Origin of the sequence: Myroides sp. C4067 (assembly GCF_038039665.1) — a bacterium.
In the GTDB taxonomy this organism is placed as follows: Bacteria; Bacteroidota; Bacteroidia; order Flavobacteriales; family Flavobacteriaceae; genus Flavobacterium; species Flavobacterium odoratimimum.
On the sequence record NZ_JBBPHJ010000004.1, the window covers coordinates 1 to 115343 of the forward strand.

Here is a 115343-nt window from a genome sequence, read left to right on the forward strand (position 1 = left end):
GTCTCTACCTTATGTAGATTGTATTTTGACCTAGTGCTATATTACTTACAATGGAATGATATGACATATATTATGTGACACGGAAGATATTCCGTCTCTACTTTATGTAGATTGTATTTTGACCTAGTGCTATATTACTTACAATGAGGTGATACGGACATATATTATGTGACACGGAAGATATTCTGTCTCTACTTTATGTAGATTCTAGGTGTACATATTTGGATATCCTTTACAGAATAGGGTACACAAAAAAACGCCCTGCTAAAGATCTAGCAGGGCGTTTTTAAATATATACTATAAACGATTAGTATTATCTCAATTGAGCTTGTAAAACATTTTCTAATTGGTATTTTACTTTACCCATGATTTTGTCTACTTGACTATCAGTAAGTGTTTTTGTAACATCTTCCATGATAATAGAGATAGCGTATGATTTCTTACCATCTTCGATTTTCTCTCCTTGGTAAACGTCAAATAGAGTTACGTCTTTGATGACTGCTTTATCTACTTGTTTTACTAGGTTATAGATCTCTTCGAAAGTTACTGCTTCGTTGATTAATAAAGCATAATCACGTTTAACTGAAGGGAATTTATTGATTTCAGCAATTTTGATTTTAGCAGAAACTACTTTTAATACATTATCCCAGTTAAATTCAGCGTAACAAACTTCTTGTTTAATATCAAAGTGTTTGGTTACTGATTTCTTCAGAATACCGAACTCTACGATTAATTCTTTTCCAATATAGTAAGCAATACCTTCTGAGAATAAATCTGATTCTACAGGTTGAGTACTTACTTTAGCTAAGCCTAAACGAGTGATAATACCGTTGATGTATCCCTTGAAGTCAAAGAAGCTAATTGGTTTTTGCTCAGAGTTCCAGCTTGCTTTAGTGATATTACCTGTAGCAAATACAGAAAAACGTTTGTACTCTTCGAAGTTGTTAAGCATCTTGTGGTATGTTTTACCAAACTCGAAGAATTTTAAATCACCACGTTTTCTATTTACGTTGTAAGAGATAGACTCTAATCCTCCGAATAATAATGACTGTCTCATTACTGATAAGTCATGACTTAGTGGGTTAAGGATATCTACTTGGTAATTAGATTTAATATTTTCGCTTAACTCTGTGTAATCAGGAGTTGTTAATGAGTTATTCATAATCTCATTAAACCCTTGTGCTACCAACTGCTGAGCTACAATATTTGTTACTCTATGATCTTCCGTTCTAGAACTATTAGCAATAGTTGCATTTAATTTAGAAGAGAAAGTAATGTTGTTAAATCCATATACTCTCAAGATTTCTTCTATAACGTCAATCTCTCTAGTTACATCAGCACGATAAGCAGGAACAGTAATACCTATACCTACATCAGACATACTGTGAACTTTAATATCTAATGATACTAAGATTTTCTTGATTGTTTCTTTAGAAATTTCTTCTCCTAATAATCTATTGATATTATTGAAGTTTAAGAATACAGAATGTTCTTCTACTTTCTTAGGGTATAAGTCGATAATATCAGAAGTGATTTCTCCACCAGCTACTTGTTGGATTAATAAAGCGGCATGTTTAAGAGCATATTCAGTAATAGCAGGGTCAACACCTCTCTCAAAACGGAAAGATGAATCTGTATTAAGACCATGTCTTTTTGCTGCTTTTCTTACCGTAACCGGATTAAAATAAGCACTTTCTAAGAAAATATTTGATGTGCTTTCAGAAACAGCAGATTTGCTACCTCCGAATACACCTGCCATACACATTGGTCCATTCTCATCACAGATCATTAAGTCATCTTCGTGAAGAGTTCTTTCTACTCCGTCTAGAGTTACGAACTTAGTACCTGCAGCGACAGTTTTTACGATTACTTTACCACCTTTTATTTTAGCAGCATCAAAAGCATGTAATGGTTGTCCTAAATCGTGTAAAACGTAATTGGTAACGTCTACGATATTGTTTTTAGGAGTAATACCGATTGCTTTCAATCTATTTTGTAACCAGTCTGGAGAAGGTTTTACTTCTATACCAGAGATTGTTACACCACAGTAACGAGGTGCTTTTTTATAGTCTTCAACACTAACATCAATCTTAAGTGTTCTTCTTTCAACTTTAAATTTGCTAACAGAAGGAGTGATTAATTCTTTGTGTTGAGTTTCTTCTTTAGAATTTTGTAGTAGACCAGCTCTTAAGTCACGTGCTACTCCCCAGTGGCTCATAGCATCAGAGCGGTTAGGGGTAAGACCGATTTCAAAAACTTCGTCTGTCGCGATATTAAATAAAGTAGCAGCTGGTGTTCCAGGCTCCCATTTATCTTCTAAAACTAAAATACCGCTTCCATCTGTACCTAAACCAAGTTCTACTTCAGAGCAAATCATACCAAAGCTTTCTTCTCCACGAATCTTGCCTTTTTTGATTTGGAATGCATTTCCTTCTGCATCGAACAATTCTGTACCAATAGTAGCAACCGGTACTTTTTGCCCTGCAGCAACGTTCGGCGCACCACATACGATTTGTACTGGCTCACCTGTTCCTAAATCAACTTTTGTTACGTTTAATTTGTCTGCATTTGGATGTTTTGTACAAGATAATACGTGTCCAACAACAACTCCTCTTAGACCACCTTTAAGACTCTCATATGTAGTGATTCCTTCTACCTCAAGACCTAAGTCTGTTAAGATTTCTGAAGTTTCTTCTGGTGTTATGTCTAATTTAATGAATTGTTTTAACCAATTGTATGAAATATGCATTCGAGAATATTTTTTTATAAGTACGCAAATATACGCATTGCCAAAGTTTAAGTAAAATTATTTGTGATGAAAAAATCACAAATTAGCGTTAAGTGAAGAAATTATAGAAATTTCTGTTTAATATCCTCACTTGGTATCATACAGCTTTCTTTTTTTCCATACCATTTGTATCTGTTTTTAGCGATATATTCATATAGAGCATCTGTGATACCTGTTGGTAAGAATGAGAATATGCCGATCAGGGAGTACTTGCCTCCTAGAGCAGAAGCAATTTCAAAGGCTGCTTTTGATTTGATAAAATAGGCTACACCTGGTTCATATAGAACGATGCTGTCTATCTTAGTGCGATCGATACCGATATAGTTTAGAATCTCTTTCCCTTTTTCTGAATCTAAGGCTACGAATCTAAACTGATCTTGGTGATCTGCTTTTATAACCTTATTGACGGCGCTGTCGCATAAATTGCAAACACCGTCAAATAAGATAATTTTTTTATTGCGAGGTATATCTAACATTATTTTTTGCGTTCTACCATTTCTAGTTGATCAAGGCTTACTTTAGAAGTAAAGATACCATAATTAACCGTTGCTTTATTTTTTTCGATTACATCGATTGTTCCCACTGAACGACCATCTATCATACGAACGCGATCTCCCACTTTAAGAGGGAAGTTGGTTTTCTTCTGTGCATCTTGTAGTTGCTTTTTCGCCTTTTCTTCTTTCTTTTCTTTGCGAATCACTTCTACTTTTTGCTCCACTTCCTTAATTAGCTCTTTTTGTTGAGCTTCTTTTTCTTTCTTCTCTTTTATGGTAACCTTCTTGCGTTTAGAATTTTCAATCTCTACTACTTTTAGAACTTCTCCAAAAAGAGTTTTCTTACTTTTATTATTAAAGTATTTTTCAGACAAATCATCTAAGCGTTGACCTAGAGCTACTAAACGTTGATTAGAATCAAATAATTCCTGGTAACGCTCTAGTTTCTCTTGAATTTTAGCATTGATGGTCTCCATTTTCTTACTCTCATCTCTTGCCTTAGTCTCTTCCTCTTTTAAGTTCTGAGAAGTACGTTCTAGTTTATGTCTTTCTTTCTGTAGATTAGCGATAGTCTTGTCAAATCGAACTTTATCTCCTTCTACTTTTTTCTTGGCTCTATTAATTAAGCTAAACGGAATACCATTTTTCTGTGCAACTTCGAAGGTAAACGAGCTACCTGCTTGTCCAACGTTTAGTTTATACATTGGTTCTAATGATTTCTCATCAAATAGCATATTGGCATTCGTAGCATTCGGTAATTCATCTGCTAGTATTTTTAGATTGGTATAGTGAGTCGTAATAATACCATAAGCCTCTCTATCATAGAATTCTTCTAAGAACACTTCTGCTAATGCACCTCCTAGTTCTGGATCAGATCCTGTACCAAACTCATCAATTAAGAATAGCGTATTATCGTTACATTTCTTTAAGAAATAATTCATATTCTTAAGTCTATAACTGTAAGTACTTAGGTGATTCTCTATAGACTGATTATCTCCAATATCTGTTAGTATTCTATCGAATAAGAATGTTTTACTTCTTTCGTGTACCGGAATAAGTAATCCAGACTGTAACATCAGTTGTAATAATCCTACTGTTTTTAGCGTGATACTCTTACCACCAGCATTTGGTCCAGAGATAACGATTATTCTACTGTTTTGCTCTAGATTAATTGTTTGTGGATAGGTAGGTTTATTCTTCGCTCTATTGTTTAACAGTAAAATAGGGTGATAAGCCTCTCTAAAGTACATTTCTCTTTCTTTGCTAATCTCAGGAAGTAAACCGTTGATTTTATTGGCATACTTTGCTTTTCCGGCAGTAACGTCGATATAGGTTAAGAAGCTTTGATACTCTAAAAGTAGATCTCTAAAAGGGCGAATAGCATCTGTTAGGTTTTTTAGAATACGTACGATTTCTTCGCGTTCTTCATATTCTAGGTTATTTAACTCTCTAGAGAATCTCAAAGTAGCTTCAGGTTCGATATAGACAATACTTCCCGTTTTTGACGTTCCTAATACACTTCCTTTTACTTTACGTCTATGCATAGCGATTACCGCTAGTACACGTCTGTTTTCTACCACCGTTTCTCGGATATCATCTAGATACCCAGAACTGTTGTATTGCGTAAGTGCTGCGCCAAAACTTTGGTTTATTTTACCACGAACTATATTGATATTTTTGCGGATATTCAATAAATCTAACGAAGCATTGTCTTTGATTTCACCATATTTATCCAAGACATTATCTATCTCTTTAAGAATAGATTTCTCTAAAGGCGTTTGTTCTGCCTCATGGTATAAATTAGGATAGTACTCCTCGAATTTTTTTAAATAAGAGATTAGGGTAATTGTGGTGTCTGTTAGGGTTTGTATCTTTTTAAAGCTACTTACTTCTAAGAAACTATTTTCAATTCCTAAAAACTTTAATTCGTAGTCTATACTGTCAAAGTAGTGATTCGGGATAATATTATTATTGGTAAATGAAGAAACGTATTCTGAAGTCTGCTTTAATGCTCTCATCGTTCCTGCTTCTGTTTTAAGCGGGCATATCTCCATAGCAGCTTCTTTACCAGCCTCTGTAGTACAAAGAGCTGATACTGTTTCTAATACCGTATTGAATTCTAAATCTTGTAATGTTTTTTTGTTTATTGATGTCATTTTATTAAAATGAGAATATGTACAAAAATAACATTATTTGAGTGAATTAAAGATTTTTAATTCATTACAGACACAATTTTATACGAATGGTGTAGTAATAGGTGCTAAAATAAATTATAATTCTGTAGGCTATCTTAGAACAGTCAAAATGACAATTTAAGTAAACGTCTTTGTTATGAGCCTGTTATTCGAGGTGATTTAATGGAGCCATTATGAAAAGGATTATTTGCTTATGAAGTATTCATTAGAAATAAGATAGAAGATAAAGGATTAGAAAAGTAAAATGGTCGTTTTTAGGAGTTCAAAAACAGAATATACTTGTTTTGATTTATAGAAGGATATTTTACATTTGATAAGTCATTAATACACGTAGAAGAAAATGCAAAGTAATCATTTTGTCGATAGATTATTAGAGGATTTACAGGATAGCGTAATTTATAGAACGCTAACAAAAGGGGAAGAAATTCTTCAATTGGGAGAAGTTTGTGATTATGTTGGAATTGTTCGTAAAGGATGCTTGAGGATGTATTATATAGATGCAGAAGGGGATGATGTATCTTTTGCATTTTATCTGTCTAATCATATATTTACTAACTATGAAGGTGTGCTGACTAATGCACCATCCCAATTAACCATTGTAGCTACAAAGGAGACAGATGTAGAGCTAATCCGTAAGTCAGATCTCTTTGCGTATTATGAAACATCTATAGAGGCACAATTATTAGGTAGAAGAATGGCAGAGTTGATTTTCTTAGAAGCAAAGAAAAGAATAGATTTTCTCTTATTCTTAAACCCTGAACAACGCTATTTACAGTTGATAGAGAGTACTCCTGAGGTGTTTAAATGTATTCCACAAAAGTATATTGCAAGCTATATAGGGGTAAAGCCTCAGTCTCTGTCTCGCATCCGTAAAAGATTAAACGAAAAGGGATATTAACTTAAGTGAATGTTTTAGAGAAAAGGAAGGATGAACTTTGCGGTCATAATATTTAATAGATGACAATGAGTTTAGAAGTAATGATTAAGATAGTGAATACCGTTATTTTCTCATTCCTATCAGCCGTCCATATTTATTGGGCACTAGGAGGAACATGGGGTGTAGTAGGGGTACTTCCTACAAAAGATGGAGAGCGAAAACTTAATCCTTCACCTGTCGGTACTTTAGTAGTGGCAAGTGGCTTAGTTGTGTTTGCAGAAATTAGTCTAGGTGATGTATTAGCCTATAAATGGGGTTATTTGGTCATAGGAATTCTATTTGGATTGAGAGCAATAGGAGACTTTAATTATGTAGGGGTATTTAAAAAAGTAAAAAACAGTGTATTTGCTAAAAAAGATACGACGATCTTCATTCCTCTTTGTTTTTATTTGTCACTTAGTAATATATTTTTATATATGTCCTAAAAATCAGTAAATACAAGTGTTAACTGATATAAATCAGTTGATTTCTGATTTAAAAATACGTATTTTGGAAATGTTTTCTAAATAGAAGAAACGCCTTAGATGTTTAATTATTTTCAAGCATTTTTAATATGAAATATGTATCAGCTTCAGAAGCCGCTAAAGTCGTAAAATCAGGAGACCGAATTTATGTACATGCCGCTGCTGCAACTCCTAATATATTAACCAAAGTAATTAGTGATAGAGCAGAAGAACTGCGCAATGTAGAGTTCTGTCATATTCATACAGAAGGAGCAGCTCCTTATGCTGATCCTGCCTTGTCAGAGAGCTTTCACGTGAATTCTTTCTTTATTGGTAAGAACGTTCGTCATACTATTGCCGCTGGTAATGGTTCTTATACTCCCGTTTTTCTTAGCGAAGTGCCTAATCTGTTTCGCAAAGGAGCTTTAAAAGTAGATGTAGTTCTTATACAGGTATCACCACCAGACGAACATGGTTTTTGTTCATTGGGTACATCAGTAGAAGCTACTGTTGCTGCTATGGAGTGCGCAAAGGTGGTAATCGCTCAAGTGAATAAATATATGCCACGTACTTTCGGAGATAGTGTATTACATATATCTAAGATAGATATGGCGGTAGAGCATCATACTGCTATCTATGCACAGAAACAAGCCGTTATTACGGATACAGAAGCGCTAATAGGAGATCATGTGGCTGCTCTGATAGAAGACGAGAGTACATTACAGATGGGGATAGGTTCTATTCCTAATGCAGTATTGTCTAGACTTACTAATCACAAGAATTTAGGATTGCACACAGAGATGTTTTCTGATGGTGTAATTGATTTAATAGAGAGTGGAGTAATTGACTGTTCTAAGAAAACAATAGCGAAAGGAAGAGCTTTAGCTACTTTCTTAATTGGATCAGAACGTTTATATAGATTTGTGGATAACAACCCGTTTATCGTAATGAAAGAGTCTAGTTATGTAAACGATACGGCTATTATTCGTCAGAACCCAAAAGTAGTAGCGATTAACTCCGCATTAGAAGTAGATGTGACAGGGCAGATTTGTGCTGATTCTCTAGGGGTACATATGTATTCTGGAGTAGGAGGGCAGATGGACTTCGTGAGAGGAGCTTCTTTGAGTAAAGGTGGAAAGGCAATTATAGCCTTGTCATCTACTAGTAATAAAGGGCATAATCGTATCGTACCTTTCTTAAAACAAGGAGCGGGAGTGGTGACTACTCGTGCCCATGCACAGTATATCGTTACAGAATATGGAGTAGCAGACTTGTATGGCAAGACGTTGAAACAACGTGTAGATGCAATGGTGGAGATTGCTCACCCTGATTTTAGAGAAGAAATTCTCAAAACTTATCACGACAGTATCAAATAGTTTTTATAATTGATTACAAAAGAAAGCCAGCGTCATAATTGGTTTTCTGACCTAGAGCGTTATCGCTATTAAGGGTATTTCCTATAGTTAACAATTATTTGATTTGTGAGAATAAATAGGAATGAAAAAGCCATTACAAGTGTAATGGCTTTTTTATATTTATTTTCTTTTATATCCGAATAATTCTTTTTCTTGGATGATTTTAGAAATACCTTCTGGTAATTTGTCTTCCCATCCATTTTGATTTTGTTGTAGCAACTTCAGAACATCTCTTGAGAAGATAGATAAATGATCTTTTTCATAATCTTCAATATCGATGATTTGGTTGTTCTTTTTGAAAAATTTATACAACTCTTTAATATGTAAGTCCACTTTTAGATTAGTAGAGTCAACTATTTGTTCTTCGTTACCTATCATAGGGTATAGGTATATCTTCATTGTGTTTCTAAATAGCTTTCCTAGACCTTCTAATATACCTCCTGTTAGGTGAGTGTAGTATTTCTCTTCAAAAATATTTAATAAGCTACTAACTCCCATTGCTAATGCGATCTTCTGATCAGTATATTTAGAGAAGTATTCTGTAAGTTTATAATATTCTTGGAAATTAGAGATCATTACAGTTTGTCCAAGAGAACATAATAAGTCTGCTCTATCTAAGAAGTCTATTTCGTCTAATGAACCTTCTGCTAAAAGGTTAGACAAGGTGATTTCAAATACAACTTTAGTGTTATCTTTAGCTAAGTTGTTTTGTGTCATGAATTTGTCTAAAGACTTCTGATACATATCCATATTAACGATAGTAACAGGTCTAAAACTACCTCTAAGTGCTAGTATGTTTTGTTTGTACAAAATGTTAGCTGCTAGTTCACTACGTCCACTAGGACTGAACATTACAGCGTCAGTCATTCCATTTTTAACTAACTGTAAGCTCATTAATCGATTATCTACTGTCTCAAAGATAGGACCAGAGAAGTTAATACTATCGATTTCGATTTGATCTTTATCTAAGTGGTCATAAAGACTGTGAATTAGTTTTTTAGCGTCATGGTGTTGGTAGAATGCACCATAAATTAGATTCACACCTAAGATACCTAAAGTCTCTTGTTGTAGTTTAGAATCTGTCTCTTTGAACTGTATGTGTAGTACTATCTTGTTATACGCTTGGTTAGAAGCTGTTTGAAACATAATACCTACCCATCCATGCCCTTTGTTTTTCTTAGCGTAGTCAATTGTTGCTACTGTATTGGCATAACTAAAGAAAGTCTTGTTAGGATTCTCTTCGCGTATTAATCTTTCTTCAATTTTTCTTGTCTCATAATCAAGCATTTTGATTAGGCGACTTTCTGTAACATAACGTCCATCTTCTTCTACAGAATAGATAGCGTCACTAAATACTTTATCATAAGCGGACATCGCTTTGGCTACTGTTCTAGAAGAACCACCAGCTCTAAAGAAGTGACGGACTGTCTCTTGTCCTGCACCAATTTCTGCAAATGTTCCGTAAATATCGTTGTTAAGGTTGATTTTTAGTGCTTTATCTGAAATGGCAGGGTGATGTTCTATTACTCTATCCCCATTTAGTACTAAATCTTCAGCAAAGTTTTTCATGAATTAGCTATTTTAAACAAACCTAACAAATATCGTACAACAAAAAAAGATAAACCGTACTTTTGTGGAAAATTTATGTCATTTTGGAAGTATATTTTTTAGGTACGGGTACTTCACAGGGTATTCCGATAATAGGTATAGATCATCCAGTAGCTCACAGTATAGATCCGAGGGATAAAAGGTTGAGAACATCTGTATTGGTTAAGTGGGATGAACACACTATTTTGATTGACTGTGGGCCTGATTTTAGACAACAAATGTTGACTGCTGGGTGTAGTAAATTAGATGCAATATTCTTTACTCACGAACATGCTGATCACATCGCAGGATTAGACGAAATAAGACCATTAACTATCTTGCATGGCTCGTTGCCAATCTATGCTCAAGAAAGAGTAATAAAAGCCTTAGAGAGAAGATATGATTATATTTTTACCAAAGAAGATAGATATCCTGGGGCTCCTAGTGTAGAAGAGCATAGTATTACTTCACAAGATACCATTATGATAGGGAAGAAGACTATTATTCCTATTGATGTAATGCATGGGCCTTTGCCTATATTGGGGTATAGATTGGGAGATTTAGTCTATATCACAGATGCTAAGTACATCACAGACGAAGAGGTTGAAAAGATCAAAGGATGTAAGGTTTTAATTGTAAATGCTTTGCGTATTAAGGATCACCCTACTCATTTTAGTTTAGAGGAGTCGCTTGCTTTTATTGATAAAATAAAACCAGAGAAAGCTTATTTAACTCATATAGCACAAGACTTAGGTTTTCATAAAGATGTAGAAAATATACTTCCAAAAGATGTATATTTGGCGTACGACAATTTAAAAATCACTATATAATTTATTATCACATTATGAAACATAAAGCTTTCTTTTACCTATTCCTTTTTTCACTTGTAATTCTTGTTCTTCTATATGCCAATAATAAGAATATGTATAAGATGGAGGGGAAGAAGATAGAAATAGCTCATAAACGCATTGATATTGTTCGAGATTCATTAAAAGAAGTTACTAAGGATTTTAATGAGGCAAATTATTTTTCTATCGAATACAATGAAGATGCACAGGAGTATTTTAATTACAAAACAATAGATCAATCTCTAACTTCTATAAAAGAAGAGGTATTAGCTTTAAACCATCAAGATAATGGTAATCCATTAGTTCCTTATGGAGTGATTAATGGAGAGAAATGTGTGATTAATAAAGTTAAAGTTCTAAATCATAGATGGATAATTGCAGATTTTTATGCAGGAGCTGTTCATGGAGAAGTTTTAATTAAGTATTTTTACACAGAGGGTAAACCTACTGAGTTTAAGACCATAGATACTGTTATGTATGCTACTAAGTAGTGTCGTCTAATATAAAAATAGAGTAGTATGAAAAAGTCAATAAGTTTGTTTGTTATATTGTTGCTTACCATGACGTCCTGTGATTTCATCTTGAAAGATAATAAAGATGATAATGAAAAAGGAATGGTCATAACAGACGGAAGTACTGAGATCGTAACGCTGGATGAAGATGATGAAGTATTGGGGTGTGCTTATTCAGCTGGATATCGTTGGAGTGAGTTAGAGAATAACTGTATTCGTATATTCGAGATAGGTTTTAGACTTAATCCAATAGGGTTAGAAGAGGATACAACAGAGGATAATGCTTTAGAGGATAATAGCGTTAGCTGTTTTGTTACTTATGCTAAGGATAAGAAGAAAGCAGAAATATTCTTACCAAATCATAAAAAGGGGATTGTTCTAGAACTTACTAAAGATAAGAGTGCTTATATCAACGATGGTTGGGAATTATCTAATGAAGGGATGGTTTTAAAGCACAAAGGAGAGACTGCCTTTACAGCGGCAAAGACTATAGAATTAAAAATCATTAACTCTGACCAACCAGTAGAGGAAGATGTTCATGAAGAATAAAACATAATCAAGTTATGTATAAAAAAGTAAGGCTAGTGTATAACACTAGCCTTACTTTTTTTTATTACTCTTCTAAAAGGAATTCTTTGAAATCTCTGAAGTTTAGTGGATGTACTCCATGTCCTACAGGGTATTCTTTATAAGTGTGCTTGACAGCTAAACTTGTAAGAATCGTAGGTGTTCTTCTTGCCCAATCAATAGGTATAACCTGGTCAACTGTTCCATGAGAGGCAAATAACCTCAATTTACTTAAGTTGTTTTCTTTATAGTTTTTTGCAATGATATTTTCATTGAAGTAACCACTTAAAGCAACTACTTTATTTACCTTTTCAGGATAAGATAAAGCGATAGCATAGCTAAGTATAGCTCCTTGGCTAAACCCGACTAAGTTAACATTGTTTGCATCGATAGGGTATTTTGCTACAAGCTCGTCAATAAAACGTACAATTAAATCTCTAGATTCAATCGCTTGGTTATCATCTGAGAATTTGTTAGCATCTGCATCAAAGGTAATAGCGTACCAAGCATATCCGTAAGGAGGTACTGTGTATGGTGCGCGTGTAGATATTACATAGTAGTCATCTGGTAATTCAGGAGCGAAAGAGAATAAGTCTTCTTCATTGCTACCATATCCATGTAATAAGATAATTACTGGGTTTTTGTCCTTTATTACTTTAGGCTCTTGAATTAAGTATGAAATTGAAAGTGATGTATCCATAATTAAGCTGATAATTTGTCAAACCATTTTTGGAAATATACGCCAATTTTTGGTAATGGCTTAATTTCACCTGTTACAGCACCAATAAAGCTATATGTCCAAAGAGAAATAAAACAAAAATAGAAAGGAGCAGAAATAAGCCAAGTATCAAAGTTACTTGCCATTGAACCTAGGGCAAGAAAGAATAAGGTTAGACCAAATGCTTGCTTAATATAAAAACCAGAGAATCTATTCTTTGGTTCAAGGTTCATAAATATTGCGATTAAAGTTCCTAAGATAAAAATATGGGCAATAGCTGCCATTGTTCTACCTGTTTCAATTTCCTTTTCGTTAAAAGTCTTCAGCATTATGTATATTGATTAATTTATTTTAGAGTTTTTTTGTCTCCGTTTACTACTCCGTATACTTCACCATTCATTGGATGGTTTAAGAAAGCAGAGTTTTTAGATTTTGACAAGATGTTTTCTTTTGTAAAACTGTATTCTTTTGAAGGATTAAATAAAGTGATATTTACTTTATTACCTTCTTTGATAGATGGTGTGTCTATTTTGAAGATAGTTCTAGCACTAGTCAGCTTATCTACTATAACTTCTAAAGGTAGTACTGTATTCAGTGCAGCAAATGCTGATTCTAAACCAATAGTTCCATTAGAAGCACTGTTGAATTCTAGTTTTTTGTGTTCAATGTCTAGCGGGTTGTGCTCTGAAGTGATACAGTCAATAGTTCCATCTAGTACTCCATTGATCAAAGCTTGTCTAGTAGCTTCGTCTCTTAGTGGAGGATATACTTTAAAACGAGTATCGAAGTCTGCTAGTTTTTCATCTGTCATAGTTAATAAATGAACAGCAGTACTACAAGTAACGTTTAACCCTTTTGATTTTGCTTCTTTGATTAACTCTACAGATTTTGCAGTTGATATTGTAGGGAAGTGTACTTTTCCTCCAGTATATTCTAATAAAAATAGATTACGTGCTATTTGTAACTCTTCTGCCAGTGTAGGGATTCCTTTTAAGCCTAGTTTAGTGCTTTCTACGCCTTCATTAGCTACTCCTTTACCTTTTATGCTATTATCTTGTGAAAAGGCGATAATTAGCCCGTCAAAGTCTTGCACATATTGCAGAGCAATTTTTAGTACATTGGCGTTTTGAATAGGTTTTTTGTAATCACCAAAAGCAATAGCTCCTGCATTTTTCATGTCAAATAACTCTGCTAGGTCTGTTCCTTCTGATTTTACTGTAAGTGCTCCAATAGGGAATACCTCTGTGGTCTGTCCAAAAGCTTTTTGTTTAATAAAACTTACTATACTTTGTGAATCAGTGATAGGGTGGGTGTTAGGTTCAACTGCAATCTGTGTAAATCCACTTTTAGCAGCTACTTCTAAACCGTGAGCGATATTCTCTCTTTCTTCGAATCCTGGCTCTCCTAAACAAACAGAACTGTCAAACCAACCTTGAGAAACGTGTAGGTTATCATACTTGATTTGTTCGAATTGGTCATTTTCTATTTGATTAGCGATTTTAGTAATAAGGCCATTTTCGACTTGAATGTCAACTGTCTGGTTGTGAAATGGGCTAGTAGGATCGATTACTTTTGCAGCTTTTAAAATGATATTCATTTTCTGTGAAGTAGTTTTTAATTAGTGATGTGTTGTTATTTGTACAAAAATAGGTTTTATTTCTATTTTATCATATTTACAATTCGTGAAAAAAGAGCAAAAAAAATACATCCCTTAATTGGATGCATTTTTCTTTTTTGAAGCTAATAGCTTAGAATTATCATAGCAATCATTTAATGCTTGATAAATCTGGAAGTCTGTAGCGGTATAGATAAATTTATCAGTGTAATTACAGTTTTGAAGAGACTTTACGATATCCTCTCTTGTGATTTCTAATAAACCACAAACAATCTCTCTATCATATCTGGTCTGCATTAAAGCAATCATATTCTGATCTTCTTTAATAGCTTCGATTTTCTTAAGTTTTTTATCTTTTCCTTTAAATAGGTTGTACACAGCATCAACAGGGCTAAAGAAAGTACCCATAGCCGTACCATAATAAGGAGTTTTATTTTGTCTATAGAAATCAAACTGCATTTTTTCATTTAATTCAATTAGTTTGGTATCAACCTCTAAGTATCCAGTTAAGTCAAATTTCTTAATAAGAATTTCGTCTAATTCTATTGTGTTTTCTGTAAAGTAAATCTTTAGATTCTCGTTGTTTAACCAATCGTTGGTTACTTTAAGTTTAATAGGGATATAGCCAGGGTAGGATAGGTGTATAGAATCATTAAGATTGGCTTCTACTGTGAAAGAACCATCTCTCTTACTGATTGTACCTTTGACTTGGCTAATATTGATGACATTCACATCATCTACTGGCAAAAATGATTTGTCATTTAAAATAGTTCCTTTAACACTAGTGCGATCTTGAGCCGCTACAGTTAAAACAGAAAGTATTATAAATAAAAAAACTGTAAAATTTCTCATACTTTTTAAGATTGCCTAAAAGTAAAAGATATTTTACAGTTTTGTATGCTATTTTAAAAAAATTAACAAATTAGTTTCTTCTAGTTCTTCTAGATGAATCTCCTTCGCTACTTCTTCTAGATCCGCGTTCGTTACGAGGAGCTCTTTCTGATGATCTGTCTGATCTTCTTTCTCCACGTCCTTCAGATGATGATCTATCCGATCTTCTCTCTCCGCCTCTGAATCCTCCTTCAGATGATCTATTAGATGATCTTCTTTCACCACCTCTAAATCCACCTTCAGATCTTCTTTCTCCACCTCTGAATCCTCCTTTACGGTTGTTATGGTCACGGCGTCCACCGTTTCTACCACCATCATTGTTAGAGATTTCAACATTCACACGGCGTCCTTGGTATTCAAGACCGTTTAATGTTTCCATTACTTTTTCAGCGTGTTCAGCTTCAGTATTGAAGAATGAGAAACCATCTTTTACATCAACTTTGAATAAGTCATCACGACCTAACTCTAAAGTATCACGTAAGAAATCTTTTAACGTCATCCAGTCTAGGTTATCTTTAGCACCTAAGTTAACGAAGAAACGTACTGCTCCATCTGTAGGAACTTCTTTAGAATTGTTTCTTCCAGCAGATACACTAGATAAGCTGTTAGAAGCTTTTTGGTAGTATTCTAAGAATCTATTAAACTCAACAGAAACTACTTTTTTAATGATTTCTTCTTTGTCGAAGTCTTTTAATAACTCAGTAATTGCAGGTAAATAAGCTTCAATTTCTGTGTTAACTTCTACTTCTTTAATTCTATTGGCTAAGTGGAATAATTGAATTTCACAAATCTCAATTCCAGATGGAACTGGTTTCTCTTCAAATTTAGTTTTGATGATTCTTTCGATTTGTTGAATTTTTCTTAATTCACTTTTCGTTACGATAACCATAGAAGTACCAGATTTACCAGCACGTCCTGTACGTCCACTACGGTGAGTATACGTTTCGATTTCGTCAGGTAATTGGTAGTTTACTACGTGAGTAATGTCATCTACGTCGATACCACGAGCAGCAACATCAGTAGCTACAAGCATTTGTATCTGTTTACCACGGAATGACTTCATTACTGCGTCACGTTGAGCTTGAGATAAGTCTCCGTGTAATGCAGCAGCGTTGTATCCATCCTCGATAAGTTTTTCAGCAATAGATTGCGTATCTCTCTTTGTTCTACAGAACACTACAGAGAAAATATCTGGATTGGCATCTGCTAAACGTTTAAGCGCTGGGTAGCGATCTCTAGCAGATACTAAATAAAATTCATGACTTACATTAGTATTACCTTGGTTTTTATGACCTACAGTAATTTCTTCTGGAGTTTTCATGAATTCTCTTGCGATGCGCGCAACCTCTTGCGGCATAGTAGCAGAGAATAACCATGTGTTTTTTTCTTTTGGGGTATCCGCTAAAATAGACGTGATATCCTCATAGAATCCCATGTTAAGCATTTCATCTGCTTCATCTAGGATACAGTAATTAATGTTTTTAATGTTAACCATACCACGGTTAATCATATCTTGCATTCTACCAGGAGTAGCGACGATAATTTGTGCTCCACGTTTTACGTCTTTAGCCTGTTCTGTAATGCTAGCCCCTCCATAAACAGCTACTGAATGAAGTCCTTTTACATACTTCGAGTACTGTTTGATTTCGTTTGCGATTTGCAAACATAACTCTCTAGTCGGCGATAAGATAAGACCTTGTGTATTCTTATTAGAAACGTCTATCTTCTGAATCAAAGGAAAACCAAAAGCTGCGGTTTTCCCAGTCCCCGTTTGGGCTAACGCAACAATGTCGGTATCTTTCTCTAATAGTAATGGAATCGCCTTTTGCTGGATCTCTGATGGATTTTCAAATCCCATATCCTTGATCGCAGATAAAAGAGATTCATTTAATCCTAATTGTTCGAAATTGTTCATATAAATATTAAAATAGCCGCAAATATACTACTATTCAAATTATAATTGTAGTTATTGCAGGTTTATTATTCGAAAATAATTTAAACGCTTGTTTTGAGCGTTTTTTTTAAAGATAATGTAATGAAATATCTTCCTTTATATAATTTTTATTTTGCTTAAAAGTGTCTATATCATGTGTGTTGTGTAATGATAAGTACTTTTTATACACTTTATATATCTTTCTTTTATTTAACATATACCGAGACAGCCTCAGTCTAGTTTTATGGTATTTAATTCACTTTATTCTTAATAAGTCATTCAGACATAGCGAAAAGTATGCCGAAAAGTTCAAGATATGCAAAAAAGTGGGGAGTAGTAGATAAGAAAAGTAAGTATTTATGTTTTGAGAAATAAGAGAAATATCAAAGATTCTAATGAAGGATAGGGGAGTAACTAAAAATATGCTCTGAAATGGTGTATAAACCATAAAGAGCATATTTAGATAAATTTTATTCTCCTGCTACTATGATTTTTTTGATAAAAAGTCAACTAACTGACGAACTGCTTTTCCTCTATGGCTAATAGCGTTTTTTGCATTGATATCGATTTCAGCAAAAGATTGGTTCATTCCATCTGCTACGAAGATTGGATCATAACCGAATCCTTCTGTACCTTGTCTCTCTCTTAATAGTTGACCATCTATAATACCAGTAAAGTAATACGTTTCTGTATGTAGATTTAGGCAAATTACTGTTTTAAAGTTAGCTTTTCTGTTCTCTTCTTTTTGAAGTACTTGAAGCAATTTGTCTATATTGTCATTGTCATTTTTTTGTTCTCCTGCATAACGAGCTGAGTATACTCCTGGTGCACCGTTTAAAGCATCTACTTCTAATCCTGAATCATCAGCAAAACAGTCATATCCATAATGTCTTTTGACAAAATCAGCTTTTAGTTTAGCATTACCTTCTATAGTATCTGCTGTCTCAGGAATGTCGATATTACATCCAATATCTTCTAAACTTAAGATTTCAATTGTATCAGGTAATTGATTTCTAATTTCTTTAATCTTGTTTTTGTTGTTTGATGCGAAAACTAATTTCATAAGTGTTGTGTGTTTTAGCTTATATAGTTCCAGATATTGGTTTTACTATTTAGAATGTTTAATTTATTTTTGATTCTTTGGTTTTCAGGTTCTTCTAGTGTAGGGTCTTCTTTTAACAGCTGTACAGCATGATGTCTTGCATAAAGCATAATCTCTTTATCCTTGACAATATCAGCTATCTTTAAAGGAAGGGTACCACTCTGTTGAGTTCCCATAATATCACCTGGTCCTCTCAGTTTGAGATCAACTTCTGAAATCTCGAAACCATCATTAGTACGACACATCGTTTCCATTCTGATTTTAGAGTCATTACTTAGCTTATCTCCTGTCATTAGGATACAATAACTTTGTTCTGCTCCACGACCTACACGTCCTCTAAGCTGATGTAGTTGTGATAATCCAAAGCGCTCTGCACTTTCGATAATCATAACGGATGCATTAGGCACATTCACTCCAACCTCAATCACAGTAGTGGCTACCATAATATTTGTCTCTCCTTTAATGAACCTGTCCATCTCTCTATCCTTTTCTGCAGGAGTCATCTGTCCATGAACAATGCTGACACTGTATTCTGGTAAAGGGAAGTCTCGTGATATGGCTTCATATCCTTCCATTAGGTTTTTATAGTCTAATGTTTCGCTTTCATCTATTAAGGGGTATACGATATAAACTTGCCTTCCTTTGGCAATTTCTGTTTTTAAGAAATGCCATACAGCTAAGCGTTTACCTTCGAAGTAATGATTAGTTTGTATTGGTTTACGCCCTGGTGGAAGTTCATCAATAACAGAAATATCTAAGTCTCCATATAAACTCATAGCTAATGTACGAGGTATCGGTGTAGCAGTCATGACCAACACGTGGGGAGGTAATTCATTTTTGTGCCATAGTTTAGATCGCTGTTCTACTCCGAATCGGTGTTGTTCATCAATGATAGCCAAACCTAGATTCTTAAAGATAACTTTATCTTCAAATAAGGCGTGTGTACCGATAAGTATATGTAGCTCTCCAGAAGCTAATTCTTCGTGCAATACACGTCTCTCAGCCGTTTTAGTAGATCCTGTAAGTAATTTTATCTTTAGCCCTAAAGGTTCTCCTAGTTCTTTAATCCCGACATAATGTTGGGTTGCTAAAATTTCTGTAGGAGCTACGATACACGCTTGGAATCCGTTGCCTAATGCTAGAAGACAACTCATAAAAGCAACTATTGTTTTTCCAGATCCCACATCTCCTTGTAAGAGACGATTCATTTGCGCTGGAGCACCTACATCATTCCTGATTTCTTTCAAAACTCGTTTTTGAGCTCCAGTAAGAGGGAAGGGGAGGTGTTTGCTATAAAAAGTATTAAAGTAATCGCCTACTTTCTCAAAAGGGTATCCTTTAATTTTGTCTTTTCGTGCTATGTTTTTAATCAATAACTGTAATTGAACATAGAATAATTCTTCAAACTTTAGTCTAAATTGAGCCTTATTCAACATATCCATATTTTTAGGAAAGTGGATATTAATTAAGGCTTCTTGCATCGAAATCAAGTTGAGCTTTCTCTTGAATTCATCAGATAAGGTATCTATAAAGAGAGGATGTGTCTCTTTGACAAGTTGCATCATCATCTTGATGATAGACTTATTAGATATTCTTGCTCCGAATTTTTCAGTAGAAGGATAGACAGCTTGCATTGCGTTAGCAATGTTTTTCTGATGTTCTTCTAATAAATCTAGTTCAGGGTGCGGCATAGAGAAGGTATTGTTAAAGCTATTAAGCTTTCCAAATGCCACATAAGGAGTATTTAGTTTTAAATTTTCTTGTATCCATTTGTATCCTTGAAACCAAACTAATTCTATTTGTCCTGTACCATCTGTAAAGGTTGCGACAAGGCGCTTTCCTCGTTTTTGTTCTACAGTTTTGATATGGATAATTTTACCGACTATCTGAACTTCACTATTGTTATTATAAAGTTCATTTATTTTATAATACTGTGTTCTGTCGATATATCTGTTTGGGTATAGGTGTAGTAAATCTCTATAGGTGAATATACCTAGTTCGCGTTTAAATAAGTCAGCGCGCTGTGGACCAACTCCTTTAAGGTATTCTATAGGTGTATCAAGTAGATTCTTAGACATATTATTCAAATAAATACACGGCTAAGATACGAATTAGAAGCCCTTCGGACAATTAAGAGTAAATATTTAAGGGGAATTGCTATAGATTTTAGCGGAAGCTAAGATTGTACTTAGGTTAAAAGAATAAAAAAGCGAGCCTAAGCTCGCTAGATATTATTTTTTAGTTTTAGAAATTTCTTTTACTAGAATGTATTTGATAGAAGATGCATCAGCTGGTGGGTTTTCTATTTTTTCACGTTTTACTTCGATTACATATTCATATCCTTCTTCATAGTTAAATCCTTCGATTCCTCCATACATATTTAACCATTCGTCAGAACCTTCTTCTTTGTACTGCATACATTTCATTGGTGCTACACCTGTACAATCTACTAGTTTAGAAGCGATCGTATAAGTTACGTTACCTAATTCTTCTTTAGGTGTTGCTTCGGTAGACTCAGTAGGAGTTGTAGTTTGTTCTGTTGGCTCTACTGCAGGAGCTGTAGTTCCTGATTCTCCATCTTTTTTGCAAGAGGTAAATGATAAACCTACAACAGCAGCTAATAATAAAATCTTTTTCATGATAAATGCTTTTTATTTATATCAAATGTACAAAAAATATTTTTTTTGAAGTAAAGTACTCAGAATAATTAAGTTTTAACGATAGTTCGATTAAAAGATTCTAAACATTATTGTGTGATGGAACTGTATTAGAGCAATATCAATATGTGCGAGTAGATTAAAGTAGCAACAGGAGTTAAAATTTTTAAATGAATGTATGAGTTTTGCTTTTGCCACTTATGAATAAAAGAAGAGCGCTTAGCTTGCAGTTCCTTGCGGATTCCTTGGAGATTCCTTGAGGTTTTCTTGCCTAGAGAGCCTTTTTGTCGAAGAAAGGTGCAAGAAACCCTCAAGCAATCCCCTAGAAGGTCAGAACAAAACGACTCTTGGTTTATGAATAGACGCTGTGGAGAAATAGATTTTCTGCGTACTTAGTTTAGAAAGATGAATCTTGGAATGTAATATAAAGAGTAGGAGATGGTATAAAAAAAGCCTCACTAAAAGTGAAGCTTATAAAGTGGGCGATGAGGGATTCGAACCCCCGACCCCCTCGGTGTAAACGAGGTGCTCTGAACCAACTGAGCTAATCGCCCGAAATAGGATTGCAAATATAAAGATGTTTTTAAATAATGCAATGCCTAATGTGAAATATTTTACATTTTTTCAATATCGTAAAGTACAATCTTATCTGTATAGTTTATGACTTTGATTAATATATTTTCATTTTGTTCATTTCTGCCTATAATGACATAAAGTTTACCTTTCTCAAAGTCAATATTACTTTCTGAAAAGTTCACATCTCCATATTGTAGAGATTTACGGATGTCATCGTTAGATACCCAACCTTCTTTAAACTTAGCTTCTACTGTCTTTGAATAAGTAACTGGTTTACTTCTCAAATCTTTTAAAACCCTACAATTAGGTAAATAACAAAATTCTGTTTTCTTCTCACCGAAGAAATAAAATAAGAACATTCCTCCTATAAGTAACCCAAATAAATAGTATGCTAAACGCTGTGTAAACTTCATTTCTTAAAAAATTTACACAAAAGTAGCAATTCAATACAGTAAAACTAAAGATTTATAAAATATTTAAAAGGCGAAAAGGTGAATGTCTTTATAATCAAGGTTAAACCATTCCGCAACATTTCGATTGGTAACTAATCCTTTATAACTATATATGCCAGATTTAATGACGCTTTCACAGTTAACAGTACCGTCTAAATCACCACAATCTGTGTATTCTAATAATAAAGGTGTGATAATATTGCTAAGGGCCATGGATGCTGTTCTACTATATCTAGAAGTGATATTTGGTACTCCATAGTGTATCACACCGCCTTTTATGATGGTAGGGTGATCATGGGTAGTTAATTCGGATGTTTCGAAACACCCTCCTGTATCAATAGATACATCTATAATTACAGCACCATTTTTCATATTATCTACCATAGACTCACTTACTACTATAGGTGCTCGATTCTTACCTCGTATTGCACCGATAGCAACATCACATCTCATAAGAGCTTTGTGTAATATTTTTTCTTGGATCGTAGAAGTAGAAATTCGTTGCGATAGGTTGTTCTGAAGTCTGCGCAGCTTCTGTATAGAATTGTCAAATACTCTTACATTTGCTCCCATTCCTATAGCAGTGCGAGCGGCGTTTTCGGCTACTAGTCCTGCTCCGAGTATAACTACCTCAGTAGGAACTACCCCAGCGATATTCCCAAATAATAATCCTTTACCATTATTAGTTGTGGTCATCAGTTCAGAAGCTATCAAGATAGACGCAGTACCTGCTATTTCACTTAAAGCACTAACAGCAGGATAGGTTCCGTTCTCGTCATGAATAAAATCAAAGCCAATAGCAGATATCTTTTTCTTAGAAAGGGTCTCGAAATACTGTCTAGTTAATGTTTTTAATTGAATAGTTGACCAGACAACTGTGTATGGTGCCATTAGTTTTACTTCTTCTAGAGTAGGTGGAGCAACTTTAACAATGACAGGACAACTAAAAATTTTCTTTGTATCACTAGTAAGTTCGGCTCCTGCTTTGCTATAATCTAAATCAGAATAGTTAGCGGCTTCTCCTGCTCCTTTTTCAATAAGCACACGATGCCCATAGGTGCTTAAAGTCTGTACTGCTTCTGGAGTGATACAGATTCTTTTCTCTATCAGGGTATTTTCTTTAGGAACTCCTATAAAAAGTTCACTTTTCTTGCGCTCTACCATTAGACATTCCTCTTGCGGAATTAAGTCTTTCATTGAAAAAGGAGTTAAGGTTGCCATTCTGTTTCTGTTTATTAATTATTATTCAAAATCAGTTTTCTATCACCATTTTCTAAAATAGAAATTTCTATTGTAGCATGTTCGTCAGGAATAATATGAGGAGTCTTTTCTGGCCATTCAATAAAGCACCAATGATTAGAGTCTAAATATTCGTCCATCCCCATATCATAAGCTTCTTCTTCTGAGTTTAAACGATATAAGTCAAAGTGATATACTCTGTCTTTAGAAGTTGTAGAATGATACTCATTCACAATAGAAAAAGTAGGACTACTCGTCATGTCTTCTACACCTAGCTGTTTGCTTATTTCTTTAATAAGTGTGGTTTTTCCTGCCCCCATTTGTGCATCAAATAATACGATGCGATGTTTTAACTTACTTAATATATCAGTAGCTACTTCTTGAATTTGATTTAAAGAAAAAACTATCTCAGTCATTGTTATACTTTTGGATTTAATACTATAAATGGAACGATCATTTCTTCTAAAGAAATACCTCCATGCTGGTAAGTGTTTCTAAAATAAGCTGCATAATAATTGAAATTATTCTGATATGCTAAGAAGAAATCATTCTTTGCAAAAATAAATGAACTACTTACATTAATGTTAGGTAATTGAACTTTTTTTGGATCTTTAACATGATAGACATCTTTAGCCTCAAAGGTCAAGCTCTTACCTGTTTTATATCTAAGGTTTAAACTAGTGTTTTTGTCTCCAATAACTTTAGAAGGATTTTTACAGTTAATTGTACCATGATCTGTTGTAATGATTAACTTATATCCAAGTGCCTGTGCTTGTTGAATTATTTCAAACAAAGGAGAGTTTCTGAACCAACTAACAGTAAGTGAACGGTATGCTTTATCGTTAGAAGCTAATTCTTTAATTACTTCCATTTCAGTTTTAGCATGAGATAGCATGTCCACAAAATTGTATACTATTGTGATTAGTTTATTGTCTTTTAAAGCCTTGAAATTATCAGCTAATTTTCTTCCTTCTTTTAGATTGGTGATTTTGTGGTATTCATTCTTAATATTTAATCTCAATCTTTGTAATTGATGTTGTAGGAATTCATTCTCAAACAAATTCTTTCCTCCTTCATCCGTATCATTCTTCCAATATTGTGGAAGTTGTTCAGACATTTCTAGAGGTGTCATTCCTGAAAATATAGCATTTCTAGCATACTGTGTAGCAGTAGGTAAAATAGAGAAGAAGCTGTTCTCGCTCTCTACTTTATAGTGATTTGTTACGATTGCTTCGAATGCTCTCCATTGATCATACCTTAAGTTGTCAATAACAATAAAAAGTAATTTAGAATCTTCTTTCTTTAATTCAGGAGCAACCCATTTTCTGAATATTTGATGAGAGAAAACAGGACTGTCTTCAGGATCATTAATCCAGCTCTCATAATTTTTTTCTACGAATTTGCCAAACAAACTATTAGCTTCAGTTTTCTGAGAGTCTAGTATATTGAATAGGTTTTGATCTTCAATGTTTTCTAACTTCTGTTCCCAATAAAGCAATTTTCTATAAATAGAGATCCAATCTTCATAATCTCTAGCTTGCATTAGATCCATTGATATGTTTCTAAATTCTTTTTGGTAACTAAGAGAAGATTTCTCGGAGATTAGACGAGAGTCATCTAGGTTTTTCTTTAGTGAAAGTAGGATTTGGTTAGGATTAACAGGTTTGATTAAGTAATCAGATATTTTAGCACCAATTGCTTCTTCCATGATATACTCTTCTTCACTTTTAGTAATCATGATAATCGGAGTATTGCTTTTGATGGTTTTAATTTCATTTAAAGTCTCAAGACCAGAAAGTCCAGGCATATTCTCATCTAAGAAAACAATGTCGTATTGGTTCTCTTTAAATAAATCTATAGCATCTTGTCCATTAGTACAAGTAGTTACGATATAGTCTTTTTTTTCTAAAAATAGGATATGAGGTTTTAATAAATCCACTTCATCATCCACCCATAATATATGAATTTTGTTCATTGTAGTTGTTTTAGTATCTCTAAAAATATTATTAATTATAATAAAAAGAGATTTTAGATTAAAATAGTATTGATAAATATAGGAATGAATTTCCGTATTACAATAGTTAACGATATTTTTGTGATTGTATTATAAAAAATTATAAATGTATTTTTCGTTCATTATTCCTGTTTACAATCGACCAGACGAGGTGGATGAGTTATTGGAGAGTTTGACAAAGCAAACATATAAGGAGGCTTTTGAAGTGGTAATTGTAGAGGATGGGTCTAAAGAAGATTCGCGTGCTGTTGTTAGTAAGTATGAGGATAGACTAGAGATATCTTATTATTATAAAGCGAATTCTGGGCCAGGGGCTTCGCGCAATTATGGCATGGAACGAGCAAAGGGAGAGTACTTTATTGTATTAGACTCCGATTGTATTATTCCACAAGAGTATTTAACTACAGTGGATCAGTATCTCAAGGAAGAGTATGTGGACTGTTTTGGAGGACCCGATGCGGCGTTAGCGAGTTTTAGCGATGTACAGAAAGCAATAAATTATTCTATGACCTCTGTTCTAACTACAGGTGGAATAAGAGGAGCTAGTGAACGTATAGGAAAGTTTCAGCCAAGAAGTTTTAATATGGGAATTTCAAAAAAAGCTTTTTTAGCTAGTGGTGGTTTTGGTAAAATACACCCTGGAGAAGACCCTGATTTGACAATTAGGTTATGGAAGTTAGGATTCGATACTCAGTTGTTTAGTAAGGCCTATGTTTATCACAAAAGGAGAATTGATTGGAATAAATTTTTTATTCAGGTCAATAAGTTTGGAAAGGCACGTCCGATATTAAATCAACGTTATCCTGAAACGTCAAAGATAACATATTGGTTTCCAGCTTTATTTATGGCAGGCTTATTGTTAAGTATTATAATGACATATTATACATTTGTTTTTATTTTATGTTATATCTTTTATTTTATGTTTGTTTTTTTAGGTTGTTTAATAAAAGAGAAGAATTTTAAGATAAGTTTATTAGCACTTGTGGCAATTTTTATACAATTTTACGGCTACGGTATAGGCTTTGTGAAATCTAGTTATATTTTATTTGTAAAAAGACAAGAAGCAGAAGTCGGAATGCCAGAAATGTTTTTTAAATAATATATAAGGTATGGCACTTATAGTTGGACTAACTGGAGGAATAGGCAGTGGAAAGACCACTGTAGCTAATATGTTTGCAGAAGAGGGGATTCCTATTTATATAGCAGATGAAAGAGCTAAACAGATTATGGATCGGGCTGATGTAGTGGAAGCAGTACAATCTATCTTTAAAGAAAACGTTAAGATAGGAGAGGTGTTAGATCGCAAAAAAATAAGAGAAATTGTTTTTGATAATAAAGAATTACTAAATCAATTAAATCAAATTGTACACCCAGAGGTTAAGAAGGATTTTGAGCGTTGGAAGGAGGAAAATGACGCTTTTCCGTTTGTAATTAAGGAGAGTGCAGTTCTTTTTGAAAATAATTTGAATAAACAATGTGATTTAGTTATCTTAGTTACAGCTCCTGAGGAAGTACGCTTAGCCCGTGTAATGGCAAGGGATGGAGTATCTTTAGATAACGTTGAAAGTATTATGAGGAACCAATTGAAAGATTCTGACAAAATACCCTTTAGTGATTATGTTATTACTAATATTAATAAAGATTTGGTAAAAAAAGAGGTGAAAATGATAATTAATGATATAATAATCAAAATTTAAACAATTACCATCGTTAATTTTATGTTAATCGCCGTGTAGAGTATTTTTTTTAATGTTAATTTTGAAAAAATAATGAGTAAGGTCAAATTTCGACTTTTAGTAGGGATAATGAGTTTTTCTCTTATAGGAATAATCATTGTTCAAATGTATTGGATAGTTAGCTCTTATAGAAATAATGAAGAGCAGTTTAAGTATCATGTACAACAAGTATTAGGAAATGTAGGTAGTGGACTACAACAAAATGAAGCTACGGAGTTTTATAGAATGTATAATCAACTTAAAGATAGTATAGGAACGCCACCTAAACAAAGTGAGTTGAAACAATATTACATAGTAGAACGAAATCCTACTACTAATGAACAAATAGTATACTCGAATATTTTAGTCTTAGAAGATTATAATATAAAGAGTTCGTTCTTTGATAAGAAAGCAGATAGTTTAAAAGTCAAGAATTTCGTTTCAAAACGAAAAACAGAGATTTATAAAGGAGATGATTTAGATAGGAGTAGTCTTAAGCAAAATTATCCTGACGAGGTTATAGAACAATCTGGTAATCTAGATATTTTAGATAAAGCACAATTTGATATTTACTTTAAGGATATTGTTGCTCTAAGAAGTATAGATGAAAGGATTTCTAAAGCTAAATTGAGAGAGCTCTTAGAGAAAGAGCTTAAACAATATGGGGTTAATGCTAAGTTTGAATTTGGTATTTATAACAAAGGGTTATCAACCAAGATTAAGTCAGAAGATTTTATTTATGAAGAAGGTTCTACTTATGGAGTGCCAATCTTCACAGATAATGAGAATAGAAGTAAATACCAACTGTATATTACTTTTCCAGAAAAGAGTAAGTATTTATTCTCTTCGTTAATAGGGATAACACTATTGTCAATTTTGTTTACGATGGTTATTATCGCAGCATATTTGAATGCGATTAATCAATTGATTAAACAAAAGCAAATATCTGAGATTAAGACAGATTTCATTAACAATATGACTCATGAGTTTAAAACGCCTATAGCTACAATTAATTTAGCTTTAGATGCAATTAAAAACCCAAAGGTTATAAATGATCCAGAAAAAGTTGATCGTTATTTGAAAATGATTCGAGACGAGAATAAAAGAATGCATGCGCAAGTTGAAAATGTTCTTCAAATCTCAAAATTAGAACGACGTGAGTTTAATGTAGACAAAGAAGCAATGGATGTCCATGAAGTGATAGAAAATGCTGTAGATCACGTAGGATTAATTATTCAGGATAGAGGAGGAGAAATAAACTTGAACTTAGATGCTCGTAGAAGTGATGTGTTAGGAAATGATTTTCACTTTACTAGTGTGATAGTAAATATTTTAGATAATGCTATCAAGTACTCTAAGGATGTGCCAATTATAGATGTGTATACTGAAAATGTAAAAGATTTTATCTTAATCAAAATTCAGGATCACGGTGTAGGAATGAGTAAACAGGCTCAGAAGAGAATCTTCGACAAGTTTTACAGAGAGCACACAGGTGATTTACACAACGTAAAAGGTCATGGTCTAGGACTAGCATATGTTCAACAAATTGTAGAGGTACACAATTCTCAAGTTTATGTTGAGAGTGAAAAAGGAAAAGGAAGTACCTTTATTATAAAAATGCCATTAATAAATTAAATATAACATGGAAACAACAAACAACAAAAAGATTTTATTAGTAGAAGATGATCCGAATTTCGGTGCAATCTTAAAAGATTATTTAGCCATCAATGATTTCGAAGTTACTTTAGCTAAGAATGGAATGGAAGGATTCGAAAAATTCAAAAGAGATACTTTTGATTTATGTATCCTAGATGTTATGATGCCTTATAAAGATGGATTTACTCTAGCCAAGGAGATCCGTGATAAAAATAAAGAGGTGCCTATCATTTTCCTTACAGCGAAGTCAATGAAAGAAGATGTATTGAAAGGTTATAAAGTAGGAGCTGATGACTACCTAAACAAGCCATTCGATTCTGAAGTATTATTAATGAAAATCAAAGCGATTATTCATAGAAAATCGTCTGAAGTTAAAACAGATAATACGAAGTTCGAATTCCAAATTGGTAAATTCCATTTAAATTCTAAGTTGAGATTCTTAACTTTTGAAAATGATGAGCCAATTAAATTATCTCCAAAAGAGAATGAATTGTTAAAGATGTTAGCAATTTATGAAAATGATTTAATGCCACGTGAAGTAGCGTTAACTAAGATTTGGAGAGATGACAACTATTTCACTTCTCGTAGTATGGACGTATACATCGCTAAATTAAGAAAGTATCTTAAATTAGACGAAACAGTAGAAATCTTAAACATTCACGGAGAAGGATTTAGACTTGTAGTGAAAGAAAAAGAAGAAAATAATTAATTAAGCCACAAAAAAGGGAAGCATTTGCTTCCCTTTTTTATTTTATATAAGTTAAAGTTATTGATTCTTTTTCGGACTAATAATTTTAACGTCTTGAAATGCTATTGCTCCTCTTATAATACTTAAAATAACCTCATATAAAGCATTAATAATTTGAAGCTTTAATTCGTTGTCTGTATAGATTAAACTAATCTCTCTAGCAGGCTTTGGATCAGCAAACTGTATTAAGTTATTTTTGTCATCTTGATTTAAAGAAAGTGTGTGTAGGTATGGTAATAGTGTGTAACCTAGACCTTCTTTAGATAGATTTATTAAAGTTTCAAAACTTCCGCTTTGTAATTTAAAGTTTTTGCTTTCTGCAGTAGATTTGCTGTTACAGATATTGATTATACCATCTCTAAAACAATGTCCATCTTGTAGTAAAAGTAACTTTCTTAGATCTAGGTCTCCTTGATGAAGTTCTGCTCCCATTTCTTGTCTAAAATTTGCAGGAACATATCCTACAAATGGTTCGTAGAATAGAACTCTTTCTTTAATGTCAGACTCTTCTAAGGGAGTAGCAACTATAGCAGCATCCAGATATCCATTGCGAAGTTTCTGAATAATCTCTTCAGTTGTATATTCTTCTATAATTAGGTTGACCTTATTGTACTTATTTAGAAATGTTTTTAGGAACATAGGAAGTAGAGTAGGGGCTATAGTAGGTATCATTCCTAGTTTAAACTCTCCCCCAATAAATCCTTTTTCTAGATCAATAAGATCTTTAATTCGATCTGATTCATTGACAATTTTCTTTGCCTGTTGAATAATAACTTGACCGATAGCCGTAGGCTGAATAGGTTTTGTGCTTCGGTCAAATATTTGTACCTCGAGTTCTTCCTCTAACTTTTGGATTTGCATACTTAATGTAGGCTGTGTAACAAAAGTTTTTTCTGCAGCAAGTGTGAAGTTTTTATGTTCTGCTACTGCTAATACATATATTAATTGTGTTATCGTCATTCTTTAAAACCAATATTTTGTCTAAGTTATGCAAAATAAAGGAAAATGTTTTTATTCATAATCTATTTTCTCTAGTTCCGTATAGTTTTTCATTAATCGTTTGATTAATAAACCATAGATTAGACGGTAGTATAACCATAGTAATCCTAAAAATACACCACATATAATAATAACAATCACTGCGCTAATTAAAGCCGTAGGTAAGGTCAACTTATCATCATGTGTCAGAATATCAATCAATATAATAATGAAAGCTATAAAGAAGATAATTAGGTTAGTATAGATATAATAGTTAACTGTCTTTTTTGTCTTTAGAATAGATTCCATTAATAATTTAGTGGAATCAGCTACAGATATTTTTTTATAATTTAAATAGAAAATAGTAATAAATATCACTGATATTCCTAATGATAACCAATCTAAGTTATTGATCATAAAAGCATAGATAGGGCCAATATCATTTCTATTTACGTCTGATCCGAATAAATAACTAAAACCATTTAATACAATAAATTCAATTATACTAATGATAAATATCCACATGACGATAGAAGACGATTTCTTATGTATCATCTTTTGTATCTCTTCAGTAGAGATCTTAGGGAATTTTTGGTCGCTATTCCAGTGTTTTTTTAATAAATCTAACTCCTTCATATTCTATTGCCTCTAGGGATTTAATATCTTTTTAAGTTTGCTTTTTATTCTATTCATTTTTACCCTAGCATTGACTTCACTAATACCTAATGTCTCTGCTATTTCTTCATAATTTTTATCTTCTAAATACATGAATACTAATGCTTTTTCAATATCGTTTAGCTGTTGAAGAGCTTTATACATTAGTTTTAATTGCTCTTCTTCTTGATAATTGTATTCAGAATATTCAAATTTGCAAAATGTACTATCGTAAGGTATGGTGCTTAGTTCTCTTGTTTTTTTACGATATAACGAGATGGCTGTATTTAATGCTACTCTATAAGCCCATGTAGAGAACTTAGAATCTCCTCTAAACTTTGGGTAAGCGTGCCATAGTTGAATAGAAATTTCTTGGAACAAGTCTTTATGAGCTGCTTCATCGACTGTATATAGTCGACAGACTTTGTGGATAAGGTTTTGATTCTTATCCAAAAGAGCAACGAATTCTTGTTCCAAATGTTTGTTCATGCCTATAAGTAGTCTAATGTTACGATTTGTTACAATATTTTTAAAAAATATATTTTTAGTTATAGAGTAATCAGTTTAGGATAATTACTAGAACATGAGCGCAGATATTATTTTCCTAAATATTTAGTAAGTAATTGGTCAAAGTCTACTTCTAAGTGGTTAATATCTATTACAGTTCCATTCTCGTCTAAAACAAATACTGTTGGAATATTTTTAACTCCATATTGTAGTTGAATTTCATAAAGATTATAGATATGAAGCCAATTAAGACCTTCTTTTTGTATGCTTTCTATCCATTCCTCTTTATTATCATCTAAGGCAATACTAAAGATGTTCAAGCCTTTATCATGATACTTTTCATAAATAGATTTTATGGTAGGCAGTGTTTCGTGACATGCAGGACACCACGGAGCCCAGAAGTGAATAATGGTTACTTTACCAAGATTATCGTATAGTGAAATCACTTCTCCATTAGGATCTTTACCTGAGATGTCTAACGCTTTATCTCCAATTTTTACTAAAGTATTGGCAGCAGAATTGTCTAATAGGTTTTTAATAGCTATACCTATATTAGATTGCTTAATATTATCAGCTAGTTGATTATAATATAATTTAGCCTCATTAGTATCTATATTTTTATTGTCTATTCGCTGAAATAAAATTACAGAAGACGTGAATGAATTGCTATGTTGAGTTAGTTGATTTGTGATAATGTCATTAATGTCTTTTACATAGACTTTAAATTCATTTGATAACCTTTCAAGAACTTCTCTGTTATTATCTTTTATAGCTTGTGTTAAGATATCTTGATTCGTATCTCTATACGCATTAGCTTCTTTCTGTACTCTTTTTATATTATTGTGAAAAGCATTTAATTCATTATTGTTTTTTGTACCAATAGCAGAGGTGCTTAGATCATCATTATAGTCATATTGAAAATTAATAATACCATTTTCTAAAACTACTAATTCCGTAACGTTTTCAGATAACTCTAATAGTGCATAAGTAGGGTAAGTTGTGTTACCTTTAAATTCGAATGAGTTGTTTTTTAAACGAACAGAATCTATTGCGTCAAAATTATTAGTTTCAGGATTTAAAACTTTTAAATAGATCATTTCTCCCTCAGAAATGTTTTTTGTTATTCCCTTTATTAGAAAACCTTTATCTTTTATAGTAAAACTCATTAATAGAAAGGCTATAATTACTAAAGGTAGTGTTCTCATTGGATGTATTTTTAATATAATTTGTAAAGATTAAATATAATAAAATATTACTGATTATAACGGAGATATTAGAGTATTAAAAAAGGGTTATAGAAACTTCTATAACCCTTTTATTTTCTATATCTTAAGTAGATATTTATTTGTCTAAGATTTCTTGAACTTTAGCTCTAAGTTTTTTACCTCTTAAGTTTTTAGCGATTACTACACCATTTTCATCTAAAAGGTATGTCGCTGGAATAGCACGTACCTCATAATTTTGAGCGATTGGCTCTTCCCAGAACTTTAAGTTAGAGATTTGATTCCAAGTTAATTTATCTTTAGCAATTGCTTCGATCCATTTTGCTTTATCCTTATCTAAAGAAACACCAATGATGTTTAATCCTTTAGGGTGGTATTCTTCATATAGAGCTACTACATTAGGATTCTCTGTTCTACAAGGACCACACCATGATGCCCAGAAATCAATAATAGTTAATTTACCTAAACTTTCTTTTAAAGAAATTTCTTTTCCTTCTGGAGATGGAGCACTGAAATCAGGAGCTTTGTCACCAATTTTTACTTTAGCATCAGGAATAGCGTCTAATGCTGTTTTAAAAGCTTTTGCTACAGTAGTGTTCTTTAATGTTTCATCAAATTTATTGAATTTTTCAACTAATTCTTCTTTGATGTATTGTCCTGAACCAACTGTTTTTGATAAATAGACTAAAGTAGTTAATGAATTAGCGTTATTATCAATGTAATCTTCTACATACTCATCATACTTTTCTGCTAATGCCATATAACCATTGATAATAGCATCTTTTTTAGCTTGGTCTTGAGCTTCGTTAGCTTGTTTAAAAGCCTCTTGGTTATCACCTTGGTATTGGACTAAAGCTCGCTCTAATTCGTCAACTTTTTTAGTGAATGCTGTATATTCATCATTGTTTTTAGTACCTGTTACGCTACTGTTTTCTGCTTTTTCATTATCGTATTGAACAACGATTTTACCATTTTCTAAAACGAAAGGTAATTTTCCTGGTTCTTTACCAAATGAAAAGAAGTTTTGGTCTAGACTTTCAGCAGCTCCTTTGAAGGTGAATGCATTGTCTTTAATTTCAGTAGAGTCAATAGCTACTGTACTACCAGTTGCAATATCAATTTTCTCAATATATACTTTAGTTCCATCTGTTAGACCTTTAGTTTCACCATTGATTGTATAACCAGTAGCTTCTTTGTTACATGAAGCTAGTACAGCTACAGCTCCAAGTACTGTTAAAATTTTTTTCATCGATTTTGTTTTTTAGTATTAGAAATACAAGTTATAATTGCATTATATGAACAAATATACTTAAAAAACTAGATTAAGCTAAAATCAGCCTAAAAAAGTCTATAAAAGTTTTATGAATTGAATTAACAGCATTATCCAACCAATTACTAAACACACTCCTCCTAAAGGAGTTATAGGGCCAAGTATTTTTATTTTCTTCTTAAATGTAGCACTTAAGGTTAATCCATAAATACTGAAAGAGAACAAGAATACACCAATGATGATGATATTAACTGCTCTTGTAATATGAATATGTGCAGGCATTAATCCTAAGATTAGTAATAGGATAGCGTGGTACATTTGATATTTTACGCCTACTTCAAAGCTTTCTAAACGTTCAGCTGTCATGTGTTTTTTTAGAGCATGTGCTCCAAAGGCACCAAATATAATAGCTAGTGCGCCATATATTGAGCCTGCTATGAGGGGTGTTGTATTAACTAATTCCATATATTTATTTAATTAAAAGTGAGTTGTCCTAATATTTCTTCTGACATAAACGGTCCGCCAGGGTATCTAGCGGTGTAATCCATGTTTAACCATATTTGACCACGTTCGTCTATGTGATAATGTATCTCTTTACCTTTACTTTCTTCTTTAAAAAGAACTTCTTTAATAAGGTAGATTACCTGTTCTAGATCTCCTTTATTTGGGATTAGTAGTTCAGGATACATATGTTCTTTAGTATGTATCAATCTTGGGGTTGCGCCTATAGCTCTGAGAAGTCCTGCCATTAATACAGAATAGTCATCACAATCTCCTGAGAAATGCTGTAATGATTCTGATGCTGTAGCGATATATTCTCTTCCCTTAGGGTCATTTACATAATTCCACTTCGTACGTACTTCTTTAAAAATAGCTAAAGATTGTACTATTTGTCTATAATGTTGAGTATTTGGAATATTGCTAAAGTGTTTACGTGTAGTTGCTAAAGCATAATTCCTTACTATAGGTTTATCATATTCTATCGCTGGGATTATTTTACTCTTATTAGGAAAAGGGAGTAGTTTAGAAATGATAAGATCTTGCGGTTTAGGATCTTCTGCCATCGCATAGATCATAACTTTATAGTCTTCAAAAACAGCATTATAACCATAACCACCAAAGAAAGAATTTACAATAAGAACAATCAAATAAATGATAATCAGCATATTCAAGACTAATTTCATCTTTTGAAGTAAGAACTGTAATATACCTACAATAGATAAAAATAGAATGATACGATCTAGTTGGTATGGCCAGTTCGGGTCATCTATATTTTGATGAATAATAATAAAAATAGGAATAGTGATCAGTACGTTAAGTATAAGTATGATGATATTGTCCCAAGGTTTTGGGACTCTCAAGTACTTAAGCCAACTTTTTTCAGAAACTTTATCCGGTAATTCTGTATTATTACTCATCGTAGTCTATGGTCAAAACTATATTATAAAACGGTTTCGCTGTATTTAATAGTATTAGTGATTATATTTAAATCTACTAATTGTTCTTGTGTTTTATTAAAGTGTTTTTCTGACAGTTGTCTTTGAGACCATTTAGTCATACTTAGCCATTCTTTAACATCATCTATATTGATATTATATTTACTAGATAATGTACGGTCAATAGAAGGAATCATTTTGAACTCTTCTGTAGTAGCGTTAATACATTCCAGTAGATTGTCAATTAATCCTTTGTTTTTATTTAGGAATTCATTGTTCGCAACTAATACAAAAGAAGGCCAAGGAGTAGGACAGTCGCCTAATCTTCTAAATATCCCTTGGTCAACTATTGGTTTAGTCATAAAATGTTCCCACATAAAATAATCTGCTTCACCCTTAGTTAGTGCTTCTACTGCATTATCTAAAGTGTTGACGATAACGAACTCAAGATTATCAATATCCCAACTCATCTTTTTTGCATGAACAATTGCCATAAGGTGTGAACCAGATCCATATCTACTGATAGCAATTCGTTTGCCTTCTAAGTCTTCTATTTTTTGATATGGAGAATTATGTGCTACATGTATTCCCCATTGTAGAGGAGAGGCTACATATTCTTGTATGATAGTTGTTGGATTTCCTTCAGATATATCTTTTATAATTCCTTCAGTAAGTATAACAGCGAGATCTGTTTCTTTATCTCTTAGCATCTGACACATTTTACCTGTACCTTCAGGTATGTCTGTCCATTTTAAATTTATGCCAAGTTCTTCGAATTCACCATTTTCTATACATAATTGCCACGGTAGGTTGAAGTGCTCAGGCACTCCGATAATATTTACATTTGCCATTTTAAATCGTACTACATTTTTATGCTAAGATAGTAAAATAGGGCATTTTTTAGATAATATTTTAAGAGTAAAACAAAAAAAAACTCTACTAAAAAGAGAGTAGAGTTTTTATTTATTATTAAGGTTTCATTGAACCTTTTTCTTGGAAGCGAATGTGGAATTTGAAAGCTTCTTCTAATACATGTGGAGTATGTCCTCCTCTTTCTTTTGCTCTTTCGTAGTAATCTCTTAATTCTGCTTTGTATTCTGGGTGTACACAGTTCTCTATGATTACCTCTGCACGTTCTCTAGGAGATAACCCTCTTAAGTCTGCTAGACCTTGGTCTGTAACTAGGATGTCTACATCATGCTCAGTATGGTCTACGTGAGATACCATAGGAAGTACGTGAGAAATATTGTTTTCTTTAGATGCTGCCTGTGTAACGAAAATACTTAAATAAGCATTTCTAGCGAAGTCTCCAGATCCACCGATACCATTCATCATTTTACTACCTCCGATATGAGTAGAGTTTACGTTTCCGTAGATGTCAAATTCGATAGCAGTATTGATAGCGATAATACCTAATCTACGAATAACCTCAGGAGCATTACTAATGTTCTGTGGGCGTAGTACTAGTTTATCTTTATATTGTCCAAAGTTGTTAATGATTTTTCCATAGCACTCTTCAGTAACAGTAATAGAAGATCCTGATGCAAAAGTCATTTTTCCAGAGTCAATTAAATCAAAAGTACTGTCTTGTAATACTTCAGAATACATCGTTAAGTCGTGGAATGGGCCATCAATAAAACCAGTTAATACAGCGTTAGCTACTTTTCCGATTCCTGCTTGTAATGGTAAAAGAGAGTGAGTTAATTTGCCTTTTCTAACTTCTTCTTCGAAGAATTTAAGTAAGTGACCAGAGATAGCAGAAGTTTTAACGTCTGGTTCTGGTAATTGAGCAGGAGTATCTTCTATACTAGAGTAAACAACTGCAATCACGTCATCTGGATTTAGACGAATAAAGTTTTCTCCTATTCTATCTTTTACTGTGTGAATAGGGATGATTTCTCTACGTGGTTGTTTGATAGGTACACTATTATCGTGTACTCCTTCTATTTCTAAAGGAATAGCTGTATTTACTTCAATGATTATTTTTCTAGCTACACTAGCGAAGTAAGCAGAGTTACCAATAGATGTGGTAGGAATGATAAATCCTTCTTCGTTAATATAAGTAGCCTCAATGATAGCGATATCTACTTGAGGAATATGTTTCTCTTGAAGTTGTTCGATTGTTTCACTTAAGTGTTGATCGATATATTTTACTTGCCCACTGTTTATAGACTTTCTTAATACTGAATCTGCTTGGAAAGGCATTCTTCGGATTAAGGCATTGTTAGTTGCTAAGTCAGCGTCAGTAGTTTGTCCTAATGAGGCACCAGTTATTAAGGTAATTGCAACATTTTCTTGTGCTGCACGTAGTGCAAATGCAGGTAATACAGATTTACTATCTCCAGCTTTAGTGAAGCCACTAGCTCCTACTACTGCCTGATCATGTATTAAGAGAGCAGCATCTTCTGCTGATACAATACGCTCTCTGTATGGCGCGTATTTTATCCTCTCTAGTTTCGAGTCTTCTTTCGTCATTTCAAATAAAAATTTTAAGCACCTTAAATTAAGTGCATTTATTTGAAAGAGTCAAATAAAATAAACGTATATATTAATTATATTGATTAATATAATTTATTTATTAAAAAAATACGATAATGTTTAAAAATTTAAGATATAAAAATGATACTGTTATGTGAGGGCTTTTTTGTTAATTTTTTGCTATTATTTTATAAGTACTAAACTTGGTAATAAGGCTTTTTGTAACTTAGTTTATTGAATTAATCTTGAGAAAGACAATGAAAGAGGGTTTTTTAGTAGTAATACTTCTTTAGTTTTTGTGATTTATTGATTTTGTATTTTGAATTAGGAGAAGTTCTTTAGAAGAGTTTTTTTTTGAACTATCGAGATTTGTTTTTCTAGAGGAAGGGATAGGACAATAAATATTCAATATAACGAAGAGAGGAATAGTTGTACAGCGATTGCAGGTCGAGACATATTTTGTTTTGAATGAGTCCGTAGTGAGTCCGATATGAGTCCGTAGTAAGTCCGTTATTTTACCTAAAATAACGGTGTCATAACACTGGTGTATTGTACTTAAAGTTAAATCAACTGCATTATAATCACTTTCAGTGTGCTATTTTAGTAATATGAGAGGTAGTGAGCAGTAAGGAGTAGATATAAAAAAAGCTACCTCTATAAGGTAGCTTTTTAGAAAAAGTAATCTTATTATATTGCGCTAAGTTTGTCTAATGTATATACAATTAGTTTGTCAACAGCTGCATAAGGATCTTCTGAGAATGTTCCGTTAGCTCTATTTGCAATAATTGTATTAAGAGATACTGCATGATGTCCTAATAAGTTACATAAACCATAGATAGCAGAAGTTTCCATTTCGAAGTTTGTAATACGGTATTCACCGAATTTAAAGTTATCGATTTTGTGGTTTAGTTCTGGATCTTGGATTTGTAGACGAAGTACACGTCCTTGTGGACCGTAGAATCCACCTGCTGTACCTGTAATTCCTTTGAATGTTAAGTCACTTTCTAATTTAGCTTCTAACTCTGCACTGTTTTTAATGAAGTATGGGCGTCCTTTTTTAAGATCCCAATTTGTATGTTCAATAAAAGCGTCTTCTAAAGCAACATCTGTAACTCCGTCAATAAGGTAAGAACGCATTAAGTTATCAAGTCCTAATCCATACTGAGATAGTACAAAGCTATTCACAGGGATATCTGTTTGTAAAGAACCTGATGTACCTATTCTTACAATATTTACAGAAGTAAGATCTTTTTTAATTTCTCTAGTTTCTAAATCAATATTAAATAGAGCATCGATTTCATTAACAGCGATATCGATATTATCAGGTCCGATACCTGTAGAGATTACAGTTAGACGTTTTCCTTTATACGTACCTGTAGTTGTTTTAAACTCTCTTTTTTGTGTTGAAAATTCAATAGCATCGAAGTGCTTAGTGATTCTGTCTACACGGTTTTGGTCACCTACGAATATGATGTCTTTAGCAACATGTTCAGGTCTTAAGTTTAGATGGTATACACTACCATCAGGGTTTAGAATTAATTCAGATGATTTAATCTTCATAATATTAAATTTTTAATTAGCCGCCTACACGTTTTACTTTGTAGCCCTCTTTTATTAAATAATCCATTATTTTATCGCGAAAATTACCTTGTATAATTATTTCGCCATCTTTTGTACTTCCGCCAACACCACATAGTGTTTTTAGTTTTTTAGCTAAATCTTTAAGGTCGTCTTCATTTCCTTCAAAACCTTTAATAAGGGTAGCTACTTTACCACCTCTATTCTTTTTGTCTATATGTGCTTCTAATCTTTGAAGATTAGGGGCAAGAGTTTCTGTGGATTCTTCTTGTTCGAATTCAAAATCTTTATTAGTAGAAAAAACAAAGCCTCCTAAGGCATCTAAGCTATTTAACTTTTTACTCATTTAGTTATGTAATATGGTGCTTATAAAAATGATTAATCTAAAAGCGTATTCTAGTCTTTCTACAAGAGAATGATTAGAATGCTATGTATATAAGTAAAGATACGAAATATGTTAAAATCAATCAATATAAATAGGGTAAAAAAAATGACCTTTTACGAAGTATATCGCATGAAATAAAAAAGAGGGAGTAATGGGCTCCCTCTTTTAAGAATATGTTTTTATTAGGATAGATTATTTAATCAAGCCTAATTCAACTAGTCTTTGGTGTAAGAACTCTCCTGAAGTAATATCTTCATATAATTTAGGATTATTCTCATCGATACAATTCTCTAAACAGTTTAGTGGCATTGTGCTCACTGGGTGCATAAAGAATGGAATAGAGTATCTAGAAGTTCCCCATAGTTCACGAGGAGGGTTAACTACTTGGTGGATAGTTGATTTTAATCTATTGTTAGAGTGACGAGATAACATGTCACCAACATTGATTACTAATTCATCATCAGCTGCGATAGCATCGATCCACTGTCCGTCGTGGTTTTGTACTTGTAGTCCTTTACCTTGAGCTCCCATTAACAGAGTGATTAAGTTAATGTCACCATGTGCAGCTGCTCTCACAGCATTTTTAGGTTCGTTCTGGATAGGAGGGTAGTGGATAGGACGTAAGATACTGTTTCCGTTTTTAACGAATTTGTCAAAGTAGAACTCGTCTAAACCTAAGAATAAAGCAAGCGCACGCAATACGTATACACCTGTTTTTTCTAACATTTGGTAAGTTTCTTTTCCAACAGCGTTAAATTGAGGTAATTCTTTTACTTCTACGTTAGCAGGATAAGATGCTTCTAAAGCAGGATCATTTTCAACGTACTGTCCAAAATGCCAGAACTCTTTTAGATCACCTTCTGTTCTTCCTTTAGCATGCTCTTTACCAAAAGAAACATATCCTCTCTGACCACCAATACCTGGTACTTCATAAGAATTTTTAGTCTCTAATGGAAGATTAAAGAAATTACGAACTTCTTTATATAGATTATCAACTAATTGATCATCTAAAAAGTGTCCTTTTAATGCTACGAATCCAATTTCTTCGTAGGCTTGGCCGATTTCATTTACAAACTTTTGTTTACGTACCGGGTCATCCGATAGGAAATCACGTAAGTCAACACTAGGAATGTTTTGCATTTTCTAAGTTGTTATATATGCTTACTTGAGTTATTTGACACAAATGTATATTATTTTTCCACAAAATAGTGTTGATAACTACAATTTATATTTTTTTTAGGTCTGAATTATTCAAGATATGTGATTGTGTGTGTTGAGAATTTCGAAAGAATAGTATGTTTATAGGATTGTGATTTTTTTAATGAATGTAAAAAATTAATGAATTTTTTTATAAATTGCCGTAATAACCATTAAAATAAAAAAACTATGAAATTACCTATTGAATTAAAATCGAATGAATTTGTTGTATTAGTAGCGGTGGACATTGATCCTAAATACAAGGTGTCTAACGCTGATGAGTTTTATAATACATTACCAAAGAGCTTTAAGCCAATTTTTAAGAAAGTAGTAGGGTCGAATATGAATATATATTGCGTATGTAATAATCAAGACGATTTTATGTTTTGTCTAAGACAAACAGGGTATAAGACGACTTTATTGTAAAAAATAGTAATTTTGCTCCTGATAAAATTAAGATAGTAGAATGAGTAAAAAGGTAGCAAAGACTAATGCTTTACGTATATTAGATAGTAAGAAGACAAGTTATGAGATGTATGAGTATGATATTTCTGACGAACTAATAGATGGTAAATCTGTCTGTGAAAAGTTAGGAATATCTGAACTAGAGTCGTTAAAGACTTTGGTGGCTCATGGTAAGGGGAATGCGATATATGTTTTTGTGGTTTCTATTAATAGTGAGTTAGATTTAAAAAAGGCAGCTAATATCTGTGGAGAAAAAAAGATAGAAATGTTAGCTGTAAAGGATTTGTTAGGAATAACAGGATATATTAGAGGAGGATGTTCTCCTATAGGGATGAAGAAGTTATATCCTACATTTATAGATATAGAAGTAAAAGATTTAGAGACTATCTATGTAAGTGGTGGACGTAAAGGACTGAGCATTGGTATTAGTCCTGGGGATTTAGCGAATATTGTGAATGGTAAGTTCGGTGATATTGTTAAAAAAGAGTAATCCTAAAATGAAATGTGTGTATAAATTGCGTGATTAGTACAAAACAAATGATTTAATATGCATGTATTTATTAATGTTTTGTTATAATTATGACAATAGGTGTCAAAAGGAAATGCAGTTTAATTATTGTTGTTGTATCTTTGCAAGGACAAATAAGATGAAAGTTTAAAGAATGTAGTCATTCAGAGTTAAATTAATACTAAAAGAGAGTGAATAATTCTTTTTAGAAGATAGTAGGATTTATCTTTGCATACTGTAAAATTGAAAATATGATATTGGCGTTAACTGTTTCGTTGTTTCCTTCTTGTGGGGTAGATCAATCTAAAGAAAAAAGCTTTAAAGAAGCTAGTAATAAACAAATTGACCTATTGAGCAAGAATGATTTAGATGGTACTTTTTTTAAAGCAGTAGCTCAAGATTTACCACAGGTTGTATCAATTGGGAAAAAAGGAATTGTTTATTCAAGTACAAAACCTAATCAGAAGATAATTTTTCCATTTGTAGAACCATTAGTGGATGGAGAATCTAGAATATATAAGTCTTATACGAAGCATGAGGAGATAGAGATCGTGATTTATGAAGATGAGACTGCGAAGGACTTTGCAGATGGTAGATTTGATCACTCTGTTGCAGTGCGTTTAATTAAGAAACACGATGGTGTGGAAGATGATGTAATTGATTTTGCTTGTTTTGGACACTATTTATATACAGATAAATTATCTGGTAACTGGATTTTTCAGTCTTATGAAGATAAGAGAGTAGAAGAATTAGGTATTAATCAGATTCCTATGATTTGTATTGATATTAATACACGTAGTTTCTCTGGAAGTGGAGGGAATCACATGATTTATGGAGATGTTAGATGTGAAGGGGATTCCATCTTCTTTAAAGTAGTACTTTCTCCAGAATATGTGACTGAGATGTATCAGAAAGAGAAGGAGCTACTAGCAGTATTAGATAGTTGTGATCGCTTTGAGCTTAAAGATGATTACTTGTATCTGTATGAAGAAGGAAAGCAAAAGCTTATGTTCTTAAGAGATACATACAATATGTAGAATAATTGTATTGAAATAAATAATAAAAAATGGAAGGTTAACTAGTTAACCTTCCATTTTTTTTAGTTCTTCTATAGACATCTTATCAGGTCTTTCTTCAATAGTCTTATAAGCATCTACGATTTTCTTTACTAATCTGTGTCGTACGATATCTTTATCATCTAAATATAGCATTCCTATTCCATCTACGTCTCTTAGGATATAAAGAGCTTCTTTTAATCCAGAAGATACTTTACGAGGTAAGTCTATCTGACCAGGGTCTCCTGTGATGATGAATTTAGCATTTTTACCCATACGTGTCAGAAACATCTTCATTTGAGAATGGGTCGTATTCTGAGCTTCATCTAGGATAACAAAGGCATTATCTAATGTACGTCCACGCATAAAAGCTAATGGCGCTATCTGTATAACCCCTTTAAGGATATAGTCATCTAATGTCTGTGGAGGGAGCATATCTCTAAGTGCATCATATAATGGTTGCATATAAGGATCTAGCTTCTCCTTCATATCTCCAGGAAGGAAGCCAAGGTTCTCTCCAGCTTCAACAGCAGGTCTAGTAAGTATGATTCTCTTTACCTCCTTGTTCTTTAAAGCTCTTACAGCTAGTGCTACCCCTGTATAAGTTTTACCAGTACCAGCAGGTCCTATTGCAAAAACCATATCGTTCTTTTCAACGAACTTGACTAGTTTTTGTTGATTAGGGGTGATTGCTTTGATAAGTTTTCCAGATACTCCATGTACGAGAATGTCGTCTGTAGGAAGAGAAGGAGGTGCACTATCAAGGACTAATCTTTCGATAATGTTTTCATCGATGCGATTATATCTGATAAAATATTTGACTAGTCGGTCAAAACTCTTCTCAAATTCATCTAAAATTTCTGGATCTCCATAAATCTTTAGGACTGATCCTCTTGTCACAATTTTAACTTTTGGATATAATTTTTTAAGTATATCTAAATGAGTGTCTTGTGGGCCCCAAAAATCTTTAGGGCTAAAATCTGTTAATTCTATTATCCTTTCGTTCAATACCTGTAGAGTTAATTAAAAAAAATAATCTAATTTTGTATATTCAAATCTACTATAAAAAAATCATTTTTCTTAAAAATATATTGAAAAATAATAATGCAGAGAATAATTACACTAACAACAGATTTTGGATATCGGGACCACTATGTAGGAGCTTTGAAAGGGAAGATCTATTCGAATATCATTGGCTGTAATTTAGTTGATATCTCACACGAAATAAGTAAATATAATACCGAAGACGCTGGATTCGTTATCGGGGCAGCATATAGCCAATTTCCGAAAGGTACTATTCACATTATAGCAGTTGATGCTTCTGTGACCGACTATACAAAGGCAATTTGTGTAGAATTTGATGGGCATTATTTTATTACAGCAGATAATGGAATAGTTAGTATTATTTTAGGAGATGAGGATTTCGATAAAGCAATAGAGATTAATCATGATGGTATGATGAAATCAAATGATATATTTGTCTATTGTGCATATCAACTAAATGAAGGTCGTCAATTAGAAGAAATAGGAGTGATGTTAGAATCTATCTATAGTCCTAGTAGACTGGCTACAAATGTCGTTTTAAATAGAAATAAAATAACAGGTAAGGTGATCTATGAGGATTCTTATGGTAACCTTGTGACTAATATCCATAGAAGTGACTACGAAGTAGTCTCAGAGGGGAGAGAATTCGCTATCAGAGTTAAGAATTATAGAATCAATCGAATAAATGACTATTTTGCAGACTTCAAGCTTAATGATAGAGCTACCTTAAAAGAAAGGGCAGGCGAACTAGTTGCTATATTTAATGATATAGATTTGTTGACTATTGCATTGTTCTATTCTAAACCTGACACACCAGGAGGAACTCCGCGAAAATTAATGAATCTTCAGTTAAATGATACTATTGTCATTGAATTTGATTCTGAAACACAATATTAAAATAAAAAGTATGTTTATAAGAATTGTAAAGCTAACCTTGCTTGAAAATAAGGTACATGATTTTTTAGAGCATTTTGATACGATTAAGGATAAGGTAAGACATTATCCTGGTTGTCAATTCTTAGAAGTATATCGTGATAAGGATCAATCTAATATTTTCTTTACTTATAGTTATTGGGAAGATGAAAGTAATCTAGAAGCATATAAAAAATCAGAACTTTTCGGGGAGATATGGCCTTACACAAAGACTTTATTCAAAGAGAAAGCAGAGGCGTGGAGTGTGGATAAAGTCGTTACTCTTAAATAGATGTTTTTATGAAGGCAATTAGTCTTAGAGAAATTAGAGCTTTCTTTAGCTCATTGACAGGTTATCTTGTTATCGTCCTATTTTTAGTGATAAATGGAGCTCTGCTATGGTTTATAGATGGAGAATATAATGTGTTGCAAAGTGGTTTTGCTGATTTATCTCCATTCTTTTATTTAGCGCCTTGGGTGTTGATATTTTTGATTCCCGCTGTTAGTATGAAGAGCTTTTCAGAAGAGATTAAAAATGGAACGATAGAGTTGCTGTTGACTAAGCCTTTATCTGTTTGGCAGATTGTACTAGGAAAATATCTAGGAGTATTCACATTGATATTTATGGCTATTGTGCCTACTGTAGTTTACGTTTTTGTGCTGAATAATATTGTATTAGAAGGACAGGTAATTGATTATAGCAGTATAATAGGTTCATTTATAGGATTGTTATTTTTAGTGAGCTGTTATGTTTCGATGGGGGTATTAGCTTCTTCATTGACAGAGAGCCAGATCGTAGCCTTTATAGTAGGTGTTGTTTTGTGCCTGTTTTTTTCATTGGGAATCGATATGTTAGCAGGGCTATTTGGAGAGTGGTTTGAAAAAATAGGGATTCTATATCACTTTAGAAGTATTTCGAAAGGAGTGTTAGACACTAGAGATTTGATTTATTTCGGATCTATGACTGTTTTATGTCTAGGGGTAACTGTCTTTAAAATTAAAACACTGCGCAAATAATGAAAAAGTTTCAAAAAAGAGATGTAAAACTACTGGTTCGATTATTAGTTGTTTTGGTTATTATTAACGTTATCAGTGCTCTAACTTATACACGTATTGACTTTACGCAAGATCAGAGATATACTTTGTCTAAAAGCACAGTTGGGATAGTAGATAATGTTCAGGATCTGTTAATCGTAGATGTGTTTTTAAAAGGGAGCTTCCCATTAGAGTTTAGAAGGTTACAGAACGAGACAAAGCAATTACTAGAGGAAATACAATCTAGAAATGAAAATATTAAGTTTAGATTTATAGACCCAAATGAAGAAGGAGCTAATAAGGCAGAAACTTTAGAACAATTATACGAGTATGGATTAAAACCTGTAACCATTACAGTAACGGATAAAGGGGCTCAAAGTCAACAGCTAGTTTTTCCTTGGGCATTAGTAAGTCAAGGAGAGAAGGTTGCTAGAGTACAATTACTGAAGAATATGATGGGGGCGAATACAGAAGAAAAAGTGATTTCGTCTGTACAGCATTTAGAATATGCATTAGCTGAGGCTATCAGTAAAGTAACAATAGAGAAAAGTAAAAAAATAGCTATTCTTAAAGGAAATGGAGAGTTAGATGATGCTTATATAGCAGATTTTCTGATGACTTTACGTGAGACTTATCACTTAGCACCATTTACATTAGAAAGTGTGTCTAATGAGCCTCAAAAAACCTTAGATCAGTTAAAAGAATTTGACTTAGCGATTATTGCAAAACCAACAAAAGCTTTTTCTGAAGAGCAGGTAGGAGTGTTGGATCAGTTTGTAATGAATGGAGGTAAAACGATGTGGTTGTTAGATCAAGTTCAAGCAGATTTTGATAGCTTGCGCTCGAATGGGACTATGTTAGCGTATAATAAAGACCAAAGCTTAGGAGAATTGCTTTTTAGATATGGTATACGCATCAATCCTGTGCTTGTAAAGGATGAAATCAGTACAAAAATAAAATTAGCATCAGGTAGACAAGGGAGTGAAACTGTGTATACAGACTTCTTGTGGAAGTTTGCACCATTTGTTTATCCAGATATAGACCATCCTATTGTAAAGAATATAGAAGGAGTGAAGTATGATTTTGCTTCTCCTATCGACACTCTAAAAAATGGAGTTAAAAAGACTATTTTAGCTAAATCCTCAAAGTACTCTAGTTTAGTAGGAGTTCCAGGTGAAATTAGTTTTAATGTTTTAAAGGAAGAAGTTACTCCTGAGTTTTATGAAGGTAAAGGAAGTTATATTTTAGGCGTTCTATTAGAGGGGGAATTTCCTTCTGTTTTTAAGAATAGAGTATTGCCTTTTACAATAGATAAACCACTTTCAGAAAGTAAACAAACACAAATGATTGTAATTTCTGATGGAGATATTATTAGAAATCAGCTAGACGATAAAGGAATGCCTTTAGAGTTAGGTTATGATAAATGGACTAATATGCTTTATGGAAATAAGGAGTTATTAGTAAATTCTGTAAATTATCTTTTAGACGATACGGGACTTATTAATTTGAGAACCAAAGAGGTTAAGATTCCGATGCTAGATAAAGTTAGTGTAGAACGTGAATATACTTCTATCCAAATGAAAGTATTAGTGATACCTATAGCGCTAGTTGTAGTTTTCGGAACTATATTTATTCTTATAAGAAAACGCAAATTCAATAAAAAGTAACGCAATAATCCTTTTATTATTGGTAATAATCGGATATATTTGTAACTGTAAAAGTATTTTTACATATAAAACAATTATAGTATGAAGTTTATAGTATCGAGTTCCTACTTGTTAAAGCAATTACAAGTTCTAGGTAGTGTAATAAACAGTAGTAATACCTTACATATCTTAGATAACTTCTTATTTGAGTTAGATAATAATGTATTAAAGGTATCTGCTTCAGATTTAGAAACTACAATGTCTGCTACTTTAGAAATTGAATCTACAAGTCAAGGAAGTATAGCTGTTCCTGCAAAGTTATTGTTGGAAACATTAAAGACATTTCCTGAGCAGCCATTGACTTTTTCAGTTAAGGAAAACAATACAATTGAAATTAGTTCAGACGTAGGTAAATACGTTTTAGCATATGCGCAAGGAGATGAGTTTCCTAAAGCAGAATCATTAGAGGATCCTTCTAGAACAGAAGTTCCTGCAGGAGTTTTAGCAACAGCTATTAGCAAAACTATATTTGCTGCTGGAAATGATGATTTACGTCCTGTGATGTCAGGAGTATTTTTTCAATTCTCTCCTTCAGGATTAATCTTTGTGGCAACAGATGCACATAAGTTAGTAAAGTATTCTCGTACAGATATCGTTTCTTCGAACGAGGCTAGTTTTATTATGCCTAAAAAACCACTTAATATTCTTAAGAGTATTTTAATGGCTTTAGGAGCAGATGTCGTTATAGAGTTTAATGAATCTAATGCACAATTCTCATTTGAGAATTATACTTTGACTTGTCGCTTGATTGATGGAAAATATCCAAATTATGAGGCAGTTATTCCTAAAGAGAATCCTAATAAGCTTTTAATCAATAGAACACAGTTTTTAAGTTCTGTAAGACGTGTTTCTATTTATGCTAATAAAACAACACATCAAATAAGATTAAAAGTTGCTGGTACAGAATTAAACATATCTGCTGAAGATATTGATTATTCTAATAAAGCAGATGAGCGTCTTACTTGTGATTATCAAGGAGATGATATGCAAATCGGATTTAACTCTAGATTCTTATTAGAGATGTTAAATAACTTACAGTCTGATGATATTTTATTAGAGATGTCATTACCTAATAGAGCTGGAATCTTGACACCTGTAGATGGGTTAGAAGATGGTGAAACAGTTACGATGTTAGTAATGCCTGTAATGCTTAATAGTTAAGAAATAAGCTATATAATATATAAGCCTCTCTTCAATTAGAAGGGAGGTTTTTTTGTTTCTATTAGTCAAAGATATCTGATAAGTGTATTTGAATACATAGCAATACAATAAGTTTAAAATTGCTTGAAAATGCACTAGGTAATTCGTTTAGTGATATGCTGTACTATACCCCAAATAAAGTAAGTGAATGTCAGTAATGTAATAATAGAAGAAATTACAGTGATACCAAGTGCTATACCAAAGATGTGATCTAGATCTGTATGTATATATTGAATCAAGTAATCTATTGCTAGACTATTAAAGTAGATGGAGACAGATAGAGTGATTATCTGAATGATAAAAATTGACGGTTTCATAATAAAAGATGTTTATCTAGAAGACCGCTAAGACTATACCAAGATCAAGTAAATGTTTCAATAGAAACATTATAATGTTGTATACTTTGAATAGTATATTAAATAATCTGAATATAGTAAAAAGTATTTGTTGTTTTTGTTGTTGTTTGTGAGTTTGGCTATTACTGCTAGATTACTACTTCCGTCATTGAGTTAGTATATAGATTAGTATCTAAAGTCATATTTAGCTCTGGAGTAGGTATTCCTAATAATCTCTTTAGGCTATTTAGGTTCTTCATGATATCTAATCCGTTGTTTTTACATTTGTTTTCTAGAGTAGAAATCTGTTGTGTTATAATGTCTTGTATTTCATACGTTTTGTAGCTTAGAAGCTCTTGTTCGTTGATTTGGAATAGGATTTTTAGTTTGTTTAAATCCTGTAGATGGTCTTCTGTTAGATATCCTATAGTATCTAGTATTTCTAGTTTAATATCTACGAATAAATTGATTAAAGTCTTTTTAATACTTAAGATATTTTCTATTTGGTTATTCTCCAGCATGCCATAAAAACCAATTGGCGTAATGGTGTTTTGTGTCAAATAAGAAAGTATGTAATTGGTGGTGTTTTTACTTTCCTTTTTAGCATTTAGATTTGACAAGTGATTTTGTAAATCAGATTTGAATACTATCATATTTATGGTGTTTTTATTTGATTTATTACATATGCTAAGATAATTATTATTGTTAAAATAATGGTTTATTTTTATATATTTCGTTTGTTTTTAGAATTCAATAGTATAATGTGTTTAAATTGATTAATAATAGTTTGATATGCGTGTTTTTTGTGTTTTTTAAATAAAAGTTTAGTTTTATGTAATAATTATATATTGCAACTTTTAGTCAGTACGCTGTTTTAGTGTTTCTTAAGTATTAAAAAAATGTTTATTTATCTGTATTAGTCTTGAATTAGCCAAATTGTATCTATAAATTATGATATTAAGAAATCGATTTATTTCTTTAGTTTTGTTTTAAAATAAAGGTAGATGAAAGCTTTTTTAGTCATAGTAATTTTTTTATTGATAGTAGCTATTGTATGTTTAGTGTACTTAATTGTACAGAATAATAAAAAGCGTTTAGAATTAGAAAAGGAAAAATATCTCTTTGATTCTAAGATGCGTTATTTACAATTAGAAAACCTTGAGTCAAGATTAGATCCTCACTTGTTTAAGAATATTCTAAATTCTATTCAGTCTCATGCTTATCAGACCTACTATGCATTAGATAAGATGGCAGGTGTGTTAGATTATATTTTATATGATAGCCAGAGAAAAATGGTCTCTCTAAAAGAAGAACACGAATTTGCTTTGCGACTTATCGATATCAATAAGATTAAGCTTAATCCTCTTTTTAGGCTTGATATACGATCTAATATAGGTGAAGGGGAGGTGTTTTATACAGAAGAGTTAATCGCTCCTCTTATATGTGTAGAATTGATTGAGAATGCTTTTAAGCATGCAGACCTGGCAAGTACAGATGCTTTTATCTCTATTTTGTTTAAACTGAAAAATGGGCATTTCGATTTGTTAGTTTCTAATAAAAAATCCCGTATGAAGACCCTACATAAAGAAAAAGGAGGTTATGGCCTTACAGCTTTGAATAAGCGACTCGAACTGATATATGGGAATGCTTATAAATTAGAAAAGAACGAGGATGATCATATTTACTCTACGCACTTAAAAATTAATTTACATGATTTCAAAACTAAAATGCATACTACTAGATGATGAACTTTTAGGGTTAAAGTATTTAAAAATGCTATGTGAGCAAATAGAGGAAATAGAAATCGTAAAAGCATATAACGATCCAGCAGTCTTTTTAGAAGAAGCACCACATCAAGACTTTGATGTGGTCATATTAGATATCAATATGCCTGGATTAGATGGTCTAAGTGTAGCGCAACTGCTCCCTAATAAAGGCGTTATCTTTGTGACAGCTTATAAAGAATATGCTTTAGAGGCTTTTGAAATAGAAGCAATAGACTATATAGCTAAACCAATTAAAAAAGAGAGACTTCACAAAGCAGTATTGAAAGCAATGCGACAGTATAAACCAGTCGATGAAGCTACTTTTATTACTATTAATTCTAACAAAGGAAAAGCATTGCTATACTTCTCTGATATTCTTTATATCACAACTAATGAAATGGACAGTAGAGATAAAGATGTGTATTTAGAAAATAACCAAGTAGTGATAGCGAAGAATATGTCACTAGATAAGTTTGTTTCAGCTTTGCCTAGTTCTAAGTTCTGTCGTATCAATAAAGGGGAATTAATCGCTCTAAGAATAGTTCGTTTTTTTAGTCATGATGAGATAACGACTACACTTAAAGGAATTGACGGGAAACCCCTAGAATTAACACTTGGGATGACTTATAAAACTGACTTCTTAGAAAAGATATAAAATTCATTACAGAAAAACATACTTTCATTACAACTTGGTGGTCTTTGGATTCATTCTTGCTATTTACAAATATTATTATAGAGATGTTTGTATCGTTAAAAAGTAAGTACTATGTCAAAGTTTAAAAATTCTCTTTTATATTTCTTTATTATAGGAGGGTGCTCCGCCTTAATGTATTGGGTAGTTTCTAAAGGAGTGAAATTAGAATCGAATGTCGTTAAAGTAGTGTCTGATAAAAGTATTTTTGAAAACTTCTTAGATACGATACAAGACAACCTAAATTTCCCATTGGCTTTATTATTAGCTCAGATTGTTACGATTGTTTTAGTGGCTAGGGTATTCGGGTGGATATGTAAGAAGATAGGACAGCCTTCTGTAATTGGAGAAATTATTGCAGGTATTGCCTTAGGTCCTTCTTTTGTAGGAGCTTATTTTCCAGAATTCTCAGAAGCGTTATTTCCTGTACATTCATTAGGAAATTTAAGTTTCTTAAGTCAAATAGGGTTAATTCTCTTCATGTTTGTCATCGGAATGGAGCTAGACTTAAAGGTGCTAAAGAATAAAGCACATGATGCTGTTCTGATTAGCCACGCTAGTATTATTATTCCTTTCGCCTTGGGAATGACTCTTGCTTATTATATTTTTACTTCCTTCGCACCAGAAGGAGTAGAGTTTCTATCCTTCGGATTGTTTTTAGGTATATCTATGAGTATCACTGCCTTTCCAGTATTGGCGCGTATTGTGCAGGAGAGAGGATTACAAAAGACACGTTTAGGAACTATCGTTATTACCTGTGCCGCGGCAGATGATATTACAGCTTGGTGTTTATTAGCGGCTGTAATAGCGATTGTACAAGCAGGAAGTTTTGCTAGTTCACTTTACATCATGGCTCTAGCTATTATTTATGTAATCGTGATGCTAAAGTTAGTCAAGCCATTCTTGGCGCGTATTGCTAAGTATCAGCCAACGAGTAATATGTTCTCTAAAGGAACAGTAGCTATATTTTTATTGACTTTAATTATTTCTTCTTATTGTACAGAGGTAATCGGTATCCATGCTTTATTTGGAGCCTTTATGACAGGTGCAGTGATGCCAGATAATATGAAGATTAGAAATATCTTTATTGAGAAGGTGGAAGATGTAGCAGTAGTTTTATTCTTACCTCTATTCTTTGTGTACACAGGTTTACGTACAGAAATAGGGCTTTTAAATGAACCTTATCTATGGAAGGTGACGGGAGTAATTATCTTAGTAGCAACGATAGGAAAGTTTGTCGGTAGTGCCTTAACGGCCAAGATAGTTGGTATATCTTGGAAAGATAGCTTAACGATAGGAGCACTGATGAACACTAGAGGGCTAATGGAACTGATTGTATTGAATATTGGTTTTGATCTAGGTGTATTGACAGGAGAAGTGTTTGCTATGATGGTGATTATGGCCTTAGCAACGACCTTTATGACAGGCCCAGTATTAGATTTAATTGCAAAAATATTCGGCCCATTAGGAGATGATGAAGTAAAAACAGTAACTCCGAATTTAGGAAAATATCAAGTATCTCTTTTCTTTGAAGACAAAACAAGCTTGGCTCCTCTGATGAGACTGGCTAGTAGCTTTGTAGGTAAAAATAATGCAGATACAGGGATTACAGCGATGCACTTAGTAGATAGTATTGAAGTAAATGCTTTTACCTCTACAGAGTATGAGAATGAAATATTTGAAGCAGTACAAGAAGAGGCAACAGCCTTAGATCAAGAGGTACAGACCTATTATAAGGTATCCAATGATATCGAAAGTGATGTGGTCAATGTAGTTAATGAGCAAATCAGTGATTTATTGTTAATTGAGGTAGGATATTCTATCTATAGAGGGTCTTTATTAGGGAATATTTTAGGCTTTACCACTCGTATTATCAATCCAGATGTGCTATTAAACAAGGTAACAGGAAAAGAAAAATTCTTTGAAAACTCGTGGTTTAATGCTAGAACTCAACAAATACTTAATAGATCTAAAGTACCTGTGGGAATTTTTATCAATAAAGACTTCGATAAGGTAGAACAAATCTTTTTACCTGTGTTCTCTAAACAAGATTTGAAGTTGTTAAGTTATGCACAGAAGTGGATTCGCAATAGTGAAGCACAGATTACGGTGTTAGACGCAACAGGGCAATTAGAAAGTTATCCCGAGTTTAAAGAACAGATTAGATTGATTGAACAATTTAAACCTAACCATATCCGCATTGTAAACGCAAAAGAAGTTAATAATGAGTTTGTCAAAGATTTTAATCTAATGTTGATTAGTTTAGAAAGCTGGAAAACATTAGTGGAAGAACGAAAAACATGGCTAAACAGTGCACCATCTATGTTGTTAATTCAACTTTAGTAATTGTTGTGTGTTTTATATTAATTTGTGGTACTGCTCTCCGTCCAGGGAGCAGTTTTTTGTTTAGAATACAGAGATTACTGGATAGTATTGTATTGTTGTTTGCTTTGAAATATGTGATTAACCTCAGAATTATTTAATATCTTCACATAGATATTCCAGGTTTAAGGTATGATAGACATAGAAACAAGTATTCATGATGCTTACTCGATAGAGGTAAAGGTTGGTTTTAAAACAAAAAAGATAGGTCAGACAGCTGAGTTTGATATTAATACCTGGTTTTTTATTCCTAATAGCCTAGACATTAATGCATCTACATATACTAAAGATCAGTTTTATTCAGATGTTAAGTCTAAAGTTAGATTTATTACCCCTATTTACCTTCTAAAAGAGATTGTTGATAACGGAGCAGTTCCATTGAATAATTTGCGTTCAGCCTTAAATGATGTGTTGCAATCAGAAGAAGATTTATCTGAGTTATTAATGGAGTATGAGTTTCAGTTGAAGATGTTCATGGCTATCTTTAGAAGTGCCATCCGAAATCATTTGACAGAGATTAAAAAATGCTATCAAACTGATGATTTAGAAGTAAGATGCCTTGAGTTTGCTTCTGCAGTAGAGAATATCTCTATTCAATTTAGAGGTTTGAGAGAATTGTTGGTAGGAGTAGAAGAGGGAAGTGAGACAAGAAACTATTATGATTTTGCAGATGAATATTTATCTTATGCTATAGTACATCAAGTTTTCGGTTTTTTAGAGCTATTAGAGGGAGAACAGTACAATTTGTCAGAGAAAGTGCGTCAACATCTAATCGGATTGATAACACGAGAAAAAGAGTATATGAAAATACACAACTATCTAGATATTAAGAAAGGGGATAGAGAGAATAACCAGAAGGTGGTGTATAGACATACGATGTTAGATAAGTATATAGAATCTGATTTAGCTCTAATTTCGAATAAACGAAAAGACGAAGATGGTGTGATTGCACAACAGATTTATTATAGTTTAGCAGCAGGTTTATCTATGATTTTTGCTACTATTATTGCTTTCTCTTTTCAACAGAAATATGGCAACTTTACGATGCCTTTATTTGTAGCATTAGTTATTAGTTATATGTTGAAAGATAGAATTAAGGAGCTAATGCGTTATTACTTTATTGGAAAGTTAGGAGGGAAGTATTTTGATAATAAAACGAATATTAGTGTAAAGGATCAGAAGATAGGATGGATAAAGGAATCTGTAGACTTTATAGCAGAAGAAAAAGTGCCTGAAGAAGTGCTTAATTTGCGTGATCGTTCAGCCTTATTAGAAATAGAGAATAAGATTCACAACGAGAAGATTATGTTGTACAGAAAGAAAGTACACTTAGATAATAAAAAAGTGATTAAAGAAAGTACATATGCTTTTGACGGAATTAACGACATCATTCATTTTAATCTAACTCGACTTACCCAAAGAATGAATAACCCTTATGTGACAGTGTATACTTTAGATCAAAATGATTTAATAGGGGAGCCAGAAAGAATATTAGCAGATAAGATCTATTATCTTAACTTCATAGCACAAATAAAGTATGAAAATATCGTAGAGTATAAACGATTTAGAATAGTGTGTAAACGAACAGGTATCGAAACAATAGAAGAACTTTCTTTGAGTTAGTTGTAGAGCCCAAAGAAAGTTAGTTATAATATAAGAACTAAGGTGCCTCCTACGATTAGGCATCCACCAATGATAGTTTTAAGATCCATAGGTTCTTTTAAGAAGATAAAAGAGATGATCATGACAAATACAATACTTAGCTTATCTATCGGGGCTACTTTAGAAACAGGGCCTGATTCTAAAGCTTTAAAATAGAATATCCACGATAGCCCTGTTGCAATTCCTGAAGCGATTAAGAAGATAATATTAGATTTGCTCAATTCTTTCATTCCTTTAAAATCGCTATTTGCAATCACTATTCCCCAAGCTAATACTAGGACTACACTGGTGCGTATAGCTGTCGCTAGATTGCCATTAATTCCTTTTACCCCTACTTTAGACAATATTGCAGTTAAAGCTGCAAAGACAGCAGATAGTAAAGCATAGTATTTCCACATAATTCTTTATTATAAATAATCATCTAGAGGACACTGTATAGGTACAGGGATATCTCTTTTTATTTGTTCTTTAAATTTGCTCAAATCTACACTTTTAGAAGTAAAGATGTTTATAATTTCCATATTACTTCCATTTGGACGAATACTAAGTTTAGAATTTATAGATCCATCACTATGCTCTATGGTTTCTATACACATATATTTGACCTCTGCTAGAGGTATTATATGAGCATAGCGATCATCAGAGAAGCCTATTTCATCATTATTATCATCTATCCAAATAAAGGGCTTGTTTTGAGAGATTTCTTGTATAAAAGTTGGTACTCTATAGATATGTGCTGTTTCTTTATAGGTTTGTATATCCAGTATTATATCGCCTGATAGTGTTGTACAATTGACTATAGATAGTTTAAGTATATACTCAGGATAAACTACAGTATTTAAATACTCTTTTAAATTAGTAATTAAGAAAAATACTTTATTATTAGCTGCTTCTAGCTCTACAGGATAAGCATTAGAGAAATAAAACTCTAGGTATTCTGTTCTTACTTTTGTACTAAATATCACTGTTTTGTCCTCTTCTGTATCAGTAGAGGCATTAGTTAGACTCTTGTTTTCTAATAAAGCATTTTTTAATAAAGCATAAGGTTTACTAATAGTCTGCTTGTATTCACAGTAAGAAAAGTAGTTACTTACTGGAATATTTTTTCGATGACAATCATAGAAACTAAAATCGTTTAAAACAAGGTTGCCTATTCTTACAGGAACTTTAAATGTATATTTAATTAAATCATCTTCATTAGAAGGTTGGGTGACTAAAACTTCGTCTAAAGCAATTACATCTTCATAAGGAGTTTCCCATGACACAAAGGTTTTTGTTTGATTCTGTAATTCATATCCTTCTAGGATTGTATCCGCATAGGTTCCTTGTTCTAGTACTTTACAGTTACTAGGGTTTTTTCTGGCCCATACAAACATATTTCTATCACAGCTAAAAGTTTCTTCAAATATGGTTAGTAGAACAGGGTTAAAACCTAGTTTCTCTGCAAGATGTAGAAAAGTAGGCAGGAAGTTTACTGATGATGTAGGGATATGGCTATTGTGCTTTCCTGCTATAAACAGCAAAGGCTTATTGTTGATGCAAGTAAAATATAAAACATCTATATCATCGATATTCTGGTTACAATTGTAATAAGGTATTTTGTTTTTGCTTATTAAATGATTATCAAGTATAAAAACAGCATTATCACAATTTTGTAAAGTCAAAAAATCTAATGACGTATTGTCTATTTCTTTGTTGTTTTTTCTTTTTAGAAAAAGTTTTAAATAGTTAATCATAGATTCGGAGAGAGAGAATTTGACGTTATTTTACAAAGACGAGTTGCTTAGAGTCCAACTTGTCTTCTCCACTATATCTGTAGCATACAAGTATTCCATCTCCTTTAGCAACGCTAAAATCAACACAACATACATTATCCTTAATTATATTAGGTCTAGTGCCTGTCTTGTGCTTCATCCAATAATGGCCAAAGAACACTGGTTTTTCTATAATTTGATAAAAGTTTTCACTCTCAAATTCGAATGGAGTATGAGGAAGTTCTTGTATAGGATGTACGCTGATAGAGTTATAAGTCATTTCTTTAGGGTCTTCCCACCATTTAGTTCTAAACTCAGTGCGTAGTATACGATCTTTATCAATAAAAGTTATGCCTTCAGGCATCTTCGCTTCTTTTCCTTTTAATGTTGTTTCTATAGCATTATATAATTCTGTTCCTTCTGTATTCGCTTCTTCTAACAGGTCATTCGTAATACAGTCGTTGACTAATCGGTTTCTTAAATAATTGATATGTTGATCATCCCAGCATGCGTGAACAGCTCTAAACGAATCATTCTCATAAAATAAAGGAAGTGATTTAAACCACTCTATATACATTTTGTACATATTAGGCACTTGCATAAACGCAGCCATGGTCACAGCATGTTGATTAAAGTTTTTAGGTGTATGCTCTCTAAGGTACTCTCCATTAGTAGAGAGTGTATTATAACAGATTGCATTGTACTCATGATTTCCCATCAACGCAATAGCTTCTCCATTGTCCACCATCTTTTTTACGATATCTAATACCTCTATGATATTAATACCTCTGTCTATATAATCTCCTACGAATAGTACTTTTCGCTCCGGATGTTGGTAGTAACCTTTTTTGTTAGAATAACCTAAAGCAGATAATAGTTGCTTTAAATCATTGCTATGTCCATGTATATCTCCTATTATATCAAAGTCTACAAAATTTTTGTCAATTGCTTTCATTATACAAGTTGTTGGTGTTATTAAATGTACGATAATTTGCGAATAAATTATCAAAAAAATAAAATTAAAATGAGAATATAGGATATATACAATAAAATTAGTTTATGATAAAAGTATTATATGAAATAAAAATGAAAAGAGCATGATGATGAGAATAGAGTAATGTTTTAGGAGTTAGTTTTGATATTTAGCAAAATACTGAATGAATGAATTGTAGCAGTTTACTGGAGTTTTTTTTGGGAAATATTAACTGTTATTAGGATATAGCGATACCTTGTTGATTAAAAACATAGTATTGTTCATTTGTAGGTAATAGGAGTCTATTAAAAAAGTCTATGTTTTCTAAAAAAATAAGAGTCAAATTGCCAATATAATAATTTTTAAAGAAGTCCTATTTTGCTGTTTATAAGTTGGATATGTTATAATGTTAGCGGATTTTTAATAAATTTTTAATAGCTAATCTAGTTTGTTTTCAGTAACTTAACCTTTATAAACTAACAATTATGACAAAGTATAAAATTGCATCATTAAAAGAGTTACAAGACAAGGGTAACAATATCGAAAGATTGCCGTTTTCGATACGAATTTTATTGGAGAATGTTTTGCGTAACCACGATGGTTATGTAGTGACTGACGAACATTTAGACACTCTAGTTAACTGGGATCCAAAGGGTACCGATAAAGATATCCCCTTTAAACCAGCACGTGTTTTAATGCAAGATTTCACAGGAGTGCCAGCTGTTGTAGATATTGCGTCTTTGAGGGATGAGTTCATCAGACAGGGAAAGGACGGAAATAAGATTAACCCAGCAATTCCTGTAGATTTGGTTATTGACCACTCTGTTCAGGTAGATTATTACGGAACAGACTACTCTTATAAGGGAAATGTAGAAAAAGAGTATGAGCGTAATTCTGAACGCTATGAGTTGTTAAAATGGGCTCAGCAGGAGCTAAATAACTTCACAGTAGTTCCTCCAGGAATGGGTATTTGTCACCAGGTAAATTTAGAGTACTTAGCTAAAGGTGTTATCGAAAGAGATGGTTGGGCTTTCCCAGATACTCTAGTAGGTACAGATTCACATACACCGATGGTAAACGGGATTGGAGTTATTGCTTGGGGAGTAGGAGGTATTGAAGCTGAGGCAGCTATGCTTGGACAACCAATTTACTTTACCTGCCCTGAGGTAATCGGATTAAAATTAACGGGTAAAATACCACAAGGTGCTACCGCTACTGATATGGTATTATCTATTACGAAGATATTGCGTCAAGTAGGAGTAGTAGGTAAATTCGTAGAAGTATTTGGCGATGGCTTAGATAATCTATCTGTGACTGATAGAGCGACTATATCTAATATGTCACCAGAGTTCGGATGTACAGTTACTTATTTCCCTATTGATAACCGTACCTTAGATTATATGCGTGCTACGAATAGAAGCGAAGAGCAGATAAAACTAGTAGAAGACTATTGTAAAGACAATATGCTATGGAGAACAGGGAAAGAGAATATTGAATATACTACAGTGATCGAGTTAGATCTAAATACATTAGAGCCTACAGTATCTGGACCTAAACGTCCACAAGACAAAATATTAGTAAAAGATTTAGCGACATCATTCTCTACTTTATTAGAGCAAGAGTATAATCGTACTTATACAGAGACTAAAGAGCGTAGAGAGCACGCTTGGCTATCAGAAGGTGGTTCTGGTACTGAGTTTGCTTACGAAGAGAATAAAGTCACTAATCCTACTACAGAAGTTGTTAAAGATAGTCTGCGTACAGTTCGTATTAAACAGAAGAACAAAGAGTATGTAATAGGAGACGGAAGTATCGTTATCGCTGCTATTACGAGTTGTACGAATACGTCTAATCCAGAAGTGATGATTGGAGCAGGACTAGTAGCTCGTAAAGCTATCGAGAAAGGTCTGAGAACGAAGTCATGGGTTAAAACAAGTTTAGCACCAGGGTCTAAGGTTGTGACTCAGTATTTACAGCGTTCAGGTTTATTAGAAGACCTAGAGGCACTTCGCTTCCATACAGTAGGATACGGATGTACTTCATGTATTGGTAACAGTGGACCTCTTCCATTACCTGTAGCAGAGGCAGTGACTAAAGGCGATTTAGTTGTAGCATCTGTATTATCAGGGAATAGAAACTTCGAGGCTAGGGTACACCCACAAGTAAAAATGAACTTCCTAATGTCTCCGATGTTAGTTGTTGCTTATGCACTTGTAGGTAGAGTAGATATTGATTTAATTAATGATCCTTTAGACTATGATCCTAATGGACAGCCAGTGTATCTAAAAGATATATGGCCTACGCATGAAGAGATTAGAGCAGTAATTAATGAATCATTGAAACAAGAAGATTTTGAACAAGTATACAGTGTGATTTTTGAAGGTGAGCAAGATTGGAAGAACTTACAAGCGCCAACAGGTCAGAAGTTTGAGTGGGATCAACCCTCTACTTATATCAGACAAGCGCCATTCTTCGAGAACTTACCAGCTCAACCTAAGCCAATTGTAGATGTACACAATGCTAGGGTATTGTTGTATTTAGGAGATTCAGTGACTACAGACCATATTTCGCCTGCAGGAGCTTTTAATGAGAGTTCTGCAGCAGGTAAATATTTACTGTCACAAGGAGTAGAGCCAAAAGATTTTAACTCATATGGATCTAGACGTGGTAACCATGAAGTGATGATGAGAGGTACCTTTGCCAATGTGCGTATTAAGAATAAAGTAGCACAACGCGAAGGAGGATATAGTACTTATTTACCTACGAATGAATCTCTTTCTGTATTTGATACAGCGATGAAGTATCAAGAAGACAAGACTCCTTTAATAATCTTAGCTGGTAAAGAATACGGAAGTGGATCTTCTCGTGACTGGGCAGCAAAAGGAACTTATCTATTAGGAGTAAAAGCTGTTATTGCAGAAAGCTTTGAGCGTATTCATAGAAGTAACTTAATTGGTATGGGAATAGCTCCATTACAATTCTTAGAAGGCCAAACAGCTGAATCTTTAGGTTTAACTGGAAAAGAGACATTCACTATCACAGGAATCGAACAAGATTTAGTACCACACAAAATACTAGAGGTAAAGGCTGTAAAAGAGAATGGAGAAACTCTTTCTTTCCAGGCCAAAGCTCGTTTTGATTCTTTAATTGAAATAGAGTATTATAAAAATGATGGTATTCTACAATATGTATTGAGAGACTATCTTAAATAGGTTTTTTGTTTTTTGTGAAAGTGTGAAATCGTTTTAGATGATTATATCAATACATAGTGTATCATATCATCTAAGTACATTATGCCCGCAGGGCAATGTCGTAAACTGATTACTGTAAACCGAAAACCAATTTAAATTCGTAATTAAAAAAGGGCTGTCTTATTTAAAAGACAGCCCTTTTTCTTTATTTTAATAGCTAAAATTATTTAGTCATATTTTTCATTTCTTTCTCGATCATATCGTAGAATTGATCAATCTTAGGAAGTAAAACGATTCTAGTTCTTCTGTTTCTAGCTTTGTTCTCAGGAGTATCGTTTTCTACTAATGGCACATACTCTCCACGTCCTGAAGCAACTAATTGAGAAGGGTTTAATTGGAAGTCATTTTGTAAAACTTGAACGATAGATACCGCACGTTTAACACTTAGATCCCAGTTGTCTCTCATCATTGCGTTTTTGATAGATACGTTATCTGTATGTCCTTCTACCATTACTTCAAAGTCTGGTTTGCTCTTAGCGATAGCAGCTACTTTAGCTAATACACGTTTAGCCTCAGAACTTACTTCATAACCAGCTGTTTTGAATAATAATTTGTCAGCGATAGAGATGTATACTACACCTTTTTCTACGTTAACTTGGATATCTGGATCATCGAAACCAACTTCTTTCTTCACACTTCTTACTAAAGCTAAAGTAACAGAGTCTTTCTTCGTGATTGCATCTTGAAGACGAGTGATCTTAAGATCTTTCTCTTTCATGCTCTCCAAAGTTTTCTCTAAGTTTTCAGCACCTTTAGAAGTTAACATAGTCATGTTACCCATATTGCTTAATAAGTCAGAGTTGTTCTTTTTCAAATGCTCGATCTCGTTAGAGAAAGCATTTCTCTCAGCTAAAGCAGAGTTTAGTTTTATAGTACATGTATTTAATAAATCTTGTACTTCTTTGTTTTTAGCTTCTAAGTCTGCAATTTTCTGTTTTGTACCACAAGAACCTAATGTCAAGGCTAAAACAGATAATCCTAAAACTACTTTTTTCATAATTAAAAAATGATTGAATTGTTTTGTCAAATATAGCAAATAGATGGCAATATAGAAAGAAAAGCCTAAACTATTTTAATTAGAATATTCTAATATAAGTCTTCCGTTTTTGAATATAATATAATTTAACAATTGATTTAGTTCGATAATACTCTTTTACAGGAGATTTTGATACCTTTTTTTTGAAGATAGGAATACGTTTGTAAAATGCAAAGTGAGAACGAACAATTGCAAAACAATGTTTGGGTTGCAACATTAGCATATATCTTACCCCAGCGATGCCGTCTAAGCACAATCTCAAAAAGATAGTAGAGAACTTGCCTTTAGAAGGCAGATTTTTATACAAAGTAAGTAGAGAGTTCCTAAAGTTAAGATAAGTCTTCTTTGGACTCTGATACTTTAAAGTTGCTCCACCAACGTGATATACAGTAGAATACCCCGTGTACTTAATCTTATATCCCAGATGATGTGCTCGCCAGCATAAGTCTATTTCTTCTTGATGAGCAAAGTAGTCTTCATCGAGTCCCCCCAGTTTTTGGTAAACTTCATTACGGATAAAAAAGCAAGCACCAGATGCCCAGAATATATCTATAATATCGTTGTATTGTCCTTTATCTTCTTCTATGGTATCGAAGATGCGCCCTCTACAGAATGGGAATCCGTACGAATCTATAAAACCACCTGCAGCACCTGCATACTCAAAGTGCGTTTTACGTTTATAGTCAAGAATTTTAGGCTGTACAATAGCCACTCGAGGTTGTTTATCAAATATTTCTTCTACCGAGTCTAACCAATTTTCGGTTACTTCGATATCTGAATTCAACAGTACTAAGTAAGGCTCTTGTATATCTTTTAACCCTTCATTATATCCTTGAGCAAAACCATAGTTTTGTTTATTTTGAATAATATGAACAGAAGGAAACTCTTGTTCTAGAACAGCTATAGACTGATCAGTAGAAGCATTGTCGATAACGTATATATTAGCTTTGTCCGAATACTTCAGTACAGAAGGAAGAAACTGTCTTAACAGCTGTTCTCCATTCCAATTTAAAATAGCTACGGCAAACTTTTTATTCATTTTGTTTTTCTTTTGTGTGAAATCGTTTTTTTGTGATGTCGTGATGTTGTTTTTTTTGTGAAATCGTGATGTTGTTTTTTGTGATGTCGTGATGTTGTTTTTTTTGTGAAATCGTAATGTTGTTTTTTGTGATGTCGTGATGTTGTTTTTTTGTGAAATCGTAATGTTGTTTTTTGTGATGTCGTTTAGTATATGTTATCTGTTAGCGCGGATTTGATTAATCCGTGCTTGCTACTCGCTGCACAAAGTCTCCCGACTTTGAGCTATTATAGTTTTGTAAGACTGTTAACCGTTCACTGTCAAGTAATCGGTGAAATCGTGATGTCGTTTAGTATATGTTATCAATATATAGTGTATCACATCATCTAAGTACATTATGCCCGTAGGGCAATGCTGTAAACTGTCAACTGTCAACCGTTCACTGTCAACTGTCAACCGTTCACTGACTCGCTGCGCAAAGTCTCCCGACTTTGAGCCGTTATAGTTTTGCAACACTGTTCTATTAACTAATCCTTCATTCCTAATTCCTCATTATAATTCGGCAATTCTCTTAAGAACACATATTTACTATTTTCGTAATCCATTTGACAGTAGTAATGATTTAGCCCATTGGTGACATACAGATAGGTTGATCTTAATTGAAAATTATAACGAGCAATCTGATCAAATGTTGTTTGGGTAATTTTTATCTCAGGTGCTTTACACTCTATGAGCATAAAGATTTCACCATTAGGTCTAAAAATCACCACATCATATCGTTTCGTCATTCCATTAATTCTCACTACTTTCTCTACACTGATGAGAGAAAGAGGATAACCTTTAGTATAGATCAAATCGTGTACTACATGCTGTCTTACCCATTCCTCAGGAGTAAGCTGAATAAACTTTTTACGGATAACATCAAAAATAGATAGCTTATTTTCACTATTTTTGAAACGAAAATCAAACGGTGGGAAATTCAGTCTTTGCATAAAGCAAAGATATTTTTTTTCTACTGGTATTGAGCAATATTTAAAACTAATATTTTGGATCAAGTAAAGGACATAATAAAGAATATAAAGGCAGGGAATGCTGCTCCTATATATTTTTTGATGGGGGAAGAACCGTATTATATTGATAAAATCTCTGAGTATATTGAAGATAATCTATTGACAGAAGAAGAGAAGGGGTTTAATCAAATGGTATTATATGGGCGAGATGTCACTGTTCAAGACATTGTTTCTAATGCAAAGCGATTCCCGTTAATGGCAGAAAAGCAAGTTGTCATTGTTAAAGAAGCTCAAGAGTTAGCACGTTCTATAGACCAATTAGAATCTTATGCTGCACAAGTACAACCTTCTACCGTATTAGTATTCTGCTATAAGTACAAAACATTAGACAAAAGAAAGAAGATTTACAAGGCGATAGAGAAGTCTGGTATCATATTTGAAAGTAAGAAGTTAAAAGAGTATCAGATAGAAGCTTGGCTTAAGAAATTACTTACTGCAAAAGGGTATAGTATAGATCCTAAAGCTTCTGCAATGCTAGTAGAGTTCTTAGGAACAGATTTGTCTAAAATAGCGAATGAGATAGATAAATTGGCTTTAATTGTACCAAAAGGAGTACAAATCACAGCAGAAGTAGTAGAAAAGAACATCGGAATAAGTAAAGATTTTAATAATTTTGAATTGATTAAGGCTATTGTAGACCGCAATCAGCTCAAAGCGTATAAAATTGCAAATTACTTTGCACAAAACCCAAAGAATAACCCTATCGTATTGACAATGGGGCTTGTTTATTCTTATTTTTCTAAGCTTTTGTTGTACCATGGGCTGAAAGATAAGTCACCATCTAACGTGATGAAACAATTAAAAGTGAGTCAATACGCAATAAAAGACTACGAAACGGGTTTTAGAATCTATAAGATGAAGCAAGTTAGTAGTATCATTGCACATCTAAAGGATGTAGACCTTAAAAGTAAGGGAGTAGGAGCTCAGGCGATGCCACAAGGAGAACTGCTTAAGGAGATGTTAATCAAAATATTTAATTAAAATAAATAAATAATGCCGAACAATTTAAACAAGAATAAGATTCTAGGATATGCTACGTTGATTATGATTATGATGGGTATCTTATTAATCTGTCTAGGAGCATTTAAATATTCCGAAATCGCAGGGTGGGGATTCACAGCTGTAGGAATCGGTTTCTTTGCAATAGCATGGGTTTTTAACGCTTTAAAAGGAAGAGTATAAGTTTAAAAAAGAAGAGGAGAGCATTGCTCTCCTCTTCTTTTTTAAACAATTAAGAATTAGGAATTAAAAATTAAGAATGTTTGGCTTCGCCATGGGGTATGTATATACGTTCTATTGGCACACACATCACGCAATCGCTACGTTCGTGTTATCGCGGATTTAAGGTTTTAATCTGTGATATATATCCGTTTAGTATGTCTTCTTGAGTGTAACGAAAGATCCCATCCCCCTTAGGGAATTACGAATTTCAAATTAATAATTACGAATCTTAGCCTTTCAGGCTTTAGGTACGTATATCAGGCAATCGCTACGTTCGTGTTATCGCGGATTTTTAATCTGTGATATATATCCGTCCAGTATATCCATTTAACTTCAATTAAAAAACCTATCAACTCTTATCAAAAAAACACCTTATTTTTTTCAAAAAAGCATCTATTTATCATCAAAAAATCTTATTTCTTCCTTAAAAGCCCCTTCTTTTTACCTTATTTTCTTCCAATTTCAGTGAATTAAGGCTTGAAAAGCAAAAAAAGTGTATACTTTTTTTTAAACCTGTTTTTGTTTAACTAATTGATAATTAGATACTTGTTTTAAAATAAGGTGTTGTTGTACTCAGTAGTATATAGCTCTTAACCCTAGTAAAATCAGGGCTTCTTCTTGGATTCTTGGACAGTTATAGGACAATACTAGGACTTTAGTGGGCAAAATGAGCCTTTTGTCGAAGGATGTTCCTTTTATACTCTGGGTATTCTTCTTGTATGTAGTGTAAAGGAGTGGTGGTGATGAATATAGCTATCAAAATATGGATATAGGGAGGGAGCTTCTGATGAATTGTTGTCCCCAAAAAGAACATATTATAAGAGTTGTAAAAGATGTCTTTGTAATTAAAGATAAAGTGCCGATGCTACAACAGTTAATAAATAACCCAATTAAGATTAATAAATTAGCAATGAACCTAGATAGGCAACCTTCGATGTTATACAGTGTTTACTTAGATTGTTATGTGAAGAGTCAATAGTGAGTTGATATTTGAATGAATAGATGCTATGCGTCATGTATATTTGTTCATCACATCAGTAGAGACGGGATACTTCCGTCTAACACACAGTTAGATTCTAATGGCTAGAAAGCTCTTATTCAAGGGAGAAATGCATAAACTTGCCACACGTGTTTCATATGCTGTGTTCTGTGTTTAAATCTGTCCACTGAATCCACAATATATGTCATACTGACGATAGGAGGGATCTCATGCTGTTACTCACACCTTCTATGTCATCCCGACGATAGGAGGGATCTCATCCTATTGGTGTGTACAGTCGCTGATGTTTTAATAACTCTTTTTTTTGTATGAGATCTTATGCATTTATTAAAGATAACACAATGAGAGAGTATGCTGTTTTGATTTAAGAATTAAGCTATTGGTGTGTAGATATTTATGAGATATTGTTGTTTACTCAATAATTCGCATTGTTTACGGTTTTCCTCTTGTGGGGTTATGTGGATGGTGGTATATTTACTCTTTAAATGAATTAATACCCGATTAAAGATAAATGGCTAAAAAAGTCCAAACTAAAAGTACTGAAGAAATCCTATGGGATGCAGCAAATAAATTGCGTGGTTCTGTAGAACCGTCTGAATATAAACACGTCGTGTTAAGTTTAATCTTCTTGAAGTTTGCCAGTGATAAATTTATCAAAAGAAGAAGTGAGTTAGTAGCAGAAGGTAAAAATGCTTTCTTAGAGATACCTGAGTTTTATCAGGCAGAGAATGTATTCTATTTGCCTGAGGAATCTCGTTGGACTTATGTGATGGAAAATGCTAAACAAGAGGATATCACCATCAAAATAGATAAAGCATTAAAGACGATAGAGCAAAAGAATAAATCTTTAGAAGGAGCTTTACCTGATAACTATTTCTCGAGATTGGGATTAGATCAGTCGAAGTTCTCTGCACTGTTAGATACCATCAATAATATAGATACGTTAAAAGATGAAGCGCAAGATATCGTGGGGCGTGTGTATGAGTACTTCTTGAGCAAGTTTGCCATAGCAGAAGGAAAGGGAAAAGGAGAGTTCTATACCCCTAAGAGCATTGTAAACTTAATTGCTGAGATGATAGAACCGTATAAAGGGAAGATCTATGACCCTTCATGTGGATCGGGTGGTATGTTTGTGCAGTCGTTAAAGTTTATAGAAAAACACCAAGGAAACAAAAAAGACATTTCGATATATGGACAAGAGCTGACGAATACAACGTTCAAACTGGCAAAGATGAACTTGGCGATACGTGGTATTTCGGCTAATTTAGGAAGCAAAGCAGCCGATACTTTTGGCGACGATCAGCACAAGGAATTGAAAGCTGATTACATCATGGCTAATCCTCCATTTAACTTAAAAGATTGGCGTGCGGAGAGTGAACTAACAGATGATTCGCGTTGGGCGGGATACGAAGTACCACCTAAGTCTAATGCCAACTATGCGTGGATTCTGAATATGATAAGTAAACTTTCTCAGCATGGAGTAGCAGGGTTTATCTTGGCTAATGGTGCTTTATCAGGAGGTGGAGAAGAGTATAAAATCCGCAAGCAAATTATAGATAACGATTTGGTGGAGGCAATTGTGATTTTGCCAAGAGCGATGTTTTATTCTACAGATATTTCGGTGACACTATGGATTCTGAATAAGAATAAAATAGAACGCACAGTAGAGGTAAACGACGCAACGAAAAACTACCGAAATAGAGAGGGAGAAGTCTTGTTTATGGATTTACGTCAAAAAGGAGAGCCATTTGAAAAGAAATTTACACAGTTCTCTGAGCAAGAGATTGAACAAATAGCAGCAACTTATCATACGTGGCAACAACACAATGATACGTACGAGAATGTGGCAGAATATTGCTATAGTGCTACAGTAGAAGAAATACGCAAAAAAGACTATTCTTTAGTACCAAGTAAATATATAGAGTTCGTCAATCGCGATGAACAGATCGACTACAAGGAACAAATGCAGAGCTTACAAGCTGATTTAAAAGAATTGTTTGCTAAAGAAGCAGAGTTGAAGAAAGAAGTTGCCAATGTATTCAAATCTTTAGGCTATGAGTTATAAAAGATTAGGAGATTATGTTCAGCTTGTTAATGACCGCAATAAAGATTTAAAAGTAGATACTCTGTTAGGAGTAAGTATAACAAAAAGGCTAATACCATCTATTGCTAATACAATAGGAACTGATATGTCTACATATAAAATTATTGAAAGAGGCCAATTCGCATATGGAACAGTTACTTCACGTAATGGAGAGAAGATTTCTATTGCTTTAGCAGATGAATATGATAAAGCTTTAGTGTCTCAGATATATGTTGTATTTGAAGTAATTGATAAAAATATATTATTGCCTGAATATTTAATGATGTGGTTTTCTCGTCCTGAGTTTGATCGTTTTGCACGTTATCATTCGCATGGAAGTACACGTGAGACTTTCGATTGGGATGATATGTGTGAAGTAGAATTACCTGTTCCATCTATTGAAAGACAACGTGAGATAGTAGGACAGTATCAAGCTGTAGGGGATAAGATAAAAGTAAATGAGCAGATCTGTGAGAAGTTAGAGGCTATTGCACAGACACTGTATAAGCAATGGTTTGTGGATTTTGAGTTTCCTAATGAAGAAGGATTACCTTATAAATCTTCTGGTGGATTGATGGAGTATAATGAAGAGTTAGAGAAAGAGGTGCCTGTGGGGTGGGAGGTGAAGAGTTTGGGGGAAGTTACTAATATTTCAGCAGGAGGCGATAAACCAAAGGTATATTCGGATGTTATTAATGCAGAATGTAATATCCCAATATACTCTAATAGTACTGATAATTATGGCTTGTTTGGGTATACCAATATGCCTAAAATAATTAAGCCTAGTATTACAGTTTCTGCTAGAGGAGCAATAATAGGATATACATTATTACGAAAGTATCCTTTTGTACCAATAGTGAGATTAATTACTATTACACCATATGATGATGAAGTTATTTATTATTTATTTAAAGTAATTGAAAGGTTTAAGTATGATGATAACGGTTCTGCACAAGGACAATTAACTGTTCCTGAGGTGTCTATGATGAATATTTTATATCCTACTAACTTAATTATAAAAGGATATTATAAGAAATATAAAGAAATAGATCTCTTTATAGATAATTATAAAAAACAAAGCCAGAAGTTCGTTCAGTTGCAAAGTTTGATGCTGTCAAGGATGGTGGGAGGAGAATAATTGTCTGCACCATGATTTATAGGATTAGTAGGATTAATAAGATGAGGGTCGGTGTAGATTGTGGGTAATTGTCTGCACCATGATTTATAGGATTAGTGGGATTAATAAGATGAGGGTCGGTGTAGATTGTGGGTAATTGTCTGGGCTATTTATGTAGGATAAAATATATTATTAAAAATTATTACTAACGAGAAATTATATATTATGATAAAACAAATCAATATTGAAAACCTTGGGATATTTAAGAATTTTGAGTGGAAAACTGTTAGAGATAGTGGAAAGAATATAGTTGAGTTAAAAAAGGAGAATATTATTTATGGAAGAAATTATTCTGGAAAAACGACATTATCTCGTATTATTAGAGCTTTAGAAACAAAACAGATTTCTGATAAATATATTGATCCTAAGTTTGAGATTGTTTTGACAGATAACACTAAAATTACAGAAAAAAATTTTGAAACAAATGCATTAAATGTTAGGTGCTTTAATGAGGACTTTATAAAAGAGAATTTAAGTTTTATTGTAAATCATGATTCTGATATAACTCCTTTTGCAATATTAGGAGTGAATAGCGGAATTGAAGCTAAGATAGAATTAATAAATAATGAATTGGGAAGTAATGAAGAAGGTAAGTGTACATTGTTGTATAAAGATTTATGGAGTCTTTCAAGTGAAATTGAAGAAAAGCAAAAGCTTAAAGAAAAAAAAGAAAGTGATCTAAACTCACAATTGACAGGAAAAGCTACTGCGAATGGAGATAGTATAAAGAAACAATATCTAAAGTATGGAGATATAAATTATACTATTAGTAAATTAAAAGCAGATATAAATAAAGTTATTGGAGCTGCTTTTGTATCAATTGATGAAATAAAAGAAGAATTGAATCTTCAAGTTATTACTGAAGTTGAAAGACAAGAAATACAGATGGGGAGAGTTTTTATAAATAATTATAAAGAGTTATTAACTGAAACAACTTCTCTTACAAGTAAAGTGTTGTTAGATGCAAATAAAATTGTTGAATTGCTTTCAAACAATGCTTTAAATGATTGGGTAAAGAAAGGTTATGATTTACATTCTGAGGATAGAAACTGTACTTGTAAATTTTGTGGTAATAATATTAATCCGTCAAGGTGGGAGCAGTTAGATAAACATTTTGATGAAGAATCAAAAAAATTAGAGTCTCAGTTGTATGCCCATAAATCTCAACTTGAGTATGAATTACATAATTTGAGTAGTTTTTATTTAACTTCTCAAGATGCTTTTTATGTTAATTATCAAAGCGAAGTAGGTAGTGTTATAGAGTCATATAACTTAGAATTAGAGAAGTATAAAAATGATATAGCATTTTTAGTAACTAAAATTGATGAACGTATAGTAAATATACATAATCCATTAGTATTTGAATACTCTTCTTTGTTTCGGGAGGAAGTATTAGTAGGACAATTGCAGAATTATAATGACATTGTTACTGCTAATAATATGTATTCTTCTGAATTATCAAATAAAATAAAAGAAGCAAAGGAAGAGCTTAGATTGTTAGAAGTAAAGCGATTTGTCGATACTATTAGATATGTTGAACAAGAAGAAGGCATTGCAGAGATAAAAGAAGAAATTGCAATTATAGAGAATAAAGGAAAAGAGTTAAAGAAAGTTATTCTAGAAAAGAGATCTACAATTGATGATTTAACACGTAGATTGAATAATGAAGAGGAAGGTGCTAAAAGAGTAAATCATTATTTGCAAAACTATTTTGGACATCAGAATTTAGAGTTACAAGCAAGTGAAGAGAATAAAGATTCTGAAAAAAAAATCAAGTTTAATATTGTTAGAGAAGGTAGTATTGCGTATCATTTAAGTGAGGGTGAATGTAGTATTATTTCGTTTTGTTACTTTATGGCTAAGTTAGATGATATACACACAGCAGGTCAAAAACCAATCATATTGATTGATGACCCTATATCAAGCTTGGATTCGAACCATATATTTTATATTTATAGTTTAATAAATGCACAGTTATTTCAGGATGAACGATTTGAGCAAATTTTTATTTCTACTCATAATTTAGATTTCTTGAAGTACTTGAAAAGGTTGAAATTAACAAAGAAAAATCATCAATTTTTTATACTAAATAGATATACTAATTATAGTACTATAGCCGAAATGCCTATTTATCTAAGAGATTATGTTACGGAGTTTAATTTTCTATTTGAACAAATTTATAAATGCGCTAAGTCTGAGATTGTCACAGATGAAAATCATTATTTGTATTATAATTTCGGAAATAATGCTAGGAAGTTTTTAGAAGCCTTATTGTTTTATAAATATCCATCAAGAATTGATAATGAAACAAGTAATGCAAATTCTAAACGTTTGTTAAAATATTTTGGAAATAATCAACAAGCTACGGTTTTAACAGATAGGGTTAATAATGAATTGTCACATTTAGAAGAGATTTTTGATAGAGGTATGTCGCCAATAGAAATACCAGAGTTAAAAAAGGTAGCACAATTTATTCTTGATAAAATAAAAGAGAAGGATGAGGAACAGTTTAATGCTCTATTAGAAAGTATTGGAGAAAAAACAGAAATGGAGGTTAATTAATCCCATTAATCAGGAGATTCAAGATTCATACAAGTGAGCTAAGAGTATATCTGTCTAGATCTTATTAATCCTATTAATCAAGAGAATCAAGGTTAAGACAATAAGCGGTAAGAATATAAATAACAGTAAGCTATGGATATCAATCAACTCACACATCAGATAATCGGAGCGGCTATGGAAGTACATTCTACTATAGGGAATGGATTTCAGGAAGTTATTTATCAACGGGCATTGAGTATTGAATTTCATCAAAGAGGAATACCCTTTGAACGGGAGTTTGAGATGAGAATTGATTATAAAGGATATCACGTAGGGACACGTCGTGTTGACTTTTTTGTAGCTGGATGTGTGATGGTTGAGATTAAAGCAGTGATTCAATTAGAAGATGTGCATTTAGCCCAAGCAATTAATTATCTGGAGGCATATAAATTAGAGACAGGCTTGTTAATTAATTTTGGTAGTAAAAGCCTTGAGTTTAGAAGGATTTATAATACAAAGAATCAGAAATGAAGCTATTATAGGGAGTTCTTTTGATGAATAAAATAGAGTGAGGATTAGGTTTTCTCATGTTACAAAAAGTCAAAAAATGTAACACGTTATTCTCTCATGTTACAAAAAAGCAAAAAACTTAACTTGGAAAAGTTATTATGAAGTACAACGAATCACAATTAGAAGAAAGTTTTATTAGCCTTCTGGAAACAGAAGGTTATGAGTATATACACGGTGCGGCTATTAATAGAGCGTCTAATCAGGAGGTTTTATTAAAAGAAGACCTGCATCAATTTCTAATGAATAGTTATACTGATTTAGAAGAAATAGAAGTGGAGAGTTTGATTAATGAAATCGCCTTTCAGTCTGCGTCTAATCTTTACGAATCGAATAAATACATCTGTAAGTTATTGGCAGATGGGATGATCTTTAAACGCAATAATCCAGCTAAGAAAGATTTGCATATACGTTATATTGATGTGGCAGATATACAGGCGAATAGTTTTAAGATAGTTAACCAGTTAGAGATACAAGGTACAGAGTTGCGCATTCCTGATTTGATCGTTTATATCAATGGTATTCCAGTGGTCGTATTTGAGTTTAAAACAGCCATAGCAGAGCATGTAACGATTCACGATGCGTATAAACAATTAACGATTCGCTACCGCAGAGATATTCCAGAGCTGATGAAGTACAATGTGTGCTGTGTGATTAGTGATGGAGCGAATAATAAAGCGGGAACTATATTCTCTCTTTATGAGTTTTTCTATAGTTGGAATAAAATCACTGGAGATGAGAAGAAAGCGCTAACAGGTGTAGAAACGGCGATGTCTATTATATCAGGGATGTTTAATCAAGCGCGATTGGTGGATATTATTCATCACTTTGTGTTGTTTCCAGATACTTCTAAAAACGAAGTAAAGATATTAACTCGTTATCCGCAGTACTATGCTGCTAATAAACTGTATCAAAATATTCTGATTCACCGCAAGCCGGAAGGAGATGGTAAAGGAGGTACTTATTTTGGGGCAACGGGATGTGGCAAGAGCTTTACGATGTTATACCTAACGCGTCTGTTGATGCGCTCTACTGATTTTGCAAGTCCGACGATTATTATCATTTCTGACCGTACAGATTTAGACGATCAATTGTCAAAAGACTTTACCAATGCTAAGGGATTTATAGGTGATGCCAACATCATCAATATTGAGTCGAGAGCTGATTTAAGAAATCGCTTGCGCGGTATCGAAAGCGGAGGAGTGTATTTAACTACAGTTCAGAAGTTTGAGGAGGATGAGGAAATCTTGTCAGATAGAAGCAATATTATCTGTATATCAGATGAAGCCCATCGTTCACAAGTGAATTTAGATTTAAAGGTTAGGATAGATGAGGAGAAGGGAGTAATTAAATCTTACGGTTTTGCCAAGTATTTGCACGATTCTTTGCCTCATGCGATTTATGTAGGATTTACAGGTACACCTATAGATAAAACATTAGAGGTATTCGGTGATGTAGTGGATCAATATACAATGTTTGAATCTGTAAACGATGAGATTACGGTTCGCTTGGTTTATGAAGGACGCGCCGCAAAGGTCAATTTAGATTATAGCAAGGTTCAAGAGATAGAACAATATTATGAAAATGCAGTGGCAGAGGGAGCTTCTGAATATCACGTAGAAGCGAGTCAAAAGGCTATTGCTAAGATGGAAGTGGTCTTAGGAGATATAGATCGTATCAGGGCTATTGCTAAGGATTTTGTTCAGCATTATGAAAATCGATTAGAGGAGAAGGCTACAGTGGTAGGTAAAGCGATGTTTGTCTGTGCCTCTCGTGGAATAGCTTATAAATTATATCAAGCCATTTTAGACCTGCGACCTGAATGGGGTGAGATTAAAATAGCAGGAGATTTAACAGATAAAGAACAGCAGGAGATCAAGCCAATAGAGCGTGTGAAGATGGTGATGACACGCAATAAGGATGATGAGCAAACGCTATGGGATCTCTTGGGTAATAAAGAAGAACGCAAAGAGTTAGATCGCCAGTTTAAACAACTTAAATCAAACTTTAAGATAGCGATAGTAGTTGATATGTGGTTGACGGGGTTTGATGTGCCTTTTTTAGATACGATATATATTGACAAGCCTCTACAGACTCATAATCTAATACAGACTATCTCGCGTGTAAACCGCAAGTACCAAGGGAAAGATAGAGGTTTAGTAGTGGACTATGTCGGGATTAAAAAGAACTTGAATCACGCTTTAGGATTATTTAATAATCAAACAGCAGAGGATGACTTTGAGGATATAGCACAAGCTGAAATTATTGTTCGCGATCAGATGGATTTGTTGCGTCAGTATTTTCATCAATTTGACAGTAGTGATTATTATGTAGGATTGCCTGTTGAGCGTTTAAGTTGTTTAAATAAAGCTTCTGAATGGGTACTACAAACTGAAGAATCGGAAAAGTTTTTTATGAATGTTACTAAGAAGTTGAAGTCCGCTTATAATTTAGTAAGTGGTTCAGAATTATTTAGTGCGCATGAAGTAGATGAGATTCACTTTTACTTTGCAGTGAAGTCAATTGTAGTGAAATTGACAAAAGGCGAAGCTCCAGACACAGCACAGATGAATGAGAAGGTAGCTAAACTCGTAGAAGAGGCGATTATATCAGAAGGGGTGGAAGAGATCTTTAAACTGGATGATAATAAAGCTAATGCTATTGATTTGTTTAACGATAAGTTTATAGAAAAGATCTCTAATCTGGAATTGCCGAATACTAAGATTAAAATATTAGAACGTTTGTTGAAACAGACAATCAATGACTTTAAAAAGGTCAATAAGGTAAAAGGGCACGATTTCTCAGAGCGATTACAGTCTATTATTAATCGCTATAATGAACGCAGTGAGGGCGATATCTTAGATTATGAGGGGATTCAGTTTGACACTGCTGAGCAAATGTTAAACCTAATTATTAAGCTTCGCGTGGAGATGGAATCTTTTGAAAGTTTGGGTATTGATTATGAGGAGAAAGCGTTTTACGATATCTTGGATATGATTTGTAAGCAATATGGTTTTGAGTTTGATAATGAAAAGATGTTAGAGCTTGCAAGAGAAATAAAGAAGATAGTAGATGACACTGCTCAATATCCTGATTGGAGTGAGAGAGATGATATTAAAGCTCAGTTAAAGATGGATATCATTGTCAAATTACACCAATTTGGTTATCCACCTATTACACAAGATGATGTATATAAAAATGTCTTAGAACAAGCAGAGAACTTTAAGAAGAATAGGTAATGGAGGAGATAGAACAAAAAGCTTGGAAAGAGGCACTACAATATGCTTTTGATCAGGCAGATAAGAATCCTTGGGATAAGGGGCAAAATTATAGAAATTATGCAATAAAGAATGAAGGAAAGTTATATCCTAACAAAGTGATATATAGGTATGCCATTGATTATCTTGAACAAAAATATCCTGAAATCTATAATGAAGAAGTGAATATTAATACTGGTGTGGGAAAAGAAATGAATGATTATTTAGCAAATAAAGGCGCTAAAGCTATTGTTTTAAATAACTCAAAAAACAATTTGTTACAATTTAAAAGTTTATTAGAATATTTTATTTCACATTTGGAATGGGTAGTTAATGAGGATACAAGTAATGTAGGTTACTCTAAGTATATTAAACCTCTTATTGAATGTAATAGCTTTAAGAAAACAGGGCAAGGTTATGCAGACGAAAAAATTCAGGAACAAATAAAAGAATGGGAAAGTTATGCCCCTGGAGATGTTTGCATAAATATCCAATCTAACTATGGAAACTATAAGACGATTAAATGTTATTTGAATTGGAGAGGGACAGGTATAAATGTAATAGCTAGATGGAAAGATGATAGGGTAGTTTCGTTATATCAAGATGAGTATATTTATTGGGAGGAACCAACAAAGCGAGTAAATTTAGGAGTAGAATTCACCGTAGAAGAATTAAAGCTTTTTGATAATGATCAGATTGATCAAAAGCTAGTATCATTTTATGATTCATTTGTGAAGGCTTTTGAAGAACGAAAATATATAAGTAAACAGTATGAGCTTATGAAAATTGTTAAACAGAATAAAAAATTATTAGAATACAAAAAGCAAATTATTCTTCAGGGACCTCCTGGAACAGGAAAGACTCGTTTAGCTAAAGAAATAGCTAAGGTCATGATTAATAAGAATACTCCTGAAAGTGTTAATTTAACTAATCATGAACAGTTTAAAATTGTTCAATTTCATCCAAGCTATACTTATGAAGATTTTGTTAGAGGAATTGCAACTATTCCAAATGAGAATGGTATTGAATATCAAGTAGTAAACAGAGGAATCGCTGAGTTCGCCAATCAAGCATTAGGAAACTATAGAAATAGTCAGAAAAAAGGAGAAGAGATTTCGTATGAAAGAGCAATTATTGCAAGATATGAGGCTTTTAAATTAGAATTGGAATCAGAACTAAATGATGATAAAAAGATAAACCTTACAAAAGCTGTAGATATTGTTGATTTTGATGAGGACTCCCTTTTATATATTGGCCATGTTTGGCAAGGACAAGCGCATAGAATGCATCATAAAGATATAGTGAATGCTTATTTATCAGGTAATAGAAGTAGGCAAGATATTAAACAAAATATGAGTTTGTCTGGTTCAGCACGCCAACACGCAAGTTATTATGTTGTAATACTTCAAAAATTCTGTGATTATATAGCACAGAACCCTATAAATATTACAAGTAATTCAATAGAAAAAGAAGAATTACAGAATTATGTAATGGTCATTGATGAGATAAACAGAGCTAATCTATCTTCAGTATTGGGAGAGTTGATTTATGCTTTAGAATATCGAGGAAAAGGAATAGAGGGAATGTACTCTAAGACTGATTCAGATAAGATTATATTACCTCCTAACCTTTATATCATAGGAACGATGAATACAGCCGATAGAAGTGTTGGGTATATCGACTATGCAATACGTCGTCGTTTTGCTTTTGTGGATGTGTTGCCTCAAGATTTAAGTGGTGATAGTTCGATTACTTTTGATAGCGAGTTGTTTACTGCCGTTAAGGAGTTGTTTACTACTGATAAGTATATGACAAGATCTCAGTATTTATCAAATGAGTTTGATCCAAAAGAGGTTGCTTTAGGACATTCTTATTTTATAGATAAATCAGATGAAGGAGGAGCTATGGCAATACGTTTAGAATATGAGATAAAACCAATCTTAAGAGAATATATTAAAGATGGTATTTTAATAGGAGATGGTATTATAGAGAAAGTAGAGGCTCTGAAAGTAGAAGAATTGAAAGAAAATGTATAGTGTATGAGACTTTTATTAAAAGAGCATAATACATTAGAAATTAAGAGATTTGATGTAGAGGAGCCTGATTCTACTGGTCAGAAAAACGATTGGTTTGTATCTATACCATCTAAGCCACTTCGTTTATTAAAAGATAGTAGAGGAAAAGAGGTTTGCCCTTATATCATCAATAGAAAAGATGAAGAAACCTATTCTCTTCAAGCTGATTATTATGTAGGATTAGATTGGTTGATTGAAGGAAAGAAATATGTACAAGTAGAGCCAAAGATTAACGATGCTATTCCAACTGCTTTTGATAAACAAGTTAATACAACTGATGAAGATCGGTCTAAAATTAAAGATCAAGAAAAACAATTAAAGGAAAGTATTGAAGAATCCTCTACGGATTACAGAGAGATAGATTATCTCAGAATGCTTTTAACTGTGTACTCAGGGCAGGTAGAAGAGAAATATTTAAATGATATTATCACAATCTATTGGGAAGAGGATAAAATCTCTATAGAGCAGACTCAAGATAGATTGACACCTTTCTTAATCGTTCAGTTTTTACAGTTGCTTAAGAAGATAGTGCGCAAGGGATTAAAGAAGTCTTATTATAAGGTTCAAGAGAATTTGAATGGACGTGTAAAGGGAAAAATATTGATAGGACAACAGCTTAAACAGAATGTGTTTAAGAATCGAATGACGTCAACGGTTTGTGAGTATCAGGTGTTTGGAACTGACAATGTAGAGAATCGTTTCTTGAAGAAGGTACTTCGCTTTGTGAGTAGTTATGTCAATAATCGAAGTGACTTGTTTGACTCTAATAAACAGTTTATACAAGAGTTGATTAATTATTGTCGCCCTGCTTTTGAACTGATAGGAGATGAGGTAGAGATGCATCAATTGAAACATTTAAAGGTGAATACCTTTTTTAAAGAGTATAAAGAGGCAGTAAAGATAGGTCAGTATATATTAAAACGCTTTGCTTATAATATAACCAAGACGACAGAAGAGAAGATAGAAACACCTCCTTTTTGGATAGATATGCCTCGTTTGTTTGAATTATATGTTTATCATCAACTGCTTAAAGCAAATCCAGAATATAGATGTAATTTACATTATCAGTTTAGTACTTATGGCAATGCGTTAGATTTGTTGATATCTACTAAGGAAAGTCGAATGGTAGTAGATATGAAGTATAAACTTCATTATAAACATGGACATATCCATGAGGATATCAGACAAGTGTCAGGATATGCGAGATTGAATAGGGTTCGTAAGGAATGTAATGTAAGTGATGATAGTAATATTAACTGTGTAATCATATTCCCTAAAGTAGGGAATGCTGATTTAAAGGATTATTCTTTGAAAAATATTGCTGAATTATTAAAGATAGAAAAAGGAAAGGAAAGTGAGGAAAGTGAGTACAGTATTAAACCTTATTATAAGGTATATAAATTAGGAGTAGCATTGCCTTTAGTAAACAGTGAATTATAAAAAGATGGATAAGAGACATACTTACTTTATCTCAAAATTAGATATAGGAGAATCTGGTGTAGAGTTAAGAGATAAAGACGAAGAAGATAAAGACTTCTTCATTCAACAGGGAAGTTTAGATGGAGCATGTGCTGTGTATTCACTTTTTATGCTTTTAATGATTCAAGGGATTATAGAGAGAGGTGAAATAGGGATTTATATGAAAGTAAGGAGAAATACTTTTGTAGGTAAATTAGTACATCATTTCTTTGCAGATAATGGAATGCATTGGGAGGGAAATTACTTTTTAGATTTGAAAAAAGAATTTGAACAAGCGTCTACAAGGAAAGGGCACGTCACTGTTGAACGAGCTAATAATAGATGTATTGTAGGATATTTAGAACAAGATATACCTGTAATGTTAAGTGTACAGTTTAAAGGGAAAGATGCTGGAGCACATGCAGTGGTCGCCATAGGATATGAAGAGGATGAAGAAGGTAATCTTACTAAGTTGTTTTGTCTTGATCCAGGAGGAGAAAAACCGCAATATGCTTATCACAACAATGTTATATTGATTAATGAATATCCAACTGCTATGTATAAGGAGTTTGATGTGTTGAGTGCTACTCAAGTTTATTTTGATGAGATTTTAGTAATCGAATAGTTTCTATTTATCTTCACTAAATAATAAAATAACGCAAAGTCGGGAGACTATTGCGTAGCTGTTTATAATCACGGATTCGGAAATCCTCGACAACCCAACAAATCCTCCTACCACACGCCCATATATTTGTAATTCTCTTTAAATTTGTTATATTATAGTTTGAGGAGGAGTAATTTATAAGTTTATGTTATCACACAGAGGTAAGGAGAGAAGTTTTATGCAGAATCTGCGTTTAGCAGTGTTGTTATCATTTGTAGGAGGCGTGGTGAATGTAAGTGGTTTTTTGGCTTTAAAGCTGATGACAACCAATGTGACTGGGTATCTATCTAATTTTGCTCAGGAGGTACTTACCTTTAATAAACAAGCTATTTTGAAATCAGTATTGTTGTTGGTTTCGTTTTTCTTAGGATCTTTTACTTCTCACGTAATCTTACAGTTGCAGAAGTTGATTTGGAACAAAGTGTATTTTACACTTCCTTTGATACTAGAGGCTATCTTATTAGGAGGAGTGGCTTATCTCGAAGGCGATATATTGTTTCAATATCCAATGAAGATAGCCTATGTACTGCTATTTGCGATGGGACTACAGAATTCTCTTGTTACTTTTATCTCTAAGGCGGTAGTTAGAACTACACATATTACGGGGATAGTCACCGATCTAGGGATAGAGACAGCGAGGTTATTGTTTAATCTAACGAGAGCCAACCTTCGCAATCTTTTGCTTTCTCATATAGGACTTAAACTAGCTATTGTCTTTTCGTTTGGGGTAGGAGGGATTACTGCAGCATTTTGTTTTGAATATCTTCATTTACGCACCTTATACATTGGTGTGGTGGTTATTCTATTTACTACCGTTTATGATTATTTAGTGGTTAAAATGATGAGAGTATTAGAGGAAGGAAAACAGATAGTGGACTGGAGTAAGAAAGTAGTGACTAAGGACTATAAAGTTTACCATATCTTAAGAAGGAAGAAGTAGGCTATATAGCTTTAAGTATAACAATCATTTTAAAGTAAGGATAAAGTATCTTGTCCTTCGGACACCTCTCCAAAGTAAGGGAATAAAAAAAATCTTGTAATTAAGTCTCTCACATTAGAGTTAATTACAAGATTCTGTTGACCTTAGATTCCGATATGTAGTTCGTATTCATCGTCTGTCTTCTCTTCGAAATCATAAATAGAATTTGCTGGTGAAATTGCGTTGCATGTTGAGCAAACGTAAGCATCTATTGATGGGTCATAGTAGTGATTTTCGTGATTGTTTTCACAAGTTTCACTTTTTGCAAAAAGTAAATTTTCTGTCATATATGTGAGTTTTTTAAAGTTGTCTCTAAGATAGTACTTAAAAGTATAGAAAACAAATAATTATAGGCTTAGGTGTGTGTTTTTATTGTTAATATTTTCTAAACATTGTGTTTTTGTGTGTGGTTTAGCTTTAATCGATGTGAAATGATTAATTTTTTAGAGATAAGAGGTTTTATAGAAATATTATTCTATAAGATTCTGTAGTCCAAAAAGGTCTTATGAGGTAAATAGAAATTCAGGTAGAGACCATAATGATATAAGATCAAATAGTCTATCAAGACAAAATCAAAAAAATGTAGAACACATTTCCTAATCTCCTTAATTAATACTATTTTTGGCTAATATGCTATAGAACGCTTATAGCTTAGTAATCAATAAATTCAATATATTTTACTTTATGTCAGACGATAAAAAGGTAATTTTTTCGATGTCAAAAGTGAGTAAAACTTACTCATCGACAAATAAGACTGTATTAAAAGATATTTATTTAAGCTTTTTCTACGGGGCTAAAATTGGTATTTTAGGTCTAAATGGTTCTGGTAAATCTTCTTTATTAAAGATTATTGCTGGGGTTGATAAAAACTATCAAGGTGATGTGGTGTTTGCACCAGGATACACTGTAGGGTATTTAGAACAAGAACCTCAATTAGATGAAACAAAGACTGTTATCGAAATCGTTAAAGAAGGAGCTGCTGAAACGGTAGCAATCTTAGATGAATTCAATCAGATAAATGATATGTTTGGTTTGCCAGAAGTGTATGAAGATGCAGATAAAATGCAGAAACTGATGGATAGACAAGCTGAGCTACAAGATAAAATAGATGCTGTAGGAGGATGGGAGCTAGATACAAAACTAGCTATCGCTATGGATGCTTTGCGTACGCCAGAGCCTGATACTCCTATCAATATTCTTTCTGGAGGAGAGCGTCGTAGAGTTGCTTTATGTCGTTTATTATTACAAAACCCAGATGTATTATTATTAGATGAGCCTACTAACCACTTAGACGCGGAGTCTGTACACTGGTTAGAGCAACACTTACAACAATATTCAGGAACAGTAATTGCTGTAACGCACGACCGTTATTTCTTAGATAACGTAGCAGGATGGATCCTAGAGTTAGACAGAGGAGAAGGTATTCCATGGAAAGGGAACTATTCTTCTTGGTTAGATCAAAAGTCTACAAGATTAGCTCAAGAGGAGAAGGTAGCTTCTAAACGTCGTAAGAACTTAGAGCGTGAGTTAGACTGGGTACGTCAAGGTGCTAAAGGTCGTCAAACGAAACAAAAAGCAAGGTTACAGAACTACGATAAGTTATTAAACGAGGATCAAAAAGTTCTAGAAGAAAAATTAGAGATTTATATCCCTAATGGACCACGTCTTGGAACGAATGTGATTGAAGCAAAAGGTGTAGCGAAGGCTTTCGGAGATAAATTGTTATATGACAACTTAAACTTCACTTTGCCACAAGCTGGTATTGTAGGAATTATCGGGCCTAATGGTGCTGGTAAGTCTACTATATTCCGCATGATCATGGGAGAACAACAACCTGATGCGGGTACATTCGCTATCGGAGATACGGTTAAGATTGCTTATGTGGATCAAGCACACTCTAATATAGACCCAGAGAAATCAATTTGGGAGAACTTCTGTGATGGTCAAGAGTTGATCATGATGGGTGGTCGTCAAGTGAATTCTCGTGCTTATTTGAGTAGATTTAACTTCGGTGGTTCTGAACAAAATAAAAAGGTATCAACACTTTCTGGAGGTGAGCGTAACCGTCTTCACCTAGCAATGACATTGAGAGAAGAAGGAAACGTATTGCTACTGGATGAGCCTACGAATGACTTGGACGTAAATACACTACGTGCATTAGAGGAAGGTCTTGAGAACTTCGCTGGATGTGCAGTGGTTATTTCCCATGACCGTTGGTTCCTAGACCGTATCTGTACGCATATCTTGGCTTTTGAAGGAGATTCTCAAGTGTATTTCTTTGAAGGATCATTCTCTGACTATGAAGAGAATCGTAAGAAACGTTTAGGGGATGTAGCTCCAACTCGTTTGAAATATAAAAAATTAGTTCGCTAATTAAAATAGTAAAGGCCTAATTAGTTTTCTAGTTAGGCTTTTTTTGTGATGTCGTGCGCTCCGTTTCACTTCGCTTACTAGGGAGGCGCTGCGCTAGGGAGGCGTGCACTCCGTTTCACTTCGCTTACTGGGGAGGCGTGCATTCCGCTTCACTTCGTTTACTAGGGAGGCGCTGCGCTAGGAAATAGGGAACAGGGTTACTCAAAGTCGGGAGACTTTGCGCAGCGAGGTTACATGTCACGGATTGCAAATCCGCGCCAACCGTAGGGTCGCTACGCTAGGGAGTCGTGCGCTCCGTTTCACTTCGCTTACTGGGGAGGCGCTGCGCTAGGGAATAGGCAAGACATCACGGTTTCACGGTTTCACAAACAAACAAAAAGACGATTTCACGATTTCACAAAAAAAACAATGAATATAGAGATATTACATATAAATGCTCAATCTGCGGAGGGACAGCCAACTGTTTTCAATCCTGTAGTAGTTGGATTTGCAAACGGAACTTCTTATTTAATAGATTGTGTTTTACTTATAATTTTCAAGAGTTTAAACAAGAGTTAATGCATCTAGGACTAATGGTAGCTGACTTGAAGGGAATTATTATTTCTCATGATGATATTGATCATTTAGAAGGATTGCATAAATTTAAAGAGGAATATGTGTCTCTAGAGGTTATCAGTAGTGCTATAGAGGCTGACTCTGTTTCTGGTAAGGTAGAGTCTGAACGTCTTGTACAGGTTAGGGAAAGCCTTTCTCATGTCCCTGAGGAAATGAAAGGTTGGGTAAATGACTTCATTAAACAGCTTGAGGCAATTCAGCATTTTGAGGTTACTCAAACTTTAGAGGATGGGCAGTTCTTTAAAGATACATTACAGGTTATAGCTACGCCAGGGCATACGAAAGGACATATTTCATTCTTTGATACAGAGAGTAAGACATTAATTGCGGCAGATGCGATAGTGGTAGAGGAGGGTGAGTTTAATATCGCTAATCCTCAATTTACTTTAGATATGAAGGCTGCTTTAGCTTCTGTTGAGAAAATGAAGAGTCTTAAACCGAACCGTGTAATTTGTTATCACGGTGGTGTGGTAGAAGAGGGGATAGAGGAAAAGTTAGATCGATTAATCAATAGGTATTGTTAGTTTACAGTTTATAAATCCGCGACAACTGTAGGGACGTATTACCATATGCCCACGATTACAAATTCGTGTGAAAGGTTTGATTACAAATAATATCAACAGAAAAGGCTACTTAAATCTAGTTTAAGTAGCCTTTTTTATATGTAATTTTGTGTCTCGTTTTCTATAAAAATGTAACGAATACATTTAAGATTAATGCATTCAGGATGTCTATAAAGAATGCTCCTACCATAGGAATAATAAGAAATGCTTTAGGTGATGGACCAAAACGACTTGTTACAGCTTGGATATTTGCTACAGCTGTTGCTGTTGCTCCTAATCCAAATCCACAGTGTCCAGCACTTAATACGATAGCATCGTAATCTTTGCCCATGGCTCTGTAGGTAATAAAGTAAGCAAATACCAGCATTAAACATACTTGCACTACTAAGATAAGTAAGATAGGCAAAGCAAGTTCTGTAATCGTCCACATCTTTAAAGACATTAGTGCACAAGCTAAGAAAATAGAAAGACCAGCATTACCTAGTATTTCAATAGATTCATCATGCATTTTTACTTTAAATAGGTGTGGTAGTACATTTCTGATGATTACTCCGATAAATAAACACCATACGAAAGTAGGTAGTTTAAATGTGTACTGTGCATTCCAATCTGATAAGTATTGTCCTAAAACTAAACAGATAGATAGAAGAGTGATTGTAAGCATAATACTCTTATAGTTTACTTTCTTATCCGTTACTACTGAAGGAACAGATATTTCGTGTGTTTCTTCGTGTTCTTGAATCTTTTCAGGGGGTAACTCTTTGTAATTATTCTTGCGCAATAGTTTGTAGGCTAGTGGGCCTCCGATTGTTCCACCAAGGATTAAACCGAAAGTAGCACAAGCCATACCAATGTCTCTAGCTCCTATTAGAGGATTGTTACTTGTCATAAAGGTGTCAGCCCATCCACCAGCTGTACCATGACCTCCCGTAAGTGTGATAGAACCGGCTATTAATCCAAATCTAGTGTCAAGATCTAATAAATATGCTAAAGATACTCCCAGAGAGTTCTGACATATAATGAATACAGCTGCTATAAGTAAGAATATGATTAATCCTTTTCCTCCTTTTATAAGTGTTCTAAAATCTGCATTTAGTCCAATAGAAGAAAAGAAGATAAACATCATTCCTTGTTGAATATTTTCGTCAATAGTAAATTCCTTGCCAGTAACAGAATAGGCAATCCAAGAAAACATAGCAACAATAAAACCACCTACAACAGGTTCGGGGATATTAAATTTTTGAAAAAAGTTTACTTTTTGAACTACAAAGTGTCCTAGTAATAACACAAAGCAGGCAAGCATTAATGTTTCATAAATTCCAAAATCCATATAAATTTGTTCTATTAAAGGTGAAAAAATAATGGTCTAAAGGCAGACCTTCGTTCGCAAATATAAATAAACTAGGGTGGAGTAACCTAAAAAACTTCTTTTTATTCTTGTTTAAATGATGTTTTTAATTGTTAACTAGTTTGTTTTGTACTGGTTACTGGGCTTGGGTGTAGAGGTAAATAAGAAATAGAAAGAAATTCTAAAAACTTTTTTGAGATACGTAGAATATAACTATTTTTGCGCATGCAACACAATGTACTTATTTTAGATTTTGGATCGCAATACACACAGTTGATTGCGAGAAGGGTTCGCGAGTTAAATATATTCTGCGAAATCTTACCTTATAATGATATGCCTAAGGATTTGACAGAATATAAAGCTGTTATTTTATCAGGTAGTCCTTATTCAGTTCGCTCAGAAGAAGCGTTACACCCAGATTTGTCGAATATCAAAGGAAAAATGCCTCTATTAGCAGTATGCTACGGTGCTCAGTACTTAGCTCATTTCTTCGGAGGAGAAGTAGCACCATCTGATACCCGTGAGTATGGTAGAGCGAATTTAGACTTTATAGCAGAGGATACTTTCTTTAAAGATATTCCTCATAATAGTCAAGTTTGGATGAGTCACAGTGATACTATTAAACAATTACCTACTAATGGGGTGTTGTTAGCTAGTACTAAAGATGTGAAAAATGCTGCTTATAAAGTAGAAGGAGAACAAACTTATGCTATCCAGTTTCACCCAGAGGTTTATCATTCTACAGATGGAGCACAGCTGTTGAAAAACTTCTTAGTAGATATCGCTGGTGTTAGTCAAGACTTTACTCCAAATGCTTTTGTTGAAGAGACAATAACAGATTTAAGAAATAAAATTGGATCAGAGAAAGTTGTTTTAGCTTTATCTGGAGGGGTAGATTCTACAGTAGCTGCTGTGTTATTACACAAAGCAATTGGAGAGAATTTACACTGTATCTTTGTAAATAATGGATTATTACGTAAAAACGAGTTCCAAAATGTATTAAATCAATACAATGGAATGGGGTTAAACGTAAAAGGAGTAGATGCTACTGATCGTTTTATGGAAGCTCTAGCAGGTCTAGAAGATCCAGAGCAAAAACGTAAAGCTATTGGTAAGTCTTTTATCGATGTATTTGATGATGAATCTAAATTAATCGAAGACGCTACTTTCTTAGGTCAAGGTACTATATATCCTGACGTAATCGAGTCTATCTCTGTAAAAGGGCCATCAGCTACTATTAAATCTCACCATAACGTAGGAGGTTTACCTGACTTTATGAAATTAAAAGTAGTAGAGCCTTTGCGTATGTTGTTTAAAGATGAGGTACGTAGAGTAGGAGCTTCTTTAGGTATAGACCCTGAGTTATTAGGAAGACACCCTTTCCCAGGACCAGGTCTTGCAATTAGAATCTTAGGAGATATCACTCAAGAGAAAGTAAGATTATTACAAGAAGTAGATGCTATCTTTATAGAAGGACTTAGAGAACATGGTCTTTATAACTCTGTATGGCAAGCAGGAGCAATCCTTCTACCTGTAAATAGTGTAGGTGTAATGGGGGATGAGCGTACTTATGAAAAGGTAGTAGCACTAAGAGCAGTTGCTTCTACAGATGGTATGACTGCAGACTGGGTACACTTACCTTATGAGTTCTTAATGGAGATTTCAAATAAAATAATTAACCGCGTAAAAGGTGTAAACAGAGTGGTTTACGATATTAGTTCTAAACCGCCTGCAACAATTGAGTGGGAATAATTTAAATAATTCAATAAGTCGCTGTAACTTTGTTATAGCGACTTATCGTTTTTTATAAATTGTATTGCTAATGAAAAAGAAGATATTTATAGCCTTAACGGCATTTGTTTTTACATCGTCTGTTCTAGCTCAGTCGGGTTCGTTTATTCAGTATAGAGTGAATAAAGGAGATACTGTAAGTAAGATCTCTAGAGATTATGATATACCTGTGAGTGAAATACTGAAGTATAATCCTGATGCAAAGAATGGAATCAATGAGAATAGTTTTTTATTAATTCCTACGAAGGACTTTGTAGAGAAAGAAAAGAATAAAGGGGCTAATCCTTTATTGAAAAATGATGAGAAGACAAAAAATACTTCTACTTCTAAAGGAATGCATACTGTGCAACCTAAGGAAACAATGTATAGTATTAGCAAAAAATACAATGTATCTATCAATGATCTACATACATGGAATCCTTCTTTAAAAGAAACGGGGTTATTAGCAGATAGTGAGATTATTGTTGCTCCTAATACTAAGAAATCATCTTCTATGGATGTAACTCAGTATGAACAGGATAAGCCAAAGAAGATACCAGCTACATTACCATCGTCTACAGCAGATACAATTAAGGATATTAACAATATCTATTACAGAAATATAGATGTAGAACCTAAGGCAACGCTTTATAGTCTAGCTGTAACGTACAATACTTCTGTACAGAGATTACTAGAGCTGAATCCAGAGCTAAAAGATGGTCTTAAAAGTGGGCAAACGATAAAAGTGCCTGCTTATGGTTTTCAGGCAAAGGCTAAGGTAGTGGAGGTAACTCCAGAGACTCCTAAAGAGAATAAGTTTATTCGCTTAATAGTAGAACCACAACAAACGCTATATAGTATAAGTCGTAAGTATGATGTGCCTATTAAGGAGATTATTAAGCTTAACCCAGATCTTCAACAAGGATTAAAGAGCGGTATGGAGTTAATATTGCCTTATAAAGAAGGTCTAGATATTGTTGTAGAAGAAAATATGCCAAAAGAGGAGAATGAAGGTTATTTGACAGTTGATACAACAGGAGGTTATGTTGATTTGAGTAATTCTATTAGTCGCTTAGATCATAAGGAGTTAGCGTTATTGTTGCCTTTTAATATCGATAAGTTAGGAGATAATATAGATGCGAAATTGAGTTCTGATGGGTTCTTGAATATGACTTTAGACTTCTACTCAGGAGCTAAGATGGCTGTAGAGTATGCAGAGAGTCTTAATCTACCTTTAACCGTAAATGTCTATGATTCTAGTGAAAGCAAGAATAGTAGTGGTGTGAAGAGCTTATTTAACTCTAAAGACTTTAGTAATACAGATGTGATTATTGGGCCATTTTATCAGAGTAATGTAGATGCTGCTGTAAAGGCTTTGCCTAATGACAAAGTAATACTAGTGTCTCCATTGTCAAATGAGAAAGCTACTGCGTCTAATAGACTTGTACAGACTATGCCTTATAGTAATGTACTTAAAAATCAGTTGCTAGAGTACTTTAAGAAGTCTGGAGCTAAGATTACCGTAATTGTAGATGATAAAAAACAATCGACAAAGCAGTTTATGAATCAGTACTTTCCAGATATTAAAATGATTAGTACTAGTCAAATAGGAGAGATAGATAAAACGCTAGTAAAAGATAAGAAAAATGTCTTTGTACTAGATTCTAATAGTATAGCATCGGCATTATTATTTACGGATAAGTTAAAGAATAAAACAAAGGATTATGATATTCAGATTGCTTCTTTTGACAAGTCAGATGTCTTTGATTACAGTGAGATTAGAATAGAGACTTTAGTTGATTTAAAATATACTTTCCCTTCAGTAACGAGAGATTCAAGAGAGTCTAGATCTGAATCTTTATTTGGACAAGAGTATAAAAACAGATATAATGTGTATCCTAATCGTTTTGCTACAAGAGGATTTGATGTGACATTAGATGTGATTTTCAGAATGTTCCAGAAAGAAGGGTTTATACCAACTATTGGTAAAAAATCTCAAGAAATAGAGAATAGATTTAGTTATAGTAGAAATCCAGAAGGAACACTTAGAAATAGTGGAGTATACTTACTACAGTATGATACAGACTTAAATGTAAAGGTGCTTAACTAATGATAGATAATGAAAAGTACTTAGTAGAACTCGCTCATACTAAAATGCCTTATGGCAAATATGAAGGAAGGTATTTGATTGACTTACCAGAACATTATATCGTTTGGTATCATAATAAAGGCTTCCCAAAGGGTAAACTAGGAGAACAATTAGGTCTAATTTATGAGTTAAAATTAAATGGATTAGAACCCTTAATACGAAATATTAGAAATAATTTTAAATAATCATTGATTATTACATAGACAAAAGGCAAGTTGTGAATAACAGCTTGCCTTTTTTCATAAGCGTATACTAAGTAAAATTATAAAGTTCAGGTATTTGTCAAAAACGTATGAAAATTATTAAAATAATGTAATTGTTAGTTTTTTAGCATTAGAAGTAAAAGTTCTATAATTAGCGTAACTCAAATTATCAAATCAATAAAAATAGGGCTTTAAATCTTCTTTTGTCTTAAATTAGAACATAGATTAAGGGAAATTTAGAAAACTGAAATTTTTATCAATGCGAATTAATTATTGTAAATTTGCATTGTAAAAATCGAGTGATTATGATGAATATTCCTACTTCAAAGCGCCCACGTGTTGTTATTATTGGTGGAGGTTTTGGGGGTTTAGCACTTGCTAAAAAACTAAAGAACAAAAATTTTCAAGTTGTGCTTTTAGATAAGCATAATTATCATACGTTTCAACCACTGTTGTATCAAGTAGCAACAGGAGGATTGGAGTCAGGATCTATTGCATATCCTATTCGTAAAGTTGTACAAAATTATGAAGAGATTTACTTTAGATTAGCTAATGTTCAACGTATAGATACTGAAAATAAGAAGGTAGTTGCTGATATTGGTACGATTTTTTATGACTATGTTGTAATTGCTACAGGATCTAAGACAAATTTCTTTGGTAATGAAAACATTACTAAGAATAGTATGGCAATGAAGACTATCCCTGAATCATTAGATATCCGTAGTTTAGTATTAGAGAACTTTGAAGAGGCTTTACAGACTACAGATGATCAAGAGCAGAAAGCATTAATGAACTTTGTGATCGTTGGAGCAGGACCTACTGGGGTTGAACTTGCAGGCGCTTTAGCAGAAATGAAGAAGCATGTATTGCCTAAGGATTATCCGGACTTAGACTTTAATAAGATGGAAATCAACGTAATTCAAGGAGCTAATAAAGTACTTGATGCAATGAGTGAGAAATCATCTAGAAAAGCACAGGAATTCTTAGAGAACCTAGGTGTGAAAGTGTATTTAGGTGAAATAGTAACAGATTATAAAGGTAAGAAAGTATATACAAAATCAGGTAAAGAGTTCACAGCAGAAACGGTGATTTGGACTGCAGGAGTAATGGGAGCTACTGTAGATGGTTTTGATGCGACTGTTATTCAAAGAGGAAATAGAATAAAAGTAAATGAATACAATCAAGTAGAAGGCTTTACAGATATCTTTGCTATCGGTGATGTCGCTACTATGATGACAGATAAGACTCCTATGGGACACCCTATGATGGCTCAGCCTGCTATACAGCAAGGAGAATTATTAGCGAATAACTTGATTAGATTAAGAGATGGTCAACCTTTAAAATCATTCGTATATAATGATAAAGGATCTATGGCAACTATCGGACGTAATAAAGCTGTGGTGGACTTACCTAAGTTCCAATTTAGCGGTTTCTTTGCTTGGTTTGTATGGATGTTTGTTCACTTGATGTCTCTAATTGGATTTAGAAACAAATTAGTTGTATTCTGGAACTGGATGTATAACTATATGATGTTTGACAGACAAGCTCGTTTAATCATTCGACCATTTAAAAACAAAGTGGATGAAAGAGAATAAAGTCTTATAGAATAGGATTTTTTAAATCATAATTTATCAGAAGGTCTACAAACTTATTATAAGATTGTAGGCCTTCTTTTTGATTATTAAGTTTTAAGAAGCCATTGTAAAATACCTTAAAGAAAGAATCCGTGATATTCTTATATTCACTCCAGAATATAATATTCTCGTTTAGGTTATCTTTCACTCCTTGGTGTATTGTTTCAAATAAAGCTTTAACTTCTACTGAATCTCTATCATTGATATTGGACACACAGTATCTAAGGGCATAGATAATAGCTGCATATTGATAAGCAGTATCTTTTTGATTATATGCCGCCATAAAGCCTATAAAGTTAGCGTCACTTTCTTTTGCAAACCCTAACTGATGAGACATCTCATGAGATGCTGTGACAATCATGGTAAGGGTAGGTATTTTATTGTTTACCTGCGCTTCTAATGTAAAAGGATTGATATATCCAGAGAACCCCATATAAGTTAAAGGAAGGCTAAATAAAGACTCTTTGATTGCTAATGAGTTGGTATTATCAATTTGATGCAAGAAGGTTATTTGTTCAATACCTTTTTTTGAATCAGCTAATATTGTATTGATATCTTGTTTTAGCTTTACAGCTATCGTACTGTCATTTGTAATAGCTAGTTGTAATAGATTAGCTCTTTGTATTAATTTGGTTGTTAGATTTAATAACTTCTCCTGATCATAGCCACGTTCTATTCCTAATTGGCTTTCTAGAGTTGGCCTAAAGTTGTTTAATCCCCAACCTATATTAAATAGAATATAGAATATAACAATACATTTAAAAGTTAATGCCGCACAAGCCATTGTGATTTTCTTCCATCCTTTGTATTTTTTAAAAACTTGATAAAACTTATGGATAAGAAATAACCCTATAATGGTATATAGTATATCTCCTACAGAAAAAGGGAATAGACTGGTAATCGTATTGAAAACATTACATAAATAGAAATAAAAACCATTTGTATAAAAGGCTTCAATAGCATCAGGAAAACGTGTAATAATATTAAAAGTAAGAATAGAACAAACAAATAATATCAACCAATATCTTAATTTCATAAAAGTGTGCTAAATTTTATTTAGTTAATTTAGAATAGATAAAAATAAATATATTTGTATCAAATTCTAAAACTATGAGTAAAGTTAAGAAAGGTGAGAGAACTATCTTCGTTTGTGATGGAAAAAAATGCTGTAGATATAATGAAGAGACTAAAAGTTGTTTTAAAGCTTTATTAGAAGAGAGTGGGCTTTCTAACGATTACTCTTTGTGTAAGATGAAATGTCAAGGAATGTGTAAGAGCGCTCCTGTAGTGTATATCTCCTCTCATGACAAGTACAAAAAAGAAGTAGGAGTAAAGAAAGCAAAGAAGATTTTTCAAGAATATATAATCGCTTAGATCTAGACACTATTGCTATTTATTTTATTACCGTAATATAAAGCGTGTCAGATCCAAACAAGAACAAGGCTATTTAGTATACTAAGTAGCCTTGTTTTTTTATATGCTTGATAGTTAATTGAATTTAAAATGTCTATGTTTGGAGCAAACTAATTAATTTATATTTATGAAGCGTGTTTTATTTACCCTTGTGATTTGCTTAATGACTATTACTTCTTTTGCACAGAAGACCATAGATAATCCTAAGAAATTCTTAGCGTCTCTCGCTGCTCACTGTGGAAAAGCATATGCAGGTCAAATCGTGTCTCCTAATGTACCTGCTGATTTTAAAGATAAAGAGTTATTGATGAAGGTAATCTCTTGTAAAGAGGAGGAGGTGAAGATCTCATTCTTTGTAGGTGAAGATTTATCTCGTACTTGGGTATTTACACTAGAGAATGGACTAGTAAAGCTAAAGCACGATCATAGACACCAGGACGGAACACCAGATGATATCACGATGTATGGAGGTACTGCTACCAATACAGGATTTGCTGATATGCAATTTTTCCCATCAGATCAAGAGACAGTAGATATGATGAGTACAATAGCAGGGAATGTATGGTGGGTGACGATTAAGGATAATACATATACTTATAATCTAAAGAGAGTAGATAGTACAGGCTATTTCAGTGCTTCTTTTGACCTGTCTAACGAGGTAAAAACAGATAAAATGCCTTGGTAATACCACTGTGAATATCTTCTGTACTAATTGCTGATTTTCTTACTCGATTTTCTATCTTGCAGGCTCAATAAGGCTTTGAGGGAATCAAAGTAACAAGATAAGCATAGATGAAAATAAATAGAATAGCAAAAAGAGGATTATTTGAATATCAAAAAGACCGCAACGAAGAAGGGTTAATGTTATATGACTTTCTAGAAGAGCGAGTTATTCGCTTTGCAGATTATAAAGAATGGCGTATTAATGCCATTTCTCCAGACGGAAAGTATATCGCTATAAATAAAATATCAGAGACGACTAGAGCGTTTAAAACAGATTTTGCTATCCTACGTGTAGATACACAAGAACAAGTGTTTTTTACGAATACTTATTTTATATATGATGCAGAGTTCAGTTTAGACTCTGATAAAGTACTAATCGTTGCTCATAATAAAAAACCTTTTTGTTTAGACTTAGCGACCAAAGAGATTATAGCAGAAATGCCTAAAAATATCCGTACTTATCAAGGAAGTTTTAATAAAGAGAAGAATCAATTCATTGCTCCTTCAGAGACTTTTAAGGATACACTTTATTTATTTGACTTTGTCTCAGGCGAAACAGAGAAGATAAAAACTAGCCTAAAAGAAAAGATAGGTAAGGTAGAGTATACTAATGATAGTCAACATTTAATTGCGTTGACAGAAAGTAGTATTGTTTATTGCCTTGATTTATCATATAAGGTGATTTGGTCTGTTGATTTTAATACGTTACTAGAATCACCTGTACGTATTAATTCGTCAAGTATGTTACTGTCAGAAGATAATCAATATCTAATGTTAGAAGCATCCTCTACTGAGACCAATAATTGGGGAGCAGAGTTTGTCTTGAATGTAAAAACAGGAGTACTGGTAAATACCATAGAAGGATATCAATATAGAGGTAGAATACAAGATGCGCTCTTTGGTAATGAAGTACTATTATATACTTATCATACCTTAGATATGTTGACAGGAGAGGTAAAGGAACTAGAATTAAAGAGATAAAATAAAAAAAAGCCTCATTAGACATTTGTCTTTTGAGGCTTTTTTCTCATAGCAATTTAATTTATTTTCAATTGTGGGGCAATATATATTCAATTTAGGATAGATCTTTATTACCAACTTGTGTTTCGAACAAAGAAAATAAAGCTTTTTTATCGTTAAAAGCAGTGCAAATGTATGTGTATCTCATAATATATGCAATCCAACAGGAGTGGTATTAACATAAAGTATACCTTTAGTATACTAGTGAAAGTCAGGATACTAACAATAATAAAGATGTAATATTGCATTTTAGAGGATATAAGTGTCTTGTATTTAATTAGATAGTTGTTTTAAAGAGATGATATAAGCTTATTGTTGTGTAAATCGTATATTGGATTGTGTTTTTTATAAATGTTAAAATTTATTATTATGTTAAGGGTTACTTGTGCCATCATTGAGTTTAATCAGAAGGTTTTGATAGCTCAGCGAAATCAGAATATGCTATTACCTTATAAATGGGAGTTCCCTGGGGGTAAGGTTGAAAGAGGGGAGAAAGATGAAGTATGTATTGTAAGGGAGGTAAAAGAAGAACTCAATCTAAATATTGTAGTACAATCAAGGCTAACACCTGTAAGTCATCACTATGATACATTTTCTCTAGAATTATTTCCTTTTATTTGTAGTACAACTTCACAAGAGTTTGAATTAAAAGAACACGCTCAAGTCTTATGGGTTGATTATCAGGATTTATTAAACTACGATTGGGCTGAAGCTGATATTCCTATCGTGAAAGAGTATTTGGCATTAAAGTTAGAATAATAGGAAGTGTATAAACGATAAGAGGCTGCCTAATAAGACAGCCTCTCCGAGGTCAACTACGATATGCATTATATAAGAATAGTGAAGAAGTTGAAAATAATACATACTTCATTGACCTATTGAAACATAATTATTTGATGGTCTATTTAATAATTTTGACAGGAGAATGTCCTTTGTTTATCGTTGTTTCCTCTTGTGGAACATCTCCTTTTTTGTTCTTTCCACCGAAATTATAAGTTATTCCTAGTTTGAATACTCTCATATCATTCTTTACAGTGAAGTTGGTCAGTTGATCAGGATGTTCTAAAATTGTTGTTCTAATACCTCCTGTTTTGAACAGATCACTTACTGCAAGTGTAGTTGTAAATTTCTCATTTAAGAATTTCTTACTGACTCCCAAGTTTACTTCTCCTAATGAACGATATCTAAAGTTAGACTCTATTCCTCCGTTTTGGTACCAAGCAGTAAGCTCGATATTCATATTATAAGGCAACTTAAAGTTGTTATAGGTAAATACCCCAACACTATTTTTATTCTCATTGATTAAGTTATTGTCAAATCGAGTATTAAAAAAGTAAACCCCATGGTAGTTTTCCCACCAGTTGATACCTGGTATAGGAGCAGATAACGAAGCATACCATTCACTTCTACTTTTGCCATTAATACTTGTGAAATATGACTTGTTTATTCCTTCGTTGAAATAGCTGTATAGCATAGGGTCTGTAATGCGACTATATCCGATAGATAAATCTATGAAACCTAAGAACTGCTGATCTAATTCTATATTATTAGAATATTCAGGCTGTAGATTAGGATTACCCATTGATGTTGTTGTACTATTTAGATAACGAATAGCAGGGTTTAATTTATCGAACTCAGGTCTTTCTATTCTTCTAGAGTAAGAAGCCATTACAGAATAGTAATCACTAGCTGTATACGTTAGTTGTACAGTAGGGAATAGCGAGAAGTAATCTTGTTTTATTAACTTTTTATGAGCTAAGGTATCTCCATTGATATGTGTGTATTCTCCTCTTAAACCTGCTGTTATAGCCCATTTATCGAATGTCATATCTACTGATCCATAGAAAGCATGTACACCTGTTTTATATTCAAATTGACTTTTGTGCAAAGCATTAATGTCGTTTCCATTGGAGATGAATGTATATAAACGTTCATCTGTTTTCAGAATAGAATAATTACTCTTTACGCCAAACTCTACTTTTGCAGTTGTATTTTCTTCATCCCACAGTTGTTTCTGATAATCAGATTTAAAATTGAACTCTTTTCTATCTGTAGGATATTTATTCTGCTGTTTGGTCAGTAAGGCGTGTGGTAGTAATAGTTGTCCATTATTACCATAGATTACATCATTGATATCTGATTTGACATACATGGTACCAATGGAAGTAGTCCAACTTTCCTTTTCTGCTATTTTCATTTTATAGATTACATCAGCTTTAAAACTAGTCAATTTACTCTTGCTTTCATTTTTCTGTACACTGTGAAAGAGATCGTTATTGTTTCCTAACGCTGTGTTGGTATGTACTGTACTAGGAGTATCGTTATAATCCATAGACGTTTTTAAGCTTAGTATATGACCATTCTGGAATGTTCTATCTATATCTAGTCTGACTAAGTGAGATTTACTATTAAGAACCGAGAACTGAGACTGATTTGACCATGTATGATCTAATGAAGCCAGATCTTTTTTATCATATCTCTCTCTTAATCTATCAGGAGAATAGCTAAATGAATACAAGAAGTTATAGTTCCAATTGTCATTGCCATACCCTAAGTTTAAGGAGTGATCTGTGCTTACTTTATTACTAATACCGACTGTTGAATTAACTGTTCCATAAAAGCCCTGAACTAGCTTTTTCTTAGAGATAATATTAATTACTCCACCTGTACCAGAAGCATCTATATTAGCAGATGGTATATTCATAATTTCTATAGACTCTAAAGTAGAGCCAGGAGTCCCTTTAAGTATGGTCTTTAATTGTTCTGCAGATAGCTGAGTAGGCTGTCCGTCCATTAATACCGTGACACCTGATTTGCCTTTTATTTTTAACTCTCCGTTTTGACTAATAGTAACCCCAGGGAGTGTCTTTAGTACATCATAGGCAGACTGTGTTTGTGCTAAGTTACTCTGCTCTATATTTAATGTAGCTTTGCCAGGAGTTACTTTAAGAGCCTTTCTATGGCTGGTGATCATTACCTCATCTAAGATGTTTTCGTCACTTTGTATGATTAGATTGATCGGTGTTGTATGATCATTTATAGTGATAGTAGAGACTGTATCTTTATACCCTATAAAGCTAGCAGTTAGTTTAAAACTTCCTTTTGATTTTATATCTGTGAAAACAAAAGTTCCATCTTCCTCACTTGTGATAAAGTATTCCTCTTTAGGATTGTCCGTTGCTTGCAAGATTACAGTTGCCCATCCGATAGGATTGGCCTGTGTGTCTTTTATTACCCCTTTTAATTGAGATTGAGCCCATGATGGTAAACTAATTACCCCTAATAGAATTAATAATAGTTGCTTCATAATTAAAACGATCTTAGCATTTATTTCTGAGGCAAATGTATTAGGATGTTTTATGGCTTATTGGAACTTTTACATTAACTAACTCATTTCTATACTAAAGCCACCGAAACGATGATTATAGTGCAATTAAGCTTAAACCCACATTACGCATTAGCCAAATACTACAAAGCAATTCTACTTCATAGTTCTTTCATTAGCTCTAAAACCATACTATAGTATGCTTTAATCACTAATTCAGACCTATTTTGTATAATTACTTTTCGTTTATATGTCTATTGCATAATCTGGGTTAAATAGAAGTGAATAGGTTATTCAAGAGCAAAAAATGTCAATTGATGTATCTATACCCTATAAGAGCTGAATACCCCTGTATTTTTGTGTAAGAATAATTAGAGAAGATGAGAATAAATAGATATTTGGGCAGGGGATACCGCAGTACTGCTGCTCATGTTTTGCAACAGGCTTTTAATGAAAAACTAAAAGGAATACTAGGGGCAGAGGAAGAAATACATCAAGTTATTTTAGCATCTCTAGATGCTAAGCATATTATCGTGGCACGTTCTAGTGAAGGAGAATTAATAGGTGTAGCAGCTTATCAACACAATGGTCAATGTACTTTGAATATTTCTCTGAGTATTATGATTAAGGTATATGGGCTGATAAGAGGACTTTATAAGATGATGCAGCTCATTATGTACTTTCCTTCTAAGAGAGATAAGGATGTGGTCTATGTAGATGCTATTGCGGTAGATGAGAATTTTAGAGGATTAGGAGTCGGAAAAATGCTATTAGAAGAAGTAGAAAAGTTAGCTTTAGAACATCATGCAAGATATGTAAGTTTAGATGTAATTAAAGAGAACCCTCGTGCAAAAAAACTATATGAGCAAATAGGTTTTGTAGAAGTGAAATACAACGAATTAGACGAACGAACAAGTGATAAACTTGGCTTTTCAGGGTATTATTATATGATGAAAGTAATAGGTTAAATGCTATTCTGGTATTGTAATTGAGAGCTATTTCTTAACTTAAGACTAAGGAAGACAAGTTCAGTTATAAAAAATGTAAAACGAGCTTTGTTTTTTGTTACTTTAGGTATATAATCGAAAAAATCAGGAAAGAATAGCATAATTTTAATCTGTAATGAAAACACAAAAGCAAAAGAGGAGTAAGAAAGAATGGAGGTATAGAGTAGCTTTAACGCTCTTAGTAGCGTTGTTTTTTATTTTTTCGTTGTACATTATTAGTACTGCAGATCAGTATCAGATAGTTTCTTTTGAGAGTGGATATACCTTTACGGCAGATGTGATTTGGTTTATAGCTATCAGTTGGATTGTGACTACCCTAGGTATTTATCTGTCAGACCGATTGCCGATAAAGACGTATTCTATAAAAGAAGTAATTCGGTTTGGAGTATTGCATGTGATTATTTGTGTTGTAGTCTTCTTATTTTTAGTTATTGTGACAGATTACTATTTAATAGATCAAGATCATACAGCACGAGAAGACTGGTTAGGCGCTAGACAGATGTTTTTTATAGGCTTATGCCTTACTGTATTTGTTATCGTTGTACACAATGGAAGAAAGCTAATAACGATGTGGAAAGAATCCGTTTATGAAAATGCACAGATGAAAGAAATAGTATTACAGAGCCAACTAGCATCTTTAAAAGCTCAATTAGACCCACACTTTATGTTTAATAATTACAGTGTACTAAGAAGCCTAATCCAAGAGGATAAAGAGAAAGCAAGTGAGTTCTTAGAGCGATTGTCTGATGTGCAACGCTATCTATTGGCAAACCTAGAGCATGACTTAGTCAGTCTAGCCAAGGAGATACAGTTCTTGATTGATTATTTATACTTGATTAAGATTCGCTTTGGCGAAAGTATACAAGTAGAGATCAATGTCAGACCAGAGCTGTTAGGAATGAAGATTCCACCCATGACTTTACAATTGTTATTAGAAAACGCAATAAAACACAATAAAGCAACCAAAAAAAGTCCCCTCTTTGTGAATATTTATGGGGAAGAAGAATATTTAATTATTGAGAATAACCTCCAATTATTGAACACTCTTCCTCATTCTTCTAAGTTAGGACTGACGAATATAAAAAAGAGATACTTACTGATCGAAGACAGAGAGGTCGTGATAGAACAGACCGTATCCGTTTTTAGAGTTAAAATCCCATTGTTATAAGCTATGATAAAAGTATTGATAGTAGAAGACGAACAGTATAATGCACAGCATCTGACTACCTTACTTCAGGATATAAAAGAAGATATTCAGGTCGTGCAGGTTATAGAAGGTGTAGAGGACTGTATAGAATGGCTAGAGCAGCATGATGATATTGACCTAATCTTTATGGATATAAGATTAGGAGATGGAGTATGCTTCGAAATATTTGATGCCATAGAAGTAAACGTACCGATTGTTTTTACGACAGCTTATGATCAGTATGCCTTACAAGTATTTCAGGTTAACAGTATAGATTATTTATTAAAACCAATCAAAAAATCTGCCTTAGAACAAAGCATAGCGAAGTATAAAAAACTACATCAATTACAGGTCTTAGATAAAGAAATCTTAAGCAATCTAACCGAAGTTATACACGGAAAGAAACAGAGTTATAGAACACGTTTTTTACTGAGTAATAACGATAGGTATAAAGTTGTACAGACAAGTGATATTGCCTATATCTATACAGAATTTCGTCTGTCTAAAGCAGTTATGTTTGATAAATCTGTTCACGTATTACCATTCACTATGGAAGAACTAGAATCAGAATTAGATCCTAATCGATTCTTTAGAATATCTAGACAATATCTAATAAGCTACGAGAGTATCACTGCTATTCAGAATAATCTAAACAGTAAGGTAAGTGTAGTATTACAGGGCGATGTAGAGGTGGATCTAAGTAGAGAAAGAACACGAGCGATAAAGCAATGGCTTGACACATAGTCCTTAGGAAGTTAACGGTTCACAGTAATTAGTTTACAGTCTTGCCCTAGGGGCTTAATACACTTTACTTTAATATTATAGACTAAATGATTTTACTAGTTGTTGATATAGTGTAAGTTAAAAAAAGGGAACCTTATATTGAGGTTCCCTTTTTTAACATATATGATTACTCTTTTAGCTATATTGCTAATAAGGCTTTACTACTTGTGCTGTCGCAGATATTTAATTCGTGGCGTGTATGCACCTCTATAATGTACTTAGAGGGTGTGATATACTATATATGGACAGCATAGACCAATCGATTTCACACCATCGCGATTTTATAAAAAAACGACATCACAAAAATACAAACCCTTACTCTTTTAATTGGATAGCTAAGATTTCACCCGTAGCACAGATTATTCCATTAGCCTCTAGGGTTAGATCTACCCATACCTTTCTGCCCTCTATGCTTCTTAGTTTACCCTTTAGCACTAGTTCTTCTCCCATAGGAGTAGAGGCTTTAAAATCAACTTTAAGAGAAGCTGTTACACATCTCACAGGTATAGTGTCTTCTAGTGGGATATTATTGTGCTTACACAAAAATGCCGCTGCTGATCCTGTACCATGACAGTCTAGTAGAGAAGCGATTAAACCACCATATACGCTTCCTGGTATAGCAGTGTATTTAGTATCTGGAGTAAAACGAGCGATTGTTTCTTCTCCGTCAAGATATGTTTTTAGTTGATGTCCATTAGGATTGTTTTTTCCACAGCCATAGCAGTGCGCTAAGCTCTCAGGATATAGATCTTGGATTGCTTGTGTCATAATATTTGTTTTGGTTGTTATTCGATAGAGGAATCTCTCTATTACAAATAAAGTTATTTTTATTGAAGTACAAAAATTTAACCTGATTAGAGTATGGATTATAACTGCTAAAAATGTAAAACATTTTTTATCATATGATAAAAAAAACCTTTTTCTATATCCTAATCTTTGTATCCCAAAAATAGCGTGATAAGGCTATATCATTATTAAATAATAATTTAATCAATACAAGTAAAATGGAAAATAGAGGACCTATTTCTCAATTTATGGCGCATAATTATCGCCACTTTAACTCAGCAACTGTAGTAGATGCTGCTCAAGGGTATGAAAAGTTTTTAGATGAAGGAGGGAAGATGCTTATTTCTCTTGCAGGTGCGATGAGTACTGCTGAGCTAGGAATCTCATTAGCAGAGATGATTAGACAGGACAAAGTAGCTATTATCTCATGTACAGGGGCTAACTTGGAAGAGGATATTATGAACTTAGTAGCGCATTCTCATTATAAAAGAATTCCTAACTATAGAGACTTAACTCCTGAGGATGAGTTGGCTCTGTTAGAGAATAAATATAACCGTGTTACGGATACTTGTATCCCTGAAGAAGAAGCATTTAGAAGAATACAAGGGCATATCGAGAAAATATGGAAAGACAGTGAAGCAGCAGGTGAGAGTTATTTTCCACATGAGTATATGTATAAGTTACTATTAAGCGGTGTGTTAGAAGAGCATTATGAGATAGATCCTAAAAACTCATGGATGCTAGCTGCTGCAGAAAAAAACTTACCAATCGTAGTACCAGGATGGGAAGACTCTACGATGGGGAATATCTTCGCTTCTTATGTAATCAAGGGGGAATTGAAGTCTAGAACGGTAAACAGTGGAATAGACTATATGGTGTGGTTAGCAGATTGGTATAAAAAGAATGCTGTAGATCAAGGAGTTGGTTTCTTCCAGATAGGAGGAGGTATTGCTGGAGATTTCGCTATGTGTGTAGCTCCTATGTGGGCACAGGATTTAGAGGATGATTCAGTATTGAGATGGAGATACTACTGTCAGATTACAGATTCTACTACTTCTTTTGGATCTTACTCAGGATGTATTCCAAACGAGAAGATTACTTGGGGTAAACTAGACGTAGATACACCTAGTTATGTAATCGAATCAGATGCTACTATTGTAGCCCCATTGATTTTCTCATGGGTATTGAAACAATAAATAAGAAAGAGCCTTCGGGCTCTTTTTTTTGTCTTAGAATAAAGGACTAAAAGTTGAGTTCCATTTCTTAGGAATGAAATGAAAGAATTTGGTAATCAGAGGTCTACTATAAGTTTATTGACTTTTTTTTACTCTATTATAGAAATACTAAAGCTTATGAAAGTTCTAAATATGAGAATATTTTAACCAATCTAAATTCAAAAAACAGGACAAATCACAGCTGTTAAAAATATTAACATTTAGATGTTTTTTAGGGATTTTAAGCACGCGATAAAGCCAGTGACAGCAAGGCTTTTGGGAAGTTTGTTTGGACGTTGTTCGGAAGTTCTTTGCAAAGTGTTCGGAAAAAGGGGTGTTTTCCGAACACTTTCCGAACAAACCACAACGGAGACCGCATGAATACTCGGTTCGCAGTGAATTTACGATGTTAAAAAACTTGTTAAAATTTTGAAATTGAGATTTTGAAAGCTGTGGTTTGTGCTTTCTTTTTGGTAAGATGTACCAGACTTTGAATAGAAGAATATTCTCAATAATAACCATTGAGTCAAAGCCTTTACTGCAGGCAAAGGTAGTAAAAAAATAGATAGGAGAAAAGAGGGTGTAGGAGGTAAGGGGAGAAATAGGTGGTGTGTCTAAGAGAATTAAGCAATGGGAATTGTTTTATATAGCTATTTGAATTGTTGTATTTTGGTTTTGTTATTTTGATTAATTTTATTCAAAGTGTGAGGAAGTGCTATTCATGTATTAATCCCCTTATAGTAGCGAATGATTTACCTTAAATTAAAAAACACTGCTTTATCTAGAACGATACTGTAGTTGTATAGTATAATGTAGATGTTATAATTAGATGAAACAATGAAGTTAGTGGACTTAGTGAAATATTTCAGAAAAGGAGGGACTTATCAGGACTTTTGTAAGTTGTACTTCCTAAATGTTGATTCAGAGGTTATCGAAATATACATGGAGACACCTTTTCAAATAGATAACGAGATCTTCTTTTTTGAACTAGAGCAGACAGAAGGAGTGTTAGAGTTTGAAGCTAATAATATAGTGTTGTCAAGTTTATTTGATTTCTATGTGTTTCTTGACATGATCGAAGAATCAAATCAAGAGACCTATAAGAATGTAAGCGATCTAGATATTGCTAAAAGGCTTATTAGTTATGGTTTAAATAATGCTTGAGGAAAGCAATACTTAATAGATGTTATTTTTATGAGACAAGATGTATGGGGAATAAGGGAGAATATTTGTGATAAAAGGAAGATTAATAGTGAGAAATAAGATGAAAGAGATTAGTGAAGAGCAATTGTATAGCTATTTTTTAGAAACTCTTAATTGTTGTGGTACTTTTCTTCTAGATCGTAATGATGATGAAATAGAATATTTGATTTTTGAAGTATTTGATATTAATGTTCGTACATTTTTTTATTGTGATACGCTTATAAAGCTACTTACTAATAAAAGAATATCAATAGAAACGTATGAGAAAGCAGAGAGAGTTAGATGCCTATATTTGAGTACCGAGGGGACGGACTTATGGAGTATTAATGGTATAAGAGAAAGTGATATATGGAAAGAGATTTTTAATCTATGTGATGATATAAGAAAAGATAAAATTATAAAAGAATGAATAAGATACCGTTATTTGATAATCCTAGTAAGGAGATATTGTCAAGAGATGTGTTATCTGTATAGTATTAAAACATTTTTTCTAACATATAGGTAACTATAATTTAACTTGGGCTTATAGACTAAATATTTCAATACCTTTATTTTTACGCATTTTATAAGCTATAATAGTGCCGATGCGTTGGTTTTTTATATTTTTTCTGTTTTCTTGCCTTTCTTGGGGGCAAAGTGTCCACTTTAAAACAATCACTACAAAAGAAGGACTTTCTAATAATTCTATTAATTGTATAGCAAATCACCCTGATGGGGCAGTCTGGATAGGGACATGGGATGGGCTAAACCTATTAGATGGCAAACAAGTAAAGGTCTATAAACACGACCCTAAGAATCCTAATTCTATTGGAGGTAATGATATTTATGCATTACTAAGGGATAGAGAAGATCGCTTGTGGATCTTATCTGATGGGAAACAGATAAGTTTATGGATAAAGGATGATGTTTTTCAGAATTATAGTTTTTCTAGTGAACCTCGTGTACTGAGTTTAGATGAACAAGGCAATATTCTCGTACAGCTAGAATCAAAAAAGTGGTTCACTTTTAGAGGAGGTCAGTTTGTATCTGTAGATGCTCGTTATATTGGTGATGTGGCAGACCACTTAGTAGAGGATGCTAGAAAGAAGTCTCCTCAGTATTATGTGCAAGCTAGTTTACTAGAGAATATACGAGAGCAATTTCCGGAGTTCATTATCAATGCTATTGCAACAGAGACTAATGGGAATACATGGATCGGTACTAAAAGCCAAGGTGTTTTTCTATTAAGAGCAATAGAGGGGGAATATAAGATTATCGAAAACCATAAAGTAGATCCACAGCATCCTTATAGCTTACTCAGTAATGAGGTGATGGTACTGCATATAGATAAGTTTGACAATATATGGGTAGGGACTAAAGATGGTGGAGTCTCTATTCTACCGACGAATAAGGCAAGTCTTGATTATGTGTTTTCTCATTCAGAGAGACAACCTCATCTACCACATGAGACCATTCGCGCTATTGCGGTAGATAAGCTAGGAGGTAGATGGATAGGATATTATACACAAGGGGTTTTTTATCAAAAGAAGCGTAATGAACCTTTTGTACCAGTTGTTATAGAAAAATACAAAGAGAATAAGGATTGGAACAGAATACGCAGTTTATACTCGGACTCTCATGGTAATATCTGGATAGGAACCTATGCAGGAGTAGTAAAGATAGAAGAGGGTAAACAAGAGTTTTTTCAAGAGGGAATTACCAAGCATTTTATCAGTAATAGAACGTATGCCTTTGCAGAAGATATCAATCATTATCTATGGATGGGTAGCTGGGGAGGTGTGAGCAAGTATAATGCACTGACTAAAAAGTTTGAACCTTTTATCAATCAAGATAAATTAAAGCAATACCATATTCGTCATATTTCTATTCAAGATAATTTATTGATTTTAGCTACTGAAGAACATGGGGTGGTATTCTACGATTGTCGATCTGGGGAGATTAATATCATTAATCAAGAAAAAGGATTGCTAGGCAATAGTGTATTCTCTACTTATGCAGATGCTTTTACAGGTGATCTATGGGTGGCTACTTTAGGAGGGATATCAGTATTTGATACTGACTATGAACTTAAGAAGCAAATTAGAGAAGAAGATGGTCTTCCTAGTCATTTGGTGTATAGTCTTACTCCTTCTCAGGATGATGTTTGGATTAGTACTACTAAAGGAATAGCTTCAATAGATAAACATACTTATAACGTCTTAAACTTTAGTAATTATATTGGTTGGCAAGGACTAGAATTTTCTGAAGGAGCATATAGTCAGAGTAAAAAAGGCTTTTTGCTTTATGGAGGAAATAAAGGCTTAAATATCATAGATCCAGGACATCTCAGAAATGATCAAAAAGCCCCAGAATTTAGAGTCTTACTCAATGAACGTATAGCAGAAGAGGGAAAGGTTAGTTTTTTTGAACCAGATGAGAATAAATTGCGTCTTACTTTATATCCTATAGGTTTTAATCAATATCCGATTAATCAATTTGAATATAGAATAGTAGGTCTTTTTGATGACTGGAGGGTTCTTCCTCAAAAAGAAGTTAATTTAGATGATTTAGACCATAAACGCTATCAGATAGAGATACGTGATACAGTACAAAAAGACAAGCGTATAGTATATATGATTGCTTTTGAAATCGAAAAGCCTTTTTTCTTACAGCCTTATTTTGTTATTTTATTTGTCATCGCTGGAGGGGTAATTGTTTTATGGCGTGTACGTATCAAGCAAAGGAAGATGAGAAAGAGAGAGATCGAGCTTAAAAAACAAGTAAGAGATCGCACAAAGGAAGTGGAAGCACAAAAGAGACATCTCGCTAATAAAAATGAACAGCTTAGTATTTTAAATCAAGAAATAGAACAACAGAAAGGAGAATTACTGAATCTACATAGCAAATTAAAGAATGACGATATAGAGATGGAGAATTTCAGAATCTTCTTGTTATCTCGAATTAAGAAGCCTATTGTCAATACATTGGGGATACTAGAAGAACTTAATGTAGAAACGACACAAAAGGAGGAGTTGATTAAAGTTTATGATATGGTTCGGGAGTGGAACTATATAGAGCAAGTCAAAGATTTTGACACTATAGAATTAGTAAGTGTAGAGATGACTTCTTTTATAGAACACTTAAAAGAGGAGTGGGGAGCGATAAAAGAGAAGTATGGTGTAGAGGTAGTAGTGTGTAATGAAGTAGATGCTCAGTGGGTAGAAGTAGATTTATTGCGTTTTAAACTGTGCTTGCGTTATCTGCTATACGAATGTTATAAGTACTTAGAAGATAATCAGCAAATAACGGTTCGCTTCTATATGAAGGACAATGTTTTACACATTGATTTAGACTCAGAGAGTCATACTTTATTTGCGTTTTGGAATGACAACAGAAATTTTAGTCCTTACTACAGAGCTTTTGAGACTTTATTACAGAATCTAAATGGTATACTGATTATTAATAGTGAGTCAGTGTTCTCTCTTGGCATATCTATTCCTCTAGTCCCATTAGAAGAAAATAGGAGAGTAGAGAAGGGGAATTGGGATGAATTCTTAGAAGAGCTACAAGTGTTACCAAAGGATAAAAATAATATCCTAGTGTATGCTAAAGAAGAGGATAAAGCAATTGTCAAACAGTTATTAGCAGGACAAGAAGATACTAATTTGGTCTATAATCACAGTGTGAGTAGAGTAGTAGGGAATATAGAGCATTATAAGTATGACGCATTAGTACTTTATAATATTGAGATGTCTGATCGCACCTTATCTCTATTTGCACAGATTAAAAAACTGGCTCAGAAACAAAGGTTACTTATCTTTTATATCGCAGAGACAGTAGATTATTTTGTACAGGAACAATTGAGTCAATTGGGGGTTAGTGATTTTATTCACTTACCAGTTGGTAAAATGACCTTAGATAATATGGTTTTTAAGCGTATTCGTTATGATAAAGAAAACAAGGAAAGTAATACACTCCTTTGGAAGACGAATTTAACAGAGGATGTTATAGTGAATCTTTCACCTAATGAACGTTTGTTTAGAAAAGGAATGGAAATGATGAATGCAAGATTTAGTGATGCCTCGTTCAGTGTAGATCAATTGACAGTAGAGCTAGGTATTTCTAAGATGAAGTGCTATCGTTTGTTTAAAGAGTTTGTAGAGCAATCTCCTTTAGAAATATTAATTGAAATGCGCTTACAAAAAGCAAAAGTATTGATCGAGAAAGGGGACTTGACAATTTCAGAAGTCTGTTTTGAATGTGGTTTTAACGATCCGAAGTACTTTAGTAAATCTTTTAAAAAGCGTTTTGAACATAGTCCTTCACACTTTAAAAATGACTAGAAGAACATGTAGAATAGATTATCCTAGTGTTAACTAAAGGTTATTGTCCAAATAGTACACTACTCTGATATAGAATTAGCCTTTTACTGAAAGATTATTACACTTCGCTGAAAGAAAATTACCCCTGTATTATGCAAAGCAGAAGTACTTTCGAAAGTGAAATATCAATGTAATCAATCTTATGAAAAGACATTTCTTAGTATGGCTGTTATGTATAGGAGGTAGTACTTTCTTACATGCACAAGTGATAGTAAAAGGAAAGGTAGCAGGCAAAAGTGATGGCCTACCTGTTTCTTTTGCTACAGTAATCGCTAATAAGGACAATTCTACTTGGGTAACTACGGATGCCGATGGGAATTTTACACTAGAATTAGCCAAAGAAGCGGGTACTCTTTCTGTAGAGTATTTAGGATACAAAACGAAAACGATCAACTATCAAGGCGCTCAATTAGTAAGTATCCTTTTAGAACAAGACAGCAATATTTTAGATGAGGTCGTTTTAATTGGATATGGAGCTTCAAAGAAAAAAGATATTACCACTTCGATTGCAACAGTGGATAATATTAAACAAGTTGCTTCTAGACCAGTGTCTAATTTAAGTGATTTCTTACAAGGACAAGTTGCTGGGGTAACTGTAACACAGCAAGGAGGAGATCCTTCTGAGAGCAGTAAGATGGTTATCCGTGGTTCAGGTTCATTAGCTAATGAAGCACCACTTACTGTAGTAGATGGTGTACCTTATTATGGTCCAGCAATTAGCCCAAATGATATTGAATCAGTATCTATCTTAAAAGATGCGGCTGCAGCTGCAATCTACGGAGCTCAGGCTGCTTCAGGAGTAATTGTAATTACAACTAAAAAAGGAGTAAAGGGAGATCCTAGTGTTTCTTTAAATGTGTATACAGGTTTTTCAAAAGCAACAAACTTACCAACACCATTAGATGCACAAGGACAAGCTTCTGTATATAATATGGCAGCAGATAATGCAGGAGTTCCTAGACAGTCTGCACATGATGCTCTACTTAATCCATGGGGGCAAGTGAATAGAACAAATTGGATGGATGAAATCTTTAGAACTGCAGCTATGCACAATGTAGATGCTAGTATCTCTGGAGCTTCTGACCATACGAATTATTTTGCTTCTCTTGGGTATAATAAAAAAGAAGGAACTTTAATAGGAACATTTTCTGAACGTTATAACTTTAGATTAAAGGCAGATACTAAGCTGACTGATAAAGTTACTATTGGAGAGAATGTATACTACTCAAATACAAATGCTATTGGTACTAATACTACAAGTTCTTATTCAGGAAGTGTTATCAGTGCTTTATATATGCCTTCTGCAGCGCCTGTATACGATGCTGATGGTAAATTTGGAGGAGTAGTCCCTCATGATTTAGCACAGTTTGCTGGAGCGTATGGAGATGTGTATAACCCAGTAGCATTACTGCTAAGACCTACAACATCTAATCCAACGAATTTCTTAAATGCCAATGTGTATTTAAACTATGATATCGTTGATGGATTATCCTTCAAGACTTCTTATAGTTATGATTATACAAGTAATAAGTATAAGAAATTTACGCCTAAGGCACCAGAGTTAGGAAGAACAAACTTAAATAACTACCTATTAGAAAATAACTACGAAAAAACCCATTGGATATGGGATAACCAGTTGACTTATCACAAGACATTTGGTAAGCATGATGTTAATTTAACAGCTATTCATTCAGCGCAAAAAACAAATTACGACTATATTTCTGTACAAGGAGAAGGCTTTGGAAGTGAAGAATCATTTAACCAGTATATGGGTAATGCTTCTATCATCAGAAAGCCAGTTACAGAGGTGTATGAAGATGCCTTAACTTCTTTGATAGGACGTGTGATGTATAACTTCGATGATCGATATTTCGTATCGGGAAGTTTGCGTAAGGATACTACTTCACGTCTAGCTAAGAATAACCAATCAGAAGTATTCCCTTCTGCGTCTGTGGGATGGAGAATATCACAAGAGAACTTCTTTAATGTAAATGCAATTAGCGAGTTAAAATTAAGAGCTTCTTGGGGGCAAATAGGAAACATTAATTCTGTAGGCTATTATTCTTTTGATGTACCACTTAGCAATAGTGATATTATTATGGGAGAGGATGGTATGCTTACAGGTAAAGGGACTTATGTAAACCGTCAGTCTAACCCTAACTTAAAATGGGAAACATCAGAATCTTTTGATATTGGGCTAGATGCTGCTTTCTTTAATGGACGTTTAAACGTAGTGGCTGATTACTTTAGTAAGCGTACTAAAGGGATGATTATTCCTGGATTAGAAGATGCTCACCATGGTACAGCAGCAGCAGATGTAAATGGTGGTGAAGTACTGAATAAAGGTATCGAATTGTCATTGAGTTACAATGATCATATAGGAGACTTAAACTATAAGATCTTTGGGAATGCAAGTTTCTTAGAGAATGAACTAGTAAACTTAAATGGATATAACCAAAGTGGAATAGATTATATCGCTCATGGAGATAATGTTCGTGGGGTGCTTTCTCCATATAGATCTGTAGTGGGTAGACCGCTTTATTCTACTTATTTAGTTCCTTATTTAGGAATCTTCCAGTCGCAATCAGAGATTGATGCGCATCGTTCTAAAGAGGGTAAATTAATACAACCTAATGCTAAACCTGGTGACTTTAAGTTTCAAGATAGCAATGGAGATGGTAAGATAGATAATAATGATAAGCAGTTTATGAACGCTTACTTACCTAAGATCACTTATAGTTTTGGTTTAAACTTAGAATATAAAAACTTTGATCTAAGTATGTTCTTCCAAGGAGTAGGTGATGTGAAAGTATTCAACGGATATAAGTTTACGGCTTACAATGCTTCTTTACAAGGATATAATTTAGATAGTCGTGTGATGGGAGCATGGACTCCTGATAATCCGAATGCTAGTCTTCCTAGATTATCTACTAAGGATGATAATCAGAATTATGGAACGACTTCTAGTTGGTACTTAGAAGATGCTTCTTATTTACGATTAAAGAACTTAACAATCGGATACACTATGCCTAAGAGTGTAATGAATAGTCTATCCCCTAAATCTAGTTTAAGAATATTCATGTCTGGAGATAATTTATTTACGATTACTGGATATGATGGTATAGATCCAGAAGTAGGAGGTGTAGGAATGGACGTAGCAAGATATCCTGTGTCAAGAACAATATCAGGAGGTTTCTTATTTACTTTTTAATCACTTATAATTATGAAAAAATATAGTTTATCTAAATATAGCTTAGTATTAGGTTTATCAGCAATCTTATCACTAGGAGCTTGTAGTTCTGATTTTACAGAGTTAGATCCAAAAGGGAATACATCTTATGAAAACTTCTGGAAAACAGAACAGGATGCTACAGAGGCGGCTAATAGCTTGTATCAGATGATGATGGAAGATGAAATGTTCGGGAGAGGGTTCTTTTGGTATATTAATGCTTCTGACGATATGGTAACAGGACGTCTTAATGCAACAGCAGATAACATTAAAAACTTTAACCTAAACGGGGATGAGGGCTATATCAATGGTATTTATCAAAATGCTTATAAAGTAATCCGAAGAGCTAATGATATCATTGTTAATGTTCCTGGAATGAAAATTAGCGAATCATTAAAGAAGAGAGTACTAGGAGAGGCTTACTTTATGCGTGGTTTCTTTTATTTCTGGCTAGCGCATACGTATGGAGATAATGGAAATAACGGTGGTGTGCCTATTATTACAGAGGCTAATATGTCTCAGCCAGCAGGAAGCTATACAAGGCCAAAAAGCGTGATTGAGAACTATGATCATATCGTTCAAGATTTGACAAAAGCATCAGAGCTTTTGCCTCTTTTTACTTCTTATTCAGCTGATAATTATGGTAGAGCACATAAAGATGCTGCTTTAGCCTATATCGCAAAGACTTATTTATATTGGGCACAATATGACTCTTCTAAGTTTAATGAAGTAATTAAGTATGCAGACGCAGTTACAAATTCTGGATCAGGAAGAGCACTTGTCAATACAGGTAATCCTTCTAAAGATTACAGAGAATTACACAGTGCTTTAAACAACTGGAAGAGTGAGTATATCTGGTCTGTAAACTCTGGAATAGAAGGAGGAAGTATTCTTCCGGGCTGTATGTTAGAGAACAAAGGATGGGGAGCTTATAACGGATGGGGGTATTTTACACCTACTGAGGGGTTATACCAAGAGTTCGAAAAAGGGGATGCACGTAGAGCAGTAACGCTATTAGTCTTCGGAGATGAGTTCAGCTACTTTGGACAGACCAAAAGATACTCTTCAGAGAATTCGATGTCTGGACTTCAGTTTAACAAGTATATGTATGAGTATAGTACAGAAGATGCTTTAGGGAAGTTTATCAATATGAATGGAGATAAACCAACAACAAACTACAATGTTCCTCTAATGCGCTATGCTGAGATTTTACTAATGAAGGCAGAAGCTCAAATCATGCTTGGGCAGAATGGTGATCAGGCATTAAATCAGGTACGTAAGCGCGCTGGATTAGCACCTAAGAATGGGGCGACAATGACTGACTTAAAACATGAGAGAAGAGTAGAGTTAGCTGGAGAATTTGCAAATAGACATTTTGACTTAGTAAGATGGGGAGATGCAAAAGAGGCTTATGGAAAACCTCTTTATGGAAGAATTCACGAAGATCGTTCTAACCCTGATTCTCCTTATAAGGTATCAGAGGTATGGAAAGCTAGAAACTTTGATTCAAGTTATATGCACGTATGGCCAATACCAAATAGGGCTGTACAATCATCAGGAATACAACAAAACGTAGGATGGTAATTTAATTTCAAAACCAATTGAGGGCTACCTTTTTGGGGCTAGCCCTCTTTTTTATGCAACACAATGAAACGACTTTTTTTATCTATAGCCTTTATTTCGAGTGTTTTAATGGCTAATGCTCAATCAAGAAATTATAAGATACACTCTCATAATGATTATCATCAATCTACTCCTTTTTGGACGGCTTATTCTAATGGAGCAGAGTCCATAGAGATTGATTTAGTCATAGAACAAGGCAAGTTATATGTAGCACACGAAGTAAGTTCTGTACAAGTGAATAGAACGATAGAAAGCCTGTATTTGGAATCATTAGAAAAAGCTATTCAATTAGGTATTGGTAAGGCAAAGGGACTTAGTTTTTTAATCGATTTGAAATCAAATGCAAATCAGTCTATGGAGCTATTATTACCAGTGCTAAAGAAGTATGAACGATTAATTAAAGAACAAGAAATTACTTTTGTTATTTCTGGAAATAAGCCAGATACAAAAGTTTTTGAACAATATCCTTACTATGTAAAATTAGATCACCAGAGTTTAACTCCTTTAAAAAATGCAATGCTATGGGAACGAGTAACCATGGTAAGTCTTAATTTTAAAGATTACTCTGTCTGGAATGGTAAGGGGCGCATGGTAGAAGAAGAAAGACAAAAGCTTCAAGAGGTAATAGACTTAGTCCACAAACAAGGTAAACAAGTTCGTTTTTGGGGAACTCCTGATGGGAAAACAGCATTTAAAGCATTTTATGATATGGGTATTGATGTTATCAATACTGATAATCCTTATCTAGCACAGACATACTTAAAAAACTTAGATCGTGCTGTATATCATAATAAAACAGTATCTGAGGTCTATAAGCCAACATTTGCAAATGACGATAAGGATTTACCCATTAAGAATGTTATTCTCTTAATAGGGGATGGAAATGGCTTGACACAGATATCTTCTGCTGCTTTAGCAAATGGAGGTGACTTAAGTTTACTTCAGCTGAAGAGTGTAGGCTTTATCAAAACGCAAGCAGGAGATGATTTTACAACAGACTCTGCAGCAGCAGGAACTGCTTTAGCAACAGGTCAGAAAACCTATAATCGCTCTATTGGGATGGGAATGGATAGAATGCCTTTAAAGAATATGACAGAGTACTTAGCGCCGTTTAATTATAAA

97 protein-coding genes and 1 tRNA gene (1 of these 98 running past the window's edge) are annotated in these 115343 nt (G+C 33.4%); 55 read left to right on the forward strand and 43 right to left on the reverse strand.

Annotated elements, in window-relative coordinates:
• Nucleotides 1–313: 313 nt before the first annotated feature.
• The 3 genes from pheT to AABL87_RS03530 all read right to left on the reverse strand — a co-directional run bounded on the left by pheT (nucleotide 314) and on the right by AABL87_RS03530 (nucleotide 5438).
• Nucleotides 314–2749, reverse strand: coding sequence for a phenylalanine--tRNA ligase subunit beta (pheT, locus tag AABL87_RS03520; protein ID WP_006263448.1), 2436 nt, complete (start codon nucleotides 2747–2749; stop codon nucleotides 314–316).
• Between the two features lie 101 nt (nucleotides 2750–2850).
• Nucleotides 2851–3264, reverse strand: coding sequence for a thiol-disulfide oxidoreductase DCC family protein (locus AABL87_RS03525; RefSeq protein WP_006263449.1), 414 nt, complete (start codon nucleotides 3262–3264; stop codon nucleotides 2851–2853).
• Nucleotides 3264–5438 carry an endonuclease MutS2 gene (locus tag AABL87_RS03530; protein ID WP_025124189.1) on the reverse strand — a complete coding sequence of 725 codons (2175 nt, stop codon included), beginning with the start codon at nucleotides 5436–5438 and terminating at the stop codon, nucleotides 3264–3266. The genes AABL87_RS03525 and AABL87_RS03530 overlap by 1 nt, the downstream gene beginning before the upstream one ends.
• A gap of 379 nt (nucleotides 5439–5817) precedes the next feature.
• Between AABL87_RS03530 and AABL87_RS03535 the strand changes: the two genes are divergently transcribed.
• The 3 genes from AABL87_RS03535 to AABL87_RS03545 all read left to right on the forward strand — a co-directional run bounded on the left by AABL87_RS03535 (nucleotide 5818) and on the right by AABL87_RS03545 (nucleotide 8233).
• Nucleotides 5818–6375, forward strand: a complete 558-nt coding sequence (locus AABL87_RS03535; protein WP_058699558.1) for a Crp/Fnr family transcriptional regulator — start codon at nucleotides 5818–5820, stop codon at nucleotides 6373–6375.
• Between the two features lie 65 nt (nucleotides 6376–6440).
• Nucleotides 6441–6839: a DUF3995 domain-containing protein gene (locus AABL87_RS03540; protein WP_006259070.1), complete on the forward strand. Its 399-nt coding sequence runs from the start codon at nucleotides 6441–6443 to the stop codon at nucleotides 6837–6839.
• Between the two features lie 128 nt (nucleotides 6840–6967).
• On the forward strand, nucleotides 6968–8233 hold the full coding sequence (locus AABL87_RS03545; RefSeq protein ID WP_341276948.1) for an acetyl-CoA hydrolase/transferase family protein: 1266 nt from the start codon (nucleotides 6968–6970) through the stop codon (nucleotides 8231–8233).
• Nucleotides 8234–8392: 159 nt separating this feature from the next.
• On the opposite strand, the gene AABL87_RS03550 is transcribed toward AABL87_RS03545, so the two are convergent.
• On the reverse strand, nucleotides 8393–9841 hold the full coding sequence (locus AABL87_RS03550) for a hypothetical protein (RefSeq protein WP_058699560.1): 1449 nt from the start codon (nucleotides 9839–9841) through the stop codon (nucleotides 8393–8395).
• A gap of 62 nt (nucleotides 9842–9903) precedes the next feature.
• Here AABL87_RS03550 and AABL87_RS03555 point away from each other — a divergent pair, with 62 nt between their 5' ends.
• From AABL87_RS03555 to AABL87_RS03565, 3 genes are read left to right on the forward strand one after another with little or no spacing between them, the layout of a single operon-like run.
• Nucleotides 9904–10689 (forward strand): MBL fold metallo-hydrolase, encoded by a 786-nt coding sequence (locus tag AABL87_RS03555; RefSeq protein WP_006259067.1) that lies wholly within the window; start codon nucleotides 9904–9906, stop codon nucleotides 10687–10689.
• 14 nt (nucleotides 10690–10703) lie between these two features.
• Nucleotides 10704–11198, forward strand: coding sequence for a hypothetical protein (locus AABL87_RS03560; RefSeq protein ID WP_006261055.1), 495 nt, complete (start codon nucleotides 10704–10706; stop codon nucleotides 11196–11198).
• Between the two features lie 27 nt (nucleotides 11199–11225).
• A complete protein-coding gene (locus tag AABL87_RS03565) occupies nucleotides 11226–11768 on the forward strand; it encodes a hypothetical protein (protein WP_006259065.1) in 543 nt (180 codons plus the stop codon).
• 64 nt (nucleotides 11769–11832) lie between these two features.
• Here AABL87_RS03565 and AABL87_RS03570 read toward each other — a convergent pair whose 3' ends face one another.
• From AABL87_RS03570 to porX, 13 genes are all read right to left on the reverse strand, one after another.
• Complete coding sequence (locus AABL87_RS03570) at nucleotides 11833–12486, reverse strand: alpha/beta hydrolase (RefSeq protein WP_341276949.1); 654 nt, start codon at nucleotides 12484–12486, stop codon at nucleotides 11833–11835.
• A 2-nt stretch (nucleotides 12487–12488) separates the two neighbouring features.
• The gene (locus tag AABL87_RS03575; RefSeq protein ID WP_006259063.1) at nucleotides 12489–12833 is read right to left on the reverse strand and encodes a hypothetical protein; all 345 of its coding nucleotides are present in this window, start codon (nucleotides 12831–12833) and stop codon (nucleotides 12489–12491) included.
• Nucleotides 12834–12850: 17 nt separating this feature from the next.
• Nucleotides 12851–14101 carry a dihydroorotase gene (locus tag AABL87_RS03580; protein ID WP_006263454.1) on the reverse strand — a complete coding sequence of 417 codons (1251 nt, stop codon included), beginning with the start codon at nucleotides 14099–14101 and terminating at the stop codon, nucleotides 12851–12853.
• A gap of 114 nt (nucleotides 14102–14215) precedes the next feature.
• Nucleotides 14216–14971, reverse strand: a complete 756-nt coding sequence (locus tag AABL87_RS03585; protein WP_006259061.1) for a carboxypeptidase-like regulatory domain-containing protein — start codon at nucleotides 14969–14971, stop codon at nucleotides 14216–14218.
• A gap of 70 nt (nucleotides 14972–15041) precedes the next feature.
• A complete protein-coding gene (locus AABL87_RS03590) occupies nucleotides 15042–16925 on the reverse strand; it encodes a DEAD/DEAH box helicase (protein ID WP_006259059.1) in 1884 nt (627 codons plus the stop codon).
• A gap of 502 nt (nucleotides 16926–17427) precedes the next feature.
• On the reverse strand, nucleotides 17428–18006 hold the full coding sequence (locus AABL87_RS03595) for a non-canonical purine NTP diphosphatase (protein WP_025124197.1): 579 nt from the start codon (nucleotides 18004–18006) through the stop codon (nucleotides 17428–17430).
• A 14-nt stretch (nucleotides 18007–18020) separates the two neighbouring features.
• Nucleotides 18021–20123: an ATP-dependent DNA helicase RecG gene (recG, locus tag AABL87_RS03600; protein WP_341276950.1), complete on the reverse strand. Its 2103-nt coding sequence runs from the start codon at nucleotides 20121–20123 to the stop codon at nucleotides 18021–18023.
• Nucleotides 20124–20276: 153 nt separating this feature from the next.
• Complete coding sequence (locus tag AABL87_RS03605) at nucleotides 20277–20684, reverse strand: DUF4377 domain-containing protein (protein ID WP_006265180.1); 408 nt, start codon at nucleotides 20682–20684, stop codon at nucleotides 20277–20279.
• A 497-nt stretch (nucleotides 20685–21181) separates the two neighbouring features.
• Nucleotides 21182–21256: transfer RNA gene (locus AABL87_RS03610), tRNA-Val, on the reverse strand.
• Between the two features lie 60 nt (nucleotides 21257–21316).
• The gene (locus tag AABL87_RS03615; RefSeq protein ID WP_006259055.1) at nucleotides 21317–21691 is read right to left on the reverse strand and encodes a DUF4258 domain-containing protein; all 375 of its coding nucleotides are present in this window, start codon (nucleotides 21689–21691) and stop codon (nucleotides 21317–21319) included.
• A 63-nt stretch (nucleotides 21692–21754) separates the two neighbouring features.
• The gene (locus AABL87_RS03620) at nucleotides 21755–22951 is read right to left on the reverse strand and encodes an alanine dehydrogenase (RefSeq protein ID WP_006263457.1); all 1197 of its coding nucleotides are present in this window, start codon (nucleotides 22949–22951) and stop codon (nucleotides 21755–21757) included.
• 14 nt (nucleotides 22952–22965) lie between these two features.
• Complete coding sequence (gene tsaE / locus AABL87_RS03625) at nucleotides 22966–23385, reverse strand: tRNA (adenosine(37)-N6)-threonylcarbamoyltransferase complex ATPase subunit type 1 TsaE (protein ID WP_006259052.1); 420 nt, start codon at nucleotides 23383–23385, stop codon at nucleotides 22966–22968.
• Nucleotides 23386–23387: 2 nt separating this feature from the next.
• Nucleotides 23388–24944 (reverse strand): T9SS response regulator signal transducer PorX, encoded by a 1557-nt coding sequence (gene porX / locus AABL87_RS03630; protein ID WP_006259051.1) that lies wholly within the window; start codon nucleotides 24942–24944, stop codon nucleotides 23388–23390.
• 145 nt (nucleotides 24945–25089) lie between these two features.
• Between porX and AABL87_RS03635 the strand changes: the two genes are divergently transcribed.
• The 4 genes from AABL87_RS03635 (at nucleotide 25090) to AABL87_RS03650 (ending at nucleotide 29063) form a co-directional block, all read left to right on the forward strand.
• Nucleotides 25090–26082 (forward strand): glycosyltransferase, encoded by a 993-nt coding sequence (locus AABL87_RS03635; protein WP_006259050.1) that lies wholly within the window; start codon nucleotides 25090–25092, stop codon nucleotides 26080–26082.
• Nucleotides 26083–26092: 10 nt separating this feature from the next.
• The gene (coaE, locus tag AABL87_RS03640) at nucleotides 26093–26680 is read left to right on the forward strand and encodes a dephospho-CoA kinase (RefSeq protein ID WP_006259049.1); all 588 of its coding nucleotides are present in this window, start codon (nucleotides 26093–26095) and stop codon (nucleotides 26678–26680) included.
• Nucleotides 26681–26824: 144 nt separating this feature from the next.
• Nucleotides 26825–28333: a sensor histidine kinase gene (locus AABL87_RS03645; RefSeq protein WP_006259048.1), complete on the forward strand. Its 1509-nt coding sequence runs from the start codon at nucleotides 26825–26827 to the stop codon at nucleotides 28331–28333.
• A gap of 7 nt (nucleotides 28334–28340) precedes the next feature.
• The gene (locus AABL87_RS03650) at nucleotides 28341–29063 is read left to right on the forward strand and encodes a response regulator transcription factor (RefSeq protein WP_006259047.1); all 723 of its coding nucleotides are present in this window, start codon (nucleotides 28341–28343) and stop codon (nucleotides 29061–29063) included.
• A 57-nt stretch (nucleotides 29064–29120) separates the two neighbouring features.
• Here the strand turns inward: AABL87_RS03650 and AABL87_RS03655 are convergent, their stop codons facing one another.
• The 12 genes from AABL87_RS03655 to AABL87_RS03710 form a co-directional block, all read right to left on the reverse strand.
• Nucleotides 29121–30062: a LysR family transcriptional regulator gene (locus AABL87_RS03655; RefSeq protein WP_006259046.1), complete on the reverse strand. Its 942-nt coding sequence runs from the start codon at nucleotides 30060–30062 to the stop codon at nucleotides 29121–29123.
• A gap of 51 nt (nucleotides 30063–30113) precedes the next feature.
• Complete coding sequence (locus AABL87_RS03660) at nucleotides 30114–30716, reverse strand: hypothetical protein (protein ID WP_006259045.1); 603 nt, start codon at nucleotides 30714–30716, stop codon at nucleotides 30114–30116.
• A 12-nt stretch (nucleotides 30717–30728) separates the two neighbouring features.
• Nucleotides 30729–31223, reverse strand: a complete 495-nt coding sequence (locus tag AABL87_RS03665) for an RNA polymerase sigma factor (protein WP_006259044.1) — start codon at nucleotides 31221–31223, stop codon at nucleotides 30729–30731.
• Between the two features lie 107 nt (nucleotides 31224–31330).
• Complete coding sequence (locus tag AABL87_RS03670; protein ID WP_006265185.1) at nucleotides 31331–32446, reverse strand: TlpA disulfide reductase family protein; 1116 nt, start codon at nucleotides 32444–32446, stop codon at nucleotides 31331–31333.
• Nucleotides 32447–32582: 136 nt separating this feature from the next.
• On the reverse strand, nucleotides 32583–33713 hold the full coding sequence (locus AABL87_RS03675; RefSeq protein WP_006261065.1) for a redoxin domain-containing protein: 1131 nt from the start codon (nucleotides 33711–33713) through the stop codon (nucleotides 32583–32585).
• 99 nt (nucleotides 33714–33812) lie between these two features.
• Entirely contained in the window at nucleotides 33813–34199 is a 387-nt protein-coding gene (locus AABL87_RS03680) for a DUF423 domain-containing protein (protein WP_006259041.1), read from the reverse strand.
• A gap of 8 nt (nucleotides 34200–34207) precedes the next feature.
• Entirely contained in the window at nucleotides 34208–35152 is a 945-nt protein-coding gene (locus AABL87_RS03685) for a transglutaminase-like domain-containing protein (protein WP_006259040.1), read from the reverse strand.
• A 23-nt stretch (nucleotides 35153–35175) separates the two neighbouring features.
• Nucleotides 35176–36021: a substrate-binding domain-containing protein gene (locus tag AABL87_RS03690; protein WP_006261066.1), complete on the reverse strand. Its 846-nt coding sequence runs from the start codon at nucleotides 36019–36021 to the stop codon at nucleotides 35176–35178.
• Between the two features lie 118 nt (nucleotides 36022–36139).
• Nucleotides 36140–37645, reverse strand: coding sequence for a succinate CoA transferase (locus AABL87_RS03695; RefSeq protein ID WP_006259038.1), 1506 nt, complete (start codon nucleotides 37643–37645; stop codon nucleotides 36140–36142).
• 690 nt (nucleotides 37646–38335) lie between these two features.
• Nucleotides 38336–39208, reverse strand: a complete 873-nt coding sequence (locus AABL87_RS03700) for a nucleoside phosphorylase (protein WP_286394200.1) — start codon at nucleotides 39206–39208, stop codon at nucleotides 38336–38338.
• A 16-nt stretch (nucleotides 39209–39224) separates the two neighbouring features.
• Nucleotides 39225–39572 carry a translation initiation factor gene (locus AABL87_RS03705; RefSeq protein ID WP_006259036.1) on the reverse strand — a complete coding sequence of 116 codons (348 nt, stop codon included), beginning with the start codon at nucleotides 39570–39572 and terminating at the stop codon, nucleotides 39225–39227.
• 231 nt (nucleotides 39573–39803) lie between these two features.
• Nucleotides 39804–40751 carry an isopenicillin N synthase family dioxygenase gene (locus tag AABL87_RS03710; protein ID WP_006261068.1) on the reverse strand — a complete coding sequence of 316 codons (948 nt, stop codon included), beginning with the start codon at nucleotides 40749–40751 and terminating at the stop codon, nucleotides 39804–39806.
• A 246-nt stretch (nucleotides 40752–40997) separates the two neighbouring features.
• Here AABL87_RS03710 and AABL87_RS03715 point away from each other — a divergent pair, with 246 nt between their 5' ends.
• The 3 genes from AABL87_RS03715 (at nucleotide 40998) to AABL87_RS03725 (ending at nucleotide 42818) form a co-directional block, all read left to right on the forward strand.
• Nucleotides 40998–41234, forward strand: coding sequence for a hypothetical protein (locus tag AABL87_RS03715; protein ID WP_006259033.1), 237 nt, complete (start codon nucleotides 40998–41000; stop codon nucleotides 41232–41234).
• A 40-nt stretch (nucleotides 41235–41274) separates the two neighbouring features.
• Nucleotides 41275–41763, forward strand: a complete 489-nt coding sequence (gene ybaK / locus AABL87_RS03720; protein WP_006261069.1) for a Cys-tRNA(Pro) deacylase — start codon at nucleotides 41275–41277, stop codon at nucleotides 41761–41763.
• A 269-nt stretch (nucleotides 41764–42032) separates the two neighbouring features.
• A complete protein-coding gene (locus AABL87_RS03725) occupies nucleotides 42033–42818 on the forward strand; it encodes a hypothetical protein (protein WP_006259031.1) in 786 nt (261 codons plus the stop codon).
• A 45-nt stretch (nucleotides 42819–42863) separates the two neighbouring features.
• On the opposite strand, the gene AABL87_RS03730 is transcribed toward AABL87_RS03725, so the two are convergent.
• The gene (locus AABL87_RS03730) at nucleotides 42864–43844 is read right to left on the reverse strand and encodes a PhoH family protein (RefSeq protein WP_006259030.1); all 981 of its coding nucleotides are present in this window, start codon (nucleotides 43842–43844) and stop codon (nucleotides 42864–42866) included.
• 96 nt (nucleotides 43845–43940) lie between these two features.
• On the opposite strand from AABL87_RS03730, the gene AABL87_RS03735 reads away from it, so the two are divergent.
• From AABL87_RS03735 to dnaN, 5 genes are all read left to right on the forward strand, one after another.
• Nucleotides 43941–44777 carry an SAM hydrolase/SAM-dependent halogenase family protein gene (locus AABL87_RS03735; RefSeq protein ID WP_006259029.1) on the forward strand — a complete coding sequence of 279 codons (837 nt, stop codon included), beginning with the start codon at nucleotides 43941–43943 and terminating at the stop codon, nucleotides 44775–44777.
• A gap of 10 nt (nucleotides 44778–44787) precedes the next feature.
• Nucleotides 44788–45084: a putative quinol monooxygenase gene (locus tag AABL87_RS03740; protein ID WP_006259028.1), complete on the forward strand. Its 297-nt coding sequence runs from the start codon at nucleotides 44788–44790 to the stop codon at nucleotides 45082–45084.
• 8 nt (nucleotides 45085–45092) lie between these two features.
• Nucleotides 45093–45809 carry an ABC transporter permease subunit gene (locus AABL87_RS03745; protein ID WP_006261071.1) on the forward strand — a complete coding sequence of 239 codons (717 nt, stop codon included), beginning with the start codon at nucleotides 45093–45095 and terminating at the stop codon, nucleotides 45807–45809.
• Nucleotides 45809–47494: a gliding motility-associated ABC transporter substrate-binding protein GldG gene (gene gldG / locus AABL87_RS03750; RefSeq protein WP_006265186.1), complete on the forward strand. Its 1686-nt coding sequence runs from the start codon at nucleotides 45809–45811 to the stop codon at nucleotides 47492–47494. Before AABL87_RS03745 ends, gldG begins: the two co-directional genes overlap by 1 nt.
• Nucleotides 47495–47575: 81 nt before the next feature.
• A complete protein-coding gene (gene dnaN, locus AABL87_RS03755) occupies nucleotides 47576–48694 on the forward strand; it encodes a DNA polymerase III subunit beta (protein WP_006259025.1) in 1119 nt (372 codons plus the stop codon).
• A gap of 134 nt (nucleotides 48695–48828) precedes the next feature.
• Here the strand turns inward: dnaN and AABL87_RS03760 are convergent, their stop codons facing one another.
• Nucleotides 48829–49050, reverse strand: a complete 222-nt coding sequence (locus AABL87_RS03760) for a hypothetical protein (RefSeq protein WP_006259024.1) — start codon at nucleotides 49048–49050, stop codon at nucleotides 48829–48831.
• 167 nt (nucleotides 49051–49217) lie between these two features.
• Nucleotides 49218–49721, reverse strand: a complete 504-nt coding sequence (locus AABL87_RS03765) for a hypothetical protein (RefSeq protein ID WP_341276951.1) — start codon at nucleotides 49719–49721, stop codon at nucleotides 49218–49220.
• Nucleotides 49722–50072: 351 nt separating this feature from the next.
• Between AABL87_RS03765 and AABL87_RS03770 the strand changes: the two genes are divergently transcribed.
• The 4 genes from AABL87_RS03770 (at nucleotide 50073) to AABL87_RS03785 (ending at nucleotide 55530) form a co-directional block, all read left to right on the forward strand.
• Nucleotides 50073–50813, forward strand: coding sequence for a sensor histidine kinase (locus AABL87_RS03770; RefSeq protein WP_006261074.1), 741 nt, complete (start codon nucleotides 50073–50075; stop codon nucleotides 50811–50813).
• A complete protein-coding gene (locus AABL87_RS03775; RefSeq protein ID WP_341276952.1) occupies nucleotides 50779–51489 on the forward strand; it encodes a LytR/AlgR family response regulator transcription factor in 711 nt (236 codons plus the stop codon). The genes AABL87_RS03770 and AABL87_RS03775 overlap by 35 nt, the downstream gene beginning before the upstream one ends.
• A gap of 111 nt (nucleotides 51490–51600) precedes the next feature.
• Nucleotides 51601–53868: a cation:proton antiporter gene (locus AABL87_RS03780; RefSeq protein WP_006265187.1), complete on the forward strand. Its 2268-nt coding sequence runs from the start codon at nucleotides 51601–51603 to the stop codon at nucleotides 53866–53868.
• A gap of 171 nt (nucleotides 53869–54039) precedes the next feature.
• Nucleotides 54040–55530, forward strand: coding sequence for a hypothetical protein (locus AABL87_RS03785; RefSeq protein ID WP_341276953.1), 1491 nt, complete (start codon nucleotides 54040–54042; stop codon nucleotides 55528–55530).
• A gap of 23 nt (nucleotides 55531–55553) precedes the next feature.
• Here the strand turns inward: AABL87_RS03785 and AABL87_RS03790 are convergent, their stop codons facing one another.
• Genes AABL87_RS03790 through AABL87_RS03800 form a run of 3 tightly spaced genes read right to left on the reverse strand, consistent with a single transcriptional unit; the run spans nucleotide 55554 to nucleotide 58278 of the window.
• Nucleotides 55554–55967, reverse strand: coding sequence for an EamA family transporter (locus AABL87_RS03790; protein ID WP_006263465.1), 414 nt, complete (start codon nucleotides 55965–55967; stop codon nucleotides 55554–55556).
• Between the two features lie 9 nt (nucleotides 55968–55976).
• Nucleotides 55977–57305, reverse strand: coding sequence for a hypothetical protein (locus AABL87_RS03795; RefSeq protein WP_341276954.1), 1329 nt, complete (start codon nucleotides 57303–57305; stop codon nucleotides 55977–55979).
• Nucleotides 57306–57330: 25 nt separating this feature from the next.
• Nucleotides 57331–58278 (reverse strand): metallophosphoesterase, encoded by a 948-nt coding sequence (locus tag AABL87_RS03800; RefSeq protein ID WP_006263470.1) that lies wholly within the window; start codon nucleotides 58276–58278, stop codon nucleotides 57331–57333.
• Nucleotides 58279–58781: 503 nt separating this feature from the next.
• Here AABL87_RS03800 and acnA point away from each other — a divergent pair.
• Complete coding sequence (gene acnA, locus AABL87_RS03805; protein WP_341276955.1) at nucleotides 58782–61508, forward strand: aconitate hydratase AcnA; 2727 nt, start codon at nucleotides 58782–58784, stop codon at nucleotides 61506–61508.
• A gap of 202 nt (nucleotides 61509–61710) precedes the next feature.
• Here the strand turns inward: acnA and AABL87_RS03810 are convergent, their stop codons facing one another.
• The 3 genes from AABL87_RS03810 to AABL87_RS03820 form a co-directional block, all read right to left on the reverse strand.
• The gene (locus AABL87_RS03810) at nucleotides 61711–62544 is read right to left on the reverse strand and encodes an OmpA/MotB family protein (RefSeq protein ID WP_006259013.1); all 834 of its coding nucleotides are present in this window, start codon (nucleotides 62542–62544) and stop codon (nucleotides 61711–61713) included.
• A gap of 79 nt (nucleotides 62545–62623) precedes the next feature.
• Nucleotides 62624–63622, reverse strand: a complete 999-nt coding sequence (locus AABL87_RS03815) for a glycosyltransferase family 2 protein (RefSeq protein WP_041891170.1) — start codon at nucleotides 63620–63622, stop codon at nucleotides 62624–62626.
• Nucleotides 63623–64128: 506 nt separating this feature from the next.
• A complete protein-coding gene (locus tag AABL87_RS03820; RefSeq protein ID WP_006263474.1) occupies nucleotides 64129–64593 on the reverse strand; it encodes a type I restriction enzyme HsdR N-terminal domain-containing protein in 465 nt (154 codons plus the stop codon).
• Nucleotides 64594–64647: 54 nt separating this feature from the next.
• Between AABL87_RS03820 and holA the strand changes: the two genes are divergently transcribed.
• From holA to AABL87_RS03880, 12 genes are all read left to right on the forward strand, one after another.
• The gene (gene holA, locus AABL87_RS03825) at nucleotides 64648–65652 is read left to right on the forward strand and encodes a DNA polymerase III subunit delta (protein WP_006261083.1); all 1005 of its coding nucleotides are present in this window, start codon (nucleotides 64648–64650) and stop codon (nucleotides 65650–65652) included.
• A gap of 12 nt (nucleotides 65653–65664) precedes the next feature.
• Nucleotides 65665–65853: a CAL67264 family membrane protein gene (locus tag AABL87_RS03830; RefSeq protein WP_006259008.1), complete on the forward strand. Its 189-nt coding sequence runs from the start codon at nucleotides 65665–65667 to the stop codon at nucleotides 65851–65853.
• Nucleotides 65854–66655: 802 nt separating this feature from the next.
• Nucleotides 66656–66871 (forward strand): hypothetical protein, encoded by a 216-nt coding sequence (locus AABL87_RS03835; protein ID WP_341276956.1) that lies wholly within the window; start codon nucleotides 66656–66658, stop codon nucleotides 66869–66871.
• 532 nt (nucleotides 66872–67403) lie between these two features.
• Complete coding sequence (locus AABL87_RS03840; protein WP_341276957.1) at nucleotides 67404–68957, forward strand: type I restriction-modification system subunit M; 1554 nt, start codon at nucleotides 67404–67406, stop codon at nucleotides 68955–68957.
• Nucleotides 68947–70113, forward strand: coding sequence for a restriction endonuclease subunit S (locus AABL87_RS03845; protein ID WP_341276958.1), 1167 nt, complete (start codon nucleotides 68947–68949; stop codon nucleotides 70111–70113). The genes AABL87_RS03840 and AABL87_RS03845 overlap by 11 nt, the downstream gene beginning before the upstream one ends.
• Nucleotides 70114–70317: 204 nt before the next feature.
• Nucleotides 70318–72714 carry an AAA family ATPase gene (locus tag AABL87_RS03850; protein ID WP_341276959.1) on the forward strand — a complete coding sequence of 799 codons (2397 nt, stop codon included), beginning with the start codon at nucleotides 70318–70320 and terminating at the stop codon, nucleotides 72712–72714.
• Between the two features lie 132 nt (nucleotides 72715–72846).
• Nucleotides 72847–73224, forward strand: a complete 378-nt coding sequence (locus tag AABL87_RS03855; protein ID WP_341276960.1) for a GxxExxY protein — start codon at nucleotides 72847–72849, stop codon at nucleotides 73222–73224.
• 137 nt (nucleotides 73225–73361) lie between these two features.
• The gene (locus AABL87_RS03860) at nucleotides 73362–76499 is read left to right on the forward strand and encodes a type I restriction endonuclease subunit R (protein ID WP_341276961.1); all 3138 of its coding nucleotides are present in this window, start codon (nucleotides 73362–73364) and stop codon (nucleotides 76497–76499) included.
• Complete coding sequence (locus AABL87_RS03865) at nucleotides 76499–78553, forward strand: McrB family protein (protein ID WP_341276962.1); 2055 nt, start codon at nucleotides 76499–76501, stop codon at nucleotides 78551–78553. The genes AABL87_RS03860 and AABL87_RS03865 overlap by 1 nt, the downstream gene beginning before the upstream one ends.
• Before the next feature lie 3 nt (nucleotides 78554–78556).
• On the forward strand, nucleotides 78557–80032 hold the full coding sequence (locus tag AABL87_RS03870; RefSeq protein ID WP_341276963.1) for a 5-methylcytosine restriction system specificity protein McrC: 1476 nt from the start codon (nucleotides 78557–78559) through the stop codon (nucleotides 80030–80032).
• Nucleotides 80033–80036: 4 nt separating this feature from the next.
• Entirely contained in the window at nucleotides 80037–80675 is a 639-nt protein-coding gene (locus AABL87_RS03875) for a C39 family peptidase (protein WP_341276964.1), read from the forward strand.
• 184 nt (nucleotides 80676–80859) lie between these two features.
• A complete protein-coding gene (locus AABL87_RS03880) occupies nucleotides 80860–81654 on the forward strand; it encodes a YoaK family protein (protein ID WP_341276965.1) in 795 nt (264 codons plus the stop codon).
• Between the two features lie 143 nt (nucleotides 81655–81797).
• On the opposite strand, the gene AABL87_RS03885 is transcribed toward AABL87_RS03880, so the two are convergent.
• A complete protein-coding gene (locus tag AABL87_RS03885) occupies nucleotides 81798–81980 on the reverse strand; it encodes a hypothetical protein (RefSeq protein WP_006259006.1) in 183 nt (60 codons plus the stop codon).
• A 397-nt stretch (nucleotides 81981–82377) separates the two neighbouring features.
• Between AABL87_RS03885 and ettA the strand changes: the two genes are divergently transcribed.
• Both ettA and AABL87_RS03895 read left to right on the forward strand, forming a co-directional pair.
• A complete protein-coding gene (ettA, locus tag AABL87_RS03890; protein WP_036471236.1) occupies nucleotides 82378–84066 on the forward strand; it encodes an energy-dependent translational throttle protein EttA in 1689 nt (562 codons plus the stop codon).
• Nucleotides 84067–84623: 557 nt separating this feature from the next.
• Nucleotides 84624–85205, forward strand: a complete 582-nt coding sequence (locus AABL87_RS03895; protein ID WP_341276966.1) for an MBL fold metallo-hydrolase — start codon at nucleotides 84624–84626, stop codon at nucleotides 85203–85205.
• Nucleotides 85206–85365: 160 nt separating this feature from the next.
• Here the strand turns inward: AABL87_RS03895 and gltS are convergent, their stop codons facing one another.
• The gene (gene gltS, locus AABL87_RS03900; protein ID WP_341276967.1) at nucleotides 85366–86574 is read right to left on the reverse strand and encodes a sodium/glutamate symporter; all 1209 of its coding nucleotides are present in this window, start codon (nucleotides 86572–86574) and stop codon (nucleotides 85366–85368) included.
• A gap of 243 nt (nucleotides 86575–86817) precedes the next feature.
• Between gltS and guaA the strand changes: the two genes are divergently transcribed.
• The 4 genes from guaA (at nucleotide 86818) to AABL87_RS03920 (ending at nucleotide 92309) form a co-directional block, all read left to right on the forward strand.
• A complete protein-coding gene (gene guaA / locus AABL87_RS03905) occupies nucleotides 86818–88344 on the forward strand; it encodes a glutamine-hydrolyzing GMP synthase (protein WP_006259002.1) in 1527 nt (508 codons plus the stop codon).
• 70 nt (nucleotides 88345–88414) lie between these two features.
• The gene (locus AABL87_RS03910; RefSeq protein WP_341276968.1) at nucleotides 88415–90472 is read left to right on the forward strand and encodes a LysM peptidoglycan-binding domain-containing protein; all 2058 of its coding nucleotides are present in this window, start codon (nucleotides 88415–88417) and stop codon (nucleotides 90470–90472) included.
• On the forward strand, nucleotides 90472–90696 hold the full coding sequence (locus AABL87_RS03915) for a DUF3820 family protein (RefSeq protein WP_006259000.1): 225 nt from the start codon (nucleotides 90472–90474) through the stop codon (nucleotides 90694–90696). The genes AABL87_RS03910 and AABL87_RS03915 overlap by 1 nt, the downstream gene beginning before the upstream one ends.
• A 323-nt stretch (nucleotides 90697–91019) precedes the next feature.
• Nucleotides 91020–92309, forward strand: a complete 1290-nt coding sequence (locus AABL87_RS03920; RefSeq protein WP_006258999.1) for an NAD(P)/FAD-dependent oxidoreductase — start codon at nucleotides 91020–91022, stop codon at nucleotides 92307–92309.
• Nucleotides 92310–92313: 4 nt separating this feature from the next.
• Here the strand turns inward: AABL87_RS03920 and AABL87_RS03925 are convergent, their stop codons facing one another.
• Entirely contained in the window at nucleotides 92314–93384 is a 1071-nt protein-coding gene (locus AABL87_RS03925) for a DUF3810 domain-containing protein (RefSeq protein ID WP_006265201.1), read from the reverse strand.
• A gap of 74 nt (nucleotides 93385–93458) precedes the next feature.
• Here AABL87_RS03925 and AABL87_RS03930 point away from each other — a divergent pair, with 74 nt between their 5' ends.
• From AABL87_RS03930 to AABL87_RS03945, 4 genes are all read left to right on the forward strand, one after another.
• A complete protein-coding gene (locus AABL87_RS03930; protein WP_006258997.1) occupies nucleotides 93459–93722 on the forward strand; it encodes a (2Fe-2S) ferredoxin domain-containing protein in 264 nt (87 codons plus the stop codon).
• Between the two features lie 166 nt (nucleotides 93723–93888).
• Nucleotides 93889–94446 carry a hypothetical protein gene (locus tag AABL87_RS03935; RefSeq protein WP_006258996.1) on the forward strand — a complete coding sequence of 186 codons (558 nt, stop codon included), beginning with the start codon at nucleotides 93889–93891 and terminating at the stop codon, nucleotides 94444–94446.
• 107 nt (nucleotides 94447–94553) lie between these two features.
• Nucleotides 94554–95465: a hypothetical protein gene (locus tag AABL87_RS03940; protein ID WP_006265202.1), complete on the forward strand. Its 912-nt coding sequence runs from the start codon at nucleotides 94554–94556 to the stop codon at nucleotides 95463–95465.
• Nucleotides 95466–95873: 408 nt separating this feature from the next.
• The gene (locus tag AABL87_RS03945; protein WP_006265203.1) at nucleotides 95874–96263 is read left to right on the forward strand and encodes a (deoxy)nucleoside triphosphate pyrophosphohydrolase; all 390 of its coding nucleotides are present in this window, start codon (nucleotides 95874–95876) and stop codon (nucleotides 96261–96263) included.
• 142 nt (nucleotides 96264–96405) lie between these two features.
• Here AABL87_RS03945 and AABL87_RS03950 read toward each other — a convergent pair whose 3' ends face one another.
• Nucleotides 96406–98811: a TonB-dependent receptor domain-containing protein gene (locus AABL87_RS03950; RefSeq protein ID WP_341276969.1), complete on the reverse strand. Its 2406-nt coding sequence runs from the start codon at nucleotides 98809–98811 to the stop codon at nucleotides 96406–96408.
• A 398-nt stretch (nucleotides 98812–99209) separates the two neighbouring features.
• On the opposite strand from AABL87_RS03950, the gene AABL87_RS03955 reads away from it, so the two are divergent.
• From AABL87_RS03955 to AABL87_RS03965, 3 genes are all read left to right on the forward strand, one after another.
• Nucleotides 99210–99797, forward strand: a complete 588-nt coding sequence (locus AABL87_RS03955) for a GNAT family N-acetyltransferase (RefSeq protein WP_006258990.1) — start codon at nucleotides 99210–99212, stop codon at nucleotides 99795–99797.
• Nucleotides 99798–99951: 154 nt separating this feature from the next.
• A complete protein-coding gene (locus AABL87_RS03960) occupies nucleotides 99952–101004 on the forward strand; it encodes a sensor histidine kinase (RefSeq protein WP_341276970.1) in 1053 nt (350 codons plus the stop codon).
• Between the two features lie 3 nt (nucleotides 101005–101007).
• The gene (locus AABL87_RS03965; RefSeq protein WP_006258988.1) at nucleotides 101008–101766 is read left to right on the forward strand and encodes a LytR/AlgR family response regulator transcription factor; all 759 of its coding nucleotides are present in this window, start codon (nucleotides 101008–101010) and stop codon (nucleotides 101764–101766) included.
• Nucleotides 101767–102120: 354 nt separating this feature from the next.
• Here the strand turns inward: AABL87_RS03965 and AABL87_RS03970 are convergent, their stop codons facing one another.
• On the reverse strand, nucleotides 102121–102573 hold the full coding sequence (locus AABL87_RS03970; RefSeq protein WP_006258987.1) for a PaaI family thioesterase: 453 nt from the start codon (nucleotides 102571–102573) through the stop codon (nucleotides 102121–102123).
• 236 nt (nucleotides 102574–102809) lie between these two features.
• Between AABL87_RS03970 and AABL87_RS03975 the strand changes: the two genes are divergently transcribed.
• The 7 genes from AABL87_RS03975 to AABL87_RS04005 all read left to right on the forward strand — a co-directional run.
• Complete coding sequence (locus tag AABL87_RS03975; protein ID WP_006258986.1) at nucleotides 102810–103787, forward strand: deoxyhypusine synthase family protein; 978 nt, start codon at nucleotides 102810–102812, stop codon at nucleotides 103785–103787.
• Nucleotides 103788–104642: 855 nt separating this feature from the next.
• The gene (locus tag AABL87_RS03980; RefSeq protein ID WP_341276971.1) at nucleotides 104643–104969 is read left to right on the forward strand and encodes a hypothetical protein; all 327 of its coding nucleotides are present in this window, start codon (nucleotides 104643–104645) and stop codon (nucleotides 104967–104969) included.
• Between the two features lie 100 nt (nucleotides 104970–105069).
• The gene (locus AABL87_RS03985) at nucleotides 105070–105417 is read left to right on the forward strand and encodes a hypothetical protein (protein WP_341276972.1); all 348 of its coding nucleotides are present in this window, start codon (nucleotides 105070–105072) and stop codon (nucleotides 105415–105417) included.
• A gap of 175 nt (nucleotides 105418–105592) precedes the next feature.
• Nucleotides 105593–109330, forward strand: coding sequence for an AraC family transcriptional regulator (locus tag AABL87_RS03990; RefSeq protein WP_341276973.1), 3738 nt, complete (start codon nucleotides 105593–105595; stop codon nucleotides 109328–109330).
• A 181-nt stretch (nucleotides 109331–109511) separates the two neighbouring features.
• Complete coding sequence (locus AABL87_RS03995; protein ID WP_341276974.1) at nucleotides 109512–112580, forward strand: SusC/RagA family TonB-linked outer membrane protein; 3069 nt, start codon at nucleotides 109512–109514, stop codon at nucleotides 112578–112580.
• Nucleotides 112581–112592: 12 nt separating this feature from the next.
• Nucleotides 112593–114182, forward strand: a complete 1590-nt coding sequence (locus tag AABL87_RS04000) for a RagB/SusD family nutrient uptake outer membrane protein (RefSeq protein ID WP_006258980.1) — start codon at nucleotides 112593–112595, stop codon at nucleotides 114180–114182.
• A 63-nt stretch (nucleotides 114183–114245) separates the two neighbouring features.
• Nucleotides 114246–115343 carry the 5' portion of an alkaline phosphatase gene (locus AABL87_RS04005; RefSeq protein ID WP_253113253.1) on the forward strand. It continues 696 nt past the right edge of the window, so only the first 1098 of its 1794 coding nucleotides appear in the window; the start codon lies at nucleotides 114246–114248; the stop codon falls past the right edge of the window.

Coding starts and splice junctions, on each gene's coding strand:
- pheT (WP_006263448.1), bottom strand. CDS start 2,749: ATGCATATTTCATACAATTGGTTAAAACAATTCATTAAATTAGACATA.
- AABL87_RS03525 (WP_006263449.1), bottom strand. CDS start 3,264: ATGTTAGATATACCTCGCAATAAAAAAATTATCTTATTTGACGGTGTT.
- AABL87_RS03530 (WP_025124189.1), bottom strand. CDS start 5,438: ATGACATCAATAAACAAAAAAACATTACAAGATTTAGAATTCAATACG.
- AABL87_RS03535 (WP_058699558.1), top strand. CDS start 5,818: ATGCAAAGTAATCATTTTGTCGATAGATTATTAGAGGATTTACAGGAT.
- AABL87_RS03540 (WP_006259070.1), top strand. CDS start 6,441: ATGAGTTTAGAAGTAATGATTAAGATAGTGAATACCGTTATTTTCTCA.
- AABL87_RS03545 (WP_341276948.1), top strand. CDS start 6,968: ATGAAATATGTATCAGCTTCAGAAGCCGCTAAAGTCGTAAAATCAGGA.
- AABL87_RS03550 (WP_058699560.1), bottom strand. CDS start 9,841: ATGAAAAACTTTGCTGAAGATTTAGTACTAAATGGGGATAGAGTAATA.
- AABL87_RS03560 (WP_006261055.1), top strand. CDS start 10,704: ATGAAACATAAAGCTTTCTTTTACCTATTCCTTTTTTCACTTGTAATT.
- AABL87_RS03565 (WP_006259065.1), top strand. CDS start 11,226: ATGAAAAAGTCAATAAGTTTGTTTGTTATATTGTTGCTTACCATGACG.
- AABL87_RS03570 (WP_341276949.1), bottom strand. CDS start 12,486: ATGGATACATCACTTTCAATTTCATACTTAATTCAAGAGCCTAAAGTA.
- AABL87_RS03575 (WP_006259063.1), bottom strand. CDS start 12,833: ATGCTGAAGACTTTTAACGAAAAGGAAATTGAAACAGGTAGAACAATG.
- AABL87_RS03580 (WP_006263454.1), bottom strand. CDS start 14,101: ATGAATATCATTTTAAAAGCTGCAAAAGTAATCGATCCTACTAGCCCA.
- AABL87_RS03585 (WP_006259061.1), bottom strand. CDS start 14,971: ATGAGAAATTTTACAGTTTTTTTATTTATAATACTTTCTGTTTTAACT.
- AABL87_RS03590 (WP_006259059.1), bottom strand. CDS start 16,925: ATGAACAATTTCGAACAATTAGGATTAAATGAATCTCTTTTATCTGCG.
- AABL87_RS03595 (WP_025124197.1), bottom strand. CDS start 18,006: ATGAAATTAGTTTTCGCATCAAACAACAAAAACAAGATTAAAGAAATT.
- recG (WP_341276950.1), bottom strand. CDS start 20,123: ATGTCTAAGAATCTACTTGATACACCTATAGAATACCTTAAAGGAGTT.
- AABL87_RS03605 (WP_006265180.1), bottom strand. CDS start 20,684: ATGAAAAAGATTTTATTATTAGCTGCTGTTGTAGGTTTATCATTTACC.
- AABL87_RS03615 (WP_006259055.1), bottom strand. CDS start 21,691: ATGAAGTTTACACAGCGTTTAGCATACTATTTATTTGGGTTACTTATA.
- AABL87_RS03620 (WP_006263457.1), bottom strand. CDS start 22,951: ATGGCAACCTTAACTCCTTTTTCAATGAAAGACTTAATTCCGCAAGAG.
- tsaE (WP_006259052.1), bottom strand. CDS start 23,385: ATGACTGAGATAGTTTTTTCTTTAAATCAAATTCAAGAAGTAGCTACT.
- porX (WP_006259051.1), bottom strand. CDS start 24,944: ATGAACAAAATTCATATATTATGGGTGGATGATGAAGTGGATTTATTA.
- AABL87_RS03635 (WP_006259050.1), top strand. CDS start 25,090: ATGTATTTTTCGTTCATTATTCCTGTTTACAATCGACCAGACGAGGTG.
- coaE (WP_006259049.1), top strand. CDS start 26,093: ATGGCACTTATAGTTGGACTAACTGGAGGAATAGGCAGTGGAAAGACC.
- AABL87_RS03645 (WP_006259048.1), top strand. CDS start 26,825: ATGTATTGGATAGTTAGCTCTTATAGAAATAATGAAGAGCAGTTTAAG.
- AABL87_RS03650 (WP_006259047.1), top strand. CDS start 28,341: ATGGAAACAACAAACAACAAAAAGATTTTATTAGTAGAAGATGATCCG.
- AABL87_RS03655 (WP_006259046.1), bottom strand. CDS start 30,062: ATGACGATAACACAATTAATATATGTATTAGCAGTAGCAGAACATAAA.
- AABL87_RS03660 (WP_006259045.1), bottom strand. CDS start 30,716: ATGAAGGAGTTAGATTTATTAAAAAAACACTGGAATAGCGACCAAAAA.
- AABL87_RS03665 (WP_006259044.1), bottom strand. CDS start 31,223: ATGAACAAACATTTGGAACAAGAATTCGTTGCTCTTTTGGATAAGAAT.
- AABL87_RS03670 (WP_006265185.1), bottom strand. CDS start 32,446: ATGAGAACACTACCTTTAGTAATTATAGCCTTTCTATTAATGAGTTTT.
- AABL87_RS03675 (WP_006261065.1), bottom strand. CDS start 33,713: ATGAAAAAAATTTTAACAGTACTTGGAGCTGTAGCTGTACTAGCTTCA.
- AABL87_RS03680 (WP_006259041.1), bottom strand. CDS start 34,199: ATGGAATTAGTTAATACAACACCCCTCATAGCAGGCTCAATATATGGC.
- AABL87_RS03685 (WP_006259040.1), bottom strand. CDS start 35,152: ATGAGTAATAATACAGAATTACCGGATAAAGTTTCTGAAAAAAGTTGG.
- AABL87_RS03690 (WP_006261066.1), bottom strand. CDS start 36,021: ATGGCAAATGTAAATATTATCGGAGTGCCTGAGCACTTCAACCTACCG.
- AABL87_RS03695 (WP_006259038.1), bottom strand. CDS start 37,645: ATGACGAAAGAAGACTCGAAACTAGAGAGGATAAAATACGCGCCATAC.
- AABL87_RS03700 (WP_286394200.1), bottom strand. CDS start 39,208: ATGAAGATTAAATCATCTGAATTAATTCTAAACCCTGATGGTAGTGTA.
- AABL87_RS03705 (WP_006259036.1), bottom strand. CDS start 39,572: ATGAGTAAAAAGTTAAATAGCTTAGATGCCTTAGGAGGCTTTGTTTTT.
- AABL87_RS03710 (WP_006261068.1), bottom strand. CDS start 40,751: ATGCAAAACATTCCTAGTGTTGACTTACGTGATTTCCTATCGGATGAC.
- AABL87_RS03715 (WP_006259033.1), top strand. CDS start 40,998: ATGAAATTACCTATTGAATTAAAATCGAATGAATTTGTTGTATTAGTA.
- ybaK (WP_006261069.1), top strand. CDS start 41,275: ATGAGTAAAAAGGTAGCAAAGACTAATGCTTTACGTATATTAGATAGT.
- AABL87_RS03725 (WP_006259031.1), top strand. CDS start 42,033: ATGATATTGGCGTTAACTGTTTCGTTGTTTCCTTCTTGTGGGGTAGAT.
- AABL87_RS03735 (WP_006259029.1), top strand. CDS start 43,941: ATGCAGAGAATAATTACACTAACAACAGATTTTGGATATCGGGACCAC.
- AABL87_RS03740 (WP_006259028.1), top strand. CDS start 44,788: ATGTTTATAAGAATTGTAAAGCTAACCTTGCTTGAAAATAAGGTACAT.
- AABL87_RS03745 (WP_006261071.1), top strand. CDS start 45,093: ATGAAGGCAATTAGTCTTAGAGAAATTAGAGCTTTCTTTAGCTCATTG.
- gldG (WP_006265186.1), top strand. CDS start 45,809: ATGAAAAAGTTTCAAAAAAGAGATGTAAAACTACTGGTTCGATTATTA.
- dnaN (WP_006259025.1), top strand. CDS start 47,576: ATGAAGTTTATAGTATCGAGTTCCTACTTGTTAAAGCAATTACAAGTT.
- AABL87_RS03760 (WP_006259024.1), bottom strand. CDS start 49,050: ATGAAACCGTCAATTTTTATCATTCAGATAATCACTCTATCTGTCTCC.
- AABL87_RS03765 (WP_341276951.1), bottom strand. CDS start 49,721: ATGATAGTATTCAAATCTGATTTACAAAATCACTTGTCAAATCTAAAT.
- AABL87_RS03770 (WP_006261074.1), top strand. CDS start 50,073: ATGAAAGCTTTTTTAGTCATAGTAATTTTTTTATTGATAGTAGCTATT.
- AABL87_RS03775 (WP_341276952.1), top strand. CDS start 50,779: ATGATTTCAAAACTAAAATGCATACTACTAGATGATGAACTTTTAGGG.
- AABL87_RS03780 (WP_006265187.1), top strand. CDS start 51,601: ATGTCAAAGTTTAAAAATTCTCTTTTATATTTCTTTATTATAGGAGGG.
- AABL87_RS03785 (WP_341276953.1), top strand. CDS start 54,040: ATGATAGACATAGAAACAAGTATTCATGATGCTTACTCGATAGAGGTA.
- AABL87_RS03790 (WP_006263465.1), bottom strand. CDS start 55,967: ATGTGGAAATACTATGCTTTACTATCTGCTGTCTTTGCAGCTTTAACT.
- AABL87_RS03795 (WP_341276954.1), bottom strand. CDS start 57,305: ATGATTAACTATTTAAAACTTTTTCTAAAAAGAAAAAACAACAAAGAA.
- AABL87_RS03800 (WP_006263470.1), bottom strand. CDS start 58,278: ATGAAAGCAATTGACAAAAATTTTGTAGACTTTGATATAATAGGAGAT.
- acnA (WP_341276955.1), top strand. CDS start 58,782: ATGACAAAGTATAAAATTGCATCATTAAAAGAGTTACAAGACAAGGGT.
- AABL87_RS03810 (WP_006259013.1), bottom strand. CDS start 62,544: ATGAAAAAAGTAGTTTTAGGATTATCTGTTTTAGCCTTGACATTAGGT.
- AABL87_RS03815 (WP_041891170.1), bottom strand. CDS start 63,622: ATGAATAAAAAGTTTGCCGTAGCTATTTTAAATTGGAATGGAGAACAG.
- AABL87_RS03820 (WP_006263474.1), bottom strand. CDS start 64,593: ATGCAAAGACTGAATTTCCCACCGTTTGATTTTCGTTTCAAAAATAGT.
- AABL87_RS03830 (WP_006259008.1), top strand. CDS start 65,665: ATGCCGAACAATTTAAACAAGAATAAGATTCTAGGATATGCTACGTTG.
- AABL87_RS03835 (WP_341276956.1), top strand. CDS start 66,656: ATGGATATAGGGAGGGAGCTTCTGATGAATTGTTGTCCCCAAAAAGAA.
- AABL87_RS03840 (WP_341276957.1), top strand. CDS start 67,404: ATGGCTAAAAAAGTCCAAACTAAAAGTACTGAAGAAATCCTATGGGAT.
- AABL87_RS03845 (WP_341276958.1), top strand. CDS start 68,947: ATGAGTTATAAAAGATTAGGAGATTATGTTCAGCTTGTTAATGACCGC.
- AABL87_RS03850 (WP_341276959.1), top strand. CDS start 70,318: ATGATAAAACAAATCAATATTGAAAACCTTGGGATATTTAAGAATTTT.
- AABL87_RS03855 (WP_341276960.1), top strand. CDS start 72,847: ATGGATATCAATCAACTCACACATCAGATAATCGGAGCGGCTATGGAA.
- AABL87_RS03860 (WP_341276961.1), top strand. CDS start 73,362: ATGAAGTACAACGAATCACAATTAGAAGAAAGTTTTATTAGCCTTCTG.
- AABL87_RS03865 (WP_341276962.1), top strand. CDS start 76,499: ATGGAGGAGATAGAACAAAAAGCTTGGAAAGAGGCACTACAATATGCT.
- AABL87_RS03870 (WP_341276963.1), top strand. CDS start 78,557: ATGAGACTTTTATTAAAAGAGCATAATACATTAGAAATTAAGAGATTT.
- AABL87_RS03875 (WP_341276964.1), top strand. CDS start 80,037: ATGGATAAGAGACATACTTACTTTATCTCAAAATTAGATATAGGAGAA.
- AABL87_RS03880 (WP_341276965.1), top strand. CDS start 80,860: ATGTTATCACACAGAGGTAAGGAGAGAAGTTTTATGCAGAATCTGCGT.
- AABL87_RS03885 (WP_006259006.1), bottom strand. CDS start 81,980: ATGACAGAAAATTTACTTTTTGCAAAAAGTGAAACTTGTGAAAACAAT.
- ettA (WP_036471236.1), top strand. CDS start 82,378: ATGTCAGACGATAAAAAGGTAATTTTTTCGATGTCAAAAGTGAGTAAA.
- AABL87_RS03895 (WP_341276966.1), top strand. CDS start 84,624: ATGCATCTAGGACTAATGGTAGCTGACTTGAAGGGAATTATTATTTCT.
- gltS (WP_341276967.1), bottom strand. CDS start 86,574: ATGGATTTTGGAATTTATGAAACATTAATGCTTGCCTGCTTTGTGTTA.
- guaA (WP_006259002.1), top strand. CDS start 86,818: ATGCAACACAATGTACTTATTTTAGATTTTGGATCGCAATACACACAG.
- AABL87_RS03910 (WP_341276968.1), top strand. CDS start 88,415: ATGAAAAAGAAGATATTTATAGCCTTAACGGCATTTGTTTTTACATCG.
- AABL87_RS03915 (WP_006259000.1), top strand. CDS start 90,472: ATGATAGATAATGAAAAGTACTTAGTAGAACTCGCTCATACTAAAATG.
- AABL87_RS03920 (WP_006258999.1), top strand. CDS start 91,020: ATGATGAATATTCCTACTTCAAAGCGCCCACGTGTTGTTATTATTGGT.
- AABL87_RS03925 (WP_006265201.1), bottom strand. CDS start 93,384: ATGAAATTAAGATATTGGTTGATATTATTTGTTTGTTCTATTCTTACT.
- AABL87_RS03930 (WP_006258997.1), top strand. CDS start 93,459: ATGAGTAAAGTTAAGAAAGGTGAGAGAACTATCTTCGTTTGTGATGGA.
- AABL87_RS03935 (WP_006258996.1), top strand. CDS start 93,889: ATGAAGCGTGTTTTATTTACCCTTGTGATTTGCTTAATGACTATTACT.
- AABL87_RS03940 (WP_006265202.1), top strand. CDS start 94,554: ATGAAAATAAATAGAATAGCAAAAAGAGGATTATTTGAATATCAAAAA.
- AABL87_RS03945 (WP_006265203.1), top strand. CDS start 95,874: ATGTTAAGGGTTACTTGTGCCATCATTGAGTTTAATCAGAAGGTTTTG.
- AABL87_RS03950 (WP_341276969.1), bottom strand. CDS start 98,811: ATGAAGCAACTATTATTAATTCTATTAGGGGTAATTAGTTTACCATCA.
- AABL87_RS03955 (WP_006258990.1), top strand. CDS start 99,210: ATGAGAATAAATAGATATTTGGGCAGGGGATACCGCAGTACTGCTGCT.
- AABL87_RS03960 (WP_341276970.1), top strand. CDS start 99,952: ATGAAAACACAAAAGCAAAAGAGGAGTAAGAAAGAATGGAGGTATAGA.
- AABL87_RS03965 (WP_006258988.1), top strand. CDS start 101,008: ATGATAAAAGTATTGATAGTAGAAGACGAACAGTATAATGCACAGCAT.
- AABL87_RS03970 (WP_006258987.1), bottom strand. CDS start 102,573: ATGACACAAGCAATCCAAGATCTATATCCTGAGAGCTTAGCGCACTGC.
- AABL87_RS03975 (WP_006258986.1), top strand. CDS start 102,810: ATGGAAAATAGAGGACCTATTTCTCAATTTATGGCGCATAATTATCGC.
- AABL87_RS03980 (WP_341276971.1), top strand. CDS start 104,643: ATGAAGTTAGTGGACTTAGTGAAATATTTCAGAAAAGGAGGGACTTAT.
- AABL87_RS03985 (WP_341276972.1), top strand. CDS start 105,070: ATGAAAGAGATTAGTGAAGAGCAATTGTATAGCTATTTTTTAGAAACT.
- AABL87_RS03990 (WP_341276973.1), top strand. CDS start 105,593: ATGCGTTGGTTTTTTATATTTTTTCTGTTTTCTTGCCTTTCTTGGGGG.
- AABL87_RS03995 (WP_341276974.1), top strand. CDS start 109,512: ATGAAAAGACATTTCTTAGTATGGCTGTTATGTATAGGAGGTAGTACT.
- AABL87_RS04000 (WP_006258980.1), top strand. CDS start 112,593: ATGAAAAAATATAGTTTATCTAAATATAGCTTAGTATTAGGTTTATCA.